We start from the raw sequence: 115,343 nt of genomic DNA, 5'->3' as shown, positions 1-115,343 counted from the left end.
TCCAAACAACGGAGGGATCTCATCATGATACAAATTATTAGTTATGGCCTTATCGTCGGACTTCTCTTAGGCTTTGTCTTACAAAGAGGACGTTTTTGTGTTGTCGGAGCATACCGTGACCTGCTTCTCGCTAGGGATGGACGCATGTTTCTCGCAACCATGATCGTTATTGCCATTCAGGCAATTGGTGTATATGCACTTGCAGCTAACGGAATCATCACCATCCAAGCGGATGCATTTCCGTGGTTAGGAACGATTGTTGGCGGATTTATCTTCGGAATTGGTATGGTTCTAGCCGGAGGATGTGCTACTGGTACGTGGTATCGGGCTGGTGAAGGGTTAATTGGGAGCTGGATTGCATTAGGCGGCTATGCACTTGGTGCCGCAATGACTAAGTTTGGGATATTAAGCGCTGTGGGCGGAAATGTACTATCCTATAGAACCAGCGATACGTATATCCATGAAACTTTCAACCTATCTCCATGGGTACTTGTCATTGCTTTTGCATTACTTATTGGATTTTTCGTATACCGTAACTTAAAACAGCCTAAGCTGCCATCCTTTAAAATGAAACAACAGAAAACAGGGATTGCCCATATTTTATTTGAGAAACGCTGGCATCCATTCATCACGGCGCTGCTCGTTGGCCTCATCGCTATTCTTGCATGGCCTTTAAGTGAAGCAACAGGGCGAATGGCCGGTCTTGGGATCACAACTCCAACCGCACAGTTGTTAACATTCTTTGTTAATGGTGATACATCCCTATTAAACTGGGGAGTTTTCCTTGTACTTGGTATTGGCCTTGGATCCTATATTGCCGCTCGCGGCAGCAATGAATTCAAATGGCGCCTTCCGGATAAAAGAACACTTGCATACAATGCTAGCGGTGGACTTATCATGGGCTTTGGTGCATCGCTTGCAGGCGGATGTACCATCGGAAATGGGCTTGTAAATACTGCTCTGTTTACTTGGCAAGGCTGGGTTGCTGTTGTCTTCTTCTTATTAGGAACATGGACGGCTACTTACTTTACAATTATCCGAAAACAAAAAAAACAAAAAGCAGGTACCGGTAATACAGCGGTGGCCTAATTTAATAGGAGGGTATACATTATGGCAAAAGTACTCGAGACAAACGGAATGGTTTGCCCCTTCCCACTAGAAGAGGCGAAAGTGGCAATGGTAGAAATGGCTGTTGGCGAAGAATTAATCATCAATTTTGATTGCACCCAAGGAACAGAAAGCATTCCGCGCTGGGCCGCAAAAGAAGGTCATGAGATTACTAATTTTGAACAAACAGGCAGTGCCGAATGGCAAATCGTCTTGAAAAAAGGCCAATAAATTAAACAAGGGGCAGTCGCATAAATATATTAGCGACTGCCCCTTGTTAATTCCCCCACAAAGTCTCTCCTATTAGTAATGCCTTCAATTGTTCTTTCTGCAACTGTCTCCTGCTCCACTCATCCAACAATCGCTCTAATGCTTCTGGTCCTGTATCATCAGCCAATCGATAGGCACCGTAATGCATAGGGATAAAATAGTCCCCCTTCAATTCTAAAAATGCTTTGATAGCATCTTCAGGATTAATATGAGAGCTTGCCATAAACCATTCAGGCTCATATGCTCCAATTGGCATAAGTACATAATTGATTTGGAACTTCTCCGCTATATCTTTAAATCCTCTGAAATAACCTGTGTCTCCAACAAAATAGACCTTTTCAGATGTATTGACTTTTTCAATCACCCATCCTCCCCAGTGGGAAGTATTCATATCAAAAGCCCCTCGTCTTGTCCAATGCTGCGCAGGAACAAAATGAAAAGATACATCTCCATGTACGAATGTCTCCCACCAGTTTGCTTCATGAACTTTCCCATACCCTCTTTTTAAGAAAGCTTTTCCCAGACCAATGGGTACATAATAAACCGGGTCACCCTTCAATTTTTGGATGGTCGGGAAATCCAGATGATCATAATGTCCATGAGAAATTAAAACGGCATCGATTGATGGTAGGTCATCTATCTTCAAACCCGGTTCTGTCAGTCGGGTTTGAACACCCATCCGCCTCGCCCAAACTGGGTCAGTCAAAATATTTATCCCTGCCATTTGAATTAAAAAGGTTGAATGGCCAATCCAGGTTATAGAAGTTCGGGATTGATTTCTTTTTAGCTCCTCAATCTGCGGGTTATCAACACGGCTAATTTGAGTTTTTAAATCCTTTTGTTTTCTCCGCCGTTCTTTATTCCACCGATACATATCCAGAAATGTATGATCATTCCCTACGCGATCAAGATTTTCAAATTTTTTCATCATATAGATACAATCCCTCACTCTTCTTTATAAACCCAGTGAAATGTATTTAATCTCTAAATATTCATCTATTCCATAATGGCTTCCTTCTCTGCCCAGTCCACTCTCTTTAAATCCTCCAAAAGGTGCCTGCGCTGTTGAAGGCAACCCATCATTAACTCCAACAATCCCATATTCCAGATTTTCAGCTATCCAAACAGCCTCCCGAATATTATCCGAGAAAACATAAGCAGCCAATCCAAATGGTGTATGATTTGCACGTTCTACCGCTTCTTCAACTTGATCAAACACTGAAATTGGAGCAATTGGGCCAAAGGTTTCTTCTTTCATACACAGCATATCATCAGTCGCACCCGAGATAATTGCAGGAGTTATAAAATGTCCCGGCATGTCTTTCGGAACATATCCACCTGTAAGAATGGTTGCGCCCTTTTCTTTCGCATCATCGAGGTGTGACATAACCTTTTTTACAGCTTCCTCATTTATGAGCGGGCCAATATTATTTCCCTTTATCAATCCATTGCCTACCTTTAATTGTTTGACTTTTTCCGTGTATAGATTAGTAAATTCATCCATAATTGATTGTTGGACAAATATCCGGTTGGCGCATACACACGTCTGACCCGCATTACGGAATTTGGAATCGATTGCTCCCTGAACTGCTTTTTCAATATCAGCATGCTTTGTTACAATAAAAGGCGCAAGTCCTCCTAGTTCGAGAGAAATCTTCTTCACCGTATCTGCAGCATCTTTCATTAAAATCTTCCCTACTTCAGTCGAACCGGTGAATGTAATTTTGCGGACTCTTGAATCCTTCTGCCAAACAGACACGATACGCTTTGCATCACCTGTAACAATATTAATGACTCCGGCAGGGATATCAGCTTTTTCAGCCAACTCAATCAATTTCAAGGCTGTGAATGGTGTTTCTTCAGATGGCTTCAGAACAACCGTACATCCTGCTGCCAATGCCGGTGCCACTTTTCTCGTAATCATGGCAGCCGGAAAATTCCAAGGTGTAATCGCTGCTATCACCCCGACAGGCTGTTTTTGAACGAATATCCGTTTATTAGGTGAAGATGCCGGGATTGTCTCGCCGTATACACGTCTACCCTCTTCAGCAAACCAGGTAATAAAACTGTTGGCGTAGCGTAATTCCCCTTTCGCCTCTTCAAATGGTTTACCCTGCTCAAGCGTCATAATTTCTGCTAATTCATCTATATGTACATCTATTAATCTGGACCATTCCCGGAGTTTTGTACTCCGCTCCTCTGCAGTAAATTTTGACCATGCCACTCCACTCTTATAAGCTGCCTCAACCGCATCCTTTGCATCAGATTCAGATCCATTCGGAACGCTTCCTATCACCTCGCATGTAGCTGGATTATATACATTTATTGTATTTTCACTGTCTCTCCATTCTCCATTAATATACATTTGTTGTGGAAAGCATATACTCTTCATCCCTATATTCCCCTCCCTAAAGTAAAAAAGATACTATTTACTAGTTTCCCATTCTTTTTCATCTAAAAACAATCATTTGTTTCGCCCTTGCGAATTGAATATGAAAATAGAACAAAATCAATAGTAATATCCATATTAATCCATTAAAATGAAAATAAGACAGTTTTTATAATTTTTGGAGGTTGAGAGATTGAAGAATCCCCAACGAAAGAAAAAGAAAAAAAAGCAATCCGTTAATACGCGAACAAATATATTACTTTTTGTTGTCTTTTTACTATTCACAGCCTTAATTTTACGATTAGGATTTTTACAGATTGCTCATGGTGAATCCTTCAAGAAAGAAGTCGAAAGGACAGAGGATATCACCATTAACAAACCTGTACCACGCGGCCTGATTTATGATAAAAATCATAAATTAATAGTTGATAATCAACCTGTCAATGCAATCACCTATACGCGCAGTAAAACAGCAAAAACAAAGGAAATGGTAGAGACAGCCGAGAAACTATCTGAATTAATCGATATTAGTAAAGATGACCTGGAAGATATAAAAGAACGGGACCTCAAGGACTTTTGGATTATTATGAATCCGAAGGTAGCAGGGAAAAAAGTAACAAAAAAAGAGCTTTCTGATAAGAAGGATAAAGAATTATATAAACTTCAGCTCGAGCGTATCACTGAAGAAGAGTTATCTTCATTCACAAAGGCAGAGTTAAAAACTCTCGCTATTTTCCGTAAGTTTAACAGCGGAACATACTTGACTCCACAAATTGTTAAGAATAAGGATGTCACCGATGAAGAAATGGCTCGGGTCACTGAAAATCTGGATGAATTGCCTGGAGTCGATACCTCAGTCGATTGGAATCGTGCATATCCGCTTGACAGTACTTTAAGATCTATCCTTGGCAGAACAACCTCATCTGATGAAGGTCTCCCAAAGGAAAAGGTCGAATATTATTCTTCCCGTGGATACAGTCTTAACGAGCGTGTCGGTGTTTCAAACCTTGAACTTCAATATGAAGATATTTTACATGGCCAAAAAGCTAAGTCAAAAAACAAACTCGATAAAAGCGGAAATATTTTATCCATAGAAGAACTTAGTGATGGTCAACGTGGAAAGGACCTAGTTCTGACAATTGACATAGATTTCCAAAAGAAAGTGGAAACCATTATTGAAGAAGAGTTAAGAGCTAAAAAAGCAGCGTATTATGCACCTTATCTTGATCGAGCATTTGTTGTAGCCATGAATCCTAATACTGGCGAAATATTAGCGTTAGCAGGCAAACAATATGTTTGGGATGACGAAAAAAATAAATATGAAATGAAGGACTTTGCCCAAGGGACTTATACAACTGCATATGCAATGGGGTCGGCAGTCAAAGCAGCCACCGTATTAACCGGTTATCAGGAAGGGGTTCTTAATCCCGGAACCACTCTATATGATGCTCCAATGATCATAAAAGAAACACCTATAAAAAAATCCTATACAAATATGGGGTACGTTTCTGACTTAACTGCCTTACAGCGATCATCCAATGTGTATATGTTTAAAACAGCTATTGCAATTGGTGAAGGCAATTATGTTCCGAACGGACCATTATCTGTAAAACCTGAAGCATTTGATATGATGCGAAATCATTTCTATGAGTTTGGATTGGGTAAACGAACAGGTATCGATCTGCCCGGAGAACAAATTGGCTACAAGGGGACAGAATTGGGTGCCGGTAAACTGATGGACTTGGCGATCGGGCAATATGACACATATACTCCGTTGCAGCTTGCGCAATATATCTCTACCATTGCCAATGGTGGATATCGTATTCAGCCTCGTGTTGTTAAGGAGCTTCGTGAACCAGTACTTGAAAAAGGAAAACTTGGACCAATCTTCCAAGAAATTGAACCTAAATTCCAAAACCAATTGAGTATGAATGAAGATTGGATTAATCGTGTTAAAGAAGGGTTACGGCTTGTTACCCAAACGTCAACAGGAACCGGATACAAAGAAATGGGTAGAGAACCATATAGACCAGCTGGCAAGACAGGTACAGCAGAAGCCTTCTATGATGGACCAAAATGGACACCAGGAACCGAACAACCGGAAACATGGAATATCACATTTGCTGCGTACGCACCACATGATAATCCGGAAATCGCTATAAGTGTTGTAGTACCGTGGGCGTATCAATCAAATGGACATCGTATGAATATGGATATTGGGAAAAAGGTATTTAGAGCCTACTTTGGAACGGAAAAAGAGAAGGAAGCAAATTAAAGAGACAAACCATACAAAAGGAAATAATACAATACATTCTGTTTGAGCCATCGCCCATCTTTTAGACGAATAAGCTCCTTCTTTATATAGACACATATACTATAAGGAACCAGTTCAGAAGGAGTGAATGGAATGCCAAATGAATATGATCAGCAAAATGTAAATTTCCCACATGAAATGAGACAACAAGGCTATTATGGCAGCGGTTATGGACATGGGCAACACGGTCATTATGGTGGTGGTATGGGCCATCATCAACATCATCACGGATATCACGGCGGTATGGGATACCCTCATTATTCAGGCGGAGGATATGGACACCATATGCCTTACCATCCAGGCCATCACCATCATCAACATCACGGATATGGCGGAGGCCACGGATTCCCACATCACGGCTGGCAAGGACAGCAGTGGGGCCAAGGATGGGGTCAAGGACAATCAGGTTACGGAGGCTTTTCATCTCAAGGTCGCGATCCGTATTCCTATGAGGAATTTGCCACAGATCCATCACAATATTCAAACCCATATTACCAATATTAATAGAGTAAAACACACAGGTTTATCCAATCTGTGTGTTTTTTTCGTAAAATTTATCCAGATTAACTTTACGCTTTCAAGGGTAAAAACCTTCAATAAGCTTATTAAGTACTTAGAAAGGAATTTTTCTCATGAAAGAGCTCTCGATAACTGAAAAACAGGTTTCTAGTGCCAACTTCCAATTTGTATTCCCATTTTCGCTTATACGCGGAAAGGAAGATGATTTGGTTGAGAAATTGAAAAAAAATCAGTTTAAATGGTTTAGACTGGATAACCTTGAAAAAGAAGATGATTTCTATGGCAGGTTTGAAATAAATCACGAGAACATGGAAAATTTTTTTCTTCCTTTTACAAATCGAATTATGTTCCCTAAAAAGGAGGATGGAAAAGGATTTCAACGGTATTCGAAAATGTATCAGGTTCCTAGTACATTAAAGACAAAGTATTGCAACACAAGATTTGTAGTTGAATCCATTGATATAACCGTGTGTCCATATCAGTTAGGTTTTTTAACCATACGTATTCACTTGGAAGACCAGGATCAATCATTGGATCTTACTGAAGCTATTCATTTTGCTTCAGAATTTAGAATCATGGAACAAAATCAGCCGACTTCCAAAATAATCTATGAAGATCAGGAGTTCGAACATGTTGAGCGCTTTTTGCTAGATTGTCTCATGCCTGAAATTAAAAAATATATGGATGATAGCACTGAAGATAATGCTTACTTTGAATCCTTCCCATTTTTTGAAAATAATCATTTATACGTCCAGTCCTTGATTGGATTAGTACCTGATGAAAAAATTGAGGATTACGATGTTTACCGATTAGGTAATCTGGATGGGTATTCCCAAAATAAAAAGCCATATATCAGTTGCAATAATCAACAATTTATTGATCAATATATGGAGTCGATCGTTTATACCCGTTGGGCACCGTTTACTTATTACATACCCGATGAACAGGGAATTGCTTGTATAACCAATCGTACAAATGAAGCATTTAATAATATTGCCAGTACTTTTTATGGCGAATACTATTACGGATTAATGCTCACTTTATTTCATAAAATCACCTTGCTTAAGGTGGCAAACGAATACTCACGTGTGAGAATTTCACAGGATACAAAACAAGTGGAAAAATTAATTCATGCGATCAATGCCTTCTCATCCAATTATTATTTTTTTGAACTGGCAACCAACTCGAAGGGCCGTGATATTTTTATCCGGCTAAGAGAAAGGTTTAAGGTAGACGATCTATTCGAGGATACACGTGCAACGCTGCAAAGTTTAAATCAATATCAAGAAAATTTCACATCTAAACAAGGTAATATGCTTTTACAAATTTTAACTCTCTATTCTGTCATAACTGGAATATTCGGAATGAATTTAGTTTCTGAACAGCTTAAAGGGAATATAAATTGGTCCAGTTTATTATCAAGTTATAATCGGCTCGAATACTTAGCATTATTTGTAACATTAACCGGTGTATTTATCTCCATTATCTTAGGACTTAGATTTATTTTTTTATGGATAATAGATAAAAGGGACCGTAAAAAATGGAGAAAGGAAATTGAGTATCCAAATACAAAGTAAATTTTATAACAGATAAACCTCCGTTTAAATCAATGTAAACGGAGGTTTTTATATTCCTCCCCCTCTAAACTAAATCAAAAAGATTTAACTCCAGAATTATCCATGAATCAAAGACCTAATTTGCTTACTATTACTTTTGGCTATCTTATTTTCAATCAAGTTTTGCAGCAATTCATAATCCAGCACACCTGCAATCATTTGAATAATATTCCTTAGTTAACTAATACTAACGTTTATCAATTAAGGTTTAGGTGATGGATATGAAATTCTTTAAAAAGAGAACGACAAACCAGACTAACGAACAAGTACAATCGAACGAGGCATCTACTCCAGATATACGGAGCTTACAAACAACCTGTCATGTAGAAGATAATATTGAAAAACTGAAAACAGCCTTTTCTAGTACACAAGATTTCGATACACGTTATTTCTCAAATGGTGATCAAAAATATGGAATGGCATTCATCAAAACAATCGTTAAAAAGGATATTATTGATCACTTTCTGATAGAACCATTAGTGATTAACTCTTCACTCAGCCCTGCTAACTTACCTGTGGCACATGTTTCTGCTTATACCTGTTTTGAAGATATTATTAATAATATGCTCGACGGTAATATTGCTCTGTTTAAAGAAGGTGATACAGCCTGTTATTTAGTAGAAGCAGCAGATTTTAAGACTCGTTCTATTGAGGAACCTGCATCGGAACAAAGTATACGTGGTTCTCATGAAGGGTTTGTAGAGAAAATTGAAGATAATTTAAATCTGATAAGAAAAAGGGTCAAAACGGAGAACTTGGTGGTTAAAACAAAAACACTTGGTTCATATCCAAAGGCTACTGCCGCTCTTTTTTATATAAATGGGAAAGCAGACCCGGAGGTTATAGAAAAAATAGAAAAAAAATTAGACTCTATTCATCTTGATACAGCTATCAATACAGAAGTTATTCAAAATTATATAGAAGACTCAGTTTATTCACCATTTCCGCAAATTTTGAATACAGAAAAACCTAATCGGGTTGCACATCACTTATCAATGGGTGCCGTTGGCTTAATGACTGAAGGAAGCTCTACTGTCTTCCTGATGCCAATTACATTCTTTACTTTTTTTCATGCAGCGGATGATATTGAAAGCCGTTTTTATATAAGCTCATTTGAACGGATTTTACGCCTGTTTGCCTTATTTCTGGCCATTACCTTACCATCATTTTATATCGCTCTTGTATCATTTGATTTCGAGATTATCCCGTTAAATCTTGTAGCAAATGTTAAAGGATCTTTGGAGAACATTCCCTACTCCCCCTTAATCGAAGCTCTTATTATGGTGGTCATATTGGAACTTCTTAAGGAATCCGCCATCCGTTTACCCAGTTCCGTTTCACCAACGATTGGTGTGGTAGGTGCTTTGGTCATAGGTACTGCAATTGTTCAGGCTAACCTGGTTTCTAATACGATGTTAATCGTGATTGCGATTACAGCCATTTCGGCATTTACTATTCCAAATCAGGAAGTCGCACAAATGATTCGTATTCTAAACTTCCCGCTCATCATTATAACTTATATTTTTGGCTTAGTTGGAATAGCGATTGGATTCACTTTAATTATCTATCATTTATGTGAATTGGAATCTATGGGAAAACCTTATTTAGCACCGGTCGCGCCGTTTAATTTTAAAAGCTTGTCGAAAATGCTATTCAAAATACCATTTAAGAAGGAGAGTTAAATGGACTATGATAGCTTCTAATAAAAAGTTATTGTCAGCTCACCAATTATACTTTTTAACCGTCCAATCCGTTAGCTCTGTCATGATTTTTGCCATTCCTTATCTTGTTAATGAGCATAGTAAACATAATGCCTGGATATCTGCCATCATCACTTTAATCTTCTTTCAACTAATTGGATGGGTCATCTTTTCATTGCATAAACGATTACCGGATAAGAATCTATTCCAAATGACAGAGATTCTAACAAGCAAATGGATCGGAAAAATAATGAATTGGCTGTATATCATCTATTTCATTGGCCTTGCTACCTATACGGCTTTATATTTTACGTATTTATCAAAGGAATGGACACTGCCTGTCACACCGCTATTTGTTGTTTACCTAATCTTTATTTTAATGGGACTCTATATAGCCAAAGGGACGATAACTACACTCGCGCGGTTCAGCGGCATAACATTCCTGGCGTTAACAGGCTTTCTCCTGTTCTCTATTTCTTTTGCCATTCCTAAAATGCATCTTTTATTTCTACTGCCAGTTGGGGATGTTCCGGTTACTAAAATTTTGAATGGTTCATATCATATGGGGATTGGTTATGCAGGCCTAAGTTCATTACTTGTATTATTACCACTTCTTCATGACAAATTAAAAACAAAAAAAAGAGTAATTACTTTTTCAATCCTGACTATTTCATTGATTTATCTTGTTTTATTAGTAATCTGTCTTGCCCATTTTGGTACATATTCATTAGGTCTAGTTCCAATTCCAGTTCTCTATTTACTAAAAATATTGACGATACTTAGCATTTTTGAACGGATGGATTTGATTATTATGTGCGCCTGGATTTCTCCAATGCTCGTTTCCTATGTCCTATATATTTTTATAGCAGGAATAGGAATATCAGAAAATACTCGATTCAAGAACAAAAAAATCATTGTATTGGTTATTACTTTGATAATCTCACTTCTATGTGCTCTTTTTCCGGAAGCGCAGGATAACATGATTCGTCTTAATAATTATTTGCTACCCTTTACTTATGTGTTCATGATAGGGTTTCCCATTCTTCTACTGGCTATTGCTATGATTCGAAAAATAAACCAGAGTCATCAAAATCAGGCAGGTGATTGATCCATGAAACTATTAAAGATAGGTTTAATATTATCAATATTGATTGCTACCACAGGATGCTGGGACCAAAATTTTTTATCTAAAACTTCCCTGGCATTCAGTTTAGGTTTTGACAAAGCTAAAGGCCCGGAACCACTGGAATTAATTACAATTATTCGTGCATTAAAGCCTGCAGGTGGGGGACAAATAGAACCCTATAATACCAGTTATAAAGTAAAGGGAGCATCTCCATTAATTTTAAGGGAAAAAATGAATCAAATTACGCCCGGCGAATTCTCAATAAATAAATTAAGTAATGTTTTAATAGGCGAGGAATTGGCGAAAACAGATATCTATCCCCTGCTGGATGTGTTATATCGTGATGCAAAAAGTAATGTAAACGCAAAAGTCTTGATTACAAAAGGAAAATCACGAGACATTTTAAAAGACGAGTATATTAAGGGCACTTTAATTAGTAGAGCCATACAAGAGTTACTCGACAGTGCAGAAGACCATTCCATGATTCCTGAGCAATCATTAGCTACGATTATGCCTGCCATGTTTGATCCAGGTCAGGATTTTGTCCTTCCCTATGTAGAAAAACTTAAGGGTGGCCTGGTAAAAGTAAAGGGAGTAGCTTTATTCGATAACTTAAGTTATACCGGTAAAAATTTAATTGGGGAGGACTCTTCTTTATACTTATTAATGGTTGGCAAAGAAGGAACCTATACTCAATTTACAATAAATAATCCGGAGAAAAAAAATGAAATTGATGAAAAGGTTAGCTTTTTTATTCGAAAAAACACCCATAAAATAAAATTAAAAATCAAGGACTCTAAACCGGTCTATACAGTTTCATTAAACTTAAGGGTTTCTGTATCTGAATATACAAAGGGTTTGCTTAAAGAGGACGAAATTAAAACCCTTGAGAAGCATATTTCTAAGGACTTAACGAAACAAGCTAGAAAAGTAACTGATACGTTAGTGAAAAGCAATTGCGATGCACTCGCGCTTGGCCGTAAGCTGATGGTTAAGGATCCAAAATTGTTTGATGAGTATAAGAAGAATGGAAAGTTAGATTTAAAAAAAGTTGAGATTAACCCAACTGTTAAAATAAAAGTTGTGGACAATGGAATTTTAGATTGAATAGATTTTTGATAAGAGCGAGGACGACGTATGAATACTGCTCAGTATATTTTCAATAAACTTCATTTAGTTGCTCGTCTGATTATTATTATCGTTGGCATTATTCTAGTCTATGGAATCCTTATGCATCTGATTGAGCCTTCAACATTTACCAACATTGGTGAAGGAATATGGTTTACCATTGAATCAATTACAACTGTGGGGTATGGCGAAATTGTGCCCAAAACTCTTTTAGGGAGGTTAACTGCCAGTACATTAATCTTAATTGGTGCAGCATTTGTTTCTTACTACTACGCATCTATGTCATCCTATGTGATTAAACGGCAGACAGCCCTGCAGCTTGGTTCTGCCATCTATACAAAACGTAAGCATCTTATTATAGTTGGTTGGAATGAATGTACTAAAATGCTAATCGATACATGGCATAAGGAGAATCCACGAAGAAATATAGTCATCATAGACGAGACATTAGAATCTCATCCAATGCCAGACACTCATATCTTTTTTTTGAAAAATGACAGTACAAATGAACAGACATGGATTCATGCAAATGTAACCGAGAGTGAATTCATCATTTTAACAGCAGATCGCTCGAAAACTGAACGTGCTTCTGATTTGCATGTCATCGCTTCCTTACTGTGTATTAAAGGCCTTTATCCAGAAGCCACTTGTATTTGTGAAATAATGGCTCCCTTTCAAATGAAAAATGCCAAACGAGCTGGTGCAGATCGTATTATTGCAACTAATACGATTATTAGCCAAACCATTATAGAAACAGTCGAACAAGAGCCGTCTTCAAGATAATTTTATTCATATCCCAACACAGCAATTTCCGCTTCATTTACTAATACTCTGCCTAGATCTAAATATCTTTCCAAACCTGAATCACCACCGTACACATTATCTGATGGATTTGAGTAATGATCAAATTCACATTCATCTGAATATGGGTGGTGATTCATATAAAATTGGGCACCGGTTTTAGCTTCATAAGATAATAAGTAAGGAGTCCCAAAGCGGATTACTCCGTTTTTATCTTCTATAGACCCCTTAATGGTGGTAAAGGGAATCCTAATATAATTTGATTTACTACCGCCATCCATTAGATAATCAAAATAACCATGCTTATAATCCCAGTTCCCGCCAACGATAAACCCATGGCTTCCAAGCTGATGATGGGCATACACATAATTTGTTATAGTATTTGTTAGACGTGATGGTATTTCAATCATGTTATCCCTTCCTTCCTTTAGATCCTTTATTAATATCCACTGATAGAAGGAAAGGTATGTCTGGTATTGGCAGCCTTCAACACCTAATATTCTCAACTATGGTACATATAAAAAATACCCGGTTCATTTACCGGGTATTTTTTGCACGAACATAATATTAAGAATTTAATCGTTTTTCAAGCTCAGCTTTCTTTTCTTCAAAGCCAGCTTTGCCAAGTAAAGCGAACATATTAACTTTATATGCTTCGACACCTGGCTGATCAAATGGATTTACCCCCATTAAATAGCAGCTCATTGCGCATGCTTTTTCGAAGAAGTAGACCATATAACCAAATGTATATTCATCAAGTGCCGGAATGCTCACAACCAAGTTCGGAACTCCGCCATCTGTATGAGCTAATAATGTACCCTCAAATGCCTTATTATTCACGAAATCTACTGTTTGTCCAGCTAAATAATTGAGGTTATCCAAATCATTTGCTGCCTCTTCAAGAACTAATTCATGGCGTGGCTTTTCTACTTTTATAACTGTTTCAAACAGATCTCTGCGACCTTCCTGCACGTATTGTCCTAATGAGTGAAGATCAGTTGAGAAGTTCGCAGAAGATGGATAAACTCCTTTTTGATCTTTTCCTTCACTTTCACCAAAGAGCTGTTTCCACCACTCGGAGAAATACTGTAAGGATGGCTCATAGTTAATCAACATCTCAATGGTTTTCCCTTTACGATAAAGAAGATTACGAACAACTGCATATTGATACGCCTCATTGTTCTCTAATTCAGATTCAGAATAATCTTGCTCAGCTGCAGCTGCACCTTTCATGATAACATCGATATCCGCTCCGCTTGCGGCAATCGGCAGTAATCCAACAGCTGTAAGAACAGAATAACGTCCGCCTACATCATCAGGAATGACAAATGTTTCAAACCCTTCTTCATCAGCAACTGTTTTTAAAGCGCCTCTAGCTTTATCTGTAGTTGCATAAATGCGGCCCTTTGCTGCTTCTGCGCCATATTTTTCTTCCAATAGCTTACGGAAAATACGGAAGGCAATCGCTGGTTCAGTAGTTGTACCGGATTTAGATATAACATTAATCGAGAAATCTTTTCCTTCAAGAAGATCCATTAAATCGCGCATATATGTAGAACTGATATTGTTACCTGCAAAAATGATTTGCGGAGCTTTACGCTTTTCACTAGGCAGAATATTAAAGAAGCTGTGTTGAAGCATTTCAATTGCCGCTCTAGCTCCAAGATAAGATCCGCCAATCCCAATAACTAATAAGATATCAGAATCGTTTTTAATCTTTTCTGCTGCTTTCTTTATACGTGCAAACTCTTCTTTATCATAATCAGAAGGCAAAGATAACCATCCAAGATAATCATTACCAGCTCCTGTTTTTTCATGGATTGTATGATGCAGTTGCTTTACAGTATCCTTCATATAAGACACTTCATGCTCTTGGAAAAATTCTAGTGCTTTTGAATAATCAAATTTAATATGAGTCATTTTTTGTCCTCCATTCAGTTTCCTCATTTTCACTTTACAGAATCCGAAAATGATAATCAAGTTGCGACTAATAGCTTCAAAAATTTCAAGCGTTTACATTTCGTAACATTGAGAAAAAGGTCTTACAGGAAGACCTTTTTTTCAAACTATAAAGATGCTTTGAGAATAGATAGTACATCCTCTTTATTAAGCTTTTTAAAGTTTCCGAACTCTCCATTCACCATTGCTTTGTCTGCTATTAACTCTATTTTGGAATCGTCTATATCATAATCAGCCAATCGGGATGGAGCACCGATTCCTGTCCAGAAATCTCTTATATTACGGATACAATCATTAGCGATTTCCTCTTTTGATTTACCAGCTGGATCAACGTCAAATACCTCAGTTCCCAATCTAACTAACTTATCAAGATTTTCGTGCATACAGTGCTTCATCCAGTTTGGAAATAAGATTGCAAGCCCCCCTGCATGAGGAATATCATAGACAGCTGAAACAGCATGTTCGATATTATGCGTTGCCCAATCGCCACGGATACCCACACTCAATGTACCATTTAAAGCCACCGTTCCACAGTAAAGAATAGTTTCCCGATATTGATAATTTTCCATATCGTTCAATAATTTCGGAGCCGTTTCTTTAACTGTTTTTAACACTGATTCACACATTCTATCCTGTAAAGGTGTATTTTCTGTGTGGTTAAAATATGTTTCCAACACATGTGACATCATATCAACCATTCCGTAAATCGTCTGATCGCGAGGAACTGTGAACGTATTAACCGGATCAAGGATAGAAAACTGAGGGTAAGTATATGGTGAACCCCACCCGTGCTTCTCCTGTGTCTCCCAATTCGTAATCACACTGCCAGAGTTCATTTCAGAGCCTGTGGCTGCCAGTGTTAAAACTGTACCAAACGGCATAGCGCCCTTTACTTTGGCTTTCTTGGTGACTAAATCCCATGGATCTCCCTCATACACAACACCTGCCGCAATTGCCTTCGTACAATCAATAACACTACCTCCGCCAATAGCTAAAAGAAAATCAACCTCATTTTCTCGGCATATATCGACACCTTTGCGCACAGTAGAGATACGCGGATTTGGTTCTACTCCAGATAATTCATGATAGGTTAGTTCTCTGTGCTTCAGCTCATCAACAACACGATCATATAAGCCATTTTTCTTTATGCTTCCCCCACCATAAATTAATAAAATATTTTTTGAATCGGCTGGTATTAAATTTTTCAGTTCTTTAACTGTATCCTTACCAAATACTAAATTTGTCGGATTTTTATATGTAAAATTTTGCATAATTCTATTTCCTCCCTATTATTCCGTTTTCTTTATCTTTAATTCCTTTAATTTCATTAATAAAACCTAAAATCATGTATAATATTTTCTTTTTTTAACCACTCTATAACTGAACCATGCTTTTTGAAGGAGGAAATCAAATGAGTGGTATACAACGTACCGCACTTGTCTTAACAATTATAGGCGCCATTAACTGGGGACTTATCGGATTTTTCCAATTCGATTTGGTTGCAACTGTTTTTGGGGGCGGAAGCCAAGCTGGTGGTTTCGCACGTGTTATTTATGCACTTGTTGGAATTGCAGGCCTTGTCAATCTTGGATTATTATTCAAGCCAAGCGAACAAACAAGCAGCCAGGAACAACCAAATCCATCAAAATCATAATATCTAGAATAGGCCCATCCCTTTATTTGGATGGGCCTATTCATTTATACAGACAATACCTTTTTAATTTTTGAAATCGCCCAATCAAGCTCTTCTTTGGTAATGATAAGTGGTGGGGCAAAACGGATGACATTATCATGAGTTTCCTTACATAATAAGCCCTCATCCTTTAACCGTTCACAATATGGGCGTGCTGATTCCGTTAATTCCATACCAATAAATAAACCACGGCCTCTGATTTCTTTTATAATAGGATTTTCAATCTTCCTTAATTCTTCACTCAGATAGGCTCCCAGCTGTTCGGATTTTCCAGCCAAATTCTCTTCAACTAACACATCAATAGCCTCCATAGATACTGCGCAGGCTAATGGATTACCACCAAAAGTAGATCCATGGGACCCCGGATTAAAAACATCAAGAATATCATGATTGGCCAGAATACAGGAAATTGGGAATACTCCGCCACCAAGGGCCTTACCCAAAATATAAATATCAGGAACAACATCCTCCCACTCACATGCAAACATCCTGCCCGTTCTGCAAAGCCCTACCTGAATCTCATCTGCAATAAATAAAACATCATTAGCCTTACATACATCATATGCTCCCTTAAGGAACCCTTCAGAAGGTATATTAATTCCTGCTTCACCTTGGATTGGCTCAATCAAAAAGCCTGCTGTATTGGGAGTAATCGCTTCCTTTAAAGCTTCTATATCGCCAAATGGGATAAGCTTAATGCCTGGCAGCATTGGACCAAAACCTCTTTTATATTCTTCATCAGAAGAAAGAGAAACAGCGAGCATCGTTCTGCCATGAAAGTTCCCAGTGCAGGCGATAAATTCTGCCTTGTCCTTTTCCACTCCTTTTACATCATAGGCCCATCTTCTTGCAGCTTTAAAAGCTGTTTCAACCGCCTCCGCACCAGTATTCATAGGAAGTGCTTTGTCTTTGTTTGCTAGCTTACAAATTTTTTCATACCATGGACCAAGCTGATCATTATGAAAAGCTCTTGACGTCAGAGTTACACGATCTGCTTGCTCCTTTAAAGCTCGAATAATTCTTGGGTGACGATGTCCCTGGTTTACAGCCGAATAAGCACTCAGCATGTCCATATATCGGTTTCCCTCTGGATCCTTCACCCAAACACCCTCAGCTTCTGCTATAACAATCGGCAATGGGTGATAGTTCCTGGCACCATATTGTTCTGTTTGTTCAATCACTTCGTTGGAAACAGTTGTCTTTGTCACATGAATCGGCCCCCTATCTAAGTTTTTCATTCGTATAAGGTATAATTCCATTCGACTAAAAACCCATTTAAACGATAATTGAGTCTTGTCTATATTATCCGATAATTTACGAACAATTGGAATTAATAACTGTTTACAACAAAAAAACTGCCCTCATCACAGTCGAAACAAGTGATGAGGGCAGTTTCTGCATTTCTATTCAATTATTTTTTAATAAGATCTTCGCGTTTGGATTGTTCAATCCACTCTTCCAATTTATCTTTAAGTGTATTGAATCCTTGTGGTGTTTCAGCAGGCGGAATTTTAACTGAACCTTGTTGAGATTTTTTCTTAGGCTTACGAGCTTCCTGTTTAACTGCTGGCGGCTCTTCTGTAGCACGGATAGATAAAGCGATTTTTCCAGCTTCTTCATTAACGGAAAGAACTTTAACTTTAACTTCATCGCCTAATTTTAATTGATCATTAATATCTTTCACAAACCCGTACGTAATTTCAGAAATATGAACGAGTCCTTGTGTATTTTCGTCTAAGGCAACGAATGCTCCATAAGGCTGAATGCCAGTTACTTTACCGGTAAGAATTTGACCTACTTCATATTTTGTAGTCATAATAACACTCCTATAAATGTTTAAATTTTTCGTTTATATACGCAATATAAAATTATAGCATAATGTTGAGCCATTATCAAAAATGACCTACACACTCTTCTATTTTTATTTACCCTATCGCCTAATAATAAACACCTTTCCCGACAGGAATAACTTACCTGTTCAATCAGATTTAATATTCTGGCAATTATTCCTGTATAATGCTACTATTATACGATTAATAAGATTACAAGCTATGAGGTGCATACATGCAAAAACATGAACAATGGTCATCAAAGATTGGATTTATTTTAGCTGCTGCCGGTTCAGCAATTGGACTGGGTGCCATTTGGAAATTCCCCTACATGGCTGGAACAAATGGCGGTGCAGCCTTCTTCCTTTTATTTATTGCGTTCACACTTTTTATCGGTGCTCCTATTTTAATTGCCGAATTTGTCATTGGACGAAATGCACAAAAAGATGCAGTCAGTGCCTATAAAGTTATAGCCCCTAATTCTAAATGGTTTTTATTGGGGTGGATGGGTGTAATTGCTTCCGTTCTGTTGCTATCCTTTTACAGTGTGGTAGGCGGCTGGATTTTATCCTATCTAGGCAGAAGTCTACTTGGGCAGATAACAGGGGTAGCTAATTATGAATCATTATTTAATAACATTATTGAAAATCCATATGAATCAATCATTTCTCAGATTCTGTTCATATTATTGACAATATGGGTGGTTCAGGGAGGAATCAAAAAAGGGATTGAACGGGCAAGCAAGTATATGATGCCGGCATTATTCATTTTGTTTATTATATTGGCCGTTCGATCGTTAACCTTGGATGGAGCTATGGAAGGTGTTAGATTCTTCTTGCAGCCAGACTTCAATAAAATCACTGGTGAATCCGTATTGCTGGCACTTGGACAAGCCTTTTTCGCTCTTAGTGTGGGAACATCTGTAATGGTGACCTACGCTTCCTATTTGCCGAAAAACGAGAATTTGATGAAATCTGGCTTTTCAGTTGTGGGATTAAATATTTTAATCTCCTTATTAGCAGGACTTGTTATCTTCCCTGCTGTATTTGCGTTAGGATATGATCCTGCATCAGGTCCAGGACTAGTTTTTGTCATACTACCAGCTGTATTTAATGAGATCGCATTCGGAGGATTTTTCATGATCATCTTTATGATCTTATTGTTATTTGCGACTCTTACCTCAGCCTTTTCCATTTTGGAAATTGTTGTAGCAGTCATTTCAAAAGAAAATCCCGAAAAACGAAAATCATCCGCATGGCTGGCTGGAGTCATCACTTTCATTGTAGGGATTCCGAGTGCTTTATCCTATGGCATTTTAAATGATGTTCATATTGCAGGGAAAACATTCTTTGATCTGGCAGATTTTATTGTTTCAAATCTTGCCCTGCCGCTCGGTTCACTATTTATCTCTATATTTATAGGTTACGTTATGGATAAAAACGCAGTCAGAACAGAGTTACAAAATGGCTCGAAATTGAAATACTGGATGTTTAACGGTTGGTATATCCTAGTCCGTTACGTATGCCCTGCCGCAATTTTATTAGTCTTCCTGAACTCTATTGGAATTATTTAGTAAGGTGGTAGAATATAAGGAGAACTATTAATATCGGGAGGGATTGATAATGGCTACAATTGGAGAAAATATTCGTAAGTACAGAATTGACAAAGGAATGAGTGTGGAAGAGCTAGCGTTACGCTCCAGAATCGGCACTCACAAACTTGAGCAATACGAGGAAAATGAAATAACACCAAGCCTCCAGGTTCTCCTGACTATTTCAACTGCATTGGATTGCCCTGCCTCTGAACTAATGGAGCACGCCAATCCAACAGGACCATGCCAACTAGATCCCGAACTCCATCACCTCATCAACACAATGGGGCAAAAGCGAGCGAAATTAATACTAAAGAAAACCCAAGACATAACCGAAGCCGACTTCCTAAGGATAATGGGGAACTTAAAAAGCTGAAACGGCTCGTTCAGAAGCGAGCAGCATAAGAGAAAGCCACGAAGGGAATGGTCTTCCCCGCAGTGGCTTTTCTTATGTCCTGAGCTTCTAGCCTTGAAGCTGGATTAACTAAAAGGCTGAAACGACTGCCCAGGCCCGAAAAGCATAAGAGAGAGGCACGCAGGGAGGTGTTCTTCCCTCCCGCAGTGGCTATCCTTATGACTCGAGGGACTAGGAGTTGAAGCTGGATTGATTAAAAGGCTGAGGCGACTACCCAGGAGCGACAAGCATAAGACGAATACTCGGAGGGAGGTTTTTTCTCCCGCAGAGTATTTGCTTATGACTCGAGCTCCTAGGAGCCGAAGCTGGATTAACTAAAAGGCTGAAGGGCCTTGCCCAGGAGCGAGGAGCATAAGACAAGGCTCGGAGGGGATGTTCTTCCTCCGTAGAGGCTATGCTTATGTCCCGAGCTCCTAGGCCCTGAAGCTAGATTAACTAAAAGGCTGAGGCGACTGCCCAGGCCCGAAAAGCATAAGAGAGAGGCACGCAGGGAGGTGTTCTTCCCTCCCGCAGTGGCTATCCTTATGACTCGAGGGACTAGGAGTTGAAGCTGGATTGATTAAAAGGCTGAGGCGACTGTTTCAAGGAACAAAGACTAAGAACGCCACGTCGTGTGGCAACGCCTTTGTGACCAACATCCTGTTGGCTTCAACCAAACAAAGGGGCAACCATAGGTCATTTAACGACTTATGGTTGCCCCCTCATTTTTTATATTTGAAAATCTTTTCCCTATACTCAGAAAACTCTTAGTAAAAGTCCTTAAGGAAATTTATGAATGATTGTTTAAAAATCGTTCAATTCTGGTTAAGGCTTCCCGTAATTGATCGATAGATGTAGCGTAAGAGCAACGGATATGCCCTTCTCCGCCTATACCAAATACATTGCCTGGTACTACTGCTACCTTTTCCTCAATCAATAATTTTTCTGCAAATTCTTCAGAGCTCATGCCAGTAGATTCAATGGATGGAAAAGCATAAAATGCTCCACCCGGTGTGTGGCACTTCAAACCAATCTCATTAAATGAACTAACAATATAATTTCTTCGATGATTATAGCTCATACGCATTTCTTCCACATATCCCGCCCCATATCGCAGGGCCTCCAAAGCAGCATATTGGGCAGATGTAGGGGCACACATAATCGCATACTGGTGGATTTTCAGCATAGCTTCAGAGATTTCTTTGTTTGCACATACAAAACCAAGCCTCCAGCCTGTCATAGCAAATCCCTTTGAGAAGCCTGATATTAAAATCGTCCGTTCATACATCCCTTCAATGGCTGCAAAGCTGGTATACGCGTCATCATAAACAAGTTCCGCATAGATTTCATCGGAAATCACAAGAACATCATGTTTAATAGCAATTTCAGCTAATGCTTTCAAATCATCCTTAGACAATTGGGTTCCTGTTGGATTATTGGGTGAACAAATCATAATCGCCTTCGTTTTCGGTGTTATAGCTGCTTCTAACTGTTCGGGTAACAGTTTAAAATCAGATTCTTTCATGGTTCCAACCGAAACAGGCTTACCTCCTGCCAATGCCACTAATGGAGCATAGGATACGAAGCATGGTTCAACGACTATTACTTCTTCTCCTGGGTTGAGAATGGCTCGTAAGGCGATATCGATTGCCTGACTTGCACCTACAGTTACAATAATTTGATTTTCAGGGGAGTATGTTACCTGAAAACGTCTACTCATATAGGCTGCAATTTCCTCGCGTAAATCAAGCAATCCTGCATTTGCTGTGTAAGACGTATAGCCTTCTTCCATCGAGAGGATAGCAGCTTCCCTGTATCGCCACGGAGTAACAAAATCTGGCTCACCTACACCAAGCGAAACGATACCTTCCATGCCTGCTGCCAAATCAAAAAATTTACGTATTCCGGAGGGCTTCATTTCTCGAGCCGTATCAGATAGATAACTCGTTTTAATCATGGAGTTATCACAATCCTTTTATCCTCATCAAGAGGTGCAAATACAGTCCCATCATGTTTATACTTTTTAAGAATAAAGTGAGTCGTTGTAGAAATAACTGAATCAAGAGTCGATAATTTGTCTGAAACAAATCGCGCTACCTCATTCATCGACTTGCCCTCAATGACCACAGATAAGTCATAAGCACCTGACATTAAATAAACGGATGTGACCTCTTCATAGCGATAAATTCGTTTTGCTGTCTCATCAAAGCCTACGCCTCTTTTAGGGGTTACTTTCACATCAATCATGGCAGTAACTCCTTCGTGATCTTTAACTTTCGACCAATCGACCAAAGCGGCATAGCCAACAATAATATTGGATTCTTTCAGTTTTTTTAAGGCTAGTTCAACTTCCTCTTTAGACATTGCTGTCATTTTTACTATATCATCCAGAGGGATTCTGGCGTTTTCTTCGAGAATATTCAAAATCTCAATTTCCTTAGCTGTAAGGTTCATACCCTCACCTCCATTAAAAGTATCATTAGATATAAAGATATCTGAAAATTTAATTTAAATTAAACTTTTTCCATTATAACACTCATTTTATACATATGAATATGTAATCAATTATTTTCATCTCACATACCATATTTATTTGAGAAAACAAGCCAATTAATAAATCTTCTAAAACTGCCAGTCTGTAAATATATGATAAAATAAGGGAATCATATAAAGGCGGGGTGAAAAAATGAACAGTACAACAAATACAGAAACCATTATAGATCGTAAAGGAACAGCTTCGTATAAATGGGATAACGTTGATTCATTATTCGCAGGCAGTGACTTATGGCCAATGTGGGTGGCAGACATGGACTGGGCTTCGCCTGTTCAGGTACAGGAAGCTTTAATTACCCGCATACAGCACCCAATATTCGGATATACATATGCCTCCGATTCTGTATACCAGGCTATCATAAATTGGATGAACGAAAAGCATAAATGGTCGCTTAAAAGAGAAAATATTTCTTTTAGTCCAGGTGTAGTTCCGTCCTTATCAGCAGCTGTTCTTGCATTTACTGAAGCTGGAGATCAAGTGATGATTCAAACACCTGTCTACGGTCCATTTCATAATGTCGTTAAAAGTAATGGCCGAACTCTTGTTACCAATAGAATGAAAATCAACCAAAATCAATTTGAAATTGATTTTGAAGACTTTGAAAACAAGCTTCGTAATGGAGTAAAATTATTCATCTTATGCAGCCCGCACAATCCTGGTGGAACGGTTTGGGCAAAGAAAGACCTTGAGAGAATGATTAGCCTATGTCAGCACTATCAAGTGCCTGTCATTTCCGATGAAATTCACGCTGACCTGATTCTTTATGACAATATTCACACACCTGCCGGAATCATCAGCAAAGATGTTATTACACTGATGGCTCCTAGTAAAACCTTTAATATCGCTGGATTGCATGGCTCTCTGATCCTAAGTGAAAATAAAGATTACCTCTTAAAAATGGAACAGCAATTCCTCAAGCAAGGTATTGGGGGCATTAATGTACTTGCCTATACTGCCATGGAAGCGGCCTACACCCATGGTGCTGAGTGGGTGAGTGAGACCGTATCCAAAATTGAAGAGAATATTGAAATCCTGACTGATTATGTTTCTAAGCATTTACCGAAAATAAACATCATGATTCCTCAAGCATCTTTCCTTGTTTGGATCGATTTACGGGATTTAGGAATATCAGATATTGAAATCACAGAAAGGCTCATCCATAAAGGGAAATTGGCTCTTGAACCCGGTGCGAAATATGGGCAGGATGGCCAAGGATTTGTTCGAATGAATATAGGGTGCTCTAAGGACACTCTCACTGAGGGCTTGCGCAGATTGCACGAAGCATTCCAAGACCTCAACTAATTATGTAACAAGCATTTGCCAATCAGTCTGGCAAATGCTTGTTTAATTTTAAGAAGAATCCACTCAGATTTCGGCAAAAAAAAACTGCACACTTTGCATGTGCAGCCATCATTGAATATTTTGCTCTTTTAATTTTTCTTCCAATTCCTTTGCCTTCTGTACCTGCTTACGATTATAAACAATGATAAACCGCATCGTTAACACTGCAAACAATGTAAAAATGGCCATCGTTAATCCGGCTGGAATGTATTCTCTTTTATCTTCAGGAAAATACAAGAATAATCCTATAATAAACGCTAATGGCTGAGACATGTTTTGAGACACCCTTTCCTGATTTGAAAACATTTGAATTTTAACCATATTATAACACGACTAGGGTGAGTATAAGTGATATTTGATTATCCTCATTTATAAATAAGAAAAAAGCTGCCGAGTCATCGACAGCCTACTTACATTATAGGGATTATTTTAGGATGTTGATTTTTTCAATCACTACATCATAAACCGGTTTATCGTTAGGACCTACTTTAGTAGTTGCGATGTCATCTACAACATCCATTCCTTCAGTAACTTGTCCAAACACGGTATGTCTGTGGTCAAGCCAAGGAGTTCCGCCTATTTCCATGTATTTTTCCACTGCTTCCTGAGGATATCCCGCTTGTTCCATTTGTCCTTTTAGATTCGCTTCAACAGCACCTTTTTGAACAATAAAGAATTGACTTCCATTTGTACCAGGGCCGGCATTTGCCATAGACAAAGCACCACGGAAATTAAATAAATCCATCGTGAATTCATCTTCGAATGATTTACCCCAAATGCTTTCTCCACCCATTCCTGTTCCAGTTGGATCTCCGCCTTGAATCATGAAATCATTGATCACGCGGTGGAAAATGATCCCCTCGTAGTATCCATTTTCTGCATGAGTCAGGAAATTTTCAACCGCTTTAGGAGCTTGGTCAGGGAATAATTTGATTTGGATGGAACCTTTATTAGTTACCATCTCCACTAATCTTTCATTACCTTGTACTTCTGTAAATTGAGGTAATACTGTCATTTTATCTTCGCCTTCTTTCTCTTTAATGGTTTGATCCAGCTTTAAAGTTGTTTGATCACCAGATTGGAATACCTTATCTTTTATATACAGATTCCAAATCGCTGCACCAAGGAGGATTATTAATAATAGTATCATGGTCTTCCATTTCATTTAAACTACCTCCAATTTTTCACTTTACACGATTCTCAAAAAAAAAGCATCTTTCTGAAGAGCTTTTTATAGGATTGATTATGGTACATCGGTATGATAGAGAAGAACAGATATGAATGGGGGATAAAAATGAATGAACTCACTATTGGCGACCAAGTGATTGCACATTATAAAACCGGTAAATATGTAGGCGAAATCACCAATATCCGAACAAATGGATATATGGTTGTTAAAATACTGGCTGTATTAAAGCACCCTATGCAGGGAGATCTTCATCATCCAAAACAAACAGAAGTTGATTTTTTCCATGAGCGAAAGGCTTTAGCTTACAGGGAACAAACCAACATCCCGGTAAACATGGTGAAACCGTTTAAAGGGGAAATTCCTGATTACACAGAATCCCTGCGCCAGTCTCTTGAAACATTAAAACAGGAATTGCTAAAAGAAGAATCAAAGTGGTCAGATATGTCTTTGTCAGCTATATCGAATATAGAGCGCGAGTATTTTCCAATATGATAAACATAAAAAACCAAATCACTCTTTACTGATTTGGTTTTTTACGTCAACCCATTAAATAACTGTGAAAAATCCACAACGTCTCCGATTGTCGTTGGCTTATAGTTATCCACATACCTCCTGTCCTGCTCAATTAATGTAAACAGTTCATAAGTCATTCTGGCATCATCCAAAGCACGATGCCAAACGCCTTTAGCCTTGTCCCCATATTGCTGAACTGCTTTCCATAGGCCTGTCTGATTTCGGTCACCAAAGAATTTTTGATACTCAATCGATAAATCCAATTGCTTTCCCGTTAAAGGGAATATATGTCCTGAATACTGACAGTTTTGCTTTAACACCTTCATATCCATGTTTCCCCATGTAGCAATCGTTGGAGAGTTAGGATGATCCAATTCTCGCAGTAAACTGTGAAAAACATCAAATTCCACCCCTGTCTTAAGATCATCTTCGGTAATGTGCAAAAAGTTCTTACATCGGTTCGTTAACGACTGAAATACTCTGGGCAGGACATAAGAATTGTATTGATTGACTATTGTTCCACTCTTTACCTCGATAATTCCATATTCAATGATTTCAGGAAAGAACCCATTCGGATTATTTCGATCCTCTGGCATTGTAAATTCAAAATCTATGAATAAATAGTGGTCATCCTTCTTCACAATGATACAACCTCCTTGTTTTCGTGTAATCTATTGCTCCTTCCAAATTTTCCTCTTTTAACCATAAAATCAATACGATATAGTTAAATATACGAATAGAATTCCAGGTGGGTAAAAATGAGAAAATCAATTGGATTTTGTATGATTTTATTACTGGTTCCATCCTTATACGGATTGAGTACATTAACACTGAATGAGTTTTCCAAATTGCAAAGCCTCAATCATGTTTTGGACACCAATTTACAAATAGATCAATCAGCCATGCAGCTTAACAGTACAATCACAGATTCCGATGGACAATTATCAGAGAAATCTATCAAACAGAGAATCGGAAATATATAAAGGATGCTGATATCCCTCAAATTTTAAAGGATATTTACGTAGTTTCAGAGGATCAGCATTTTTATTCACATAAGGGGTTTGATTTATCAGCTATTAGCAGAGCGTTCATAATTAATACGGAAAGCGGGGGAATTCATCAAGGGGGCAGCACCATTACACAACAGCTCGCTCGAAATTTATTCCTCACAAATGAACGTACATATAATCGTAAATTAACTGAACTGCTTTACGCCTATCAGCTTGAGCGTGATTTTTCAAAAGATTAACTATTAAATACTTACATAATTGCGATTTACTATGGTAACAGTTCCTATGGAATTGAAGCTGCTGCTCATTTTTATTTTTCCAAATCAGCAAAGAATCTCAAGCATGGTGAACTCTCTTTTCTAGCGGCAATTCCTAATAACCCTAGTCTTTATGACCCGCTGACTAATTTCCAAAATACAAAAAAACGCCAGGTTAGACTTCTGCAGCAACTTGAGAATAAGAATTTCATAACGAATGGAGAAAAAGAGCAAATTTTAAAAGAATCAATAAAATTAAATCTTTCCAAACGAATCCAAGAATTTCCTGATTATACCGATTACACGCTGGCTGAATTTCGTCAGCTGGTCGCAGAGCAGGATGGTTATCAGTTTTCTGGTTTATCTGAACAAGAATCTAATCAATTAACAGAGAAAATAGATAACCGCATCACGGAACTGCTGCATTCAGGAATTACGATCCACACTTTTTCTCGATTCAGATATTCAGAAAAAGCCAAATCAGCCGTTAGTAGCATCCTGCCTTATAAAAACGTTGAAGCATCAGCGGTAGTTATTAATCATTCTACTCATGAGCTTGTCTCATTGATTGGGGGAAAAACATATAAACCCTCAACATTTAATCGAGCCCATTAAAGTTTTCGTCAGCCAGGATCTACGATTAAACCATTGCTGATGCGCCTTATTTGAAAACTAATAAGGATCGTTCCATACATCAAAAAATAGACGCTTCAGCGATATGCATCGAAAATTACTGCCCAGAGAACTATGGTCATTCAACATATAGCAATCCTCCACTCAATCAGGCAATGGCCAAATCGGTTAATACTGCAGCTGTTCGATTGCTTCAAAAAACAGGTAGCTTATATAGGAGGAAAAACCGGTACAACAAATGATTATCATGATTTATGGTTTATTGGGATGACTGCTTCGTATACTGGTGGGGTCTGGGTGGGCAAGGATCAGCCGTCCAGTATTGATTTTTTAAATAAAAGTCAGCCGCAAATACAAATATGGAAAAGCATGATGTATTCTCTCTATTAGAGGTTCATCATGCTTTTTCCTTTACAGCGGAAGTCCCGCCATTATACTATTATATAATTTTAAGACAGAGAGACAGACTGCCAATAACAGAACGGCCCAGATAGTTACATGAAAAAATATAATCCCTATCAATCAGGTACTCGATAAGGATGAACTGATTTTATACAGAAAGTATATAAAAGCGAATAATGAAGTAAGTAAAAAGCAGCCTGCAAGCAACCAAAGACAACATAACATAGATATAAGTCCACCTATCAGAAAAATGATAGAAGTCCCTCTCAGCTTTTGCAGGTCTTCTCCCACCTTATCCTTTGAGAAAAATAAAAGTGACAGTTCCAAAAAGGTATCGACAAGAAGCTTTAACGCAGCAAGTAACATAAAAAAACAGATAAAGAACAATAATAAAAAGGATAATTTAATATGGATCTCTGATAACAATCCAGTCATGCCTGAATAGAGCCCATTGCTTTTTAAAAATGCAATCAAATAAGATGAACAGCAAAGAACAGACTAAATGCCATTATCGATAATAAGGGAAAATAACCTGTTACATATGTATTCTTCATTTTCATTATTCCTTATACTTCACATTTTCCTATTATAAACCATTTATCGGAAAGGAGAATTAAATTTTTAAATTTTTTCCTTCATATAATACATGGTTAAAACACATGAATACCAGTCTTTTCAAGTACAGTCTAATATAAATTTGCTGTATAATTTGCTATGCTGAATGTACGGATTGGTACATTTTGTTGTAATTTTTCAATATTTTATAATTTTTTAAGGGAGGTCCTTATGTCAATGCTTCACTTGAGTATATTACTGCCTTTTTTGGCTGCGATATGTATTCCGTTTATAGGCAAATATGCTCGTAAAATACATACCGGATGGTTCGTACTCATTATACCTATCGTATTATTTGGTTATTTGTTTACGTTCCTGCCTGAAATAACGGATCATCAATCCATAACAGCTAGTTTTGAGTGGATTCCTTCACTAAACATATCATTTGATGTTTATGTAGACGGATTAGGCCTGCTCTTCGCTATGCTGATCACAGGTATTGGTACACTAGTTATTCTGTACTCCATCTTTTATATGGACAAAACAAAAGAAAAACTGAGTAATTTTTATGTTTATTTACTATTATTTATGGGGGCTATGCTTGGGGTTGTCCTATCTGACAACTTAATCGTCCTTTATACGTTTTGGGAATTTACCAGCCTTTCTTCCTTCCTGCTGATTGGCTATTGGCATGAGAGAAAAGGATCTCGCTACGGAGCGCAAAAATCATTATTAATCACCTTTTTAGGTGGCTTATCCATGCTAGGAGGTTTTATAACCCTCTCTGTAATGGGAAATACCTTCAGCATCAGAGAATTAATTTCAATGGCTCCTGATTTGGTAAACCATCCTCTTTTTTATTTTTCGATGATACTCGTTTTATTAGGGGCATTCACGAAGTCTGCCCAATTCCCATTCCACATTTGGTTACCTGATGCAATGGAAGCACCTACACCAGTCAGTGCATATCTTCATTCAGCAACGATGGTTAAAGCAGGTATCTATTTAGTAGCACGTTTGAGCCCTATATTTGCTTTATCAGGTGAATGGGTATGGATTATCGGCCTGGTCGGTATCATAACCTTAATTTGGGGTTCCTTTAATGCAGTACGTCAGTATGATTTAAAAGGGATTCTTGCCTACTCAACAGTCAGCCAGCTCGGCTTAATCATGTCCCTGCTTGGCATCGGTGCGGCTTCCCTCCATTTTGGATCAGCCGAGAATAATGTATATATTGCCGCTGTTTCGGCAGCTGTTTTTCACCTAATTAACCATGCAACCTTTAAAGGTTCATTATTCATGGCAGTCGGTATAATTGATCACGAAACGGGAACTAGGGATATTCGTAAACTGGGCGGATTAATGACCATAATGCCAATCACTTTTACTATTGCTGCAATCGGAGCATTCTCAATGGCAGGCTTGCCTCCATTCAATGGCTTCTTGAGTAAGGAAATGTTCTTTGGCAGCCTATTAGATATAACAAAAGCAGATTTTCTTAACCTGCAAACATGGGGTAATTTATTCCCTGTTATTGGATGGCTGGCAAGTGTATTCACATTTGTTTACTGTATGATTCTTTTATTTAGAACATTTGGCGGCAAACTTCAGCCTGAAAAATTAACGAAAAAACCACATGAAGCACCGATTGGATTATTGATTTCACCAATCACGCTTGCAGCCTTGGTTATTATTTTTGGATTATTTCCAAACATCCTTACTTCAACAATTATTGAGCCAGCTACTGCAGCTATCCTGCCGAGCCTTTATGAAAACGGAAACCCTCCGCATCTTCATATACAAATGTGGCACGGAGTAAATGGCGCATTATTAATGACAATCGGAGTTGTCATCTTAGGAATTATCTTGTATAAGTTCTATCCAAAATGGAGCAAGATTTATACGTATTTCTCTGATAAATACACATTAAACAATGCATATAATATGGGATTAAGATCACTGGATACAGGTTCACGTCTCATTACCCGCGGATATATGAACGGGAGTATCCATGATTATTTAGTTTATATATTTGGCTTCTTGATTATCAGTTTACTTTATACGGTTTGGAAAACCGATAGCTTTGCATTCGAAACAACCAGTATGACTCCAATTGGGGTATACGAAGTTATTTTGATCTTTATCTTAGTTCTGGCTTCAATCATGATTCTATTTGCAAAATCGAGACTGACTTCAATCATTTTAATGGGAGCGGTTGGTTATACGGTATCACTTTTATTTGTTCTATTTAGGGCACCTGATTTAGCCTTAACTCAATTTGTCATTGAAACAGTATCTACATCGCTGTTCTTGCTTTGTTTCTATCACTTGCCGAAGTATAAACCAAAGGAAAAGCGTATGCGTTTTAAATTGACAAACCTGGCAATCTCTCTCGGTGTCGGAATTACGATGACACTTATCGCGCTGGCTTCTCACAGTACGAAGCTATTTGAATCCATCTCTGAATTTTATAAAGAGGTTACGTACAAAGAAGCTGGTGGAGAGAATATGGTTAACGTAATCCTGGTTGACTTCCGTGGTTTGGATACCATGTTTGAAATCACCGTATTATCCATTGCAGCCATGGGAATTTACACCATGATTAAACTCCGTCTCACGAAAAGAGGAGGGGAAGAATGAAAACAAATGATTTAATTTTACAGACGGTTACTAAAATCGCAACTTTTATTATTATTTTGTTCTCTATACACATTTTCTTTGCCGGACACTATACGCCGGGCGGTGGATTTATCGGTGGTCTTATGACTTCTTCTGCCATCATTCTTTTATTGCTGGCATTTGATTTAAAAACCGTAAAAAGTTTTCTGCCGGTAAATTATTTATCGTTGATAGCTGTGGGGTTGTTGTTATCTGTCGGGACTGGAGCTGGTGCGTTATTCTTCGATGCTCCTTTCCTGACGCACGCCTTTGATTATTTTGATTTGCCGCTCCTTGGAAAAACATCCCTTCATACAGCAGTTATCTTTGATACGGGTGTTTATCTAGTTGTAATCGGCGTGACAATGACCATTATTCAAACGATTGGGGAGAGTGAATGATGGAGATTTTAATGTGTTTTGCTATAGGAATTCTATTTACGATTTCCACCTATTTACTTTTATCAAAAAGCTTGCTTCGTATCATTATTGGAACAAGCATATTGAGCCATGCGGTGAATTTATTGGTTCTTACCATGGGAGGATTAAAACAAGGAGCTGTGCCTATCTTAAGTGAACACGCCAAATCCTATGTGGATCCGCTGCCACAGGCATTAATCCTGACAGCGATTGTAATTAGCTTCGGTGTCACATCTTTCTTCCTGGTATTGGCCTATCGTTCCTATCAGGAACTTGGAACGGATAACATGGATCAACTGAGAGGAAATAAGTCATATGAATAACCTTGTTATATTACCTATTTTACTTCCGTTATTGACAGGAATTTTATTGTTATTCCTTGCGAAAAAAATAAATGCCCAACGAATAGTCGCCTTGGCCTCTTCTATACTGGTCCTGGTAGTTACCTTTTCACTTTTAATAGAGGTAAAAACAAATGGCATTCTAACCTTGCAGGCCGGCAGCTGGGATGCCCCTTTCGGAATTAGTCTTGTAGCGGATATGCTGGCAGCCTTACTGGTTTTAACTACATCTCTTATTACATTAGTAACGATTATTTATTCTTTTAAAAATATTGATGCAAACCGTGAAAAATATTTCTACTATGCCCTTATCCAATTTTTAATTGTAGGTGTTAACGGGGCATTTTTGACCGGAGATATATTCAACTTATTTGTATTTTTTGAAGTAATGCTGATGTCATCTTATGTATTACTTGTGACAGGTGGTACAAAAGTACAGCTTCGCGAGTCTATTAAATATTTGCTTGTAAATGTAATTGCTTCTGGCCTTTTTGTTGCTGCTGTTGCATTCTTATACTCTGTTGTAGGTACGCTGAATATGGCAGATATCTCAGAAAGAATTGCGGAAGTAGACCAGCCGGGAATCATCACGGTTATCGCTGTTCTGTTTCTAATCGTGTTTGGATTGAAGGCAGCCATTTTTCCTTTATATTTTTGGATGCCCGGCTCATACTTTGCGCCGCCAATTCCAATCCTGGCTTTGTTTGGTTCATTATTAACGAAGGTTGGTGTTTATTCCATCCTAAGAACCTTTACCATTATGTTTTATCATCATACTGATTATACGCATACATTGCTGGAGTACCTTGGAATTTTAACCATTGTATTTGGCTGTATCGGTGTATTGGCCTATATGGATGGTAAAAAAATCATCATTTACAATATCGTAATTGCCATTGGTGTTATAATCTTCGGTATTTCAATCATGAATACCGCATCCATATCCGGTTCAATTATGTATACAATTCATGACATGATGATTAAAGCAGCCCTGTTTCTGCTTATTGGAGTAATGATGGCCAAAACAGGGACAAGTAATATTAAGCGCATGGGTGGGTTAATTCACGAATCTCCACTTTTAGCTTGGATGTTCTTCATAGCGGCTATATCGTTAGCAGGGGTTCCACCTTTCAGCGGTTTTACAGGAAAATTACTAATCATTCAGGGTGCCTTTGATGAAAGGCATTACGTAGGAGGATTGGTAGTCCTATTCTCAAGTTTAATTGTTTTATATTCCGTGATGCGCATTTTCATATTCGCGTTCTGGGGAGAGAAAAAAGTTTACGATGAGAACTTCTCCAAGAAAGATAACCGTTTTTTACTATTGCCGATCGGCATTTTACTTGTAGTCTCAATATTGTACGGATTGGGCTCTGAAGTTGTTTATACGTATGTTTCTGATGCGGTTGATGTTTTAATGAATCCATCAGATTACATTCAGGCCGTACTAAAGGAGTGATGAAGATATGTCTTATCAAATATTATTAAATGTAATTCTAGCCTTGACCTGGATGTTCCTGACGACGTCAAATACAGCCGCTTCCTTTATTATCGGCTATTTAATTGGGGCGATTATTCTTTTTCTATTCAGACGCTTTTTTTCGACTCGGTTTTATTTGCATAAGGTAGTGGCTGTCCTTCACCTTCTGGGGATATTTATACGAGAATTATTGATTGCAAACTTCGACGTTTTTAAAACAATCATCAGACCAAAGCTTGAACTGAAGCCAGGAATTTTTACTTATGAAACCAAACTTAAATCGGATTGGCAGATCACTCTTCTGTCCTGTCTGATTACCTTAACTCCCGGTACATTAGTTCTGGATATTTCTTCTGATAACAAAACATTATTCATCCATGCATTAAACATATCGGAGATTCCAGAGATGCAAGAAAGTATAAAAAATTCATTTGAGCGGCTTATTCTGGAGGTGAGTGAGTAATGATTAATTTCATCCTTCAGCTTTCTTTAGTCTGTATAGCTATTTCGATGCTCATTCTAATTTATAGAGTAATTAAGGGACCAAGCATCCCTGATCGTGTAATGGCATTGGATGCTATTGGCATGAACTTAATTTGCATGATTGCCATACTATCTTTATTGCTCAGCACATCCATGTTTTTAGAGGTTATCCTTCTGATCAGTATTCTTTCGTTCACTGGTACGGTTGCCTTTTCGAAATTCCTGGAGAAAGGGGAAATCATAGAAAATGAACGAAATTAGTTCCTATATTTTTGTTTGTATCGTTTTAATCGGTTCTATATTAACCGTTGTATCAGCTCTTGGAATACTCCGTTTACCCGATGTCTATACGCGGAACCATGCAGCTTCTAAAACATCCACTTTGGGTGTAACCCTTGTATTGCTTGGCACATTCTTATATTTCTGGATTACAGAGGGCCATTTTAACTCCCGTATCCTGTTAGCTATCTTCTTTATTTTTATGACAGCTCCGGTTGCCGGACATTTAATCAGCCGTGCAGCCTATAATACAGGCGTTAAATTGTGGAAACATAGTGTGCGTGATGATTTAAAAAAGGCAAAAACAAAAAAATAGCTAATGACAGAAAAAGAGGATGCTTACAAGATCGCTTTAGACCTTGTAAAACATCCTCATTTTTTTATTTGAATAACAGCAAGCGTACATCTGCTGATACATATTAATTCGTTCTCTTCATCCGTTATTTTAATTTCCCATACCATTGTTTTTTTTCCTCTGTGTACAATATTTCCTGTTGCGGTCACCAAGCCTTCCCTTTTGCTTTTAAGATGATTCGCATTAATCTCTAAACCAACGACTGCTTCTTTCTCCTCGTCAACCATTGTATATCCACCAAGACTGGCGACCGTTTCGGCAAGAGCCACCGATGCGCCACCGTGAAGAAGTCCCATCGGCTGGTGTGTCCGATGGTCAACAGGCATGGTTGCAACAACTCTTCCTTCACAGACCTCAACTATTTCTATCCCTAATGTACCCATCAATGTTTTACTTAAATCCAATTAAAGGCATCCTTTCCATTGCTTATTTGTTATGAATTAGATAAAGAGCGGAAAAATAAAGGAGTAAAGCTTTCTTACAACTGATTCCTATTCTGATTTTTAAGGTGAATCCCTTCGAAAAAAGATGAACTGGATATCTGTAAGACTTTACAAAAAGCATATCTAGATGATGGAGGATTGGTCAAATGGATCTTCGAGAAGGAATGGTTCCAACTGTATTAGGTACCGCTGTTGCTGCTACTGGTTATGCCCTTAAACAAAAGCATAATAGCAATAAAATGATTGCCAATGCACTATTTGGATTTGGGCTTGCCCATATTGCTCTTGGTGTTATTGATTTAGTCGAGCATCGCAACGATATCTAAACGAACATCATCTATCCCCTAAATAAGCAACCTAACCGTTGCTTATTTTTTGGTCTAATACAATCTACCTTCTCTTATATATAGTTATAAGGTATTTTATTTCGTAAGAGGAGGTGCCCATATGTATGCAAATCAACAGTTTTATAACTGGGCTCAAAGTCTAGGTCCTCATTACCACATACCCACATGGATCCATCCATCTGTTACTGGTATGAATTCTTATTCTTCATATAACAGAAAAGTTCCTGCTATAGATACAACAAAATTTAAGAATTCTGCCAATCGAACCGCGTCCTATCTGACTGAAGCATTAAGAATTGCCAATCAGATCTCTGCATCTCAAGATTTAGCTCGTCAAATTATGGCAGCCTCTGAGTTTAATAACCTAAGCGAAGTGAATCGATTATTGCTTTCAACCGGTATTCGAATAGCTCCTTCCATCTATTACGATCCGGAGGGAATTCGGCTGGTTTTTGCTGATAAACAAACCAGTCCTCCCTGTTGTGAAGTTGGGGTAGTCATACGATGGAGCTAAAAACCAGCAGTTTGATAACTGCTGGTTTTGTTTACAAATTATTATTAATAAAATCCGCCACCATATCCCCATGGGGACCCATATCCATACGGAGGATAACCATATCCATATCCCCATGGTCTGCTAAGCAATGCTCCACCTATTAATCCGCCGGCTAATCCTAAACCAAATCCCCCGATCGGACCTCCAAATCCAAAACCAAAACCTGGTCTACCCCATGGTCTTCCCCACGGTCCGCCCCACGGTCTGCCCCATGGTCTTCTCTGTCTGTAATCCATCTGTAAAATACCTCCTGTTTGTTTAAATGCCTACACTATTATGTATGCAGAAACCTAACAGCAGGTAAGGGCGTATGCCCTCTTACAAGGATAACATTCACATTTAAATCTATTTATGAGATTAGATTAATCTTCACCATCCAAACCAAAACGTTCAACCAATACAGCCAATGTCCTCGCCATTACACCAGTAGCACCTGATGGTCCAAGTTCATAGCTGGAACGTCTTGTAGATGTACCAGCTATATCTAAATGCACCCATGGAGTCTCCTCGGCAAACTCACCAACAAATGCACCTCCCATAATGGCATGCCCCTCTGCTCCCGGCGAATTATTAAGATCAGCTATTTTGCTATTGCGAACACGCGCTTTATCCCTTTCGGTAATTGGCAATCTCCACATGGGTTCTCCAGCTTCATCAGATGCTTTTAAGACTTCCTCAAACCAGCTTTCATGATTTGTCATCGCACCTGTCATTTCTACACCTAATGCTGTAATAACTCCCCCGGTTAATGTAGCTACATCAACTAAATAATCCGCTCCATGCTGTTTAGCATATGTAATCGCATCTGCCAACACAAGACGCCCCTCGGCATCTGTATTCAAGACCTCAATTGTTTTACCAGCCATGGAAACTATGACATCATCCGGTTTGAAGGCATTTCCGGAAATCATATTATCTGTTGATGGAATAACAGCCACAACATTTTGTTCAGGTCTCAATTCCCCAATTATCTCCATAGCTCCAAGGACAGCGGCTGCTCCCCCCATATCCGTTTTCATTCCAACTATCCCTGCTTTTGTCTTTATTGAATATCCGCCTGTATCAAATGTAATTCCTTTGCCAACCAAACCAATTACATCTGTCCAGTCAGATTTCCCTTGATATTTTAGGACAATCATTTTAGGTGGTTCAGCAGATCCTTGGTTGACGGCAAGCAAGGCTCCCATTCCAAGCTCCTGCATATCTTCTTTTTCAAGGATTTCGCACTCAAACTGATACTTATCAGCCAGCCCTTTAGCATAATTGGCCATATCTGTAGACGTTAGCATATTACCTGGAAGATTTACTAAAGTCCGAGCTGAATTGGTTCCTTTTCCATATGTATATCCAACAAAAAGGGAAGACTCAACTAGCTCTCGGTCGGCTTCCGTATATACAGAAACCTCTTCTATTTTCTGATCTGGTTCATTTTTCTTATGCTTATATCCTTCAAATTCATACGTAGACAAGGCTAATGCTTCTCCTAAAGCATGTGCTGCATCCTCCACCGTAATGACATCTGTCAGGAATGACGTTAAGTCGACGCTAATCTTTGTCCATCCACGACCTTCGACTTTCTGAAACATTTTGCCAAATGCTTCTTTCAGCTCTTCGAATGTTAAATCTTTTTGTTTCCCCAATCCAACGAACACCAATCTCTCCGGTGGAATAAGATCAAGTGTATGCAATGTCGAAACTTTTTTCTTCCGAGCGGAAATATCTCCAACCTTGGCAAGCTCCTGAAGCTTACTATTCATCATTTTATCCGCTTCCGATAAAGTCGCTGCAAGCGTAACTGGATGATTAAATGCTCCAGTTACCAAAACAGGCATATGTAGTTGACTCGGATTTTCATTATAAACTTTAAACATACTACTCCTCCTGATCGTTTATCTTTATTCATGCCTTTTCTTACTGACATTAACTATCCTTACCTATTATCTTACCATTGGCATCATAATTTAGAACAAATGACGCATTCCATTCACTGAAAAATTAAACGATTTACCCCGACATATCTTGCCTATTTTACCCTTCCTTTAGACATAAAAAAACAGAGGACTATTATCCTCTGTGAATTAGTTGCGGAGGCCAACAGGATGTTGGTCACAAAGACGTTGTCACAGGACATGGCGTTCTTAGTCTTTGTTCCTTGAAATGGTCGCCTCAGCTTTTATGCAATCCGGCTTCAACGGCTAGAAGCTCACAGGACATAAGCATGACCTCTACAGGAGGGGAGAACGCCTCCTTCCGAGCCCCTGTCTTATGCTCCTCGCTTCTGAGCAAGCCGTTTCAGCACTATAGATTATATCCAACACATACCGGCGCTTGGTCATATGGGTCGATGATGATTCTGGCTTCTATTTGGAATACGGTTTTTAGTACTTCTTGGTTAATGATTTCGGTTGGTGTGCCGGATTTGATTATACTGCCGTCTTTCATGGCTATGATATGGTCTGAGTATCTGGAGGCATGGTTAATATCATGAAGAACCATTACAATTGTACTTTTTTCTTGGCGATTGAGTTCCTGAATAATTTGCAATACATCCAGCTGGTGGGCCATATCCAAGTATGTTGTGGGCTCGTCTAAGAGGATGATATCTGTTTTCTGAGCTAGGGCCATGGCTAGCCAAACCTTTTGTCTTTGCCCACCAGATAAGCTTGCGATGCTTCGGTTTCGGAAAGGGGATGTTTTAGTTATATCCATTGCCCATTCAATGATTTCCATATCTTCATTCGTCATTATTTTATTATTTTTACGATGTGGATAACGTCCATAGGATACCAATTCCTCCACACCCAACAAGCCCGGTGCAACCGGGCTTTGCGGCAGCATAGAAAGCCGTCTGGCAATCTCCTTCGTTGAAATCGTGTTCATATCTTGCTCTTGCAAAAATACCTTCCCTTGCTTTTGTTTCAGTATACGTCCCATTGTTTTTAATAAAGTAGATTTTCCACAACCGTTCGGTCCAATAATAGTCGTTATTTTTCCTTTAGTAATGTCTAAGTTTAAATTTTGAAACACGGTCTTTTTTTCATAACAGGCTTCAAGATTTTCTGTACGCAGAATACTCATATCAAATATCCCCCCTTTATGCTTTCGCCTTTTTGAGTAAATACAAGAAGAATGGTACCCCAATAATGGATACGATAATACCAACTGGCAGTTCAGCAGGGGCAATGATTGTTTTGGCAATATAATCAGAAGAGACTACCAACAGCGCACCGATTGCTGCACTCACAGGGATAACAAATCTATTTTGAACACCAACAAGATAGCGCGATATATGCGGCGCCATTAAGCCAATAAATCCAATACTGCCTGATACTGATACACAAGCGCTTATTAAGCCGATACTGCTGAGAAGTAAGATTGATTTTTCTTTATTAATGGCTATACCTAAACTGATAGCGCTACTATCCTCTAATTGGAGCAAATCAAGTATATAGGCCTTTTTTAGAATGATCGGTATACATATAAACAGCCAGGGGGCCATGGCAAGTATGTAAAGCCAATTGGCATCATAAATGCTGCCTGTGATCCACACAACTGCCATTTCAAAATCAGTTGCTTTCATTTTCAGCGACAAATATAAGGAAACGGCACCAAAAGCTGAACCAATCGCTATTCCAGTCAAGATGAGTCGTTCTACATCAAGGGAACCATTTTTCCATGAAAAGGCGAATATAATTAAGGCCGCCAGCAATCCTCCAACGAGACCAAATAAGGGCATAGCCATAATGGAGAGCCATGTCATTCCTTGAAATACGCTATGAAAGAAAAACATAAATAAAACTACAGCCGTACCAGCACCGGCATTAATACCAAGTATTCCTGGATCGGCCAAGCCATTCTTCGTCACTCCCTGAATCACAGCACCGGCTATTCCAAGCCCAATCCCAACCAGACAGCCAATCAGAATCCTCGGTAACCTAAAATCAAAGATGACCAAATCGTGTTCCGGATTTACGTCTATTCGAGCTAATGTCTTTATTACATCGATAACAGACAATTGAAAGGTTCCGGCCATCAAGCTATAAACGATGACTGCTGTAATAGCGAGTACAATCAGCCATAATGTTATGTAATATCTTAGTTTTGAAACTTTATGCAAGGCCTCTTCCTCCTTTTGTTCTGATTAAATAGAGGAAGAATGGTACACCAATCAATGCAGTCACAACGCCAATCGGTGTTTCAAAGGGATAATTAATAAACCTGCTTAAAACGTCACATAAACCAAGAAATACAGCCCCGAGTATGCCTGCACAAGGAATTATCCATTTATAATCAACGCCGACAAGCATACGGCTAATGTGCGGAATGATTAAGCCTACGAAACCAACTTTTCCTACTAATGCAATTGCCGTACCCGTTAAACAAATAACAGACAGAATACAAATTACTTTGACTAATCCGGTACGCTGGCCCAGGCTGATTGAAACTTCTTCACCAAGAGAAAGAATCGTTACGGATTTGGAAACTAGTAAGGCAAGGAAGATTCCAACTATTCCAATTGGTACAGCCAGTCCAAGGAGCTCTGAATCTATTTGATGCAATCTCGCATTATACCAAAAACTAATATTCTGGGAGACTTGGTAATAGGAGGCCAATGCTTGAGACAGGCTGCTCAGAAACGTCCCAATTACAGTACCTATAATTGCCAAACTAACAGGTGATAAACCATTGGGAAGCATAGAGCCAAATCCATAAACAATTCCTGCACCGAGCGCTGAACCAACCATTGACAACAAAATCATTTCAATAGATGTCATATTCGGTAGGAAAATCATTGATACAGTAATGATAAAAGCTGAACCGTCTGCCACCCCCATAATGGAAGGGGATGCAAGATAGTTTCTTGTCATCCCCTGCATTAGTGCACCTGATATGGCAAGGAAAGCTCCAACAAGAAGTGCGCCTATTGCTCTCGGTAAACGGGATGTCATAATAATGGCATGGTCTACATTACCGGCATCATAATGAAAAAGGGCATTCCAAATCGTTATATAATCTATATTTTTGGCTCCATAAAAAACGGATAACAGGATGATAAGGAGTATAAGAATGGGTGCCGCACATATTATCAATAAAGGTAATTCCCTCTTATCCATACACCTTCAACCTTACTCAGTCAAAGAGCTGGTTGCAGCTTCGAGGAAAGCCGTCTTACTCCATGCCGTACCGCCCTGGGCAAGAGGATCCACAGTATTAACGAATACTTTTTCGTTTTTAGCAGCATTCATACTTTTCCAAATTGGATTAGCTTCTAGTTCTTCTAATGCTTTCGGTTTATCAGCATTTTCACTTTCTTCGAATTGAAGGAACACATAATCCGGATTCACTTCCGCAAGCTTTTCCATTGAGATAACTTCCTGTGCCTTCGCAGATTTTACCACTTCCGGTACCTCAAGTCCTAAATCATTGTATAGAACTGGGTTAAGGTACATACTTTCCGGATACACATAGACATTGCCTCCTCGGATACGAAGTACCATTGCCTTTTTCCCTTTCAGAGATTCACCCAATTGTTCTTTTGCTTCCTCAGCATCTTTCTTATAACCAGAAATAATCATATCTGCTTCAGTTTCTTTACCTGTCAAATGAGCCATTAAATTTAAGTTATCTTCCCAATTTGTTGAGATATGGGAGTATGGGAATGTTGGTGCAACCTTCGTTAATTGTTCAGTAACATTCTCCTTCGCTTTGGAAGTCCAAAGGATTACATCAGGCTTTAATCCAAGTAACGTTTCATAATTTGGCTGTGTTTTTTCCCCTATCGACTTGGCACCAGCCAAATCTTCAGCCAAATAAGCAGGTAGTTCTCCGGCAATTGTAATAGCGCCTACAGGCTTAACTCCTAAAATTGCTGCATCCTCCATGGATTCAAGACTCGCTGTAGCAATCTTTTTCACTTCAGAAGGTACCGTATATTCTTTATCTAGGTATGTAATCGTTTGAGTTTTATCTTCTGATTTCTTGCTTTCATTAGCTTGAACTTTATTGTCGGATTGTTTTATTTGTGTCTCAGTACCATTGCATGCTGCCAAACCAAGGCAAATCATTGCGGATAAACCCACTATTAATAAATTCTTTTTAATACTCATTTTCCTCTTCCTCCATCTAATCTTTTTTCTATGTACTCGCTTTCACTCTAACTTAACTATTGTTTTTCCTACCCCCATATTTATCGCAGAAAGTATTGAAAATGATAATCATTATCAAGTATTATATAAAATATATACTAACAAACTGGAATTTTCAATTAATTTTATGTAAATTTTTGAATGATTTATACTTAATTTGTCAAATAATCTTTTGAATCAAATGAAAAGAGGTCAATAAATGAGAGAGACACCCAAAAAAAATCCTATGGAAGACAGCTTGCCTTGGCAGCAAAATATTTCTATACCCAATACCTGGGAAATAGATATGTACAATCAGAAACAGGACCGGTTTTATCGTATTTTTATTTACAAGCCGGATACTGTTCCTCCTCCTGAAGGATACCCGGTTATCTATGCGTTGGATGCAAACTCTGTATTTGGCACCTTTGTTGATGCAATGCGTGTGCAGATGAGAAAGCCGGAAAAAACTGGCGTGTATCCAGCGATTATTGTTGGAATTGGTTATCACACAGATCAGCCATTCTCTCCTTACCGTGTCTATGATTTTACTAGGGCAATATCAAAAGAGGATTTACCGCCGCACCCAGCAGGCTTGGAATGGCCGTCTCATGGCGGAGCTGAATCTTTCATTACATTTATTAAAGAGAAAGTTAAACCTGAAATTGAGCGCCATCTGCCGGTCAATATAGACAAACAAACACTATTTGGCCATTCACTAGGCGGATTATTTGTTTTACAAACTCTTTTTTCAGAGCCAGATACTTTTCATACATACATTGCAGGAAGCCCCTCTATTCATTGGGATATACAGTTTTTTAGAAGTGAGAAAGAAGCATTCATCCATAAGGTAAAGCAATCTCAACGGCAAATAAAGATTTTGGTCGGGGTAGGCGAGCTGGAAAAGCTACACTTTAGCGGAATGAATAAAAATGCTGCTGAAATTTCCGAAGAACTTAATCAATTGCATCAATACGGTATTCACATACAGTTCAGAGAGTTTACAGAGGAAAGTCATGTATCGGTATTATTACCACTTATTAATCGTGCAATTAAACTGGGGAGTATATAAAAAAGCTATATAGCGAACACCGAATTTAAATCATAAAAAAACCGCCCATGAGGAACGGTAAAGGAAGAAAAATATTTCACTACTTGTTATTAATAATTTGATTTCTAAATACTTGCAAGCTCTCTGTTTCATTCAAAGCTTTTAGCTCAGGTTCAGTCAGCTTGCCTGTTCCCATACTGACTACATACACCTTCAGCTGCTTTTTCCCCCATTTCTGATATACATCGTCCACGGTATCGTAATAAAGATCTATTTTATTCCCCTTTATGGCTGAACCTGTATCAGCAACCACTCCATACCCATAGGATGGGATAAAAAGAATGGTCCCAATTGGAAAGACACTTGTGTCCGCTGCAATCGTTGAATATAAGTCACGTTTTACCCTAACACCGGAATAGGTGATTCCGTAGCTGGGATGGTTTGGATTTTTCCCAGTTGACTCGTATCCTGCTGTATAACCTGTAGCAATCACTTCTTTAGCCGGGTATTTATTCCAATTATCATTTTCTTCCAGCGTGGACGCTGATTTTATTTGTTTAACAGAGGAAGTTGTGTCATAGCTTGATAACGATATTTGCTCTTTGGGCTTAGGATTTTCCCTTACTATTTTAGAATGTATATGGCGAAAAACAGGAAACTCATGAACACTAATTCCTGTAAAATATGAAAGGGTTACAACGGTAGCCAGTAAGAATAAAAAAACGAGTGAAATTGCTCTGATAAATTTAAAAGTATGGTCCATGTGACGATTTCTCCTTTCACACAAACCATTTTTCCCAATACCAGATTATCTATTCGTTTTTCAGAACTATCTATATTTTTTCAAATAAAAAACCCTTTAACGATTGCTCGAAAAGGGTTAAAACATTCTGTATCCCATGGTACGAAGTATTCTTATAACGATACCTGAAACAATCGACCCTGCTAAACCTGCGGCTAGGATAATTGCATCTGCAGAGGCAAGATTGAATAAATGCTCTTTTAATGATTGAAAGCTAGAAGATGGATTTACAAAGTACTCCGTTAACTTAACACTGTTAATAAAATATAATGCTGCCAAAGGATAAATAACGGCCATAATCCATGTCTTTCTAAATAACATATTTAAAATAAAGCCCAATCCGAAAAAAAGAATAAAGAACAATACAACTGATATAATTACAACCGGAATTGACATGCCCATTCTCTATAACTCCCCCTTAGTCGTACAAAAGTAAGTTTATAGGATGGAATAATTTTCGTCAATTGGGTTGTTTTTGAAAAATAACATTTATTTAGTGTTTTTTGTTTTACCACTTCCTCCGCAACATGAGCATGTTTCAGATCCTCCAAGCAATAATTGAAAATATCCCTTTCCATAGCAATACGGGCACTGATAGGCTTTTTGATTCATAATATGATCAACCCCTAATTTAATTGAATTTTCTGATAATATAACAGAAAATTTGGTAAATGAAAAGCACCCCAAAAGACTCAGTAATTTAATGTAAGCGTATACAAGTTAAATTTCCTTTTAAATACTCCCTTATACACCGCTTATAAATTATATAAATAATTTATAAGCGGTGTATTGAAAGACATCCCCAGGATTGATTCCTTCAAGCGGTTTCTTATGAAGGGATGCATGCTTTTCATTTAACTCCGTCAATAACAATGAACTGTCCGGATCCTTTTTAATTGTCTCCTGGTCCATAAAAGCGACATCCAATAATTCAGTTTTTTGTATCGAAATCTCTCCGGAAATTGGTTCCAATAAAAACAGCAGCATATTATCACTGATCTCATTACGTATAACACCTGTTCTAAGGCCAAATAATCCAATGATTTTCGTCTCAATCCCCGTCTCTTCTTTAATCTCTCTAACCACTGCTTCATCTGCTGTTTCTCCCGGCTGTACAAAACCTGCCGGCAATGACCATTTCCCTTTTAAACCGCCATAAGACTTCTTCACAACAAGCCATCTGCCATCCTTTGTTACGACCAATCCTGCTACACCTAACCAGACATATTTGCTTCTTTCTAACATATGAGCACCTTTTCCTAGATTTTTTTAATTATCTATACAAAAAGCTGTCTCGAGTATAATCGGACAGCTTTCTTTCGAAGTATATTATACCTTTATTAGATTAATTTAAATTTACCCTTTTTCATGAGAAGCGGCAAGCCACCCATCATGTATAAGGCACGATTATCAATGATTTTTTTCATCGCAGCTGCTTTTGTACCTTTTAATTTTTTGCCAAAAACGACTCCAATAGCATCATCATCCCCAAGTGAACATACAGTGCCTTTTGGTTCAAATACGAAATCTTTCATTTTCTCTCCTCGAATAAGGGCAGCAATATTTTCAGAGCAAACTTCTGCCTGCTGCATAGAAATTTGAGCTGTTGGTGGGTAAGGACGATTAATCTCTTCATTAATGATTAACGCACAATCTCCAATGACAAAAACATTTTCAAGACCGGGCGCCTGCAAGGTAGGCTCTACTTTCACACGGCCTCGCATCGCCTCAATACCTGACTTTTCAATGATACTGCTTCCTCTGACACCCGCAGCCCAGATAACTGTACCGGCTTTTATTAATTCTGTATCGTCTTCGCCTTTTCCGACAAGAATTCCCTCTTCCGTGCAGCCTTTGACTGGTGTGCCAATCATAAACTCAACACCTTTTTTCTCCAATCGTGCAACAGCATATTGTACAAGCTCCGGATCAAAGCCTGGCAATGCTGTAGGTGCTGCTTCTACACAAATAATACGCGCTTTATTAGGATCAACATCATATTCTTCACAAAGAACTGGCATACGATTAGCAAGCTCTCCAATAAATTCAATACCTGTAAATCCAGCACCGCCTACTATAATAGTCAGTCTTTCTTCCTTTTTATCCGTTTGGTATTGGGAGAACTGATAATCAATATGTTCACGAATATGACGTGCTTTATTCACACTGGAAATACTGAATGCATATTCCTTTAATCCTTCAATACCAAATGTTTCAGATTCAGCACCTAAAGCAACTACTAAATAATCATATGAAACAGTACCATTCTCGCAAACTATCACTTTCTCATCTTTTTTTATTTCTACAACGGTATCTTCAATCATGGCTACCTTATTACGATCGATGATACTGCTAATATCATAACGTACTTTATTGTGATGTATGGTACCCGCTGACGCTTCATGCAGCCAAGTTGTTTCATAATGATAACGATGCTTATTAATTAGTGTAATTTCAGCTTCATTCACATTAATTTTATTTTGCAAACGCTTAGCTGTTAACAATCCGCCATAACCGGCTCCTAGAATAACAATTTGAGGCTTTTTCACTAGTATCACGTCCACCTTTTTTATATGATATAAAAATTCAAACATCTTGTGATATCATTCACGTATATCACGTCAAAAATGTCACAAAATATTAACATTTCGCTATAGATTACTATATTCTCTTTTGGTTATTTTTTCAAGCGCTGAAATAAAAAGGATAAAAAAATAAGTAACGGTATTACCTTTGACTTTTTTGAATATTTACTCTTATTATCTTTATATACACACATATCCTTTAGAGGAACGTTATACCAAGATATATGGTACTATTTATTAAAGATTTATTTACAATATAGGGGGTAATCAAGTGAAAGAAGATCAAAAAGTATATGACGTAACGATCATAGGTGGAGGACCTGTAGGATTGTTCACTGCTTTCTATGGTGGTATGAGGCAAGCCTCAGTGAAAATCATCGAAAGTCTGCCCCAGCTAGGCGGACAATTATCCGCACTCTATCCCGAGAAATATATTTATGATGTAGCGGGTTTTCCCAAAATACTCGCTCAAGAATTAGTTAATAACCTAAAGGAACAAATGGCTAAGTTCGATCCAACCATTTGCCTTGAACAAGCTGTCGAGAATGTTGAAAAACAGGCAGATGGCGTTTTTAAAGTAACAACCGATAAGGAAGTTCATTATTCAAACACGATCATCATCACAGCCGGTAATGGAGCATTCCAGCCAAGGCGCCTTGAACTTGAAAATGCGTCTAATTATGAAGGGAAAAATCTTCATTATTTTGTTGATGATTTAAATAAATTTGCCGGTAAAAAAGTCGTCGTATGTGGCGGAGGGGACTCTGCAGTAGACTGGGCATTAATGCTTGAGCCTATCGCCGAGGAAGTAACCCTTGTTCATCGCCGTGATAAATTCCGTGCCCATGAACATAGTGTGGAAAATCTTAAAAATTCAAGTGTAATCATAAAGACTCCATATATACCATCTGAATTAGTTGGCGATGGGGAATCCATTAAACAAATCGTGTTGGATGATGCAACCGGGGATCATAAAGAAACGATTGATGTTGATGACGTATTAGTTACGTTTGGCTTTGTTTCTTCACTTGGACCTATTAAAGAGTGGGGACTTAATATCGAGAAAAATTCCATCATTGTGAATAGCAAAATGGAAACTAATATACCTGGTATATATGCAGCAGGAGATATTTGCACATATGATGGGAAAGTGAAGCTAATTGCCTGTGGATTTGGTGAAGCTCCTACGGCTATTAACAATGCAAAAGCATATATGGATCCTAAAGCAAGAATCCAGCCCCTTCACAGTACAAGTATGTTTAAGGATTGATTTATTGAATTAAAACTGGTCAAGACGCGCCATGCAGAATAAATAAAGGAATTCAGGATGTAAGCTGATTTGCTCACACATTCTGAATTCCTTCTTTTTTTAGAACCCAACCTTCCCTCTTTGTATGTATACAAATTCTTCCCTTACGTACTAGTAAATACCAGAGTCAGGCCCCCTATGAAGCGGGTATGAGTTACTAGTGAGGTGATTACAATGAATGTGTTAATAGTCGGTGCAAACAATCGCACAGGCCAGCGAGTACTTGAGCTTTTGAATAAGTCTTCTCATCAGGCATACTGTTTAGTACATGATGAAAATCTTGCTTCATTAGTTAGAAGTCTTGGTGCTGAACCCATGTTCGGAGAAATAACCGATTCTCTCCAATTGGAGGGCATGCACGCAGTTATTTACGCAGTCGATGTAACAAATCCTAGTATTCATGATACGATCTCCCATGTAACACAGCACGGAGCTATCCACTTTATACGAGAGTGTGAAAAAGCGGGCATAGAGCGCTTCGTCATGCTAAGCTCCGTTTATGCTGACAAACCGGATGAAGCACCATGTGTTCTTTATTCCTTATTGGAGGAAACAAGGATGACGGAGAATTATTTAACTGGATCCAGTAGGTTAAAGTATACAATTGTCCGTCCAGGCAAAATGATTGATTCTGATGGCACATTTAAAATACTGGCGGCAGAATCTATCGATGATGATGGAATGATTTCACGTAATGAAGTTGCACAGATTTTAGTTGATACATTAGAAATAGATACGACTTTTAATAAGAAATTTTATTGTATTGAAGGCCCTTTTCCTATTAAGGAAGCCTTGGCTGAAGTGTAATATAAAAACAACTAGTCTCCCTCTCCCCGCTCTTATTGGGAGAGGTTATTTTTGTATTTAGCAGGAACCTTAAAATGCCTTAGTCTCATATAAAAAATTCCTTCTCAATAGATACCTTTTTGATCGCATCTGTTTAAAGAAGGAATTCCAACTAAATCAGTATTGATTTGTTAGTTTAACATTGCTCTGGATTACCCGTAACTTTAGCTGTACGAAATGAAGACCCACAACCACATGTGGCAATGGCATTCGGATTATCAATCGTAAAACCTCCGCCGAGCATCGATTGTTTATAGTCTATACGCGTTCCAGTCAGGATAGGCGCGTCCTCTTTATTCACAAGAAAATGAATTTCATGCTGTATGGTTTCAATATCACTATCTTGTTTTTTTTGCTCAAAGTTCATGCCATACGATAAACCGCTGCACCCTCCACCATGGACGGAAACACGCAAATATGGCTGATCTTCCCCGCTTTCTTTTATCATCGTATTTATTTGAAAAGCTGCTGCTTCTGTTACAATAATGACATCATTATTCATTACCATTCTTCCCCCTTATAAAAAGTTAGAAGGAAATTAAATCCTCTATTTATTAGTATATACATTAACCGGTGTCCTCTCAACCTTAAAACTGCCCATAATATGCTGCTGTTCGCACGTTTTTGAATAAGATATACGCTTTTAAATAACACTTTACCTAAATGACTATATTATTTTATCCAAAAGATTAATTAATATTTTTTACATAAACAGCAGCGGAATGAAAGAAAATAGAAAGACGAAATTGAAAGGAGTTTCCTTGATGCTTTCTTCCGAACAACAATCCAATCTTCAATCAAAATTAGCAGATGAAAAAAAGGAACTTGAACATCACATTTCCCTGAATAATCATTTTGGCATAGGGGAAGATGAAAATTTTTATAATTATGTAGGAGAACTCTCTACATATGATAACCATCCTGCGGATACCGCCACTGAGCTATATGAACGTGGTAAAGACCTAGCCTTAAATGAACATTTTGAGAATGAACTTAATCAGGTAAATAGAGCTTTACAGGCAATTGAACAAGGAACCTATGGTAAATGTGAAGTATGCGGTAAAGACATCCCTTTTGAGCGGCTTCAAGCAATACCATCTACCACTTATTGCATCGAGCACAGTACTGAGCAAACCGTTTCTCACGAACGTCCAATAGAAGAACAGGTCCTGCATCCATTATATGAAAAAAAGCATGAGACAGAAGTAAATGGCTTTGATGAAGAAGATTCCTGGCAGGCTGTTGCGGAGTGGGGGAGTTCAGATACCCCATCTGATTATTATGATCCAAAAGAGCACTATGATCAGGTCTATTTAAATTCCGATGAATATATTGGATATGTGGAGGATATTGAAAATTTCGCTGGAAACGATATTGAAGGGAAAAATGTTCAAATCTATCCTACAGCAGAACTTGAGCAATTAAAGGATTTATTGGATGAAGAAGGTATCATGACATCCTTTGGCGATTTAAAACCATATGAGGAAGATCCTTATACTGAAGATACCAATGATGATGAGTAATTCTTTATACAAAAAATAGGGAAGAAATAAGCAGAGTATGCCTATTTCTTCCCTTTTTATTATATTAAAACATTGGGTTCTCTTCCAGATATTCATAAATATGATCTACTAATTCTTCCGGACTGTCCCCTGTTACGACTTCTCCATTTACAAGGGCATACATACTGGCAGAGCAAATTCCACAATAACTAAGACACCCATATTCAATAACATCCAAATTAGGATCTTTATCTAAAATCTCCATAGCGGCCTGTGAACCGCTGACAAGATTACTGACACATAATTCAATTATTGGTTTCATACTATTGTCACCCCTTAGCACAACCAAAATCCTACTCTAAAATGATATAATAGTCAATTAATTAAGGTGAATCAGTTACCTTTTTATACTCCATCTGCCGAGAGATGTGATAGAGAAAATGTTTTTAAATTAGGACATCCGAAACGGAGTAATAATGTGACTTTTCACAAATTATACACAATCCAGTTGTTATTTTTTCCTATTTTCGATATACTTTGTATGGAATTTTACAATATTGACATCTATTATAATAATTTAATATTTTTATAGCACTACTTTGAATTTAGTATTCTAGCATAGTTTAAAATTAGAAAATTGTATCCCAACAAAGGAGTCGTCATTTCTATGAAAAACTTAGTCATCCTCGGTGGTGGGTATGGTGGTATGAGAATACTTAACAAGCTCACTGATCATCATTTTCCCGCAGATATTCATGTTACTTTGGTCGATCGAATTCCTTATCATTGTTTAAAAACTGAATTTTATGCGCTTGCCGCTGGTTCCATTTCTGACCACACTATTCGTGTATCATTTCCTCAGCACGAAAGAATTCAATACAAGTACGGTGAAGTATCCTCTATCGATTTATCAAATAAGAAAGTTCTATTAAAAGATCAGGAACCGCTTACATATGATGAACTGATTATCGGCCTGGGCTGTGAGGACAATTATCATAATGTGCCTGGAGCCGCAGAATATACCTATAGCATACAGTCTATTGATAAATCTCGCAGTACCTATCAAGCACTGAATAACCTCGGACCAGGTAAAGTAGTTGCCATCATTGGCGGAGGATTAAGCGGAATTGAACTAGCTAGTGAATTGATTGAAGGACGCCCGGATTTAAATATTAAGCTTTTTGACCGTAATGACCATATTTTATCAGCATTTCCTAAAAAACTTAGTAATTATGTGGAAAGCTGGTTTCATGAACATCGTGTAGACTTAGTCCCAAATAGTAATATTACTAAGATAGAACCTAACCTGCTTTATAATGGTGACGTTTCCATTCCATGTGATGCCATTGTTTGGACCGCTGGCATTCAGCCAGTACAGCCAGTCAGAGAACTGCCTGTTGAAAAAGACAGCGGTAACAAAATAAAACTGACAGTCCAGCACACCATCCCAGGCTATCCAGATGTATTTGTCATTGGAGATTGCGCAAGCCTTGGACATGCCCCAAGTGCGCAATTGGCAGAGGGGCAAGGTGAACAAATTTATCAGGTACTGGTTAAAAAATGGGCCGGAGAACCGCTCCCAGAATCCTTCCCTCCAATTAAACTGAAGGGAATTCTAGGATCCCTTGGTAAAAAACATGGTTTCGGACTAATGTCTGAACGTACTATTATTACTGGCAGAATGGCGCGGCTGTTAAAGTCAGGGGTTTTGTGGATGTACAAGTATCATAATGGATAATAGGACCCTATGTTGATGGTTCGAATATATCGATTATTAAAAAACAAGCTTGCAGACCCTAAAAGTAGGCTGCAAGCTTTATCCAAATAATTATTCACTTTTATATCCGTAATCTCGTAAAGCTTCAGTTATTACCTTTAATCGAGGGCTTCCTTCTCCGACTACTTTCCCGTCCAAGATGACTAAAGGATAAAAATATTCTCCTTCGGCAACTTTCTCAGCTATTTCTTTAATTTTCGGATCTTCTGGTGGGTTAAAAATATCGATGTATGTGATCGTTAATGGGTGACTTGGGAATTTTCTCGATAAGGCAGCCTGCAGCCATTCATATGTTTCTTTTGATGATGGCATTCCAACACAGCTTGCACATATTTGTGTGGCTCCGTATACATATAAATTTGCAACCGTCACCTGTTTTCCCCCTATTTTATCGCTTTTCTTTTCATCATACATAAATTTAATATAAGAAACAAATTTTAACTATAAGCTAAGGAATGTAGATAGCTTTTTTAAGGTAAAATCATTATAATATGATTAGGAAAGGAGTCGATAGCCATGGCAGAACAAGAATTATTTGGGCAAGTTCAGGAAGTACTAGATAAATTACGTCCATTTCTTCTTCGCGACGGCGGCGACTGTGAGCTGGTTGATGTGGATGATGGAATTGTAAAATTACGTCTTTTAGGGGCTTGCGGAAGCTGTCCCAGCTCCACAATCACATTGAAAGCTGGCATCGAACGTGCACTTCTTGAAGAAGTTCCAGGCGTTGTTGAAGTTGAACAAGTTTTCTAATGATCAAAACACAAATAGCAGCGATTCCCCAATTATAGGGGAATCGCTGTTTTTAATTTAAATCCGTCAGTTGTATAATAGAACCCGTATTGACCATTGGAATATGAAGGATATTCATTTCAGGAAACTCTCCTTTAAGACGTTCACAAATAAGTGGAACAGAATGTGAAGGAGCTAAAGAAAAAATGGTTGGCCCGGCACCGCTGATTGAACTGCCATAAGCTCCTTCCTCTTTTGCTAAACGTTTAATTCTAGAATAGTGAGGCATTAACTCACTTCGATACTTTTCATGGAAATCATCTCTTTCCATCATCTCTCCAACCAGTTTCCAATCATTTGTAGCAGCAGCGGCTACCAAAATGTTCGCTGCAGCACTTGAAGAAACAGCTTGAGAATGGGACAGATGAGTTGGCAATACTTCACGTGCTCTTTCAGTGTTCAACTCAAACGGAGGAATCGTTACAATTGCCCCGACATCCCCAATCGGTAATGATACAAGGGTTGATTCACAATCATTATGAATGCCGACAATCATGCCACCGTAAATGGATGCACCCACATTATCTGGATGCCCTTCCTCTAAACTCGCAAATCTTAGTTTTTCTTCCTTGCTCAAATTCAGATTACAAAAGACATTGGCAAGCTCAAGTCCCGCTACAATTGCTGACGCACTGCTGCCCAGACCTCTTGCCAACGGTATTTCACTTTTCACCATCAATCTGCAGACCGGCATTTCTGCCCCAAAATAGGCTGCAGCTTTCTTAGCCATACGAACAATAAAATTACTTTCATCCGAAGGAGTTTTCTTTAATTCATCCGATTTGATAATAACCATCCATTCATCTGATGGCATTGCTTCTATCGTCAAATACAAGCCCAGTGCGATTCCAATTGAGTCAAATCCCGGTCCCAGATTGGCTGTACTTGCCGGTATTTTAATACGCAACATGTCAGGCTGGTTCATGATGAGACTACACCGCCAAAGCATCTTACCAATTCTTCTTCATCGTTTTCAATAACAGTTGGTTGTATTTGACTGTACTCCACAGCCGTATTTGGGTCTTTAAGCCCGTTACCGGTTAATACTGCGACAACTGTTTGTCCCTTCTTTATTTCTCCTGTTTGCAATTGTTTATAGATACCTGCAATGGAAGCACAGGAAGCTGGTTCGGCAAATATTCCTTCTTTTCTGGCTAATAACTGATAAGCCTTGATAATATCATCATCATTGATTTCATCTATTTTTCCGTTTGATTCCTTTACCGCCTCAACGGCATATTCCCAACTGGCCGGATTTCCGATACGAATCGCAGTGGCTATGGTTTCTGGTTGTTCGAATACCCGATTATGTACAATCGCAGCCGCACCTTCCGCTTCGAAGCCTCTCATTTCCGGAAGCCCACTCTGGCATTGCTCATGATATTCCTTAAACCCTTTCCAATACGCTGTAATATTACCGGCATTTCCAACCGGTATTGCGAGCACATCAGGGGCCTTACCCAATTGTTTACATATCTCAAAAGCAGCCGTTTTTTGCCCTTCAATTCTGTAAGGATTCACCGAATTGACAAGTGTGATGGGAAATTTGGCACTGATGGAGCGGACCATAGCCAATGCCTGATCGAAGTTCCCTTTAATGGCATAGATTTCGGCTCCATACATAACTGCCTGAGCTAACTTACCCATGGCAATTTTCCCATCAGGAATAACAACAATGCAGCGTAGCCCGGATCGGGCTGCGTAGGCTGCAGCTGCAGCGGATGTATTGCCGGTTGAAGCACATATAATCGTATCACTGCCTTCTTCTATGGCTTTTGCTACTGCCATCACCATTCCCCGATCTTTAAAGGAGCCTGTTGGATTGGCACCTTCATATTTAACATATAAATCAATCCCCAACTCCTTTGAAAGATTATGACAGCGAATTAACGGCGTATTCCCCTCCAACAGACTTAAATTCGGGGTCTGGTTATTCACCGGTAAAAATTCTTTAAATTCCTGCAGTAACCCATTCCAGCTCATTCTATGCTCCCCCTTCAACTCGATACGTACTTTTTATGGAGTAAACTTTTTCATTAGTTTCCAGCTCACGCAATACGTTTTCAAAATTAGCCACTGGAGCCTTATGTGATACAAGTACAATTTCCGATAATTCGTTGACCTTAATTGGCAGCTGCATGATTTTCTCAAAGCTTATTCCATGGTTAGCAAAAATAGCAGTTAGCTGTGCAAAAACACCAACTTCATCCTTCACATGAATCCGCAGAAAAAATTTGCTATTAATTTCTTCATTCGTTTTTAATTTTTTATCAAATTGAGGTATAACTGCACTTCGCCCATTTACATCCAGCCTCATATTTTTCATGATGGCAACAAGATCCGATACTACTGCTGTTGCTGTTGGCAGACTGCCGGCTCCAGGTCCGTAAAACATGGTCTCACCAACTGCCTCCCCATATACATACACCGCATTATATTCGTCATTTACGGTAGCAAGAGGATGTTCCTCCGGTAAAAGGGTGGGTTGGACGCTCACCTCCACTTTATTTTCGGTTCGATTGGCAAACCCAAGCAGCTTCATAGTGTATCCAAGCCTTTTGCAGAGCGCTAGGTCCGCATCAGAAACAGTTGTAATCCCCTGTACCTTCACATCTTCCAATCCAATATTCATTGAAAAGCCCAAGGTTGCCAGAATCGCCATCTTTCTTGCTGCATCTAAGCCTTCTACATCGGCAGTTGGATCTGCTTCAGCAAAGCCAAGATCCTGTGCTTCTTTTAACGCTTCCTGATAAGAGACTTTTTCCTTGGTCATTTTCGTCATAATATAATTCGTAGTACCATTTACAATGCCCATTATTTTTGTAATATGATCTGATGCAAGTCCATCTACCAAGCTTCGTAAAATAGGGATTCCCCCAGCTACACTTGCCTCATAAAATAAATCACAGCCATTCTCTGAAGCAGTACGCAATAAATCCGGTCCATAGACTGCCATCAGATCTTTATTAGCTGTTACTATATGTTTTTTATTATTTAAAGCCTGCATCAGCAACAAGTAAGTATCTTCCACACCGCCTATTACCTCAATAACGATATCTATTTCAGGATCAGAGATGATGTCTGTTGCGGAAGTCGTTATAAGTTCGGATGATACATCCATTGCTCTATCTTTATATTTATCTTTAACAAGGATTCTTTTAATCTCTACCGGGCAACCAACCTGATGCATCAGTTTTTCCTGGTGATTCTGAATGATTTGTACCACACCTGTTCCGACAGTTCCCAGTCCCAGTAATCCAATTGTAATTGGTTTCACCCTATCTCCCCCTTTTTGTCTACCACAAAAATACATTTGTTTATGTATAGAAGACATTATAAATATAAACATAACCGTTTACAATATTAAATTAATTAAAAATTAAAATAATTTTACCCTACCGTTCTATTATACACAATATTCTAAAAATATATTTGAACCATAAGCAAAGTAAATTCTTCTCCGCATACTAAATGGGTGTCTTCTTATGGATGCAAATTTTATTCAGCAAATAATCACCTCTTATTAGCATGCTTACTAAGATATAAAAAGAAGAATATTTCATAATTAAAGCGATATGGATTTTACAAAGATTGCAAGGATAGATGATTAGCCGATAAGGAAGAAGGCCTTTTAATATGCTCATCAACCACTATTTGTACGTATTATAAATGGAAGTCGGTGTACACTTAATGAAAGATAAATCAATTGATAAAACGGAACAGACTGCAAGACAATGGCTAATGGATCGCGGCGTATCGGTAAAAGATATCGGTGAATTAGTTATGTATCTCCAGCATAAATACCATGATGATTTGCAATTGGAAGATTGTATTTACAATGTGGAACGCGTACTTTCAAAACGCGAGGTTCAAAATGCCATTTTAACCGGCATTCAATTAGATATGTTAGCTGAAAAGGGCTTATTGGAGGAACCAATACAATCCATTATTGGTGTCGATGAAGGTTTGTATGGCGTGGATGAGATTCTTGCATTAAGCATTGTTAATGTATATGGCTCCATTGGCTTTACCAACTATGGATATGTAGATAAACTTAAGCCCGGTATCCTGAAGCGATTAAATGATAAATCAACCGGAGAATGTCATACCTTTCTAGATGATATTGTCGGCGCCATCGCAGCTGCTGCCTCTAGCCGGCTGGCACACCGTATTGAAAACGTGGAGTAAAATCATTAAAGAAGGCTCACACTCGAGAATTAATCATGAGTTGTGAGCCTTTTTTTAGATTAAATAGTCCATTGATCCAATGAATCAATTGTATAAGTTGGCTTGCGGTCATAGCCTTTTAAATGTTCTCTGGTCGTAACACCAGTATGAACAAGCAATGTATCAACCCCAGCATTCATACCAGCCATAATATCCGTATCATAGTTATCTCCAACCATCAACGTCTCTTCTTTAGAGACACCCAGCACCTTCATCGCCTGTTCCATAATGATTGATTCAGGCTTTCCGATAAATATAGGCTCCGTTTGAGTAGACACAGTAACAACAGAAGTTAATGATCCATTACCTGGTAAGAGCCCTCTCTCAGTTGGAATGGCAATATCAGCATTGGTAGAAATGAATGTTGCTCCATTACGGACTGCAAGACAGGCAACCGATAATTTTTCATATGTAATTCCACGATCAATTCCAGTAATCACAAAATCAGCATCTTCATTCTTAAAGGTAAATCCTTTTTCTTTACAGGCTTCAATGATACCGTCTTCCCCAATAATGAAAACAGATGCATCTTGTTTTTTCTCATATATATAATTTGCTGTAGCCATACTTGTTGTAAAAACTTGTTCCCCTGTAGCAGGAATGTCAAATTGGCGCAGCTTTTCAGCTACCTGCTCAGGAGTACGTGATGAATTATTCGTTACAAATAAATAAGGAATCTCTTGTCTTTTTAGTTCCTGCACAAAATGGACAGCCTCCAAAATTCGTTCTGTTCCCTTATACATTGTTCCATCTAAATCAATTAAATAACCTTTATACTTTTTCATACGCATTGTTCTCTCCTGGACGTGTTAGATTTACTTCATTTACTTTACCACAGTAGCATTCAATCGAAAAGCGGAAGCCCGTCTAATTATCTCCTGATGCTAATTAGGACATACCCAAGTAGTTTAATCCTCTTTTTCTACTTTTAAGCCTTCTATTTGGCCAATTAACTTCCTATAAAATTCCGAACGAATGGAAAATCCACCGAACTCCTCATGTGTAGTACAGGTGAACCATGCAAAATTGTTCAAGTATTTCTTGTTTATAAGTTAATTCTTTCCGTGTTACAAAATAGAATGTGTCCGAGTAATCACATAAGACTTCTAATAATTGCTGATAAGTATTACCTACAGGATTTTCAGTTAAGTTCCAGATTTCCATCATAGCACCTTCTTTTATCAGGGTATTTAAAATTCAAAGTACCCAAAATGTCTAACTCAAACGATTATCACAATCATTAAAAAAACGATAAGCATATTGGCTCATCGTTTATGTACGTATCATTTATCATATGGTTTAAAAGCTGTTACGACACCTAATTCAGTTTCAATATAGCTTCTTATACATGCAGGGAATTGTTGAATAGTGTTCAAATTTTCATATACTGCTTTTTGCAGTTGCTCGTGATGAATAGCTGTGTAGGCTTGCACGAGTTCTTTCCTGTATGGGAGCAATGTTTTTAAATCAATCTCTATCGCTGAATCAATCACTTTTTCATCCAGCAGGATATCGATTATGTCTTCATAGCTGCCTGGATCTCTCATAATAAAACCATCTATCATTGAATTCCCTACATCCAGAACGGCATCAATGATGGTTTGAAAGATACGCTCTAATGCCAGTTTCTCAATAGTCGACTCAGTCCATTCTCCTTTACTTTTCAGAAGATTTGTCTGAGTTTCTAAATAAAGCAGTTTATCCTCAATTGCTTCTCGATCTACGAAGTACATCCTGTATTCCTCCTCATCAATCTCACCACATATACTATCCATTTTTAAGCTTAAATGGTTGCTAATGAAAGTTCAAGAAATTGGGGTCTCCCATAAAAATAACCCTGAGCAAGGTCTACCTTATTCCGTACCATCACCATAGCCTCATCTTCATTTTCTATTCCTTCTGCAACAACAAGAGAACCCGTTTCTTTAGCAATGAGCAGCAGACCCTTAAGCATAGATTCTTTCACACGGTTTGAATGAATATTTTGTATAACTGTACGATCGATTTTTATGATATCCGGCAATACTTCTCCTATAATATGCAAACTTGCATAGCCAGCTCCTGTATCATCAATAGCTATTCTAATTCCAAGTGAACGTAAATAGCTGACATTTGATCTTAATAGATGAACTCCTTCAATCGAATCTCTCTCGGTTATTTCAAACACTACCACGGATGGTTCAATCTCATATTTTTTTAATAACATCTCTACATGGCCAGGAAAATTACGTTCTCCCATTGTTATTGGTGTAAAATTGATATAGATATCACCCTCTATATCCGTCATTTGGATGTGTTGAAATACCTTTTCCAACACAATCATTTCAAGAGTAAACAATCTGCCAGTTTGTTTAGCGTCTGCAAATAACGTTAACGGATTTTCAAGCTTCGTTCCGGACGGTCCTCTTGATAGCATTTCCCATGCTTTAACCTTACCCGTTTCTACTTCTAAGATAGCCTGTGACATCAAGCGAATCGATTTATCATGGATAATACCAGTAAGCTGATGAATCATATCATTATAATCTGGCTCCACCTCATTACGAGCCATGGAATGAGCTAAAACAAAGGCCCGATTAACCGTTGTTTCAATATTTATATAGGTCCGGTCACAGTACATATATCCACGTCCGATTGTAAGCTCAATTGGCGAATATCTATATATGTCAGATTCCTGTACTGACTGGTGTATATTCCCTATTATATTATCCAACTGGTCAGTTCCTGGTGTGCACAAAGGACTCCTTTCATACAAGACAATGCTATCCTGATTAAAATCTTGTACTCCCATAATATTTGTTCTGTAAATATATTTTTTAATAGCTATTTCAAATTCTTTTTTTAAATCATGAAAGAAGGAGTAATAGGCTTGCTCACCAGCCATTTCCTTTAATTCATCCATTTTGCTAATATGAAATACAACAATTGCAATTTCACCTTGATTTCCAAATGCTTTTTTTATCCTTGATACAATTGGGTTTCTTATTGTAAATTTCGGAGGATAGAACAGAAGTCTCGAATCAAGAAGAAAAATGGACATCCACTTACTCCATTTTGTTCCTCCATTATAGGAATGAACCATATTACACAATCCTCTCACAAAAGCATAGTTGGGATTTAACATTAGAGCCTTAAACTTTCAGTATATTCCTATTATATCCTTTTTTTAAAATTTTTTGTTGGAAAATGTTAGAATAAGACTAGAAGTCTCCAGTATAAAAACCATAGGATTTAGAAGAATCAAATGATAATAACAAAATGGAGGAACCCATATGTCCGAGCGATTTTTTCTTTACGATGACACGTATGATACAAAAACTAGATTTGTCAGTTTCATGGGTGAAAACAGCAGAATTGACCTAGCTTTAACCAGAACCGATCGTTTCTATGGAAAAACACTTGTGTTGGATATGCAAGGAAACCGTTTCGCCATTATTGGACCAGACGATTTAGAGGAGCCCGGCTATTTGGAATATGCTTTTTCTATAACGAGTGATGAGGCATTGGAGTGGAAAAAATTCTTAGACGAGGTCATTTAACTCTGCACAGCGGTTAAAATAATAGCCCCTCAATTACGAAGAATTGGGGGCTTTTCACTCACTTTTTAGTTTTCTTTAAAATAAAGTACGAACAGCCAAAGTTACAGTATTCATACAGATATTCTTTGATGGTACTTATTTTATTATCGTAGGATGCTTTCTGATTCTGGTCATCAAAAAACCCTTTAAGGCGAAGTTGTCCATATCCCCAGTCCCCAAGTATATAGTCATAACGGTTCAATATCTCACTAAAACGGCTTTTAAAGGTCTCTTCATTAAACCCGTCTCCATGTTCTTCTACAATCTCATATTGAGTGTTATTAATGGTAATCATTTGTTCACCTCTTACTCATTTATTCCGTAATTTGTTTCCTTATTATATCATTCCCCACATATAACCATGAAGTTTTTTATTTATGATGTGGATTTCTCTAGCCCTCCATTTTCTTTATCCATGTTTACCTACTGTTATTATAATGAGCTACCTTACAGATTTTACAATCACTTTCCAATTTCCTACTAAAATAATCATCCTCATTTATCGGTATACTAACGAACAGTAAAGGAGTGTTCCAAATGTTCTATCGTATATTGATTCTATTCATTCTGGCAGCTTATATCTCCCCCTGCATACCTGTGCAAGCATCAGCCAGTCAAGATGAGCAGCAACTATTAAAAAAACGGATGGAAATGTACAAACGTGTAGAAGACTCCACCCAACTCCCTTGGTACTATATAGCTGCTTTTGATCAATATGAACGAAGTATCAGATTGGCTCGAAAAGACCTATCGGACCCAAATACACTTGGTATTCTAATTCCAGCAGATAAGTGGACCGGAATCTCAAATCCAAATACCAAAGACACTAACCCTTTAACCATTTCTTTTTTTGGTGGCATGGGGATTGATGGTGATCAAGATGGTAAAGCAGATCCCTTTAATGAATATGATCAATTAGCTGCGATAAATCAATATTTACTATCCTATGGAGTAGATAAAGATAACTTCCGTATCGGTATATGGGAATACTATAAAAGAGATCGAGCAGTAAGTATTATTATGAGCAATGCTCAATTATTTAAAAAACATCAAACCATTGATTTGCAGAAAAAAGCTTTTCCTGTTCCACTTGGCAGCCATTATACATATACAAGCACATGGGGAGTTGCCCGTGGCTGGGGTGGCCGTCGTTCTCATGAAGGTACAGATATTTTTGCAGGCTATGGTGTACCCGTAAGATCCACCTGTTATGGAATTATAGAGCTAAAGGGGTGGAATAAATTTGGCGGGTGGAGAATTGGCATTCGTGATATCAATAACACCTATCATTATTTTGCACATCTAAATGGATTTGCAAAAGGGATTGAGGTTGGTCAATTAGTTGAACCAGGCACTCTCCTTGGAGGTGTTGGCAGCTCTGGATATGGTCCCCCCGGTACATCTGGAAAATTCCCTCCTCATCTTCATTATGGGATGTATAAAGAAAACGGCCGCACTGAATGGTCCTTTAATCCATATCCGTATTTAAAGCTTTGGGAAAGCGCTGAAAAAGCCGCGAAGGCAAAGTAAACTAGAAAGGCTTGGGTCCTGTATAAAACAAGATTCAAGCCTTTTTCTATTGAACAGACCCCTATTTTGCAGGTAGTTGGATAGCAGGGGATCCCCCTGTCCCACTCCCATTGAAATAAGTAGGAACATGACCGGACACGACTCTCATTCCCATTGGAATAGTGGTTTTAATCTTCGTCGGCTTTGAAGCAAATGGGATAATAACCTGGGCATGAACTTCAACCTCTAAATAAACCTTAATCAGGGCGTTATTGATTCCGTATGGCTCCAGGGTCGTTTTGACATCACTTTGTATATCACTGATTGTTTCCATTTCCACCGGGATTTTTGGACCAAGATTACCAAGTAAGGCATTATTCGTTGCTTTCCCGAGCGGAACCTCATGTATAATTCCCTTTGAACCATTTTCCTTCACCCTTACTCGATCCTTCAGATAGTCAAAGGATGATAAATTACCATTTTCTATTTCACTTAATTGATTTTGGATAAGCAAAGAGGTTTCCGAACGGATTCTATTAATAATTTCTGTGTTAAACTGGATTCCATCCACAGCTATATCGTCTCCCTGCTTGGGTATATCTGTAATAATTTTGTCCATATCATTATGTGTGGAAAGAGTTTCTTTAATTGCTTGATTAATAACCAAGCTGGTAAGTTTTTTCGTTTCAGATTCTGCATAACGCATCAATGTAGGTTCAATAGCCGCATTCACGATCCAAAGACTGATTAGGCTCGTTCCCATAAAGAACAAAAATGTTATAATAAGGACATGCTTAACCGGCAAGGGACCCCGCATAATAGATCGTTTCCTTTTAATCCGTTTACGTCTATACATAAAAAATCCCCTCCTTACAAGTATACCTATGCTTGTAAGAAGAGGTTTATTAGCTTAATTTCATTGTATGATTGCTGAAGGTTGTATCACATTTTTTAATGGTTACATCCAGCTGTATTTTCAAATCAACTTCATATCTAAATGGGAGCTGCTCACCATTTCTTTCATACACTTCTATGACAGGGCGATCACTGTAGCCTGCATTCTGCCTAGATACGATTCCTTTTCGTCCATCATTTAATTCAACAGTGATGCCGACTGGATAAATGGCAATCGACCTCTTGAATGCATCCACAATCTCCCGATCAAATTTAGTACCTGTACCTGCATACAACAGTTCCAGAGCTTCACTTGGCAGCATCGCTTCCCGATACACACGTTTAGATGTAACAGCATCAAAAACATCTGCTACAGCAATAATTTTAGCCATGTATAAAATTTCATTGTTTTTTAGTCCTCGAGGATACCCGCTGCCATCAAGCCGTTCATGATGCTGATATGCACAATGAGCCACGAGCAATGAAAGATTGTGGACCTGTCTGAGTATATGGAATCCTTCTTCCGAATGCCGTTTAATAATTTGGAACTCACTTTCCAGAAGTTTTCCTGGTTTAAAGAGGATTTCCTCCGGAACGGCCATTTTCCCCACATCATGCAAGATTGAACCAAGTCCCAATGTTTTTAATACATCTGGCTTTAACTTTAATTCCAGACCGATGGCCAGTGAATATAGTGCCACATTTAAAGAGTGGTTAAAAACATAATTGTCAAATGCATAGATATCAGAAATAATATGAAATAAATCCTGATGTCCTTTTAATTCGGCTGTCAGTTGATCAACCAGCTTTGACATAGTCAATGCAGCCTTTTCTATGACTATACTTTTAGATTGCTTGACTTCATTCTTCATATTATCAAAGGTATCTTTAATTGTTACAATAGCTCCTCTTCGGATTTTATCTGAAATGATATCCTCAGGAATTATATGACTGGTTTCTATATCATCAATATAAACATAAGGAATATTATATTTCTGCAGCCGTTTAATCTGCCAATCTGTAATTTGCACACCTTTATGCAACAGGGTACGCCCCTTGATATCAACGATTGGCTTTCCTAAAACGGCACCCGAAGTTAAATAAGCTGTCTGAACGATTCTCATTTTTATACCTCTGTTTAGGAAAAGATTTAATGTCTATAATTTGACATCTTATCCTATATTATAACAGATTAACCTAAAATTATTTTCAAATTTTGGAATATATTATAAAAAATTGTTTGTTAATCACACTATTCCATTAGTTCGTTAACATAAAAAAAGAGCACCCCTTTAGGAGTTGCTCTACATAAATTGAATTGCATCTTTTCCAAGCATTCCTGGAACAATCCCTCTTCTTTTGGCTTCTTCCGTTACTGATTCGAGCGGAGCATTCAATAATTCCTCTAGGGTACGTACCCCTACCGCTCTTCCGGCAATAATCCTACGTTCGTTGAGCCTTTCATTCAATAATCCAATATCCAGTGCTCCGCACATAATATATCCCTTCTGTCCGGCAATTGCCAGTAGAGATGTCTTTGGAAGCTGTACACTCACACCCTTATATAATTTACCGTCTATTTCAAAGGGCACAAATTCAATCATGAGCACCACCCCTTATTCCAGTACCATTCATAAAGTATATGGCTGCTCACCCTAAAAAATGCCGTTAAGATGCAAGCTGCGCTAATTTCCAGGCAAGAATATCTCTAAGAAATTCTGGCATCAAATAGGTTTTGTTCTCAACCTCTCTGACTTCCGGAAAAAGATGGCCAAACGTAAACATATCAGGAATGGCCACCCTGTACAGCTCCTGTGTATTAATTTGTTTACCATTATGTAACCAACAGCTCTGATTATCCCTATCTATCAATTGAACACCGTCATAAACAAATGATCCCATTATTTTCCCCCTAAAGCCAAGACCCTTTACTTGCAGATGAGGCCAGTCGGGATTACGAGTCAGATTTAAAATTTGTATTAATTTTTCTCCTGTAATGGTTAATATACATGGATTAATTGGGTGAGGACAAATTTTGTGGATATCATATTTAGTCACATCTTTAGCATCCAAACCATCCAATAGTAGACCTGAATTTAATAAGGCGATATCCACTTCACACCATTCCTTCAACCCTTGGCAAAGTAATTTAGAAAGATCTGAATCATGAAACCAGTCAGTTTTTAACGGCTGTTCTAGAGTTAGTATCGTTTCATTGAGAGTTGTCTTTCCGATTTGGTACAGTTTATCTGCCATTAACTGATCTGCTACCGTTAATCCATCTGCTCGCATATCTACAAGACCCGCCCGTGTAGAAATAAATCCTTCATCTATTGTTACTTCTGCATGACCGACGTACATTCCATATTTACCTGCACAACATAAAAGAGTTTGGTTAATCCTTTTTCCACTATGCAAAATATGATGAGTATGCCCTCCAATAATCAGAGAAATTTCCGGATGTTTGGCTGCGATAATTTCATCACTTGGTAAGCCTAAGTGAGATAATAAAATTATAATATCTGCTTTTCCCTTTAATTCATTTATAATACGTTCGACCTCATAAAATGGATCTGTGATGGACCACCCTAGGAGATGATACAATTCAGTAAATGGAGCTGTTACGCCAAAAAAAGCAATACGCCTTCCTTTAGGCGTTACCCTAATATAATATGGCAAAGCCCAGCTAGGTCTGCTTCCATCAGGTTTATAAAGATTGGCAACGGTAACTGAAAATTCGGCTTCCTCATATAAATGATCCAATTCATCATGGGGTAATGTAATTCCCTCGTTATTGCCAATCGTTGCACCGTTTATGCCCGCTTCATTTAATAATTGAATATTTCCTTTTCCCATTGTACCTTCCGTAAAAGGATGAAATCGGTCAACATGATCGCCTATATCGAGCTTAAACACAATATCTCCGGCTTCCTCATATGCCGCCTGCTGATTATTCATATATGTTACAATTTTATTCCAATGCTCAAAATGACTATGTATATCATTTATATGAAACAAATGAATTGTTTCCTTCATATTCCCACCTCTAAATTAACGCTTGTACCCCTTCCCAGATCAATTTTATGCCAACTACTACCAGCATGATTCTGAGTGCGATGACCAAGGTTGTACTTTTCATTTTCGTATTTACAAAGGCACCCAATTTTGCTCCAATATATCCACCCGGTATTAGCGCCAATGCATAAAGCCAATTGACATGGCCTTGAAAAATGTGGCTAATGGATCCAATAATGGAAGAGAAGAATATTAACAACATCGATGTCCCGACAGCGACATGGGGAGGAAAATGGAACGCAATCAACATAACCGGTACCATCAAAGAGCCTCCGCCTATCCCAAATAACGAAGAGAGAAAGCCGACCGCAAAAGAGACCAATATGGCGCTACTTTTTTTGTAACCATATTGATGCTCACGCCCTTCCTTATCTATGTATGTACGTGTAACCATCCCGTTGAAATTCTTCTTTTTTGGCTTCAGTTTATTTCTGACCATAAGGAGAAAGGACATGAAAACCATAAGGATTCCAAACAGGATATTAAAGGCATCCACATTTAAATAGGAATTGGCCCATCCTCCAATCAAACTGCCTGGCGCAATCCCAATCAAAAATAAATATGCACTTTTATAGTCCACAGTCTTCTGCTTTAAATAAGCAAGAGTAGAAGACAGCCCCGTAAAAATCAGGGTAAACAGAGAAGTACCCACTGCCATTTGGGGGCTGAGGGCACCGAGGATTCCACCTGATAAAAATAATAGAATCGGAACGATGATAATACCTCCGCCCAATCCAACAAGGGAACCGAAAAAGCCGGCAGCTACCCCCACAATTATTAATAAAATATAACTCATATAATCCGCCTTCCAATGATTTAGTAATAAAGAGACAAAGCTGCTTGATTATAGCTCATCGGTTGTTTATATCATTAATAACACCTCGACGTTATTGCAGAGAAAAATCGTCCAGGCGTATCTGCCTAATAAATCCTTGCGATGTTCCTTCCAACCGCTGGAGGCTTTTAACTTGATTCAGTCGAAGTTTGAACTCCTACTGATTTATCTCACGACCTAATCGAGGTGGGGAGACTTCTGCTGAATCAAGTTAAAACAAATCCATTTGTCTCGGATTTAAATCTTGATAGCTTATCCCGAGCATTTGTTGAAATTCCTTTGCGTTACCAGCGGCGTCTCCACCGGAATTATTGTTAAATAAGACAATGATATCCCTTGTATCCTTTGCTAACTCCTGGATTCTCATTCTCCATTCAAGCAGTTCTTCTTCATTGTATTTATATAAATATCGAACTTCCCGCCAATTTGCATCATTCGGTTTATTCCAGCCATACACATTTCTTCCATGCATCCGCACAAGTGTAACTTCGGAATCGGTTGCAACTGGTACTGTCGGGATTGAACCCTCGCCTGCTTGCGGTTCATCCACAATTGAATGAATCCACCCTTCTTCTTTCATAAAAGACAAGGTTGCTTCACGATATTTCTCACTAAACCATGATTGATTTCTGAATTCCAAGACCACCTTACAATCGCCCATCATTTCCTTGCAATACCTTAAATAACTGACGTTTTCTTTTTTACAATCAAACCATGGGGGAAATTGAAACAAAACCAAGGCCAGCTTATTCGCGTTACTGTACGGCTTTAAGGAATCCTTAAAAGCATGGAACATGTCTTTTTTTGATTCAAAAGGGATATCGCCACGCTGATGGCCCGTCATTCCTTGATAGGCTTTAACTATAAATTTAAAAGAATCAGGTGTCTCTTTAACCCATTTCTCAGCGTTCCTAATCGGCTGTACCGCGTAAAAGGAGGCATCAACTTCCACTACCGGAAAATGGCTGCTGTACTCAGCCAGCTTATCTTTAGGCTTAATAGTTGAAGGATAAAGGGTATCATGATCACCCCAACCAGTTACACCAATATAAATCATAAAGGATCTCCTCCTACGTCATATAATAGCATATGAATACAGATCCTTGGTGAATGGTGCTCCTTTGTTATGGAGGACTACATTTAATCCTATATACAAAAAAGACGGCACATTTCATGCCGTCTTTTTTACCAGATTATTAAACTCCTTTGTACGCTTCTCTTAAGATTTCTTCCAGTTCACTGATTAGAGGTAATTTTGGATTGGCAGTTGTACATTGGTCTTCAAATGCACGCTCTGCTAATATTTTTACATTTTCCTCAAATCTTTCTTGAGTTATTCCTTGTCCTTTAATGCTCATATCGATTTCCAATGATTTACCCAGCTCAGTGACAGCCTCTATTAATGACTGAACCCCTTCTTCAGTTGTGCTTGCAGGTAGTCCCAGTATTCTGGCTATTTGAGCATATCGCTCATCCGCACAGTAGTATTCATATTTAGGGAAGAGCGCATGTTTTCTTGGACGAATGGCATTGTAACGAATAACATGCGGCATAAGAATTGCATTAGAGCGGCCATGCGGGATATGGAATTCAGCTCCAATCTTATGTGCTAGGCTGTGATTAATACCCAGGAAGGCATTGGAGAAGGCCATCCCTGCCATACAGGATGCATTATGCATTTTCTCACGAGCTTCCTCATTCGCTCCGTCATGGTACGCTGTTTTTAAATTATTAAAGACTAGTTCAATAGCTTTTAAGGCTAAACCATCTGTATAATCATTTGCCATTACAGACACATAAGCCTCAATGGCATGTGTTAAAACGTCCATCCCTGTATCAGCTGTGATATTTTTAGGAACAGTCATGACAAACTGGGAATCCAGGATTGCTACATCCGGTGTTAAGGCATAGTCAGCCAGCGGATACTTTACATTCGTTTCTTTATCCGTAATAACCGCAAATGGCGTTACTTCAGAACCAGTACCGGAGGTGGTCGGGATGGCAACAAATTGGGCTTTTTCACCTAAGTCAGGATATTTATACGTACGTTTCCTGATATCAATGAATTTTTGTTTAATGTTAAAGAATGATGTTTCCGGTTGTTCATAGAATAACCACATGCCCTTCGCTGCATCCAGCGCAGAACCACCGCCCAGAGCGACAATTACATCCGGCTCAAAGCTATGCATTAATTTAGCACCCTTGAATACTGTTTCATCAGATGGATCCGGTTCAACATCCGCAAACATTTCGATTGCTTCAATCCCTTTATTTTTCCATAAATATTCTTTAACAATATCAACATAACCAAGGCTTACCATGCCTGGATCCGTTACAATAAAGGCACGTTTGATTCTTCTCATTTTTGCTAGATACTGTGTGGAATACTTCTCAAAATAAATTTTTGGCGGCAATTTAAACCATTGCATATTATTACGACGCTGTGTCATCATCTTCACGTTAATCAAGTGAGTAGCTGATACATTTTCAGAAACTGAGTTATTTCCATAAGAGCCACAACCAAGTGTTAAAGATGGAATGAAGGCATTATAGATGTCACCAATTCCTCCTTGAGCAGATGGGGAATTTACAATAATACGACATGCTTTCATTTTTATTCCGTATTCCCGTTGGATTTGTTCATTGGTGCTATGAATAACGGCCGAGTGTCCAAGACCACCTAAGTTCAGCATATCCATACATGCACCAAAGCCCTCTTCCGTAGATTTAACACGGATACACGCCAATACCGGACTTAATTTTTCACGAGATAAAGGATATTGTGGACCTGCACCATCAATTTCGGCAATTATTATTTTGGTATGCTCAGGTACTTTAATTCCAGCCATTTCAGCTATCTCATTAGCAGATTTTCCAACAATATGAGCATTAACGGCACATGATTGTTCATCAATAACAAGACGTTCAAGTTTCTTTAATTCTTTATCATTTACAAAATAGCAGTTATTTTTTATAAACTCTTGTTTAACTTCTTCATAGATCTGATCATCTACAATAATAGCTTGCTCAGAGGCACAGATCATGCCGTTATCAAAAGACTTCGATAAAATAACATCATTGACTGCACGCTTTACTTTAGCTGACTTTTCAATATAACAAGGTACGTTACCAGGACCTACACCTAGTGCCGGCTTACCTGTAGAATAAGCTGATTTAACCATTCCTGCTCCGCCTGTCGCAAGCACTAATGCGATATCTTTATGATTCATTAATTGCTTTGTAGCTTCAATGGATGGGTGCTCAATCCATTGAATACATCCTTTAGGAGCACCTGCAGCTACGGCAGCATCATGCAGGACTTGCGCCGCCTTCTTGGAGCATTCTTGTGCTGATGGATGGAAAGCAAATATAATTGGGTTACGTGTCTTAATAGATATTAAAGCTTTAAACATAGTAGTCGAAGTAGGATTCGTAACTGGTGTGACACCTGCAACAATTCCGACAGGCTCTGCAATCTCCATGACACCTGTTTGTTGATCTTCACGAATGACACCAACCGTTTTATCGTATTTAATACTGTGCCAAATATATTCCGTTGCAAACATGTTTTTAGTACATTTATCTTCGTAAATCCCTCTGCCAGTCTCTTCCACCGCCATTTTAGCTAAAAGCATGTGTTGATCAAGACCGGCAATTGCCATTTGATGAACAATCTCATCGATTTTTTCTTGATCAAATGTCTCAAATGTACGCAGGGCCGATTTTCCATTTTCGATTAACTCTTCAATCATCTCAGATACCTTAAGGACTTCTTCTATTTTTTCTTCTTTAACAGCCATTTCAATTTCCTCCTTATAGAAAACTTAGTATTGGTCGTAAATAGTCCCACAGGGATAAAATACGTCCCTATTAGTGAAAAAAATTACTGAACATCCTATCTGACAATTTAATTTTATCAGATTATTTAAAATCAGTCTGTAAACAATTTGTGAACACCTTCACCTTACAGATTGTGAAATACTTCACATACTTATTATATGCCTGCTTTATGTATTTGTCTAACTGTAGTCATTATTTTTTGAATTTAAGTCCTTTGTCATAGATCCACTTCTATCGGATTGACAGAGAAGTCTTTATATTGACAAAATAATAAACTCAAGTAAAGTAATTCTTAAATAGAACTGAAGGGAGAATGATTCCTATGTACAAAAAAGCCCTCTTACTGGCAGGCTTAGTTTTTTCTTTAACTGCATGCTCTTCTGGTAATGAAGAAGAATCGCAAAAACCACTAACAGAAGAAGAAAAAATATATGCCAATAACTGTGCTTCCTGCCATGGCAATGCTTTAGAAGGCTATGCCGGACCAAAGCTTGAGGATATCGGAAATAGTATGAGTAAGGATGAAATCCTGGATATAATCAATAACGGTGCGAAAGGAATGCCTGCAGGAATAATCAAAGGCGAGGATGCAGAGAAAGTTGCTGCATGGCTTGCTGAGAAAAAGTAGAATAGAGATTTAAAGAGAGATATGGAATCAATGGTTTATGGTTTAATGAAAATTAAACAGCACTAAGAAATGCCGTTACCACTACGTAACGGCATTTCTTAGTGTTCTATATAATCCTTTTGTCTATCTTGTACGGCAAATTGTTGCGATGCTAAACCAATACGATTTTCATACATTTTCTGCGCCATAACTTTCTTAGCCATTTGAGCTGCTTCCATATAGTACTCATCGCTTACTGTAGCTTTGATTGAAAATCGTAAGCCATACGGACTGCTATCTAATGAAGATAAGCCATGAACTTGATAGGGTTCGAGATATTCTCCTTTTAAATCAGTTTTGAGATAATGGATTTGCTTTTGGTTGAGTTCATCACATACCTCAGCAAGTAACTCTTCTATTTTTGCAGGATTCTCTTGGAAACTAACAATTACGCTCTCAAAAATTCTTCTCCTTTCAACATTTCCGTTTTCTACTTTGCGAATTTCACCATTTGGAACTGTCATTAGTTTTCCGTTAAGTAATCGGATTTTCACCACTCTAAATCCCATATCCTCTACTGTCCCACCATCTATTTCCCCATTTACGTGGACAAAATCCCCTCGCTGAAATTGTTTTTCGAATATCATAAAAAACCCTGCCAGAAGATCAGTCATAATTTTTTGGGCACCCAGTCCAACTACAATTCCTACCACTCCGCCGGCAACCAGTATATTTTTGATATCCACGAAGGGTTTAATCATGGCAAGAATAATAATAAAGAAACCCAAATAATTAGACGTGTTGCGTACTACAGATTCAATTGTTTGTTCCTTTTTCTCAATCAAAAAATTTGTATGCTTAAAGAACTTGTGAAGAATAAACCTGACGAGATAAATCAAAGCATAGGTGATGATAAAAGTGTATAGGATTGTTAATCCATAACTTTTGAGTTGAGGCCAATCAATGCTGATATAACTTTGTAACCTGTTAATAAAGTCCATATCTATCCTCCCTAATTATAAAAACAATATAAGGATTACTAAATACTACTAAATATTCTTTTATTATCCAAGTGTTATTGTTTAATAAAATCCATTAGACCTATTTAAATAAAATAGAGGCAGATGCTATGGAGTCTAAATTATATGGTTCATGGCTAATATAAGTTGCATTGCTTATTCTTCCTTCGGTAAAGATGGGGCATAGCCGCGTCATAGGTGGCTTCCTCCACCTTTCCTGCACCTTTACCCCGGTATAGGTGGGGCATAACTACGCCATAGGTAGGGTATAGGTGATTCCCCTTCAACTTTGGAGACGATAAAAAAAGAATCCGAAAATAAATTCGGATTCTTAATATAGTGGAAAGAGTTGTCTCAGTATTAACCGATAGAACCTTCCATCTCAAATTTAATTAATCTGTTCATTTCAACTGCATATTCCATTGGAAGTTCTTTTGTGAACGGTTCAATGAATCCCATAACGATCATTTCTGTTGCTTCCTGTTCTGAGATACCGCGGCTCATTAAATAGAAGAGCTGCTCTTCAGATACTTTGGAAACTTTCGCTTCATGCTCAAGTGAGATATTATCATTGTGGATTTCATTGTATGGAATCGTATCAGAAGTTGATTGATTATCCATAATGAGTGTATCACACTCGATATTAGAGCGTGCTCCATCAGCCCTTTTACCAAAGTGCACAACCCCACGATAGCTCACTTTACCGCCATGCTGAGAAATTGACTTAGATACAATCGTAGAAGATGTATTTGGAGCTAAGTGAATCATTTTAGCACCTGCATCCTGGTGTTGACCTTTACCTGCAATAGCAATGGAAAGCGTCATACCACGGGCACCCTCACCGCGTAAAATACAAGCTGGATATTTCATGGTAAGCTTGGAGCCGATGTTTCCATCTACCCATTCCATTGTACCGTGAGCATCTACTACTGTACGTTTAGTAACAAGGTTATATACATTGTTTGCCCAGTTTTGGATTGTTGTGTAACGGCAATAAGCATTTTCTTTAACAATGATTTCAACAACAGCACTGTGAAGTGAATTTGTTGTATAAACAGGAGCCGTACAGCCTTCTACATAATGTACGGACGCATCTTTATCAACGATGATTAAAGTACGCTCAAACTGACCCATGTTTTCAGAGTTAATACGGAAATATGCTTGCAATGGTGTATCTACTTTAATACCTGGTGGGACATAGATAAATGATCCACCGGACCAAACTGCAGAGTTCAATGCAGCAAATTTATTATCAGATGGCGGAATTACTTTAGCAAAGTGTTCACGGAAAAGATCTTCATTTTCACGTAAAGCGGAATCTGTATCTTTGAATACGATTCCCATTGCTTCCAGGTCTTCCTTCATATTATGGTACACAACCTCGGATTCATATTGAGCTGATACACCGGCTAGGTATTTTTGTTCAGCTTCAGGAATACCAAGTTTATCGAATGTACGTTTAATTTCCTCAGGAACTTCATCCCAAGATTTCTCAGACTTCTCAGATGGTTTTACATAATACGTAATCTCATCAAAGTTTAAGTCTGAGAGATTGCCTCCCCATTGTGGCATTGGCATTTTATAAAAATGTTCAAGAGACTTCAAGCGGAAGTCAAGCATCCATTGTGGTTCGTTCTTCATACGAGAGATTTCTTCAACAATCTCTTTAGTTAAACCGCGTTTAGAACGAAAGATGGAAACGTCCTTATCATGAAAGCCATATTTATAATCACCGATATCAGGCATTTTTTTAGCCATCGATCGCTTCCTCCTTCTTACTTAGTTTTAGCTGTTTTTCACTCTCAGCTAAAACATGTCATTTTAGTTTTCGTTAAGCCCTTTTTCCATAGCTTTCCAAGCAAGTGTCGCACACTTAATACGTGCTGGAAATTTACTCACACCTTGAAGGGCCTCTATATCACCAAGATCAAGATCGCCTTCGTCATATTCCTTGCCCTGTATCATGTTCGAAAATATACCAGCAAGCTTTAAGGCTTCCTCACTACTTTTGCCTTTTACGATTTGAGTCATCATGGAAGCTGATGACATAGAGATGGAACAACCTTCTCCATCAAACTTTGCATCTTGCACAATACCATCCTCTACTTTAAGTGTAAGATGAATACGATCTCCACAAGTAGGGTTATTCATATCTATCACAAGACTGCCGTCTTCTAGGCTTCCTTTATTCCGTGGATTTTTATAGTGATCCATGATCACTTGCCTGTAAAGGGTATCTAAATTATTAGAAGCCATTACTGAAATACTCCTTTGTTTTAACGAGTCCTTCGACTAAACGGTCGATATCTTGTTCTGTATTATATACATAAAAACTTGCTCTCGCCGTAGACGAAGCTTTTAACCATTTCATAAGCGGTTGTGCACAGTGATGCCCGGCACGAATAGCTATTCCATCTGCATCCAGAACGGTAGCGACATCATGCGGATGAACATCCTCAAGGTTAAAAGTTACTACACCAGCTCTTGATTCCGGATTTTTAGGTCCATAGATTTGGAGCCCCTCTATACTTGATAATTTATCAAGTGCATAAGCAGCAAGCTTATGCTCATGCGCCTCTACATTATCAAGACCAATCTCATTCAAGAAATCAATTGCAGCTCCAAGTCCAATGGCACCTGCAATGATTGGAGTACCGCCTTCAAATTTCCAAGGCAGCTCTTTCCATGTAGAATCCTGCAATCCTACAAAATCAATCATCTCTCCGCCAAATTCGATTGGTTCCATATTCTCGAGGTATTCCTTTTTCCCGTACATGACACCAATGCCAGTTGGTCCACACATTTTATGTGCAGAAAAGGCAAAGAAATCACAGTCAAGATCCTGAACATCCACTTTCAAATGCGGAGTGCTTTGCGCACCATCTACAACCATTACTGCTCCATTTTCATGGGCAATTTTCGCAATTTCTTTAACCGGATTGATGACACCAAGCACATTCGATACATGCATAACTGAAACGATTTTCGTGTTTGAAGTAATCACTTCTTTGACTGTTTCAAGTGAAATAGTACCGTCTTCTTCAAGCGGGATATATTTCAATGTCGCACCGGTTGCTTTAGCTACTTGCTGCCATGGAATGATATTACTATGATGTTCCATCATACTGATAACAATTTCATCACCAGCTTTTAGGTTAGCTTTCCCGTAGCTGGCAGCAATTGTATTAATCGAAGTCGTTGTCCCTCTTGTAAAGACAACTTCTTCGATGGATTTCGCATTAATGAACTTTCTTACCTTTTCACGTGCTCCCTCATAAGCATCCGTGGCCATCGTTCCAAGTGTGTGAACACCACGGTGTACATTAGAGTTATACCGCTTGTAATACTCATCAATAGTCTGAATAACGGATGCTGGCTTCTGCGAAGTTGCGGCACTGTCCAGATATACTAATGAATGACCATTGACTTTCTCATTTAAAATTGGGAAAAGTTCTTTAATATTCGTTGGAATCATTATTTAACTTTCCTTTCAATTACCTCAGTCAACTGCTTTTTAACAGCTTCAACAGGTAATTGATTTACTACTGGGGCAAGGAACCCATGGATAATTAAACGTTCTGCTTCTGTTTTACTGATCCCTCTGCTCATTAAATAATAAAGCTGAATTGGATCCACACGGCCTACAGAAGCTGCGTGTCCAGCTGTTACATCATCTTCATCAATTAACAGAATAGGGTTTGCATCCCCACGTGCTTTCGGACTAAGCATTAATACTCTGGATTCCTGTACAGCATCAGCTTTAGTGGCACCATGTTCAATCTTACCGATACCATTAAAAATGGAGGATGCTTCATCCTTCATAACACCGTGCTTCAGGATATATCCATTTGAGTTTTTACCAAAATGAACAACTTTAGTTGTAAAGTTTTGAGTTTGTTTACCAGTACCAACCACTACTGTTTTAGTATCACCATATGAACCATTACCATGTAGGTTTGTAATATTCTCTGAAATAGTATTACCATCGTTCATTAAGCCCAATGCCCATTCCACTCGTCCATCATTTCCTACATATGCATTACGGTTTACATAGGTTTTCATATCTTTAGATAATGTATCAACTGCACCATATTTAACGACCGCATTGTTGCCGACGATAACCTCAGAAATGATATTTCCAATAGTCTCTTTGCCGTCAACCAATGAAATATAGTTTTCAACGTACGTTACGGAGCTGCTCTCTTCAGCAACAACAAGTACGTGATTATATAATTCAGTCTCCGCATTATCAATCATGAAGATAGCCTGGATGGGTTCTTCAATAACCACGTTGCGTGGGATATAAAGAAAAGCTCCACCATTAAAGAGTGCTGCATGTAAAGCTGTAAGCTTATTCGTTTTTACAGGAACACTTGTAGTCATGAAGTATTTTTGCAAAAGTTCAGGATGTTCTTTAGCAGCAGTCCTGATATCTGTAAAAATAACACCTTTATCTTTAAGTTCCTGAGATACTGTCAAATAAGCAGCTGTATTGTTTCGTTGTACATACAAACTTCTGTTCTCATCAGGATTGATCAGCTTTTTCACGTCTTCAGCAAGTTCATCAATAGATGTAAATGTCTCGCTTGTAACGGAGTTCACTTTCATATCCTCTAATTGCCATTTATCAATCTTCGTTTTATCAGGTCTCGGCATAGGTAGCTCAGCTGAGGCAGAAAGGGCGTCTAAACGGAAGCTTTCAAGCCAGGCAGGCTCACTATGTGCTTTTGAAAAAGATGATACAACATCTTTTTCGAGTAATGTAGTTTCGATTGTCATAACGATCCTCCTATTGCTTATGCTTCAATTCCTACTGTTTCGTCTTCAATACCTAATTCTTTTTTAATCCAGTCATATCCTTCTGCTTCTAAGCGTTGCGCTAGTTCTGCTCCACCGGATTTCACGATTTTACCTTGCATCATTACGTGAACATAATCTGGAGTAATGTAGTTCAATAAGCGTTGATAGTGAGTAATCATTAGGCAGCCAAAATCTTCGTTTCTCATTTGGTTGATTCCTTTGGAAACAACTTTCAGCGCATCAATATCTAAACCGGAGTCGATTTCATCAAGAATCGCAATGGCTGGTTGCAGCATTAATAATTGAAGAATTTCATTACGTTTCTTTTCACCGCCGGAAAAGCCTTCATTTAAATAACGTTGAGCCATATCTTGATCCATTTCTAATAGATCCATTTTTTTATCCATTTCTTTAATGAATTTCATTAAGGAAATTTCGTCTCCTTCTTCACGTTTACTGTTAATAGCAGAACGCATGAAGTCGGCATTAGTAACCCCAGTAATTTCACTTGGGTATTGCATTGCTAAAAATAGACCGGCACGAGCACGTTCGTCAACTTCCATTTCAAGAACATCTTCACCGTCCATTGTGATGGAACCACTTGTTACTTCATATTTTGGGTGACCCATGATAGCAGATGACAATGTAGATTTTCCTGTACCATTTGGCCCCATAATTGCATGGATTTCTCCACCTTTAACTTCAAGGTTTACCCCTTTAAGAATCTCTTTACCTTCTATTGAAACATGTAAATCTTTAATTGTAAGAACTGAACCAGCCATTCTTATACCTCCAATATATAGTCATCTAAAGTTTTAGATTATTTCTATTCTCAATTTATTCTCATTACAATCTTATAACAAATCAAATCTAGATTCAACTTTTTGAAACGAGAAAATTACATAAAATGGACATAATATTTTAACATAATACTTAGCTTTACTGACATTATAATGTTAATTTTCACGAAAGAAAAGAACCAGCATGATCTTTACCAACCACCCTGATTTTAAAGACGGCAGTAACATTTTTGCACTAATTGAAAACATAAAAACAGGTAGAAGGAGAAATTGATTTTTCTTCCGCTACCTGTTTTTATGATTATCACTTTTAGAATTATTCACTTTATCACTTGATTCATTTACCCATGTACTCTTCTATTCACATCATTTAAGATTTGATTACTCTTCATATAACTACGTTCACGCTTCTCTTCTACTTTCATACGCACTTCAAGATTCTGACTGTAAACTTCATAGCCAACTCCATGTGCCTGCCTCATCGCTTTTTCCATTTCATCTGTTACTCTAAGCTGTAACTGATTGTCAAAGATAATGAATCATTCCTTTCCATTTATTATAATAAGGGTATCACTTTGCAGAAGAACCCTCAAAGTCTATATACCACACTGAGCACATCTTAAAAGTGATATTGCGTATTTCTTCTAGGAAATCCTTGATTATCCTGAAAAATAATACCAGAGAAGAAAATAATTCATTGGAAAAGCATCTTATAATACACCTATTATATGACAAAAAAGGTGCAGCTAAATGAATAGCTGCACCTTTTTTGTCTATTATTTATTTGATGGGATAACGGACCCTTTGTAGTTTTCATTAATGAAATCCTGGATATCTTTAGAATGAAGAACTTCAACCAATGTTTTAATTTCTTCCTTATTCTTATCCTCAGATCTAACAGCAATAATGTTTACGTATGGATTATTATCAGCACTTTCCAATGCAATCGCATCCTCAGCTGGTACAAGATCCGCTTCAATGGCATAGTTGGAATTAATCAGTACTGCATCGCCTTCATCATTATTGTAAACCTGCGTAAGCATAGGTGCTTCAATATCCGTTTTAAACTTTAAATTCTTCGGATTTTCCGCAATATCATCCACAGTTGCTTTAGTTTTATCAATGCCTTCTTTTAGCTTTATTAAGCCTTCTGTTTCCAGCATAGATAACATACGTCCATGATCAGCTACTGAGCTGCTCATAATGATGCTTGCGCCTTTTGGTAGGTCATCCAGGCTGTCGTATTTTTTAGAATAAACACCAATCGGTTCAATATGGATTCCGCCTGCATTGGCGAAATCATACCCATTATCCTTCACTTGACTCTCAAAATAAGGGATGTGTTGGAAATAGTTAGCGTCAATTGAGCCATCTTCCAATGCTTTATTCGGCATTACATAGTCTGTAAATACTTCAACTTCAAGTTTAATACCTTTTTCTTCAAGAAGAGTTGCTGCTTCTTCCAATATTTCTGCATGTGGAACATTTGATGCGCCAATTTTAATCGTTTTTAGTTCTTTGTCCCCGGAATTGGATTCATCTCCTGATCCACCGCAGGCTGCCAATAATAGGGTTAATCCTAAAACAAGTATGAACGATAACTTTTTCACTTTGGTTTCCTCCCTAGCGCTTATCTAATTTTCTTGTTATAAAATCTCCAATAAATTGGAGAATAAACACAATAATCAATACTAAAATAGTAGCAACAATCGTGACATCTGTCTGTCCGCGGCTAAACCCTTCCAAATAGGCAAGGTTTCCAAGTCCGCCCGCACCAATCATACCTGCCATCGCTGTATAACCTACAAGCGCAATTGCCGTAACTGTGATACCAGAAACAAGTGCAGGCAGAGATTCAGGAATTAGCACCTTCCATATGATTGTAAAGGAAGTGGCCCCCATCGATCTTGCTGCTTCGATTACACCTTTATCAATTTCACGCAATCCAATCTCAACCATTCGCGCATAGAATGGAGCAGCACCTATAATTAAAGCTGGCAAAGCCGCATTGACACCGATAATACTTCCTACTAATGCCTTTGTGAAAGGAATTAACAACACGATTAGAATAATGAATGGAATGGAACGGAATATGTTAACGAAAGCACCTACAATTCCGTAAATCACTTTGTTTTCCCACATATTCCCCTTTGAGGTCAAGAATAATAGCAGACCCAATATAATTCCAAGGAAAAAAGTTGCGATTAATGAGACACCTGTCATATACAAGGTTTCCCATGTCTTTTCATAAATTCGTTCCCAAACTACATTTGGTAATAATGTTTCCATCATTCTGAAATCACCTCCACACCAATTTCCTGATTGTGGAGATAGTCAATCGCTTTCGCCACTTCAGCAGCATCACCGTCTACATGAATAAATAACGTTCCATAGGACCCGTGCTGAGTCTGCGAAATTTTACCCTGTAATATGTTTACATTGATTTTGTAAGAGCGGATAACCTCTGATAAAACAGGGGTTTCAGCTGATTCGCCAATAAAGGATAATTGTACAACTTTCCCCGTCGGATATTCAGCAAGCAAATGCTCAATCGTCTCTTTCGTTTCTTCTGGCTCAGTCACTTGCTGTACAAATCGTTTAGTAATCGGAGCATTTGGTTTTTTAAATACATCAAGTACTTTTCCGCTCTCGACCACTTTCCCCATCTCCATCACAGCAACGCGATGACAGATTTTACGAATAACATGCATTTCATGTGTAATTAATACGATTGTCAAGCCAAGTCTTTTATTTATATCAACGAGCAAATCCAAAATATCGTCTGTAGTCTGAGGATCAAGTGCTGATGTCGCCTCGTCACAAAGAAGAACCTGTGGATTGTTCGCTAATGCGCGCGCTATACCGACCCGCTGCTTCTGACCGCCGCTCAACTGAGATGGATAAGCATTTTCACGGCCATCTAATCCTACCAGACTTACAAGTTCCTTCACTCTTTCTTTACGTACCTTGCTTGGTACGCCCGCAATTTCTAAAGGAAACTCTATATTTTCGCTGACTGTCCTTGACCAGAGGAGATTAAAGTGTTGAAAAATCATACTTATTTCCATTCTGGCTTTTCTTAATTCAGCGCCTTTTATAGCAGCCATATCTTTGCCTGCCACCAAGACACTGCCTTCTGTTGGCTTCTCTAAACCGTTCAGCATTCTAATGAGGGTACTTTTTCCCGCACCGCTGTACCCAATAATTCCAAAGATCTCGCCTTTTTCAATAGATAATGAGACTTGATCCACTGCTTTGACAGCTGATGAACGTTTAAATGTTCCTGAGAAGGTCTTCGATACATCACGTAATGTAATCATGAAAAGTTCACCTGCTCTTTCTATCAACCTATAATTAAAGAATAACTTCAGTTAAACAAAAATGCCTTTCTGCGGAGGCAGAAAGGCATGATTTATTTATAACATGTTCCTTTCTCTCATCTCCCAGGATTTATTATCCTGTGTGAATTGGCACCTTTTCAATCATAAATGATTGCCGGTTGCCGGGCGTCAAAGGGCACTTCCCTCGGCCTCTCTTGATAAGAGTACTTAAACTATTCAATTAAATCTAACTGTCTGCTATCCTATCATGTTGAAGAAAGAACTGTCAACACCAAAGTCTGCATAGCATGTTCAATATTTATTTCACAACCACCTCAGTGGAAGCTATACCTGTTGCTTTTTCAATCGCAAGCTCCAATTCTTCAATTAGATCTTCTGCATGTTCAATTCCAACAGACAGTCTGATTAAATCCTCCTGTACACCTGATGCTTTTAATCCCTCTTCACTTAGTTGCTGATGAGTCGTGCTTGCCGGATGGATAATTAGGCTCTTTGCATCTCCCACATTGGCCACATGGGACCACAGTTCAACGGAATCAATCAGTTTTTTACCTGCCTCACGTCCACCCTTTATTCCAAAAACAACGACTGCTCCAGCACCTTTGGGTAAATATTTCTTCGTTTTTTCGTAATCAGGGTGATCTGAATCTCCTGGATACAAGACCCACGATACAGCCGGATGCTGTTTTAAATAGTCAACTATTAATCTCGTATTGGCTACATGCTCCTTCATCCTCACATGCAGAGTTTCCAATCCGAGAATAAATTGAAAGGCATTGTACGGGCTTAAGGAAGGACCTAAATCTCTCAACAGCTGAACTCTGGCCTTCACAATAAATGCTGCTGCACCAATTGCTTCACTGTAAATCAGATCATGATAGCTTGGATCGGGTTCAGTAAAGCCCGGAAATTTAGATGAATTCCAGTCAAACTTCCCTCCATCGACTATGACCCCGCCTAATGTGGTTCCATTTCCAAGCAGCCATTTCGTAGCTGAGTGTACGACGATATCCGCTCCAAACTCAATCGGACGGGATAAATAAGGAGTTGCAAATGTATTATCAATGATTAACGGAATTCCAGCTTCATGAGCAATTTCCGCCACCCGTTCAATATCAAGAACCTGCAGGCTTGGATTTCCAATCGTTTCTCCAAAAATAGCTTTGGTCTTTGATGTAATCGCTTCTCTAAAATTTTCAGTGTCACTTGGATCCACGAACCTTACGTTAATACCATACTTAGGGAGAGTATTGGCAAATAAATTGTAGGTTCCGCCGTATAGAGTGGACGCAGAGATAATTTCATCACCTGCTCCCGCAATATTTAGGATTGAGAGTGTTATAGCTGCAGCACCACTTGATACCGCTAAAGCTCCAATGCCACCTTCTAATTCTGCTATACGTTCTTCGAATACACTTGAAGTTGGATTATGGATTCTAGTATAAATATAGCCAGTCTCAGCTAATCCAAATAAATCCGCAGCATGATCTGTGTCTTTAAATAAATAAGCATTCGTCTGGTAAATCGGCACGCTTCTCGCTCCAGTTACCGAATCCTGCTGCAATCCTCCGTGTATACCTACTGTTTCAAACCGATACTTCTTTTCTTCATTTGCCATTCTACATCTCTCCATTTCATTTTAAGTAGAGAAGTGAGTAAATGAAAAAACCTCTTCACATAAGAAGAGGCAGGCATTTTCCATCTCTCCTTATCTCCCGGATTTATTTGTATCCGCAGGAATTGGCACCGTGTATTATAAAAATACCGGTTGCCGGGCTTCAACGGGCCAGTCCCTCCACCTCTCTTGATAAGAACAAAGTATTAAGTTGTTAAAACTATAGCATATGGAAAAATATGAGTCAATTGATTATTCAGAATTTTTGAATTAAATAACGAGGAGCTTCTTTTACTATAATAAATGCCTCCAGTTAGCCACTTAACAATCGTCTAATCGGTTGAGATTACAGGCTATTATAGAGAATTCTACAAATCAATTAAAACTTCTGACATAGACAGCGTAAAATAGAAACAGCACCTTTAAAAGATTCTAGTTAAATATTCATCGACATATTTCCTGAGAAATAACTGCTCTTATTCTGTAATTCTCTTTAATTGATCAACAAGATAGGGAACTGAGTGGAAGGCATAGATTTTCTCGATTAGCTGGTTATCCTTGATTAAAATGAGGCATGGTACACTTTGAATTTGATATTCTTCTGCAAGTTCCTTAGCATAGTTAAGATTGACTTTTTCCAAAGAGGCATTTGGGAGGACTTCCTTTGCAATATCAAGCATTTTACCTGCTAATTGACATGTTCCGCAAAGAGGAGTAAAAGTATAGATCGCTTTATTTATCGTGGTTTGATTGTTCATTTTTCATTACATCCTTCATTTGTTTTAAAAATTCGGCTTTTACATCTATATTGGCTGCCAAAAGAACCGTTGCTAAATGATATCTTGGCGCATTAGCAACTTCACGGTATGTACGATCAATATATATGTGAGATGCATTTGGCATTTCTCGTCTTAACTGTTTTCTCAGCTTTTCTCCGGATTCATCTGCATCAGCCAAAATATACACGTCTCTCTGTTCAAGTTCGTCTACTAATTCATCCATTTTCGATAGACTGATGGTTCCATTTGTACATCTTATATCGACAGATTCGTTAAGTACAGATTGTATTTTTTGGCGGTCGGTAGAACCTTCCACAATAATTACTTTCTCACTTTGAGCATCCTGCATGATTGATCACCTTTTATTAGGAGAGTACGTTCTATGTGATTGGACAATTGCCTTCGTCTTTTTCATTATATGTATCTTACCCTAACATAGTGGAAAGTAACAATTGATCTAAAAACATAATAAAAAGGAAAGAAGCTGACGAATGACCCCAAACTTCTCCCCTCTATTGACTACTCTTCTTTAGTCGCTGTTTCGTATTGGCCAGCATCCATTAATTCATCATATTCGCTGATTTCGGATGGTTCAACAACTACCATCCATGCTTTTTCATATGGAGATTCATTAACATATTCTGGACTATCCGCTAATTCTTCATTTACTTCAACAACTGTCCCACTGATTGGCGCATACAATTCAGATACTGTCTTAACTGATTCTACACTGCCAAACGGTTCATTACGGGTCAATTGATCACCTATTTCCGGTAGTTCCACAAATACGATGTCTCCCAATTCTTTTTGAGCAAAATCAGTTATTCCAATTCGAATCTTACCATCCTCTTGTTTAACCCATTCATGCTCAGCTGTATAACGTAATCCCGCTGGAATGCTCATGATTTAATCCCCCCAAAATGTATGTATGGTTCCTATTTATCATGACATCAAACTGGTTATTTGACAATTGTTTCATGCCCAGATTTTCTGGTAATTTACCTCTTTGAATCCTACTGTTACTTTTTCTCCATCAAATGCGATTGGGCGCTTGATTAGCATCCCGTCTGATGCAAGCAAGGTAAGAATTTCATCTTCAGACATATCCTTCACTTTATCTTTTAACCCAAGTTCTCTGTATTTCATCCCACTTGTGTTAAAAAATTTCTGAAGAGACAATTCACTTTTTTGATAAATTATTTCTAGCTCTTCTTTCGATGGAGGATTTTGCGCTATATCAACTTCTTGATAGGATATTCCCTTTTCATCAAACCATTTCTTTGCTTTTCTGCATGTCCCGCATTTAGGATACCAGTATAATGTAATCATCGTTTTATCACCTCAATTGAAGCATACCACATTTTTTCATCTATCTTAAACGGATATACTTCTGCTCTAGAAAAGGTAACAGGTCTAACATAGCGGGAAAAGAAAAAGCCTGGTTTTCACCAGGCCTCCATAGTATAAAGGATTAAACAGTGTAACGCTCAGCATCAACTAACTTTTCTGAAGCTTCACGTTTAAGTGCGATTACATTGATTGGTGTGAAACGTGTGAATTTACGTAAAGCTGATGTCATCATACGTAATGTATCACCAGTTTCTGTTGCCACTAATGTTTCTTTAGCATGCTTCTCGATTTCGCCAAATGCTTCCTGGCAGAAGATTTGAGTATAAAGAAGTTTTTGTTTGTTCTTTTCTAAGCCATCTTTTTTGATTGCTTTTTCTGTACGAAGAACAACTGATTCCATCGCATAAACGAAAGAAGCAATATCCGCAATATTAACAAGAATTTCTTGTTCTTTTTCCAGCTCAGTACCATATTTTTGCGCAGCCAATCCTGCAATCATAATACCAATCTTCTTAGCATTTTTCACAAGATGTTTTTCTTGATCAAGCGGCTCTGTACCTGGCTCTTCAGGCATAAGCATCATGAGTCCTTCAGACAGCTCCTGTGCTTTTTGTAATAACGGCAATTCACCTTTTATAGCTTTTTTCAGGAATGTACCTGGTACAAGCAGACGGTTAATTTCGTTTGTTCCTTCAAATATACGGTTAATACGAGAATCACGGTACATTCTTTCAATTTCATACTCAGCCATAAATCCATAGCCTCCATGAAGCTGAACCGCTTCATCCACAACATAATCTAAAACCTCGGAAGCAAAGAACTTATTTAAGGAGCATTCGATTGCATATTCAGCAATTGATTTTGCTACTTCTTTCCCATCTTTTACTTCTTCATCACTTAGGCGGCTCATTCTTTCCTCGAATAAACCAACTGTCCTATAGACGGAACTTTCAGCTGCGTATATTTTGGAAGCCATTGTAGAGAGCTTTTCTTTTGTTAAATTAAATGAAGAGATTGGTGTTTTAAACTGTTGGCGTTGATTAGCATACGTAGCAGCTAATTCAAATCCTCGTTTGGAAGCACCAACAGCTCCTACTCCCAATTTATAACGACCGATATTCAAAATGTTAAAGGCAATTACATGACCTCTTCCTGCTTCTCCCAATAGGTTCTCAACAGGTACTTCTGCATCCTCAAGAATTAATGTTCTAGTTGAAGAGCTCTTAATCCCCATTTTCTTTTCTTCCGGTCCAGTAGACACACCTGGATACTCTCTTTCTACGATAAATGCAGAGAATTTGTCACCGTCGATTTTTGCATATACGACAAATACATCAGCAAAGCCTGCATTTGTAATCCATTGTTTTTCACCATTTAAGACATAGTGAGTTCCTGCTTCATTCAATTTTGCTGTTGTCTTTGCGCCAAGTGCATCAGAGCCTGAGCTTGGTTCTGTTAAGGCATAGGCTGCTAGCTTTTCCCCGGTAGCCAATAATGGAAGGTACTTTTGTTTTTGTTCTTCGTTACCAAACAAAACGATTGGCAAGGAACCAATACCAACATGTGCTCCATGAGAAATAGAGAAGCCTCCTGCACGGGATAGTCTTTCTGATATAAGGGCGGAACTAACTTTATCCAAGCCTAATCCACCGTATTCCTCCGGTACATCTGCGCCCAATAGACCCAGTTCTCCAGCTTGTTTCAATAGTTTTACAGAACGGTCAAACTCATGATCCTCTAAATATTCCACCTGAGGCAATACTTCATTTACTAAATAATCCTCAGTCGTTTTTGCAATCATTTTATGCTCATCTGTATAGTCCTCAGGTGTAAACATATTCTCTGCTTCAATATCCTCAATTAAAAACGCTCCGCCTTTTAACACTTCTTCTGTTTGATTAGCCATTTTTCTTCCCCCTTATTTAGAGATGACTGGGCTCTCGTTGCCAATCATCTCATCGCTTATAACTTTTTATGCTAATAATTCAAATACTCCAGCCGCGCCCATTCCTCCGCCAATACACATCGTTACGACTCCAAATTGCTCATTTCGTCGTTTCATCTCGTGAAGGAGACTCAAGGTTAATTTAGCTCCAGTACACCCAAGTGGATGTCCTAATGCAATGGCACCGCCATTTACATTCACCCTCTCCTCATCCAATCCAAGTTGACGAATTACCTGAATGGATTGGGAAGCAAACGCTTCATTTAATTCGAACAATCCAATATCAGATAAACTTAAGCCTGCCAGTTTAAGAGCTTTAGGAATTGCTTCTACCGGACCGATTCCCATAAGTTCCGGTGGCACTCCTGCGACTGCAAAAGAACGAAATTTTAAAAGTGGCTTGAAGCCATCCGCCTCGGCTTTTTCCCGATCCATCAGTAATACCGCTGCTGCTCCATCACTGGTTTGTGAAGCATTCCCGGCTGTTACTGTTCCTGTGAGTGAAAATGCAGGCCTCAGTCTAGCAAGCACTTCCGTTGTTGTCCCTTCTCGTACTCCTTCATCTGTTGTAAATTGAACGGAGCGCTCTTTTAATTTATTGTCTGATCCTACTTGACGAAAAGTGACATCAACAGGAACGATTTCATCTTCAAATTTTCCATCCCGAATGGCCTGTGCTGCTTTTTGGTGACTGCGTACTGCAAAGGCATCCTGGTCTTCACGGGTAATCCCAAATTTCTTAGCAACTTCTTCAGCCGTATGTCCCATACCCATATAATATTCAGGAGCTGCTTCTGCCAGTTTCGAATTGGGACGAACTACATGTCCCATCATCGGAACCATACTCATCGATTCAACCCCACCGGAAATGACCGTTTCAGAATGTCCGAGCATAATTCGCTCTGCTCCATAAGCAATGGATTGCAGTCCTGATGAACAGTAACGATTGATCGTTATAGCGGGTACATTGTATGGTAAACCTGCCAAGGCACCGATATTACGAGTCACATTGAGCCCTTGCTCTGCTTCAGGCATAGCGCATCCAAAGATCATATCATCAATTGGTCCATCGTAATTTTCTGCTCGTTTTAGCGTTTCCTTTACTACTAATGCACCTAAATCATCTGGTCGAACATTTGCAAGAGTTCCTTTTTTGGCTCTGCCTACCGGGGTTCTGGCTCCGGCTACAATCACTGCTTCTCTCATGCCAATCCTCCTCTTAATCACTCAAAATACGGATCTATTAATTGCGTAATGGTTTTCCTTTAACAAGCATATGTTGCATGCGCTGCTGTGTTTTTCCTTCTTGGACAAGGCTGATAAATGCTTCTCTTTCTAAATCAAGTAAATACTGTTCATCTACTTCTGTTCCATAAGGCACTTTACCGCCAGCTAAAACATAGGCAATTTTTTGGGCAATCTTCAAATCATGCTCTGAAATATAGCCTGAATACAGCATGGATTGCGCTCCTAGTAACAGAGCCGCATAACCAGGTTCTCCTGATACCGGAATTTTTTTGCGCACCGGTGGCTTATAACCAGTATCATGTAAAGCAATAACAGCCTGTTTCGCATCGTATAACTGATGATCCGGATTAAAGCTGATTCCATCGTTACTATTCAGGAAGTTATTCTCTCTTGCTTCATCAGCGGAAGTAGATACTTGGGCAGTAGCAATCGTTTCAAACACTTTAATAGCAACTTTAGTAATATCGAAATCAATACCATTCGGTAAGCTATCCAGATGTTTAATATACAGCTCTTTATTTCCGCCTCCGCCAGGCAACAAACCGACACCCGTCTCAACCAATCCTATATATGACTCAGATGATGCCTGGATTTTTGCGGCTGGCAAGCAAATTTCAGCTCCTCCGCCAAGCGTCATATTAAATGGCGCAGCGACAACCGGTTTATTGCTGTATTTAATATTCATCATTGCTTGCTGGAATTGATGTGTAATCATTTCTACATCAAATATATTGTCGTCCTGTACTTCCATTAAAATCATGGCCAGGTTGGCTCCAACGCAGAAGTTTTTGCCCTGGTTTCCGATAACTAATCCTTTGTAGTTTTTATCCACTTCTTCAATTGCATAATTGATCATTTGAATAATATCAAAGCCAATCGCATTATTCGGAGAATGGAATTCTAGCAAAGCCACACCATTACCAATATCAATCAGGCTCGCACCGCTATTTTTCTTAATGACCCCTTTTTGTTTCTTAATCAACTTCAGATTTATGATTTTTTCGTTTACTTCAACCTCTTGATATTCACCATTTGCATAATAAAGGGTTCCGTTATCCCCTTCTTTATAGAAGGTTGTGTTACCGTTTTCAATCATTTGTGTGATCCATTCAGGAATATTGCGTCCTTCCTCCTGCATCCTGGCAACGGATTTCTCTAGGCCAATTGCATCCCAGGTTTCAAATGGTCCAAGCTGCCAACCGAATCCCCATTTCATGGCCTGATCGATTGCAACAATATCATCGGCAATGTCGCCAAGTAGTTCTGCTGAATAGAGTAAAGTAGGGCTGATTACATTCCATAGCAATTCACCGACACGATCTTTCGCATAAATAAGCGCTTTCAATTTTCTCGCGGCGCCTTTCTCCTGCTTTACCATATCAAGCGAAGGTGCTTTTAGCTTTTTACGCTCTACATATTCCAAAGTGGATGGGTCAAGCTCCAGTATTTCTTTCCCTTTTTTCAGGAAGAATCCCTGCCCTGACTTACTTCCCAACCAGCCGTTATCAAGCATCTTTTTCATAAATTCAGGTACTTCAAATACAGATTTTTCTTCCTCATTATCTACATTGTCATAAACATTTTTAGCTACATGCGCGAATGTATCCAGTCCCACTACATCCAGCGTACGGAAGGTTGCACTCTTTGGACGGCCAATTAAAGGACCAGTTACAGAATCTACTTCCCCGACACTGTAGCCGCGCTCCATCATTTCACGAACAGTTACCAATAAACCGTAAGTCCCAATGCGATTACCGATAAAATTCGGGGTATCTTTAGCAATTACAACCCCTTTTCCTAAAACATCTTCTCCAAATTGTTTCATCGCTTTAACTATTTCAGGCGATGTTGCTTCTGTCGGGATAATTTCCAAAAGCTTTAAATATCTAGGTGGATTAAAGAAATGAGTGCCAAGGAAATGTTTGCGGAAATCTTCTGAACGCCCTTCCGCCATTGCCTCAATGGAAATTCCGGATGTATTTGAACTAATAATACTGCCCGGCTTTCTATATTCGTCAATTTGTGAAAACACACTTTGTTTAATATCAAGTCTTTCAACAACGACCTCAATAATCCAGTCGCAATCATTAATTTTTGACAAGTCGTCTTCAAAGTTTCCTGGCTCAATTAAAGATAAATTTTTCTTGGAGGTTAACGGTGCAGGTTTTTGTTTAAGTAGTTTTTGAATGGACATTTGAGCCAATCGATTACGGACTTGCTTGTCTTCAAGAGTTAGCCCCTTTTTTCCCTCATCCGCGGTAAGTTCTCTTGGAACAATATCCAATAGCTTAACCGGAATTCCAATGTTGGCTAAATGTGCTGCAATCCCTGAACCCATGACACCTGATCCAAGTACAGCTACTTTTTTAATTTTAAGGTTCAACATTAATCCCCCTTTAATTTGAATGAATACTCATTCATTTTTATGACAAAAAAATATGGAATAAAAATCCTACATCTTTAACTATAAAAGATTTTCGAAAATTCCGCAATTAAAAAAGCCATAAAAATGGTAATTTGTTAGAAAGTTTTTATTTGGTCAAACTACTACTGGAGGTGAATTTAATGGCGAAGCTTAAAAAGAATCCAAGCAAAGAAGGAGTCAGTGCGGCAAGTGTAAAAGGCAATGCTGGTCCGCACCATGAAAAACATTATAATAAGGTAAACAGCCAAAATAACCAGTTTAAAAAATAGTCTGCACCTGTTTTATACTATGTACAAGGCGTACTTTTTCGCTCCTATTAAACGCACATAAAATACCCCAAATCTAATGATTTGGGGTATGTGTTTCATCATTATGCCATTACTGTCTCTTCCTGCATAGATATAATCGTTCCCGCATTTCCTTTCAATGCATCTAATGCTTTTTCGAGAGATGTAATAATAGTAGTACGGCCAGGTCTTGATTCTGCAAATTGAATAGCAGCTTCTACTTTAGGAAGCATACTGCCCGGTGCAAAGTGACCTTCTTCAGCCAATGCCTTTATTTCATTGGTTGAAATAGATTCCAGTTTTTGCTGATTAGGCTGATTGTAGTTTATGTAGATATTGTCTACAGCAGTCAAAATAATTAATGAGTCTGCATCCACTAATTCTGCTAACTTCTCAGAAGCAAAATCCTTGTCGATTACTGCCTCAACACCAATCAACTCGTCGTCAGATTGCATAACTGGGATACCGCCGCCTCCTGTAGAAATAACAATTTTTCCACTTTCCACAAGACTATTAATGCTCTTATGCTCCAGGATGCTGACCGGTTTCGGTGAAGGAACGACTCTTCTCCAACCTCTGCCTGCATCTTCCTTAAAGGAAGCACCAGTCTCCTGGATCAATTTCATCGCTTCCTCTTCTGTATAAAAAGGACCAATCGGTTTTGTAGGATTCTTGAAGGCGCCATCGTTTTCATCAACTACGACCCTTGTTACAATGCCCACTACATCTTTATGAATTCCTCTTTTGCTTAGGGCTTTGTCCATGGCATTTTCCAACCAGTATCCAATCATACCTTGTGACATCGCTCCGCAAGTATCAAGTGGCATTGCTGGATTTTTCTCTGAATCAGCCGCTTTTTGCTGAAGAAGGATATTTCCTACTTGTGGACCATTACCATGCGAAATGATAATATCCATTCCATTTTCAACAAGCGTTGCAAGCTGTTCAGCTGTCTTTTCTAGTGCCAGCTGTTGAGCCTTTGCACTGGCATCTCCGGATTGAATGGCATTACCGCCTAAAGCTATCACTACTTTTTTTCTTTCCATAGTTGATTCAATACCTCCAAAAATCAGTCTGTATTTAGAACTCATTAAATGGAAATAGTTCCATTGATCAATCCAACAATCGCCATACCGGCAAATACAACAAACGCTGCTGCAATAGCCAATTCTGTTTTCGTAAATACTTGTTTAATATTCGCTTCTTTCTGTACAGCTCTGTAAATCAGGATACCTGGTGCATATAAAAGCATAGTTAATAGTAAGTATCCAATACCGGCTGCATAAACCATCCAAACACCATATACACTTGCCACAATACCAACAATAATGTTTTTCACGCGATCTGCGGCAGTATCTTGTAAGGAATATTTCAATTGATAGAATGCTGTAAATGCATACGGAATTAAAATAGCTGAAGATGCCAATGAAAATGCAAAGTTATAAGCTTGCTCAGATACAAGGAATGTCAATAGGAACACTTGAATCAGACCATTTGTAATCCATAAAGAATTAGACGGAGCCCCATTTTTATTAACTTTTGCAAACCATTTAGGGAATAATTTATCCTTACCTGCTAAGTAAGGAATCTCGGATGCCAGCAATGTCCAGCCCAACCAAGCACCTAGGACAGAGACTATTAATCCAAGATTGATGAATGTTGCTCCCCATGGACCTACCATTTCTTCAAACACATATGCCATAGACGGATTAGCCAAACCGGCTACTTCTGCACGATTCATTGCACCGATAGACATAATATTAATTAATACGTAAATGATTAACGTACTAATCAAACCAATGACAGTCGCTTTACCAACATCCTTTTTGTCTTTCGCACGGCTGGATAAAACAACCGCTCCTTCAACCCCAATGAACACCCAAAGTGTTACAAGCATAGTGCTCTTTGTTTGGGACATAACATCACTAAATTTGAAGCCAGCACCAGTTCCCCAGAAGTCGTCTAAGAAAATATCCGCATTAAAAGCAAAAATACCAATAATGATAAATAGGAAAATAGGAACTAATTTTGCAATTGTTGTTATTGTATTTACAAGTGTTGCTGAGTGAACTCCTCGTAAAACTAAAGCATGCACAGCCCATAGCAATACGCTGGCACCAATGATTGCAGCTATGTTTTGTCCACCTTCAAACATAGGGATAAAGTAACCAATGGAAGAGAACAAAAGTGTAGCGTATGCTACGTTACCTAACCATGCAGACAGCCAGTAACCCCAAGCACTGTTGAATCCCATAAATTTACCAAATCCAGCTGAAGCATAGCTGTAAACTCCACCATCAAGATCCGGTCTTTTATCATTCAAGTTTTGGAAAGATAACGCTAGCGCGACCATCCCTATACCAGTAATTGTCCATCCTAAAATAATTGCACCGGGAGAAGCTGCACCAGCCATATCTGAAGCAAGGTTAAATGCTCCTCCTCCAATCATAGAACCTATAACAATGGCAATTAAGGCAAATAAGCCAATCTTTTTATCTTCTGCCATTTTTTCTTCACCTCGTTAATTTGATAATGGTAGCAGGGAATTGTGTAGAACCAATTCCCTGCTCATCTACTTATTCAATATTTCCTAATGTCAATGCCATTACAGATTTGATTGTATGCATTCTGTTTTCAGCTTGATCAAATACTTTGGAATGCTTGCTGCGGAAGACTTCATCTGTAACTTCCATTTCAGCTAATCCGTGCTCTTCATGAATCGCACGACCATAAGAAGTTTCTAAGTCATGGAATGCCGGTAAGCAGTGTAAGAAGATCACGTTGTCATTTCCAGTCATTTTGATCATATCCATATTCACTTGATATGGAGCTAATAAAGCGATACGTTCTGCGAACTTGTCTTCTTCTCCCATTGATACCCAAACATCTGTGTAGATAACATCAGCGCCGGATACTGCCTCTTCAACATTAGATGTGATTGTTACACGGCCTTGGGACTCTTTTGCTAATTCCTTAGCAAGTTCAACAATAGATGCTTCTGGGAATAAAGATTCCGGTGAACAGATACGTACATCCATACCAACTTTTGCACCGCCGACAAGTAAGCTGTTTGCTACGTTGTTACGGCCATCCCCAACGTATACGAATTTAACGCCTTTTAAGTGGCCTACATTTTCTTTCACTGTTAAGAAGTCCGCTAAAGTTTGAGTTGGATGCCATAAATCTGTAAGACCATTCCATACAGGAACTCCGGAGTGCTCAGCCAAAGATTCCACTTTTGCATGTTCAAAGCCACGGAATTCGATACCATCAAACATACGGCCTAAAACTTTAGCAGTATCTTCAATAGATTCTTTTTTTCCAAGTTGGATATCATCTTTTCCAAGATACTCAGGATGAGCGCCTAAATCAGTACAAGCTACCGTAAAAGCACAACGTGTACGAGTTGATGGTTTTTCAAATAATAAGGCAATATTTTTACCTTCCATATAACGGTGAGGAATGCCTTGTTTTTTCTTTTCCTTTAACTCAGCAGCAAAATCAATCATGTGTAAGAATTCTTCTTCAGTGAAATCTTTCTCAGCCAAGAAACTTCTACCTTTAAGGTCTGGTCTTGTTTTAATCATTTTATATACTCCCTCCAACGATAACCTTTTAATCAACTAAATCTTTTATTAAATGTCTTCACGTACTAGAGGCATGCTCATGCAGCGTGGGCCCCCACGGCCACGAGACAATTCAGAGCTTTTGATTTCAATAACTTTTACACCATGTTTGCGTAAGCACTCGTTTGAGATATAGTTACGGTCATATGTAACAACTACACCAGGTGCAATCGCCAGTGTATTGGAACCATCATTCCACTGTTCACGTGGAGCTGCGATTTCATCTCCGTCACCACAAAGGATGATTTCAAGTTCAGGCAAGTTAAGCACTTCTTTTAAAGTCTCTTTAATGTCAGTACGGTGTGTGATATTTACATTAAATTCATCAGCGCCTTTTTCAAGGATGTAAATATTCATTTTACCGCCAGGTCCCTGAATCATCGGATGCATTGTAAATTTATTGTAGTCTACCATTGTAAATACAGTATCCAGGTGCATGAATGCACGGCAGCTAGGTATTTCAATAGCTATTACTTTCTTGAATTGATTTTGTTTATTCAAGATGCTAAGCGCGAATTTTTCGATTGCTTTAGCAGATGTTCTTGCTGAAACACCGATTGCGACTACTTCTGGGCTTAATACCAGTTCATCTCCCCCCTCAATTGGGTTATGATAAGTACGGTCAAGCCATACAGGAACATCTTTACCAGCAAAACGTGGATGATGCTTGATAATATATTCCATGAACATGGACTCTCTGCGTCTTGCAGGTTCGCGCATGTTATTAATTGTTAAACCGTTTCCGATAGCTGCTGCCGGGTCCCGCGTAAAATACAGGTTTGGCATTGGATCTGTATAGAATGGATAATGGTCTTCCATCAATTCATACAAATGTGTTTTTTTGCTGATCTCCAGTTCATTTTTGCGGATACCGGACATAATTTTGTCAACCATGTCTTCATTTGAAAATGATAATAAATACTCTTTAAGATTTTCAAATGTACCCTGTACCTTTGCATTGCTTTCTTCAAGCATGCGGCTAACAAATTCCTCTTTCACTTCAGGATTTGTAAGAGATTCTGCAGCAAGCTTCTCAAGGTATAAAACTTCTATTCCTTGATCTCTTAGTGTATTAGCAAAATAATCGTGCTCTTCCTGAATAATCGGCAAATAAGGAATATCATCAAACAATAGTCTCTCCAGATATTCCGGAGTAAGATTTTCTACTTCTTTTCCGGGACGCTTTAACATTACAGTTTTTAAAGTGCCGATTTCAGAAGTAACATGAATTGGATTTGTCATATTGCCTTTCCTCCTGCACACCTTATTTTTCTTACATTTTTAGTGTAAAGGAACGAAAAAAAGAGATTTGTGATTTTTTACACACAAAAAATGTGTAAATCCTCACATAAATCTCTTTAAATAGAAAAGTTTATGTATGAATATTCAATTAATTATTTTTAATTTCCTATTATTTCGCATAACTATGTATATTTTTTTGCATATCATACTTGAAATATAAAAAAATATTTCTTATAAATTTGCAACTGTTCTTAACCTTTCTTCCAGGGCCTCTGCTTGATGGATTGTACGGCAAATAATCATACAGGTATCATTCCCACATATAGTTGCCGCCTTCTCTTCCCACTCAAGTTCATCTAAAATTGCCCCAAATGAGTGGGCATGGCCAGGTAATACTTTTAGGATAATAAAATATTCTATTCTTTCAATATTTAATAATGCGTCTTGCATTTTTTTACGTAGTTTCATTGTGTCATTGTACTTATGATCTCCGATAAATCCATACTTCGTCCCTCCGGTCTTAGATGGATATTTTACCAGGCTTAATTCCCGGATATCTCGAGAAATGGTGGCTTGTGTAATATGCAACCCTTGCTTAGATAATTCTTCGACCAGCTGTTCCTGAGTTTTAATTTCATTATTCTGAATTACCTGCTTAATAATAGCGAGTCTTTTTTCCTTATTCATAATAAAATACTCCTTTTACTAAGTTCTATAATTCTATTTATACTCATTTGTGCATAGATGAGCAATATATTCATACAAAAGAATATTTTGTATTGACTTTCTATTCGGAATTTCTATACTATTTGTATATAAAATAATAAAGATAATATTTATGATGAAGAATAGTACTTAAAATACAAATTATAGCGAGCCGGGAATGGTGAGAGCCTGGTATTAATGGTTTTAAGGAACGCCCTTCTGAAATGCTCATTCGAACAACTTTAGTAGTTTGGGCCGGACTTTTCCGTTATAAAGTTAAGGTGGTTCATTAGAACAAGCAGAGTGGTACCGCGGGTTTACAGCCCGTCTCTTAAAGATTTTTAAGAGGCGGGCTTTTTTTATTATATTTTACTGGAGGCTGAGGATATGGATATAAAACTAGATGTAGCTTCTCATATGAATGAAGTACTAAAAGGTGACTTAAATCTTGAAACATGCTTGTCTTTGGTCGAAACCCCAAAGAACAAAGAGCATGGAGATTTGGCATTTCCCTGTTTCACTCTCGCAAAACTGTGGAAGCAATCTCCGCAGAAAATTGCAGTAACATTAGCTGACCAACTAAAGGATGAACGTTATGAGGATGTAAAAGCTATTGGACCGTATGTTAACTTTTTCCTCGATAAAAAGTCTATCAGTGAAAGAGTAATGAATACGATATTAACTGATCAACATCAGTACGGCACACTTTCTCTTGGACATGGTGAAAATATCGCAATTGATATGTCTTCACCCAATATCGCCAAGCCCTTTTCGATGGGGCACCTTCGCTCCACAGTAATCGGAGCCTCTATAGCCAATATTATTAAAAAATGCGGTTATACCCCTGTTAAAATTAATCACATTGGTGATTGGGGCACTCAATTCGGAAAATTAATTGTAGCCTATAAAGCTTGGGGAAATGAAGAAAAAGTTAAAAAGAGTCCCATCAGCGAACTTTTAAAGTTATATATTATCTTTCATGAAAAAGCCGAAACAGAACTTGAGCTAGAGCAACAGGGACGTGACTGGTTCAAAAAGCTGGAAGATGGGGACGAAGAAGCCACGAAATTATGGAAATGGTTCAAAGAAGAATCCCTGAAGGAATTCGAGAAAATATATGAGCTGCTTGGCATTCAATTCGACTCTTTTAATGGGGAAGCTTTTTATAATGATAAGATGGCAGAGGTTATAGAAATAATTGAGAATAGCGGCCTGCTTGTAGAAGATCAGGGTGCCATGGTAGTCAAATTAGAGGAAGAGGGATTAACACCTTGTTTAATCAAAAAATCCGATGGTGCGACTCTTTATGTAACACGGGATTTATCAGCTGCTTTATACCGTTACCGTACCTACGACTTTGCCAAGGCTGTATATGTAGTCGGAAATGAACAATCCTTACATTTTAAACAGCTTAAAGCTGTTTTAAAGAAACTTGGATTTGACTGGGCTGACGACATTTCACATGTACCATTCGGAATGATTATGAAAGACGGCAAAAAAATGTCGACTCGTAAAGGAAGAGTGGTCCTCCTCGAGGAAGTGCTGGCCGAATCAATCGAGCTTGCTCGTAAGAATATTGAGAATAAAAATCCTGATTTAAATAACAAAGATGAGGTTGCAAGACAAGTAGGCGTAGGAGCTGTTATATTCAACGATTTGAAAAATGACCGTATGAATAATATTGAATTCTCGCTCGAAGACATCCTAAAATTTGAAGGTGAAACTGGTCCCTATTTACAATATACAAATGCTCGTGCCCATTCTATTCTTAGAAAGGCCTTTACTCCTGCTAGTGCATCAGCAGGCTTGAGTGATGAATATAGCTTTGATATTGTAAAGCATTTGCTGGCATTTCCATCCGTGATTGAGCGGTCTTTCAAAAAAATGGAGCCATCCGTTATTGCTAAATACTTGATTGACTTGGCTCAATCATTTAATCGCTATTATGGACATATACGCATATTAGAGAATGACAGTGAATTGCAAAATCGCTTGGCTTTAATAAAATCAATTACCATCGTTCTTGAAGAAGGCATGCATTTATTAGGAATGGAAGCACCGCAGGAAATGTAATCCCAGCTAACCTTCAATAAAAAATATCGGAGAACCGCTTCTATGATACACGGTTCTCCGATATTTTCTATTAAGACCATTATGATTGAATTGTAAATTCAGGTACCCCTTCGAAAGCGGCTAATTCATCAGCTGTAAATTGCACTCTAATCTCTTTTTTTTCATGAACCTGTAAATAAGCTGTTACTTGTTTTTCTTTCTTTACCGAATCGGAAACAGGAAAATGCAACGTTACCTGCTGTGATTGATGCTCATAATTTTGCAGTATAATTTTGCATTCATACAGATTACCTTCATCCTGCTCTTCTATTGTACATTCGCTTTCCAAATATTCTATAGCATTAGCTCCATTCTCAGCAGCATAAATATACGTTTTGGCAGAAGTACTTAATAGACTGTTAATTACAAAAGGAATAGCAAACAATAAGACAACCAAGAATACCGGTTCAAATTTCATATATTTCTTTAAAATCTGAGGATGCTCCATAAATAGCCATTTCAAAAATAACAAGATTCCGCTGACCTGAATGATAATGGATACAATCCAAACATAAGAGACCCCAATCTCGGCTGTAACAGGAATAGAGTACGCTTGAAACAGTTGATGGCCTATAGTTTCATCCTGACCGGGCCATTTCAGTTGTAATACTAACCCCCAAATAAATATAACTGCTCCCAGTGTATGATAGGAAGTTTTGATCACATTACCCCTCCATCCCTTTAGTATAATATTCCTATTATAGTAGGGAGATGGAGAGATTTTCAATTAATCAGTTCATAAATTTTCCTCATATAACTTCTTCTTCAAAATATTCAGGTTTATGAATATGAAGCATTCGATCTTTTATGGATAGAATCTGATCCTTCTTTAATTTATTTACGACCATACTTACGGTTTCTCTGGAGGTTCCGGACATAACAGAAATTTTGGTTGTTGTAATCGGACAGTTAATACGAATGACCCCTGATTCTTCTTCACCCAAATCATTCATTAAATAATCAATCGTATTCAACACTCTTACATGTGCACTAGGGGTCATAACGTTTTTAACTCGATTTTCTTGTACCGCAAGCAACTCATTGACTTGTAGGATTACTTTTTTAAGAAGTGCAGAGTTTTTTGCCACAATACTTTCGAATGCATCCGCTACCATATAGAAGACCCGAATATCTGTTTCTGCAACGGCACTGTGATTGTAGTCCTCATTTTTAAATAAGCCCATATAAGGAAAGACCGTGTTCTTTTTGACGTAACTTGTATATAATAAGCTACCCTGTTGATTCGATTTTTCAAGCATAACAAAGCCTTCAAGCAATATATATATCCTGAGTCTCGGATCTCCTTCAAAAAATAGATATTGACCCTTCTTATATGTTCTTTCATATATAAAAGGCTCCAGTTCTTTTATCTCTTTTTCTGATAAGCACGAAAATAGGTCAACTTGTCTTAATAATTGAATTGCTTTTGCTTTCATTCGAACACCCACTTATATGTATTGTTCAGTTTACTATCAATTCTTCTATTAAATTCAGCTTGCAAACAAAATATGTTTAGAGCTGATAACAATATAAAAATCCCTTTAAGGCAAGATTCTACTTAACCTTATTTCACTCCATTGACATTTAAATTATTTTACAAACATACCGGATGCTGATCGATTGGACCTTATCCTTGCAGTAATATAGTATGGGAGCGAGTAACCATACGTATGATTTGAATATAGTTTCTATTCTATTACTATCAAAATGTATAATATCTCTTCTTTAATATTATCAAAAAATTATATTAAAATAATTAAAAGTAGATAAAAAAACAAAAAAGTATGTATTTTTAATAAATTTATTATTAAAATACATACTTTTTTTAACTCTATACATATTTGTTTAATTGGAACGTCATTTACATTCTCGCAGCACTACTTATTTTTGCCTGATTCAATTCAACATTTGCTTCTTCTATAAGAATAGAGTAATCTAAATTGTCTGTCGCTACCCGTGTAGACGCTCCCATAGATACAGTGAAATCAATTATATTAGATGCTAATTTATTTTCATCTACAAGCTGAATAAGCCCATTTCTTAATTCGGCTTGCCTCTCTCTTATTTGTTTACCAAATAGTCCTGAAAAGATGACAGCAAATCTGCTTCCCTCTATATGAGCTACCACTCCCTCTCCGTTCACTGCCACGCATAATTTTTTAGATACTTCCATTAATACTTGGTCACTATAGGTAAATTCCTGATCTCTCCTATACTCCTTCGTATAATCAATTTCGATTAAATATAATGTAACAGGTGTTCCAGACTTTTTAGATTCAAGCCAAACCTCAGTTAAATAAGAATTAAAATAACGTCGATTTGGGATATTTAAAATATAATCTGTGAATGACATTTGCCGTAATTGTTCATTTTTTTCATTTAATAGTTTTATTGAATTAAATTGGTCAGTTATCTCACTGAATACGAGTACAACTGCTTCTATATGTTTATCTGCATTTAAAACAGGATTGGCACTAACTTCGAGCCAAATAGGCTGTTGAAATTTGAAATTTTTTATGCCTATAACTTCTTTTTCAACCGGTTTACACGTATTTAATGAAACCGATATTGGGATATCATTTTTATGCATTAGATTTCCATTTCTGTCTACGAGTCCCCATAGGCCATCAATCAATGATACAGAAGAAGCACTTTCAGCTGCTATTCCAAGGATCTCACTCCCAACTCGATTTATATCAATAATTTTCCCTTGGGAATCACTGATAATGATTCCATATAAAATCGAATTAATAGATTGTCCCCTCTCCATATCACCCACGTTTATTGGCTGTCTGGATATGTAATAGGATTGAAGACTAATAACAAAAATCAATAAACCAGAGAGGAGGATTGTTCCAAATTCCAAATGTTCATAATCAAATAGGATTACTATAAAATTCAAGCCTAATAACAAGAGAAACAGAGTGAGAAATACCGGATAATATCCTATAAATAAACCCGGTAATTTTCCATATGACTTTTGTCTCATTCATTCACCTTTTCTTTACATATTATTTATATAGTTCGCACTTATGTGGTTTTATATGACTATCTCTTTATTATAAAATAAAAAATAACAATAACTGCCATGTAACATATTCTTAAACTAAATATAAAATAGTAATTTATCATTCATAAAAAACATCTATTTTGAGCCATATTAGATTGTTATTAAACAAAAAATACCCCCTGCCGATTTAAGATCAGCAAGAGGTATTCAATGTTAATTTCCTTATGAAGATGTAGAAAACATGTATTTCTTATGATGGTATCTTATGCTGAATATTAATCCGAGCGCCATCATATTGCCGAGCAATGAACTTCCCCCATAGCTTAAAAATGGTAAAGGAATACCGGTAATCGGCAGCAAGCCGATCGTCATCCCAATATTTTCAAACACATGGAAAGTCAGCATACAGATTACACCAACACATATATAGGTATTAAAATCATTTTTAGTTTCAAGTCCAATTTTTGTCATGTTATAGATCAATAAGAAGAATAAGCTGATGACAATACTTGAACCAAGGAATCCGTATTCTTCTCCAATGACAGCAAATATGAAATCTGTGTGACCTTCTGGCAAGTAAACTTCCCTATTTCCAAATCCCTTACCGGATGTGGTGCCGGATCCAATCGCTAATAGTGATTTAATTAACTGGTATCCTTCTGAGGAAGTATAGTTATACGGATCAAGCCATGCATATATACGCCCAAATTGATACTGTTTAACATGGAAATATTTCTCCATAATATTTGGATGCCATACAACGAGGTAAAAAATAACTCCAACTAACAGTGTGCCACCGCCAAATATCGGTAAAAGCAATTTCCAAGTGATACCCGATACAAAAATCATCCCAACCATAATCGCAATCATGACAAGAGAAGTACCCAAATCGGGCTGTTTCATGACAAGCAAAATCGGAATAGCTGTAGTAAGTACGATTTTACATAAAAGGATGAAGTCCGTTTGAAGTGTTTTAATCCGATGCTTCAAATGATGATTTTGGATAAGAGCCGCCAACGCCAAAATTAGAAATACCTTCATAAATTCCGATGGCTGAATTGAACCAATACCAGGAAATCTAAACCAGCTCTTTGCTCCATTGACAACTGGAGCAATACTTGTTGGTGCAATTATAATGGTCATCAATAGAAATAAGCCAAAGAAGTATAAATACCAGCTCATTTTTTTCATTTGGTCAGCATCAAATCTCATGATCACAAATGCAAGGCTGATTCCTACGATATACCAGACAATTTGCTTTACAAGAAAGTTTTCGGCATATTGACCTGTCGTTTGTGCACTATATATAGCCATACAGCTTGTTATAAAAAGCAAAAATACAATAAATAGAAGACCATAATCTATTCTCGACGTGAAATTTTTATTGTTAGACATGATAAACCACCATATTCATTACTAGTTAGGCCAGTAGCCATTTTCTTTATTATACTTGAACAAGATAAAATCACAACTGACACGGCATCAAGAATATAATTCCTGAAAAAGATAATTATACATATAAATCATTATCAATTCCACTTTCTGCAATACAGTTCTTCTTTTTACTATTTTTAATGGATTCTAATTGTACCAGTTTTATAGATTTGAACTACAAACATTTGCATCTGCAAGGAATCTTAAAATCGTTAATTTTTTCTATTTTCCATGATTAGTGTTAATGAGAAAAGTAATAAGGGTACATACTACTAAAGAGCTGACTAAAGGAGTGATCTTTTATGGAACATAAATCTAAACAAACATTCCGTCATACATATATTCCTTTAACTTCCTCTACAAGCGGAATGGGTATTGAGGTAAAAGAAGATATTTATGTCCTGAATACGCAAATTGTCAATGTGACACTGGCCGGACTTCCTAATCAAGACAATTTTGTTCTGATTGATGCCGGTATGCCTAAAGCAGATGACGAAATTATTGAAGCAGTAAACAAACGGTTCGGTGAAGGCAGTATGCCAAAAGCGATTATTTTAACACACGGCCACTTTGACCATGTTGGTGCACTCGAAGAATTACTGGATAAGTGGGATGTGCCCGTATATGCACATGAGCTGGAAATCCCTTATTTAACCGGACAAAAGAATTATCCTGAACCTGACTATAAAGCAGAGGGCGGACTTGTTCCGGATATTGCCCGCTTCTTTCCTAATCACGGCATTGATCTTGGCAATAAAGTGCAACCTCTTCCTGCTGATGGGAGTGTTCCTGAAATGCCTGGATGGAGATGGATCCATACGCCTGGGCATACACCTGGACATATTTCATTATACCGAGAAGATGACGGCTTCCTGATTGCCGGAGATGCATTTGTTGGTGTAAAACAGGAATCCCTTTATAAAGTCCTTACTCAAAAACAAGAAATCAGCGGTCCGCCCCGTTATTTCACAACAGACTGGAAAGCCGCAAAAGATTCAGTCATACAATTAAACCAGCTAAATCCAAACTTTGCTGTAACAGGTCATGGTCTTCCTCTCCTTGAGGAATATTTAAAAAAAGAGCTTAACATCCTAGCATCCAATTTTGATGAGATGGCCATTCCGAAACACAGTATTTACAAGGAAGAAGAATAGGCACTTTTTTCAAATGGACACCCTTTTTGATGCCTCTATAGACAATCGAGAATGTCCTGTTAAATCACCTTCTATAAAAATAAAAAAAGAGATTAGATAGTTTCTCTACCTCTAATCTCTTTTTTCATTTCTCTATTTCCGTAATCGAAGGATCCTTCAGTTAACATACAAAGAGACTCAATCATAAACAGCTGATAAATTTAAAATACATTTGTCATCGGTTACTTATAAAATACGAATCAGCTGATTGTGCAGGTTCCGTATTCTAACATTACAAGAAACTCAACTATATATTTCATTTCTCTATCCCTGTACCCTCTATCACATTCGTTCACATAATCTGTAAGGTTAGAATGATTCGCACGAATTATGCTGCAATTCCATTTAATTTTAAGGATATAATAAATATTTTTACTTTGTTCGCCTTTTCCAGTGACTTACCTCTACGAAACAAACACGTTGATTGAGCCTCTTTATAGGTTAAAACTTTGTATATGATCCTTCTGCCTTAATAATAACTCATATCCCATTCAAATAAATGCCTACATTTTGAACTTTTTGTTAATTATTACCTATTTATTTTACACACCCCTCCATATTTCCTTTATGATTATCTTAGAAATGCTGAAAAGGAGCTGCCAAAGGTGAAAAGGATTCTATTGATAAGTTTTACAGCTATTATCATAATCTTACTTATTTACATATCCATTCTTCAATTCAATATGTATCGCTACGCAAATCAAGAACAGGAGAAAACAATTGATTATATTATTGTACTCGGGGCAAGAGTAAAAGGTGAAACACCATCTCTGTCACTAAAGTACCGTATTGATGCTGCGGCTGACTTTTTAATAAATCATCCTAAATGTATGGCAATCCTATCCGGTGGCCAGGGAGATGGTGAGGATATTTCAGAAGCTGAGGCAATGAAAAGAGGATTAGAGGAATACGGTATACCAAGCAACAGATTAATTCTCGAAGATGCTTCGACAAACACGAAAGAAAACATATCATTTTCTAAAGAACTTATACCAAGCCACCTAAATTCTGGTGCCGTTGTAACAAATGATTACCACCTCTATCGAACAATCAAAATAGCTGAGAAACTAGATTTAAAATTAACTGGAATCCCAGCTAAAACACCTAAAATTTCAAGGCTGAAGTCACATGTCAGGGAGTACGCGGCTATAACATCCTATCGGCTAAAAAAAGACATTAGCTGGTGATTGGAATCAAAAAAAGAAATGTAGATTATGGCTGTCCCATTTTCTGCATTTCTTTTTAGTAACATCTTGTTATTCCCACGGTCTTTTTGTTGTGATGTATTCAGCAAGCTCCTTACTTTGGATACGATGAAGTTTTCGTTTAGCAGCGCGAATGCTCCCTGTCTCATTCAGTTTCTTCTCTTCCTCAGTTTCAGGGACGATGGTTGGAACACGACATGGCTTTCCTCCTTCATCTAGTGCAACAAAAGTAAGAAATGCTGTGGCTGCAATTTTACGTTCTCCACTCATTAAATTTTCAGCAATTACCTTTACAAATACCTCCATAGAGCTCTTACCAGTATAGGTCACATATGACTCCAAACATACAGAGTCCCGGGTTGTAATGGGATTTAGAAAATCTACAGAATCTGTTGAAGCCGTAACCACCGTTTTACGGCTATGTCTCGTCGCTGAAAGTGAAGCTGTCATATCAATATCACTCATTAACTTTCCGCCAAATAACGTATTATGATCGTTTACATCGCTCGGAAATATACGGTTTGTTTTTACAATTCTTGTTTCACTGCATGTCTTTGTTTCCAAGTTGTTACCTTCTTTCCTTCTATACGCTCATTTATTCTTTTTATATCTTACTATATGGAATGTTTCAACCAATACGATTCAGTGTACAGACAATATTAGTACAATTTAAGGAATCATCAAATTTGATAAATTGTTGTATAAATTATTTAATTAAATTATGGTATGCGTATAATTCCCATAACCTTTCCTGAAGGAGGAATTTAATTGAAGAGATTATTAGCCGCACTAACAGATAGGGTTACTACTAAACGCGGCATGTGGATAACGTTAATTGCATGGTTAGTGGTGACCTTAGGATTATTCTTATTTGCACCAAGTGCCAAAGATTATGATGTGTCGAGTATACAAACATTACCTGATGATGCAAAATCCGTTATTGCCAACGAAGAACTGAACAAATATTTTAAAGATGATCAGGGGGTCCCAGCCCTTTTAGTATTCTCAGCTGAGTCAGGAAAAGCAGACACGCAGACAATAAGTCAAGCGATGGATGTGATCATTAAGGAAGATATAAAAGGAGTTAAGGAAGCTGTTCCTTTTTCTTCACTGCCTCCACAGGCACAGGTACAATTCTTATCAAAGGATGGAACAACAGCTGTTGTACCGCTTAATTTTGAAAGCTCACTTGAGTCAAAAGAGATTCAAGCCGGTATTGAGGATATCTATGCTGCAGTAGAAGATACCACTGCTGATATGACATTCAAGATTACTGGACCGGCGGGAATTGCCGCTGATACATTGGGCTTATTTTCAAAAGCCGACCTTGTCTTATTATTTTCAACAGTTGGATTGATTTTAGTCCTGCTAATTGTTATTTATCGTTCCCCATTATTGGCACTTATTCCGCTTTTGGCTGCTGGTTTTGTGTATATAGTAGTAGATCAGTTGCTCGGAATAATGGGGAAAGCTGGTTTGGAAATGAGCACGCAATCTCTCTCCATTATGACCATTCTCTTATTTGCAGCTGTAATAGATTATTCTCTATTTGTCTTTGCACGATATCGAGAAGAACTGAAACGTTATACCAGCAAGCATGAAGCAATGAGTTTGGCGATGCGAGAAACAGGCGAACCTGTTTTCTTCTCAGGCGGGACGGTTTTGGCTGCCATGCTTGTCCTATTCCTAGCTAAAAATGGGGACTATCAAAGCTTTGCACCTACCTTTGCCACAACGATGTTTATCATCATGATCGCATCAGTGACACTCGTTCCGGCTTTATTTACCCTATTTGGCCGAAAATCCTTTTGGCCTAAGGTCCCTCAGGTTGGGGAAAGCAATCAAACAAAAGCTACTTTCTGGTCCAGAACTGCAAACTTTGTTACCACCAAGCCTTTAATGGCTGGAGGAATTGTATTTGCTATTCTACTTATCTCTGCCTTAAACATATTTAATATAAAATATGAATTTGATACAGTAAAAGGATTCCCAGAGGATATGCAATCTCGCGAAGGCTATGAGATTGTGGAAGAAAAGTTCGATAAAGGTGACTTGGCACCAACAACCGTTTTACTTAAATCTGAACAATCTATTTCAAAAGACCAAAGTGAAAAACTTGCAAAAACACTTGAAGAACAAAATCTAGTGGCAAGTATTCGCCAATCAGGTGCTACTGAAGATGGAAAAGCACTACAGTACAGCCTTTCATTTTCAGAAAGTCCATATGCATTAGAATCCTTAGATGCTTTAGAGTCCATACGAGACAAATCAGATAAGCTCTTAAAAGATGCAGACATTGAAGGGGAGCTATACTTCGCTGGAGAAACTGCTACAAAAGTGGACGATCGAACCATTAATGATCGGGATATTATCGTGATTGTCATTGCAGAAACATTACTCATTTTAGTCCTACTGTTTGTTCTGACCAGATCCTTCAAGATGCCGATTTATATGATGGGAACGATTTTGCTATCCTTCCTGGCAGCTCTAGGCCTTGGAACATTTTTAACAGATATCCTATTTGGTATTGATGCTATTAACACCCGTGTACCGCTGTATGCTTTCGTTTTCCTTGTAGCACTGGGTATCGATTATAATATTATTTTAATATCCAGATACAAAGAAGAACGTGAAAAGCACCCTGTTAAAAAAGCTGTAGAAATCGCGGTGGCTAATACAGGCGGTGTCATTTCCTCCGCTGGAATCATTCTTGCGGCCACATTCGCTGTATTAATGACACAGCCCATAGCCGTTTTATTTGTTTTTGGTTTTATTGTAGCAATAGGCATTATATTGGATACATTCCTTGTAAGAGGCCTATTACTGCCTTCTCTAATCCTGTTCTTTGAAAAAGATGCAGATCAACAGAAAGAAGTTCATTCAACTAAACTGTAATTTAACCCACCAATACCCGGTATTGATGACAGGATTTAAATGTCACCGATACCGGGTATTGATATTTTATAGTTTGGAAAAGAATAATTTGATCCGTCTTTCATTATATTCACCAAAATCAACCATTATAGAAAGTATGACTGTGTATCAATATCCGAATCACTAGGAGGACAGGATATGACCGAACAAAATTTTGCTAAACAACAGGAAGAACAACGACTATCAACCATTATCAAGATTATTGAGAATAAAGCCAATAAGCTGAACCAATCATCAGGTGGACTCAAGGATGAAGTCATTTATATTCGCAAAACCTTTTGGGAAGATGTCACCGTCAATATGGACAATATTGAGGATGCAGTCGAAACATTGGCGAGCATAAAACAGCAATCTGAATTACTGTCAGAAAGAGAAAGAACCCAATATCAGATTACGAAGCAACTAAAAACACTGGACCTACTTAAAGACTCCCCATATTTCGGCAGGATTGATTTTCATGAAGACGGTGAAGAACAAATAGATCAAGTCTATATTGGAATTGCTTCTCTAATGGATCAGAACAATGAAAATTTCCTGATCTATGATTGGCGTGCCCCAATCTCGAGTCTATACTATGACCACTCACCCGGACCCGCTGAATATCAAACACTCGAAGGGCCCATCACGGGCATGATGGAGCTAAAGAGACAATATATCATCAAAAATGGAAAGCTTAAAAGTATGTTTGATACCGGCTTAACAATAGGGGATGAACTCTTAAAAGAAGTTCTTGGCACCCGTGCGGATAATCAAATGAAGAATATTGTTGCCACGATTCAAAAAGAGCAAAATAAAATTATTCGTAACGTACAAAGTAAGTATTTGGTCGTCCAGGGTGTGGCCGGAAGCGGTAAAACTTCGGCTGCCCTTCAGCGCGTGGCTTTTTTACTATATCGTTATTTTGGGAAGATCAAATCAGATCATATCTTATTATTTTCTCCAAATCCCTTATTCAACAGCTATATAGCCACTGTTCTGCCTAATTTAGGTGAAGAAAACATGCAACAAATTACTTTTCAGGATTATATCGAAAAGTATGTAGGTAACGAATTTGATATCGAGGATCCTTTTCAGCAAATGGAATACGTATTGAAAAATGAACAGGATGAATATTACCAGGCTCGACTTGAAGGAATTCGTTTTAAATCCCATTTGCAGTATAAACAATTGATAGATGCCTATATTCACCATCTCAGTCGACAGGATTTAAAATTTAAAACAATTTCTTTTCGCGGTGAAACACTTATTTCGGCAAGTGAAATTGCGGAATACTTTTACTCTCTTGATAACAGGAGTCCTATCCAACTTCGTATGCAGACCGTGAAGGATTGGCTTTTACAAAAGCTGGATCAAAAAGAAAAACTCGAATATAAAAAAGAATGGGTAGAAGATGAACTAGAGTTACTTGAAACAGATGAATATACCGAGACTTATTTGGAGATTCAGGCAATAGATCGCTTGTCAGAGGACACATTTAATGATTTTGAACACGAGAAAGATGAATTGGCAAAAAAATTAGTTCGTAAATATTTTAATCCAATAAAAAAAGCCATTAAAAATCTAAAATTTATCCATGTAAAAGCTATCTATAAGAACTTCTTCCTTAATGGCTATAAATATATCAATGATGCAGATTATCCTGAATCATGGCCAAGGATTTGTGATTACACCTTAGACAAATGCAAACAAAACCAATTAGCCAATGAAGATGCAACAGCTTATATTTATTTAAAGGCACAATTGGAGGGGCGAAAAACTAATAATATTATCCGGCACTTATTTATTGATGAGGCACAGGATTATTCGCCATTTCAATTTGCTGTTCTTAAACAACTTTTTCCAAATAGTAAAATGACCATTTTAGGCGACTTTAATCAGGCTATTTATGCTCATTCGATGAATGCGCCAACCCTTCTGTCTAATGAGCTGTATGAGTCAGAGAGCTTTGAGAAGATGGTTCTGACAAAGAGCTACCGATCAACCCGTCAAATTGTTGACTTTACGAAGGAAATTTTGGGCAATGTCCAAATTGAGCCATTTAATAGAACTGGGCCAAAACCTACAATAAAAATCGTAAATAACAATTCAGAACGGACCCAGGAAATAATGAATCTGATCGCTTCTTTGGAGAACGCTGGTCATCAAACCATTGCGATTATATGCAAAACAGAAGAAGAAACTCGGAATGCCTACGTAGAATTATCAAAAAACCTCGATGTCCAGCTCATGCAAAAAAACACCTATTCGTATAATAAGGGAATATTAATTCTGCCTTCCTATTTATCAAAAGGAATTGAATTCGATGCTGTCATTATTTTTGATGCATCAAAAGAAACCTATAGCCGCGAATTGGAGAGAAAATTATTCTATACGGCTTGTACAAGAGCTATGCACGAACTCTATCTGGTTAGCAGTGATGAAATGAGTCCATTTCTTGATGGGATACCGACTGATTTATACCATGTTGATTAAAGGCATAAAAAGACCTGAATGGGCTATAACCCTTCAGGTCTTCTCCATTTATGGAGTTATTTATTCTTGTCCCGGAAAATAGATGGTAAAGGCTGTCCCTTCACCAGGCTTGCTTTTTACACGGATTGACCCTTTCATCGAATCAATTATCCGATATACCGCCATCATTCCAAGACCTGTTCCTTCTACCCCTTTTGTTGAATAATAGGGCTCGCCCAAACGCTTTAATTGTTCATTGGTCATACCAATGCCCGTATCGATGATATGTATATCTACACCTTTTCTCTTATGATCCGTGTTGATTGTAAGAGAACCCCCATGACCCATTGATTCGATTCCATTTTTTAAGATATTAACGAAACATTGCTGAAATAATTGCTTTTCTCCTCTCACTATAAAGGAAGCTACTTCAATCTGAATACGTACATTTCGCATAGTAGCCAGCGGCTGAACAATATCAGCTACTTTATTCAACTCTGCTTGAATATTGATATCTTCTTTACTGTTAATATGCGGTTTAGCAAACGCCAGAAAATCTTTAATAATGTTATCAGCCCGGTCCAATTCGGATAGCGCAATATCAATATACTGCTCCTTTTTTTCCTTCGTAAGATTCTCATCACTTCTTAATAATTGTAAAAATCCTTTCGTGGCTGTTAATGGATTACGAACTTCATGTGAAATTGAGGCTGCTAAATGACTGACAGACTGCATCTTTTCCGTATCAATCAATTTACTTTTAAAGTTTCTGTTTTTCTCTAGCCTTTCTATTGAATAAACAAGCCAGACCGTTCCAGTTATATACAAGAAAACATATAAAATTTGATTTAGTGTTTTAATATCGTTAATCATTATAATTGTAAAAATCTCCATAATAGCCAAAGAGGAAATAAGCGCCGTTACAAAGGAGGCAACTAAACGCTGCCTGGTCATTAGTTTGAAGTATTGCTTTCTCATAACCATTGCAGAGAAAAGGACAAACATGCCTGAAAAAAAGTGAAACCATTCAAATGAAGAGGTGTAAAGGATAGACGCAGTAAATGTCAGCATGTATAAACTGATACCGATTGCATACCCACCATAAAAGATACCGATAACAATGGATATAGAACTAAAATTCATGATCTGAATGCCAGGAGGTGATTCAGCAGTGAAGAATACAATATTAACAAGAATCGCAATCGCTTGACCAATTCCAACGATTAAAGGATTAATCACTCCAAGTACCCCATATTTAACATGCCAAAAGTAAATGAATTGAATAATAATCAGAATGATAAATAGATTAATAAATAACTTTGCAATGAATTCACTTGTCATCTGATTCTCCTTCTAAATACATCTATACTTGAAGTTTAGAGGAAAATATATCCAAAGTAAATTATTATTTTTAGAAGTCTCAGTATATTAATCTAAACTCATAAAAGCTAGAACTCTATATTATTAATCTTTTCGTAACCTTCAAAGGCGAGCCTCCAAAACATACTGCAATAATCCCCCTTCATTTCCGGGATAGAAAGTCCTGCATACATTAATTCATCTCCACCATATATTAAGGATGTATGTTTATCGAGGTATTCTTTCTCGGGATTTAACCCCCTGAGCCTCAGAATATGGAACGGTTCTGCAGGCTGTGCCATCATTCTGAAATACATCACAACCGTTTCAGATAAATCTTGACTAACAAATTGCCAAGCTGCCTGATTTCCTGCAAATGGGCTAAGTAATCGATAATACGTGCCAAATTGTATAATCGAACGAATTTCCTTATACAAGGAAATCTGGTCTTTAATCATTTTCTTTTCTAATTGACTCAGTTTGGAAAAATCCAGCTCGTATCCTAGATTTCCTGACATAGCAACATGTCCACGCATGTTTAAAGAAGTGTGACGATGCACCTGATGATTTGGGCTTGCTGACACATGAGCACCCATTGTCACCGGTGGATACACAAGGCTTGTTCCGTGCTGGATTTTTAACCTTGAGATAGCATCTGTATTGTCACTCGTCCATACTTGAGGCATATAAAACAGCATCCCTGGATCATATCTTCCCCCTCCCCCCGAACAACTCTCAAATAAGACCGTTGGATGGCGGGTAGTCAACACCTCTAATATATAATAGAGTCCCAGAATGTAGCGATGCCCTGTTTCTCTTTGGCGTTCTAAAGGTAAAGCAAGTGACCCCACTTCCGTCATATGTCGATTCATATCCCACTTCACATAGCTAATAGGAGCAGATAATAAGACATTTGAAACCGATTCAATAATGTACTCACATACCTCGACTCTTGTTAGATCGAGGACCAATTGATGACGTCCTAATGATTTCGGGCGATTGGGAACTTGAATACACCAATCGGGATGATTTCGATATAAGTCACTTTCCATAGATACCATTTCCGGTTCAAACCAAAGCCCAAAGTTCATCCCAAGCCGATTAATTTGCTCTGCCAGCTTTTTTAACCCACCAGGCAATTTTTGCTTATTTACAGACCAATCTCCAAGAGAAGTTTTAGTGTTGTTACGTTTTCCAAACCATCCATCATCCAGAACAAATAATTCAATTCCAAGATCCTTGCCTTCTTGTGCAAGCAGTAAAAGCTTGTCAGAGTTAAATTTAAAATAAGTAGCTTCCCAGTTATTCAACAATACTGGCCGCAGACAATCTCTGTACTGCCCTCTCGCCAATCGAAAACGATATAATTCATGATAAGTTCTCGACATGTCACTGAAACCCTTATAAGAATAAACCATAACGACTTCCGGTGTTTGAAAGATTTCTCCACTCCCCAAATGCCAACTAAAATTAAAGGGATTAATACCAATGGAAAGGCGCGTGGTTTCATACTGATCAACCTCAGCCTGCGCTATAAAATTCCCACTATAAACCAGGCTGAAACCGTATACTTCTCCATACTCTTCATTTGTATCTGGCTTTGCCAGGCACATAAAGGGATTATGCTGATGACTGCTGGCCCCACGTCTGCTCTCGATGAGATGGCTTCCGGCTGTTAAACGTTTTCTGGATAGATTACATTCATTTGCATGGGCGCCATATAAAGTGAGCAAATCAAATTCGCTTTCTCTAAAATCAACAGAAGCACTCATGGCTTTCAGTATACTCACTGGGTTATCTCCATGATTGATAAACCGGACTGACCGAGTGATCACATTGGATTGTTCGTATGTACTATACGTCAATATCGCCTGAAGCCCCGTTTGATTATCCATAAGGGTAAAATCTATAGAGGTTGCTTCCTCTTCTTCTTCAATGTACGTAGCAGGTAATCCGGTTAATTTTCGTTTCCCCTTATATATGTGAAAATGTTTATATTTTAAATCAGTAACGGCTGAACCATCCGAAAATTGAACTTGATAGGCCGGCGTACGAAAATCAGTGTTGTTTGCTGGATATTCCTGAGGCAACGTATCAAGGGAAAACGTTCTGTCAAACCCTTCTGGTTGTGGAGAGAACAATCGGTACTTAAACTGTAATTGATTGCTTTCATTCACATCCTTGATCCTTTTCCCCCAATATAAATGAGACAGATATGCTTGATGATAGATTTTTATCACATAGCTCATTTCACCAGCTTGCAAATGGAATATTTTCCGTTTAGGACAGTACGACACTCCCATTTTGATCTCCCTCATATCTTTTCTTCTATATATATGTACACGAAAATACCAACTTGCTCATAAATGCAAAAAAAAGAAGCCTTAAAATAAGGCTTCAAAGCGAAATCTTCATCAATTTAAATAATGTCTTCTACCCAAGGGGGCAAGGCAGTCGACAGTTATTCTCAGTTATTATTTCTCCGTTACTGTAACAGATACGGTTTTCTCCACTCCATTTCGATAAAGCTTGATTTTGACCTTATCTCCATTTGCAGCATTAGAATACAAGTATTTTCTGAACTCCCCAAGTGTAGTGACTTCCGCATCATTGATTGCCACTACCACGTCCTTAGCCTCTATACCTGCTTCAGCAGCGGGAGAACCGGTTTCCACCTGAGTTACTAACACTCCACTTGTTATCTCGGAAGGAAGATTCAATTGTTGCTGCAATACATATTGAGGTATTTCGGATATAGATTGCAAGCCTACACCAATATATGGACGTTGTACTTTTCCATCGGCAAGAAGGTCATTCACAATATCTGAAACATCCTTACTTGGAATAGCAAACCCTAT

General features: G+C 38.1%; 114 protein-coding genes, 2 pseudogenes, 2 riboswitches and 1 other annotated feature (1 of these 119 running past the window's edge). Of the genes and pseudogenes, 42 read left to right on the top strand and 74 right to left on the bottom strand.

Features of this window, described 5'->3' with window-relative positions; genetic code table 11:
- Positions 1–24 precede the first annotated feature (24 nt).
- Together FHY47_RS12275 and FHY47_RS12270 are read left to right on the top strand one after the other, a co-directional pair.
- Positions 25–1,089 carry a YeeE/YedE family protein gene (locus FHY47_RS12275; protein ID WP_139892325.1) on the top strand — a complete coding sequence of 355 codons (1,065 nt, stop codon included), beginning with the start codon at positions 25–27 and terminating at the stop codon, positions 1,087–1,089.
- Positions 1,090–1,110: 21 nt separating this feature from the next.
- Positions 1,111–1,338, top strand: a complete 228-nt coding sequence (locus tag FHY47_RS12270) for a sulfurtransferase TusA family protein (RefSeq protein ID WP_139892323.1) — start codon at positions 1,111–1,113, stop codon at positions 1,336–1,338.
- A 46-nt stretch (positions 1,339–1,384) separates the two neighbouring features.
- Here the strand turns inward: FHY47_RS12270 and FHY47_RS12265 are convergent, their stop codons facing one another.
- Positions 1,385–2,308 (bottom strand): MBL fold metallo-hydrolase, encoded by a 924-nt coding sequence (locus FHY47_RS12265; RefSeq protein WP_373925484.1) that lies wholly within the window; start codon positions 2,306–2,308, stop codon positions 1,385–1,387.
- Positions 2,309–2,332: 24 nt separating this feature from the next.
- The gene (locus tag FHY47_RS12260; RefSeq protein WP_139892322.1) at positions 2,333–3,769 is read right to left on the bottom strand and encodes an NAD-dependent succinate-semialdehyde dehydrogenase; all 1,437 of its coding nucleotides are present in this window, start codon (positions 3,767–3,769) and stop codon (positions 2,333–2,335) included.
- A 190-nt stretch (positions 3,770–3,959) separates the two neighbouring features.
- Here FHY47_RS12260 and FHY47_RS12255 point away from each other — a divergent pair, with 190 nt between their 5' ends.
- The 7 genes from FHY47_RS12255 (at position 3,960) to FHY47_RS12225 (ending at position 12,952) form a co-directional block, all read left to right on the top strand.
- Positions 3,960–6,041 carry a penicillin-binding transpeptidase domain-containing protein gene (locus FHY47_RS12255; protein WP_225983623.1) on the top strand — a complete coding sequence of 694 codons (2,082 nt, stop codon included), beginning with the start codon at positions 3,960–3,962 and terminating at the stop codon, positions 6,039–6,041.
- Between the two features lie 132 nt (positions 6,042–6,173).
- The gene (locus FHY47_RS12250) at positions 6,174–6,584 is read left to right on the top strand and encodes a hypothetical protein (protein WP_140461705.1); all 411 of its coding nucleotides are present in this window, start codon (positions 6,174–6,176) and stop codon (positions 6,582–6,584) included.
- 128 nt (positions 6,585–6,712) lie between these two features.
- A complete protein-coding gene (locus FHY47_RS12245) occupies positions 6,713–8,176 on the top strand; it encodes a hypothetical protein (protein ID WP_140461706.1) in 1,464 nt (487 codons plus the stop codon).
- 260 nt (positions 8,177–8,436) lie between these two features.
- Positions 8,437–9,897 (top strand): spore germination protein, encoded by a 1,461-nt coding sequence (locus FHY47_RS12240; RefSeq protein WP_181162020.1) that lies wholly within the window; start codon positions 8,437–8,439, stop codon positions 9,895–9,897.
- A 7-nt stretch (positions 9,898–9,904) separates the two neighbouring features.
- Entirely contained in the window at positions 9,905–11,023 is a 1,119-nt protein-coding gene (locus tag FHY47_RS12235; RefSeq protein ID WP_139892311.1) for a GerAB/ArcD/ProY family transporter, read from the top strand.
- A gap of 3 nt (positions 11,024–11,026) precedes the next feature.
- On the top strand, positions 11,027–12,148 hold the full coding sequence (locus FHY47_RS12230) for a Ger(x)C family spore germination protein (protein ID WP_148630739.1): 1,122 nt from the start codon (positions 11,027–11,029) through the stop codon (positions 12,146–12,148).
- Between the two features lie 30 nt (positions 12,149–12,178).
- The gene (locus FHY47_RS12225; protein WP_066106697.1) at positions 12,179–12,952 is read left to right on the top strand and encodes a potassium channel family protein; all 774 of its coding nucleotides are present in this window, start codon (positions 12,179–12,181) and stop codon (positions 12,950–12,952) included.
- 2 nt (positions 12,953–12,954) lie between these two features.
- On the opposite strand, the gene FHY47_RS12220 is transcribed toward FHY47_RS12225, so the two are convergent.
- The 3 genes from FHY47_RS12220 to FHY47_RS12210 form a co-directional block, all read right to left on the bottom strand.
- A complete protein-coding gene (locus tag FHY47_RS12220; protein ID WP_148630737.1) occupies positions 12,955–13,380 on the bottom strand; it encodes a YugN family protein in 426 nt (141 codons plus the stop codon).
- A 157-nt stretch (positions 13,381–13,537) separates the two neighbouring features.
- Positions 13,538–14,890, bottom strand: a complete 1,353-nt coding sequence (locus FHY47_RS12215) for a glucose-6-phosphate isomerase (protein ID WP_066106687.1) — start codon at positions 14,888–14,890, stop codon at positions 13,538–13,540.
- A 146-nt stretch (positions 14,891–15,036) separates the two neighbouring features.
- Positions 15,037–16,200, bottom strand: coding sequence for an iron-containing alcohol dehydrogenase (locus FHY47_RS12210; protein ID WP_066106679.1), 1,164 nt, complete (start codon positions 16,198–16,200; stop codon positions 15,037–15,039).
- 140 nt (positions 16,201–16,340) lie between these two features.
- Between FHY47_RS12210 and FHY47_RS12205 the strand changes: the two genes are divergently transcribed.
- On the top strand, positions 16,341–16,583 hold the full coding sequence (locus FHY47_RS12205; protein ID WP_066106678.1) for a DUF378 domain-containing protein: 243 nt from the start codon (positions 16,341–16,343) through the stop codon (positions 16,581–16,583).
- 44 nt (positions 16,584–16,627) lie between these two features.
- Here FHY47_RS12205 and FHY47_RS12200 read toward each other — a convergent pair whose 3' ends face one another.
- A complete protein-coding gene (locus FHY47_RS12200; protein ID WP_187393487.1) occupies positions 16,628–17,830 on the bottom strand; it encodes an ornithine--oxo-acid transaminase in 1,203 nt (400 codons plus the stop codon).
- Positions 17,831–18,033: 203 nt separating this feature from the next.
- Positions 18,034–18,438, bottom strand: coding sequence for a S1 domain-containing post-transcriptional regulator GSP13 (gene yugI, locus FHY47_RS12195; protein WP_140461708.1), 405 nt, complete (start codon positions 18,436–18,438; stop codon positions 18,034–18,036).
- Between the two features lie 248 nt (positions 18,439–18,686).
- Between yugI and FHY47_RS12190 the strand changes: the two genes are divergently transcribed.
- Complete coding sequence (locus tag FHY47_RS12190; protein WP_148630733.1) at positions 18,687–20,024, top strand: sodium-dependent transporter; 1,338 nt, start codon at positions 18,687–18,689, stop codon at positions 20,022–20,024.
- Between the two features lie 49 nt (positions 20,025–20,073).
- Positions 20,074–20,418, top strand: coding sequence for a helix-turn-helix domain-containing protein (locus tag FHY47_RS12185; RefSeq protein WP_139892306.1), 345 nt, complete (start codon positions 20,074–20,076; stop codon positions 20,416–20,418).
- An 808-nt stretch (positions 20,419–21,226) separates the two neighbouring features.
- Here FHY47_RS12185 and FHY47_RS12180 read toward each other — a convergent pair.
- Positions 21,227–22,393: an aminotransferase gene (locus FHY47_RS12180; RefSeq protein WP_066106660.1), complete on the bottom strand. Its 1,167-nt coding sequence runs from the start codon at positions 22,391–22,393 to the stop codon at positions 21,227–21,229.
- On the bottom strand, positions 22,390–22,890 hold the full coding sequence (locus FHY47_RS12175) for an Lrp/AsnC family transcriptional regulator (RefSeq protein WP_066106655.1): 501 nt from the start codon (positions 22,888–22,890) through the stop codon (positions 22,390–22,392). The genes FHY47_RS12180 and FHY47_RS12175 overlap by 4 nt, the downstream gene beginning before the upstream one ends.
- A 232-nt stretch (positions 22,891–23,122) precedes the next feature.
- Here FHY47_RS12175 and FHY47_RS12170 point away from each other — a divergent pair, with 232 nt between their 5' ends.
- Positions 23,123–24,292 carry a MalY/PatB family protein gene (locus FHY47_RS12170; RefSeq protein ID WP_066106652.1) on the top strand — a complete coding sequence of 390 codons (1,170 nt, stop codon included), beginning with the start codon at positions 23,123–23,125 and terminating at the stop codon, positions 24,290–24,292.
- A gap of 108 nt (positions 24,293–24,400) precedes the next feature.
- On the opposite strand, the gene FHY47_RS12165 is transcribed toward FHY47_RS12170, so the two are convergent.
- Positions 24,401–24,604 (bottom strand): hypothetical protein, encoded by a 204-nt coding sequence (locus tag FHY47_RS12165; protein WP_066106649.1) that lies wholly within the window; start codon positions 24,602–24,604, stop codon positions 24,401–24,403.
- 151 nt (positions 24,605–24,755) lie between these two features.
- Positions 24,756–25,496, bottom strand: a complete 741-nt coding sequence (locus FHY47_RS12160) for a peptidylprolyl isomerase (RefSeq protein WP_077248121.1) — start codon at positions 25,494–25,496, stop codon at positions 24,756–24,758.
- A gap of 129 nt (positions 25,497–25,625) precedes the next feature.
- Between FHY47_RS12160 and kapB the strand changes: the two genes are divergently transcribed.
- Positions 25,626–26,012: a kinase-associated lipoprotein KapB gene (gene kapB, locus FHY47_RS12155; RefSeq protein WP_148630731.1), complete on the top strand. Its 387-nt coding sequence runs from the start codon at positions 25,626–25,628 to the stop codon at positions 26,010–26,012.
- Between the two features lie 41 nt (positions 26,013–26,053).
- Here kapB and kapD read toward each other — a convergent pair whose 3' ends face one another.
- Positions 26,054–26,674, bottom strand: a complete 621-nt coding sequence (gene kapD, locus FHY47_RS12150; RefSeq protein ID WP_066106643.1) for a 3'-5' exonuclease KapD — start codon at positions 26,672–26,674, stop codon at positions 26,054–26,056.
- A 117-nt stretch (positions 26,675–26,791) separates the two neighbouring features.
- Between kapD and FHY47_RS12145 the strand changes: the two genes are divergently transcribed.
- The 3 genes and pseudogenes from FHY47_RS12145 to FHY47_RS12130 all read left to right on the top strand — a co-directional run bounded on the left by FHY47_RS12145 (position 26,792) and on the right by FHY47_RS12130 (position 28,323).
- Positions 26,792–27,016, top strand: coding sequence for a hypothetical protein (locus FHY47_RS12145; protein WP_066106641.1), 225 nt, complete (start codon positions 26,792–26,794; stop codon positions 27,014–27,016).
- A pseudogene (locus FHY47_RS19510) lies at positions 26,974–27,915 on the top strand (transglycosylase domain-containing protein). The gene FHY47_RS12145 and the pseudogene FHY47_RS19510 overlap by 43 nt, the downstream one beginning before the upstream one ends.
- A 132-nt stretch (positions 27,916–28,047) precedes the next feature.
- On the top strand, positions 28,048–28,323 hold the full coding sequence (locus tag FHY47_RS12130; RefSeq protein WP_148630729.1) for a hypothetical protein: 276 nt from the start codon (positions 28,048–28,050) through the stop codon (positions 28,321–28,323).
- 21 nt (positions 28,324–28,344) lie between these two features.
- On the opposite strand, the pseudogene FHY47_RS12125 reads toward FHY47_RS12130, so the two are convergent.
- Positions 28,345–28,770 (bottom strand): annotated as a pseudogene (locus FHY47_RS12125) (DUF5366 family protein).
- A gap of 351 nt (positions 28,771–29,121) precedes the next feature.
- Between FHY47_RS12125 and FHY47_RS12120 the strand changes: the two are divergent.
- The 7 genes from FHY47_RS12120 to mnhG are packed head-to-tail and all read left to right on the top strand — an operon-like array spanning position 29,122 to position 34,866.
- Entirely contained in the window at positions 29,122–31,530 is a 2,409-nt protein-coding gene (locus FHY47_RS12120) for a Na+/H+ antiporter subunit A (RefSeq protein WP_139892296.1), read from the top strand.
- A complete protein-coding gene (locus tag FHY47_RS12115) occupies positions 31,527–31,949 on the top strand; it encodes a Na(+)/H(+) antiporter subunit B (protein ID WP_066106630.1) in 423 nt (140 codons plus the stop codon). Before FHY47_RS12120 ends, FHY47_RS12115 begins: the two co-directional genes overlap by 4 nt.
- Complete coding sequence (locus FHY47_RS12110; RefSeq protein WP_066106626.1) at positions 31,949–32,290, top strand: Na(+)/H(+) antiporter subunit C; 342 nt, start codon at positions 31,949–31,951, stop codon at positions 32,288–32,290. The genes FHY47_RS12115 and FHY47_RS12110 overlap by 1 nt, the downstream gene beginning before the upstream one ends.
- Positions 32,283–33,767 (top strand): Na+/H+ antiporter subunit D, encoded by a 1,485-nt coding sequence (locus FHY47_RS12105; RefSeq protein ID WP_139892294.1) that lies wholly within the window; start codon positions 32,283–32,285, stop codon positions 33,765–33,767. Before FHY47_RS12110 ends, FHY47_RS12105 begins: the two co-directional genes overlap by 8 nt.
- Before the next feature lie 7 nt (positions 33,768–33,774).
- Positions 33,775–34,251, top strand: a complete 477-nt coding sequence (locus FHY47_RS12100) for a Na+/H+ antiporter subunit E (RefSeq protein WP_066106620.1) — start codon at positions 33,775–33,777, stop codon at positions 34,249–34,251.
- Positions 34,251–34,532, top strand: coding sequence for a Na(+)/H(+) antiporter subunit F1 (locus FHY47_RS12095; RefSeq protein ID WP_066106615.1), 282 nt, complete (start codon positions 34,251–34,253; stop codon positions 34,530–34,532). Before FHY47_RS12100 ends, FHY47_RS12095 begins: the two co-directional genes overlap by 1 nt.
- A complete protein-coding gene (gene mnhG / locus FHY47_RS12090; protein ID WP_148630727.1) occupies positions 34,519–34,866 on the top strand; it encodes a monovalent cation/H(+) antiporter subunit G in 348 nt (115 codons plus the stop codon). The genes FHY47_RS12095 and mnhG overlap by 14 nt, the downstream gene beginning before the upstream one ends.
- A 56-nt stretch (positions 34,867–34,922) precedes the next feature.
- On the opposite strand, the gene FHY47_RS12085 is transcribed toward mnhG, so the two are convergent.
- The gene (locus FHY47_RS12085; protein WP_066106926.1) at positions 34,923–35,288 is read right to left on the bottom strand and encodes a hotdog fold thioesterase; all 366 of its coding nucleotides are present in this window, start codon (positions 35,286–35,288) and stop codon (positions 34,923–34,925) included.
- 206 nt (positions 35,289–35,494) lie between these two features.
- Here FHY47_RS12085 and FHY47_RS12080 point away from each other — a divergent pair, with 206 nt between their 5' ends.
- Both FHY47_RS12080 and FHY47_RS12075 read left to right on the top strand, forming a co-directional pair.
- Positions 35,495–35,674, top strand: coding sequence for an asparagine synthase (locus FHY47_RS12080; RefSeq protein ID WP_066106609.1), 180 nt, complete (start codon positions 35,495–35,497; stop codon positions 35,672–35,674).
- Between the two features lie 121 nt (positions 35,675–35,795).
- A complete protein-coding gene (locus FHY47_RS12075) occupies positions 35,796–36,209 on the top strand; it encodes a YuzC family spore coat inner layer protein (protein WP_066106606.1) in 414 nt (137 codons plus the stop codon).
- A 44-nt stretch (positions 36,210–36,253) separates the two neighbouring features.
- On the opposite strand, the gene FHY47_RS12070 is transcribed toward FHY47_RS12075, so the two are convergent.
- The 6 genes from FHY47_RS12070 to FHY47_RS12045 form a co-directional block, all read right to left on the bottom strand.
- On the bottom strand, positions 36,254–36,487 hold the full coding sequence (locus tag FHY47_RS12070; RefSeq protein ID WP_066106603.1) for a hypothetical protein: 234 nt from the start codon (positions 36,485–36,487) through the stop codon (positions 36,254–36,256).
- Positions 36,488–36,613: 126 nt separating this feature from the next.
- Positions 36,614–38,122, bottom strand: a complete 1,509-nt coding sequence (locus tag FHY47_RS12065; protein ID WP_066106601.1) for a leucyl aminopeptidase — start codon at positions 38,120–38,122, stop codon at positions 36,614–36,616.
- Between the two features lie 427 nt (positions 38,123–38,549).
- A complete protein-coding gene (locus FHY47_RS12060; RefSeq protein WP_139892288.1) occupies positions 38,550–39,329 on the bottom strand; it encodes an ABC transporter ATP-binding protein in 780 nt (259 codons plus the stop codon).
- A gap of 16 nt (positions 39,330–39,345) precedes the next feature.
- Positions 39,346–40,368 (bottom strand): FecCD family ABC transporter permease, encoded by a 1,023-nt coding sequence (locus FHY47_RS12055; RefSeq protein ID WP_066106594.1) that lies wholly within the window; start codon positions 40,366–40,368, stop codon positions 39,346–39,348.
- Positions 40,361–41,365 (bottom strand): FecCD family ABC transporter permease, encoded by a 1,005-nt coding sequence (locus FHY47_RS12050; RefSeq protein WP_148630725.1) that lies wholly within the window; start codon positions 41,363–41,365, stop codon positions 40,361–40,363. The genes FHY47_RS12055 and FHY47_RS12050 overlap by 8 nt, the downstream gene beginning before the upstream one ends.
- A gap of 12 nt (positions 41,366–41,377) precedes the next feature.
- Positions 41,378–42,352: an iron-hydroxamate ABC transporter substrate-binding protein gene (locus FHY47_RS12045; RefSeq protein ID WP_148630788.1), complete on the bottom strand. Its 975-nt coding sequence runs from the start codon at positions 42,350–42,352 to the stop codon at positions 41,378–41,380.
- Positions 42,353–42,596: 244 nt separating this feature from the next.
- On the opposite strand from FHY47_RS12045, the gene FHY47_RS12040 reads away from it, so the two are divergent.
- On the top strand, positions 42,597–43,448 hold the full coding sequence (locus FHY47_RS12040; RefSeq protein ID WP_148630722.1) for an alpha/beta hydrolase: 852 nt from the start codon (positions 42,597–42,599) through the stop codon (positions 43,446–43,448).
- A 79-nt stretch (positions 43,449–43,527) separates the two neighbouring features.
- On the opposite strand, the gene FHY47_RS12035 is transcribed toward FHY47_RS12040, so the two are convergent.
- The 5 genes from FHY47_RS12035 to FHY47_RS12020 form a co-directional block, all read right to left on the bottom strand.
- The gene (locus FHY47_RS12035; protein ID WP_139892282.1) at positions 43,528–44,190 is read right to left on the bottom strand and encodes a 3D domain-containing protein; all 663 of its coding nucleotides are present in this window, start codon (positions 44,188–44,190) and stop codon (positions 43,528–43,530) included.
- A gap of 117 nt (positions 44,191–44,307) precedes the next feature.
- Positions 44,308–44,631, bottom strand: a complete 324-nt coding sequence (locus tag FHY47_RS12030; protein WP_066106581.1) for a YuiB family protein — start codon at positions 44,629–44,631, stop codon at positions 44,308–44,310.
- Positions 44,632–44,718: 87 nt separating this feature from the next.
- The gene (locus tag FHY47_RS18985; protein ID WP_175354293.1) at positions 44,719–44,841 is read right to left on the bottom strand and encodes a YuiA family protein; all 123 of its coding nucleotides are present in this window, start codon (positions 44,839–44,841) and stop codon (positions 44,719–44,721) included.
- Between the two features lie 150 nt (positions 44,842–44,991).
- A complete protein-coding gene (locus tag FHY47_RS12025) occupies positions 44,992–45,474 on the bottom strand; it encodes an NUDIX hydrolase (RefSeq protein WP_140461717.1) in 483 nt (160 codons plus the stop codon).
- Between the two features lie 95 nt (positions 45,475–45,569).
- Positions 45,570–46,787, bottom strand: a complete 1,218-nt coding sequence (locus FHY47_RS12020; protein ID WP_262366012.1) for an NAD(P)/FAD-dependent oxidoreductase — start codon at positions 46,785–46,787, stop codon at positions 45,570–45,572.
- 298 nt (positions 46,788–47,085) lie between these two features.
- Here FHY47_RS12020 and FHY47_RS12015 point away from each other — a divergent pair, with 298 nt between their 5' ends.
- Positions 47,086–48,084 (top strand): NAD(P)/FAD-dependent oxidoreductase, encoded by a 999-nt coding sequence (locus tag FHY47_RS12015; RefSeq protein ID WP_066106573.1) that lies wholly within the window; start codon positions 47,086–47,088, stop codon positions 48,082–48,084.
- 213 nt (positions 48,085–48,297) lie between these two features.
- On the top strand, positions 48,298–48,930 hold the full coding sequence (locus FHY47_RS12010; protein WP_140461718.1) for an NAD(P)H-binding protein: 633 nt from the start codon (positions 48,298–48,300) through the stop codon (positions 48,928–48,930).
- 175 nt (positions 48,931–49,105) lie between these two features.
- Here FHY47_RS12010 and FHY47_RS12005 read toward each other — a convergent pair whose 3' ends face one another.
- Positions 49,106–49,471 carry a HesB/IscA family protein gene (locus FHY47_RS12005; RefSeq protein ID WP_066106916.1) on the bottom strand — a complete coding sequence of 122 codons (366 nt, stop codon included), beginning with the start codon at positions 49,469–49,471 and terminating at the stop codon, positions 49,106–49,108.
- A 262-nt stretch (positions 49,472–49,733) separates the two neighbouring features.
- On the opposite strand from FHY47_RS12005, the gene FHY47_RS12000 reads away from it, so the two are divergent.
- Positions 49,734–50,492 carry a TraR/DksA C4-type zinc finger protein gene (locus FHY47_RS12000; RefSeq protein ID WP_066106567.1) on the top strand — a complete coding sequence of 253 codons (759 nt, stop codon included), beginning with the start codon at positions 49,734–49,736 and terminating at the stop codon, positions 50,490–50,492.
- Positions 50,493–50,556: 64 nt separating this feature from the next.
- Here FHY47_RS12000 and FHY47_RS11995 read toward each other — a convergent pair whose 3' ends face one another.
- The gene (locus FHY47_RS11995) at positions 50,557–50,793 is read right to left on the bottom strand and encodes a YuzB family protein (protein ID WP_148630718.1); all 237 of its coding nucleotides are present in this window, start codon (positions 50,791–50,793) and stop codon (positions 50,557–50,559) included.
- Between the two features lie 345 nt (positions 50,794–51,138).
- Here FHY47_RS11995 and FHY47_RS11990 point away from each other — a divergent pair, with 345 nt between their 5' ends.
- Positions 51,139–52,209 (top strand): NAD(P)/FAD-dependent oxidoreductase, encoded by a 1,071-nt coding sequence (locus FHY47_RS11990; protein WP_066106563.1) that lies wholly within the window; start codon positions 51,139–51,141, stop codon positions 52,207–52,209.
- A 90-nt stretch (positions 52,210–52,299) separates the two neighbouring features.
- Here the strand turns inward: FHY47_RS11990 and FHY47_RS11985 are convergent, their stop codons facing one another.
- Entirely contained in the window at positions 52,300–52,662 is a 363-nt protein-coding gene (locus FHY47_RS11985; protein WP_139892277.1) for a YuzD family protein, read from the bottom strand.
- Between the two features lie 102 nt (positions 52,663–52,764).
- Between FHY47_RS11985 and FHY47_RS11980 the strand changes: the two genes are divergently transcribed.
- Entirely contained in the window at positions 52,765–53,001 is a 237-nt protein-coding gene (locus tag FHY47_RS11980) for a NifU family protein (RefSeq protein WP_066106557.1), read from the top strand.
- Between the two features lie 52 nt (positions 53,002–53,053).
- On the opposite strand, the gene thrB is transcribed toward FHY47_RS11980, so the two are convergent.
- The 3 genes from thrB to FHY47_RS11965 are packed head-to-tail and all read right to left on the bottom strand — an operon-like array spanning position 53,054 to position 56,317.
- Entirely contained in the window at positions 53,054–53,965 is a 912-nt protein-coding gene (thrB, locus tag FHY47_RS11975; RefSeq protein WP_066106554.1) for a homoserine kinase, read from the bottom strand.
- Positions 53,962–55,023, bottom strand: a complete 1,062-nt coding sequence (gene thrC, locus FHY47_RS11970) for a threonine synthase (protein WP_066106550.1) — start codon at positions 55,021–55,023, stop codon at positions 53,962–53,964. Before thrC ends, thrB begins: the two co-directional genes overlap by 4 nt.
- Before the next feature lies 1 nt (position 55,024).
- Complete coding sequence (locus FHY47_RS11965; RefSeq protein ID WP_180349984.1) at positions 55,025–56,317, bottom strand: homoserine dehydrogenase; 1,293 nt, start codon at positions 56,315–56,317, stop codon at positions 55,025–55,027.
- 413 nt (positions 56,318–56,730) lie between these two features.
- Between FHY47_RS11965 and FHY47_RS11960 the strand changes: the two genes are divergently transcribed.
- A complete protein-coding gene (locus FHY47_RS11960; protein ID WP_066106546.1) occupies positions 56,731–57,228 on the top strand; it encodes a phosphatidylglycerophosphatase A family protein in 498 nt (165 codons plus the stop codon).
- 59 nt (positions 57,229–57,287) lie between these two features.
- Here the strand turns inward: FHY47_RS11960 and FHY47_RS11955 are convergent, their stop codons facing one another.
- The 4 genes from FHY47_RS11955 to FHY47_RS11945 form a co-directional block, all read right to left on the bottom strand.
- Positions 57,288–58,052, bottom strand: a complete 765-nt coding sequence (locus tag FHY47_RS11955) for a TIGR01457 family HAD-type hydrolase (protein ID WP_066106910.1) — start codon at positions 58,050–58,052, stop codon at positions 57,288–57,290.
- Between the two features lie 211 nt (positions 58,053–58,263).
- A complete protein-coding gene (locus FHY47_RS18980; RefSeq protein WP_187393485.1) occupies positions 58,264–58,431 on the bottom strand; it encodes a hypothetical protein in 168 nt (55 codons plus the stop codon).
- Positions 58,432–58,550: 119 nt separating this feature from the next.
- Positions 58,551–59,000, bottom strand: a complete 450-nt coding sequence (locus FHY47_RS11950) for a DUF86 domain-containing protein (RefSeq protein WP_148630716.1) — start codon at positions 58,998–59,000, stop codon at positions 58,551–58,553.
- 50 nt (positions 59,001–59,050) lie between these two features.
- Positions 59,051–60,307, bottom strand: a complete 1,257-nt coding sequence (locus FHY47_RS11945) for an EAL domain-containing protein (protein WP_222861903.1) — start codon at positions 60,305–60,307, stop codon at positions 59,051–59,053.
- A 232-nt stretch (positions 60,308–60,539) separates the two neighbouring features.
- Between FHY47_RS11945 and FHY47_RS11940 the strand changes: the two genes are divergently transcribed.
- Entirely contained in the window at positions 60,540–60,806 is a 267-nt protein-coding gene (locus FHY47_RS11940) for a DUF3055 domain-containing protein (protein WP_066106537.1), read from the top strand.
- Positions 60,807–60,864: 58 nt separating this feature from the next.
- Here FHY47_RS11940 and FHY47_RS11935 read toward each other — a convergent pair whose 3' ends face one another.
- Complete coding sequence (locus tag FHY47_RS11935; protein WP_066106535.1) at positions 60,865–61,140, bottom strand: YutD family protein; 276 nt, start codon at positions 61,138–61,140, stop codon at positions 60,865–60,867.
- 242 nt (positions 61,141–61,382) lie between these two features.
- Between FHY47_RS11935 and FHY47_RS11930 the strand changes: the two genes are divergently transcribed.
- Positions 61,383–62,375, top strand: coding sequence for a M23 family metallopeptidase (locus tag FHY47_RS11930; RefSeq protein WP_148630712.1), 993 nt, complete (start codon positions 61,383–61,385; stop codon positions 62,373–62,375).
- 61 nt (positions 62,376–62,436) lie between these two features.
- Here the strand turns inward: FHY47_RS11930 and yunB are convergent, their stop codons facing one another.
- From yunB to adhE, 7 genes are all read right to left on the bottom strand, one after another.
- Positions 62,437–63,210 carry a sporulation protein YunB gene (gene yunB, locus FHY47_RS11925; RefSeq protein WP_140461720.1) on the bottom strand — a complete coding sequence of 258 codons (774 nt, stop codon included), beginning with the start codon at positions 63,208–63,210 and terminating at the stop codon, positions 62,437–62,439.
- 49 nt (positions 63,211–63,259) lie between these two features.
- Entirely contained in the window at positions 63,260–64,372 is a 1,113-nt protein-coding gene (locus FHY47_RS11920) for an HD-GYP domain-containing protein (RefSeq protein WP_148630710.1), read from the bottom strand.
- Positions 64,373–64,552: 180 nt separating this feature from the next.
- Complete coding sequence (locus FHY47_RS11915) at positions 64,553–64,852, bottom strand: YunC family protein (RefSeq protein WP_066106526.1); 300 nt, start codon at positions 64,850–64,852, stop codon at positions 64,553–64,555.
- A gap of 64 nt (positions 64,853–64,916) precedes the next feature.
- Entirely contained in the window at positions 64,917–66,284 is a 1,368-nt protein-coding gene (locus tag FHY47_RS11910) for a bifunctional metallophosphatase/5'-nucleotidase (RefSeq protein WP_148630707.1), read from the bottom strand.
- A 10-nt stretch (positions 66,285–66,294) separates the two neighbouring features.
- Positions 66,295–67,119: a sulfite exporter TauE/SafE family protein gene (locus FHY47_RS11905; RefSeq protein ID WP_140461723.1), complete on the bottom strand. Its 825-nt coding sequence runs from the start codon at positions 67,117–67,119 to the stop codon at positions 66,295–66,297.
- 250 nt (positions 67,120–67,369) lie between these two features.
- On the bottom strand, positions 67,370–68,215 hold the full coding sequence (locus FHY47_RS11900) for a DUF72 domain-containing protein (protein ID WP_140461724.1): 846 nt from the start codon (positions 68,213–68,215) through the stop codon (positions 67,370–67,372).
- A gap of 139 nt (positions 68,216–68,354) precedes the next feature.
- Positions 68,355–70,958 (bottom strand): bifunctional acetaldehyde-CoA/alcohol dehydrogenase, encoded by a 2,604-nt coding sequence (gene adhE / locus FHY47_RS11895; RefSeq protein WP_140461725.1) that lies wholly within the window; start codon positions 70,956–70,958, stop codon positions 68,355–68,357.
- A gap of 362 nt (positions 70,959–71,320) precedes the next feature.
- Between adhE and FHY47_RS11890 the strand changes: the two genes are divergently transcribed.
- Positions 71,321–71,626 (top strand): c-type cytochrome, encoded by a 306-nt coding sequence (locus FHY47_RS11890; RefSeq protein WP_066106511.1) that lies wholly within the window; start codon positions 71,321–71,323, stop codon positions 71,624–71,626.
- A 98-nt stretch (positions 71,627–71,724) separates the two neighbouring features.
- On the opposite strand, the gene FHY47_RS11885 is transcribed toward FHY47_RS11890, so the two are convergent.
- From FHY47_RS11885 to FHY47_RS11805, 18 genes are all read right to left on the bottom strand, one after another.
- Positions 71,725–72,606: a mechanosensitive ion channel family protein gene (locus FHY47_RS11885; RefSeq protein ID WP_148630705.1), complete on the bottom strand. Its 882-nt coding sequence runs from the start codon at positions 72,604–72,606 to the stop codon at positions 71,725–71,727.
- A 378-nt stretch (positions 72,607–72,984) separates the two neighbouring features.
- Positions 72,985–74,382: a Fe-S cluster assembly protein SufB gene (sufB, locus tag FHY47_RS11880; RefSeq protein ID WP_140461727.1), complete on the bottom strand. Its 1,398-nt coding sequence runs from the start codon at positions 74,380–74,382 to the stop codon at positions 72,985–72,987.
- 63 nt (positions 74,383–74,445) lie between these two features.
- Positions 74,446–74,880: a Fe-S cluster assembly sulfur transfer protein SufU gene (gene sufU, locus FHY47_RS11875; RefSeq protein ID WP_066106504.1), complete on the bottom strand. Its 435-nt coding sequence runs from the start codon at positions 74,878–74,880 to the stop codon at positions 74,446–74,448.
- Positions 74,870–76,099, bottom strand: a complete 1,230-nt coding sequence (locus tag FHY47_RS11870) for a cysteine desulfurase (protein WP_140461728.1) — start codon at positions 76,097–76,099, stop codon at positions 74,870–74,872. The genes sufU and FHY47_RS11870 overlap by 11 nt, the downstream gene beginning before the upstream one ends.
- Complete coding sequence (gene sufD / locus FHY47_RS11865) at positions 76,099–77,403, bottom strand: Fe-S cluster assembly protein SufD (protein WP_066106498.1); 1,305 nt, start codon at positions 77,401–77,403, stop codon at positions 76,099–76,101. Before sufD ends, FHY47_RS11870 begins: the two co-directional genes overlap by 1 nt.
- A 17-nt stretch (positions 77,404–77,420) precedes the next feature.
- Positions 77,421–78,206 carry a Fe-S cluster assembly ATPase SufC gene (gene sufC / locus FHY47_RS11860; protein WP_066106490.1) on the bottom strand — a complete coding sequence of 262 codons (786 nt, stop codon included), beginning with the start codon at positions 78,204–78,206 and terminating at the stop codon, positions 77,421–77,423.
- Positions 78,207–78,565: 359 nt separating this feature from the next.
- Positions 78,566–78,718: a YuzK family famiily protein gene (locus tag FHY47_RS18975; RefSeq protein ID WP_175354290.1), complete on the bottom strand. Its 153-nt coding sequence runs from the start codon at positions 78,716–78,718 to the stop codon at positions 78,566–78,568.
- Positions 78,719–79,000: 282 nt separating this feature from the next.
- Positions 79,001–79,834, bottom strand: a complete 834-nt coding sequence (locus FHY47_RS11855) for a MetQ/NlpA family ABC transporter substrate-binding protein (RefSeq protein WP_066106487.1) — start codon at positions 79,832–79,834, stop codon at positions 79,001–79,003.
- A 13-nt stretch (positions 79,835–79,847) separates the two neighbouring features.
- A complete protein-coding gene (locus tag FHY47_RS11850; protein ID WP_066106484.1) occupies positions 79,848–80,516 on the bottom strand; it encodes a methionine ABC transporter permease in 669 nt (222 codons plus the stop codon).
- Positions 80,513–81,544, bottom strand: coding sequence for a methionine ABC transporter ATP-binding protein (locus tag FHY47_RS11845; protein ID WP_066106481.1), 1,032 nt, complete (start codon positions 81,542–81,544; stop codon positions 80,513–80,515). Before FHY47_RS11845 ends, FHY47_RS11850 begins: the two co-directional genes overlap by 4 nt.
- Before the next feature lie 113 nt (positions 81,545–81,657).
- Positions 81,658–81,769: riboswitch (SAM riboswitch) on the bottom strand.
- Between the two features lie 94 nt (positions 81,770–81,863).
- Complete coding sequence (locus FHY47_RS11840) at positions 81,864–83,183, bottom strand: O-acetylhomoserine aminocarboxypropyltransferase/cysteine synthase family protein (protein ID WP_066106478.1); 1,320 nt, start codon at positions 83,181–83,183, stop codon at positions 81,864–81,866.
- Between the two features lie 87 nt (positions 83,184–83,270).
- A riboswitch (SAM riboswitch) is annotated at positions 83,271–83,379 on the bottom strand.
- A gap of 277 nt (positions 83,380–83,656) precedes the next feature.
- On the bottom strand, positions 83,657–83,938 hold the full coding sequence (locus tag FHY47_RS11835; protein ID WP_140461729.1) for a thioredoxin family protein: 282 nt from the start codon (positions 83,936–83,938) through the stop codon (positions 83,657–83,659).
- Positions 83,913–84,308: a toprim domain-containing protein gene (locus FHY47_RS11830; protein ID WP_066106472.1), complete on the bottom strand. Its 396-nt coding sequence runs from the start codon at positions 84,306–84,308 to the stop codon at positions 83,913–83,915. Before FHY47_RS11830 ends, FHY47_RS11835 begins: the two co-directional genes overlap by 26 nt.
- A gap of 170 nt (positions 84,309–84,478) precedes the next feature.
- The gene (gene gcvH, locus FHY47_RS11825; protein WP_066106469.1) at positions 84,479–84,862 is read right to left on the bottom strand and encodes a glycine cleavage system protein GcvH; all 384 of its coding nucleotides are present in this window, start codon (positions 84,860–84,862) and stop codon (positions 84,479–84,481) included.
- 72 nt (positions 84,863–84,934) lie between these two features.
- A complete protein-coding gene (locus FHY47_RS11820) occupies positions 84,935–85,288 on the bottom strand; it encodes an arsenate reductase family protein (protein ID WP_066106466.1) in 354 nt (117 codons plus the stop codon).
- Positions 85,289–85,430: 142 nt separating this feature from the next.
- Complete coding sequence (locus FHY47_RS11815) at positions 85,431–87,215, bottom strand: acyl-CoA dehydrogenase family protein (RefSeq protein ID WP_148630703.1); 1,785 nt, start codon at positions 87,213–87,215, stop codon at positions 85,431–85,433.
- A 66-nt stretch (positions 87,216–87,281) separates the two neighbouring features.
- The gene (locus FHY47_RS11810) at positions 87,282–88,460 is read right to left on the bottom strand and encodes an acetyl-CoA C-acetyltransferase (RefSeq protein WP_140461732.1); all 1,179 of its coding nucleotides are present in this window, start codon (positions 88,458–88,460) and stop codon (positions 87,282–87,284) included.
- 37 nt (positions 88,461–88,497) lie between these two features.
- Positions 88,498–90,888, bottom strand: coding sequence for a 3-hydroxyacyl-CoA dehydrogenase/enoyl-CoA hydratase family protein (locus FHY47_RS11805; protein ID WP_395940469.1), 2,391 nt, complete (start codon positions 90,886–90,888; stop codon positions 88,498–88,500).
- A gap of 179 nt (positions 90,889–91,067) precedes the next feature.
- Between FHY47_RS11805 and FHY47_RS11800 the strand changes: the two genes are divergently transcribed.
- On the top strand, positions 91,068–91,196 hold the full coding sequence (locus FHY47_RS11800; RefSeq protein WP_077248114.1) for a YuzL family protein: 129 nt from the start codon (positions 91,068–91,070) through the stop codon (positions 91,194–91,196).
- Between the two features lie 101 nt (positions 91,197–91,297).
- Here the strand turns inward: FHY47_RS11800 and arcC are convergent, their stop codons facing one another.
- The 5 genes from arcC to argR all read right to left on the bottom strand — a co-directional run bounded on the left by arcC (position 91,298) and on the right by argR (position 96,769).
- Positions 91,298–92,260, bottom strand: a complete 963-nt coding sequence (gene arcC, locus FHY47_RS11795; protein ID WP_066106453.1) for a carbamate kinase — start codon at positions 92,258–92,260, stop codon at positions 91,298–91,300.
- Positions 92,261–92,304: 44 nt separating this feature from the next.
- Positions 92,305–93,720 (bottom strand): arginine-ornithine antiporter, encoded by a 1,416-nt coding sequence (gene arcD / locus FHY47_RS11790; protein WP_066106450.1) that lies wholly within the window; start codon positions 93,718–93,720, stop codon positions 92,305–92,307.
- A 70-nt stretch (positions 93,721–93,790) separates the two neighbouring features.
- Entirely contained in the window at positions 93,791–94,801 is a 1,011-nt protein-coding gene (gene argF, locus FHY47_RS11785) for an ornithine carbamoyltransferase (protein WP_066106447.1), read from the bottom strand.
- Between the two features lie 48 nt (positions 94,802–94,849).
- A complete protein-coding gene (gene arcA / locus FHY47_RS11780) occupies positions 94,850–96,082 on the bottom strand; it encodes an arginine deiminase (RefSeq protein ID WP_066106443.1) in 1,233 nt (410 codons plus the stop codon).
- Positions 96,083–96,313: 231 nt separating this feature from the next.
- Complete coding sequence (argR, locus tag FHY47_RS11775; protein ID WP_066106440.1) at positions 96,314–96,769, bottom strand: arginine repressor; 456 nt, start codon at positions 96,767–96,769, stop codon at positions 96,314–96,316.
- A gap of 142 nt (positions 96,770–96,911) precedes the next feature.
- Positions 96,912–97,122: a binding site (T-box leader), on the top strand.
- Positions 97,123–97,174: 52 nt separating this feature from the next.
- Here argR and argS point away from each other — a divergent pair.
- Entirely contained in the window at positions 97,175–98,860 is a 1,686-nt protein-coding gene (argS, locus tag FHY47_RS11770) for an arginine--tRNA ligase (RefSeq protein ID WP_140461733.1), read from the top strand.
- Between the two features lie 79 nt (positions 98,861–98,939).
- Here the strand turns inward: argS and FHY47_RS11765 are convergent, their stop codons facing one another.
- The 4 genes from FHY47_RS11765 to rodA form a co-directional block, all read right to left on the bottom strand.
- Complete coding sequence (locus tag FHY47_RS11765) at positions 98,940–99,563, bottom strand: hypothetical protein (protein ID WP_139892259.1); 624 nt, start codon at positions 99,561–99,563, stop codon at positions 98,940–98,942.
- An 85-nt stretch (positions 99,564–99,648) separates the two neighbouring features.
- The gene (locus FHY47_RS11760; protein ID WP_066106431.1) at positions 99,649–100,335 is read right to left on the bottom strand and encodes a Crp/Fnr family transcriptional regulator; all 687 of its coding nucleotides are present in this window, start codon (positions 100,333–100,335) and stop codon (positions 99,649–99,651) included.
- Positions 100,336–100,760: 425 nt separating this feature from the next.
- Positions 100,761–101,888 carry a sensor domain-containing diguanylate cyclase gene (locus FHY47_RS11755; RefSeq protein ID WP_066106428.1) on the bottom strand — a complete coding sequence of 376 codons (1,128 nt, stop codon included), beginning with the start codon at positions 101,886–101,888 and terminating at the stop codon, positions 100,761–100,763.
- A 243-nt stretch (positions 101,889–102,131) separates the two neighbouring features.
- Complete coding sequence (gene rodA / locus FHY47_RS11750) at positions 102,132–103,304, bottom strand: rod shape-determining protein RodA (protein ID WP_066106425.1); 1,173 nt, start codon at positions 103,302–103,304, stop codon at positions 102,132–102,134.
- A 341-nt stretch (positions 103,305–103,645) separates the two neighbouring features.
- On the opposite strand from rodA, the gene FHY47_RS11745 reads away from it, so the two are divergent.
- Positions 103,646–104,497 (top strand): MBL fold metallo-hydrolase, encoded by an 852-nt coding sequence (locus FHY47_RS11745; protein ID WP_066106422.1) that lies wholly within the window; start codon positions 103,646–103,648, stop codon positions 104,495–104,497.
- Between the two features lie 644 nt (positions 104,498–105,141).
- Entirely contained in the window at positions 105,142–105,723 is a 582-nt protein-coding gene (locus FHY47_RS11740) for a YdcF family protein (protein WP_066106420.1), read from the top strand.
- A gap of 69 nt (positions 105,724–105,792) precedes the next feature.
- On the opposite strand, the gene FHY47_RS11735 is transcribed toward FHY47_RS11740, so the two are convergent.
- Positions 105,793–106,305 carry an acyl-CoA thioesterase gene (locus tag FHY47_RS11735; protein ID WP_140461734.1) on the bottom strand — a complete coding sequence of 171 codons (513 nt, stop codon included), beginning with the start codon at positions 106,303–106,305 and terminating at the stop codon, positions 105,793–105,795.
- A 204-nt stretch (positions 106,306–106,509) separates the two neighbouring features.
- Between FHY47_RS11735 and FHY47_RS11730 the strand changes: the two genes are divergently transcribed.
- Positions 106,510–108,636 carry an MMPL family transporter gene (locus FHY47_RS11730; RefSeq protein WP_066106414.1) on the top strand — a complete coding sequence of 709 codons (2,127 nt, stop codon included), beginning with the start codon at positions 106,510–106,512 and terminating at the stop codon, positions 108,634–108,636.
- 177 nt (positions 108,637–108,813) lie between these two features.
- Positions 108,814–111,147 (top strand): RNA polymerase recycling motor HelD, encoded by a 2,334-nt coding sequence (gene helD / locus FHY47_RS11725; RefSeq protein ID WP_148630699.1) that lies wholly within the window; start codon positions 108,814–108,816, stop codon positions 111,145–111,147.
- Positions 111,148–111,207: 60 nt separating this feature from the next.
- Here the strand turns inward: helD and FHY47_RS11720 are convergent, their stop codons facing one another.
- From FHY47_RS11720 to FHY47_RS11710, 3 genes are all read right to left on the bottom strand, one after another.
- Positions 111,208–112,467, bottom strand: coding sequence for a sensor histidine kinase (locus FHY47_RS11720; RefSeq protein WP_140461736.1), 1,260 nt, complete (start codon positions 112,465–112,467; stop codon positions 111,208–111,210).
- Positions 112,468–112,574: 107 nt separating this feature from the next.
- Positions 112,575–114,788 carry an alpha-galactosidase gene (locus FHY47_RS11715; protein WP_148630697.1) on the bottom strand — a complete coding sequence of 738 codons (2,214 nt, stop codon included), beginning with the start codon at positions 114,786–114,788 and terminating at the stop codon, positions 112,575–112,577.
- A gap of 171 nt (positions 114,789–114,959) precedes the next feature.
- Positions 114,960–115,343: the 3' portion of a S1C family serine protease gene (locus tag FHY47_RS11710; protein WP_148630695.1), read on the bottom strand. 1,077 nt of this gene lie beyond the right edge of the window; only the last 384 of its 1,461 coding nucleotides appear in the window; its start codon lies off the right edge, out of view; its stop codon occupies positions 114,960–114,962.

The organism is Bacillus sp. E214 (genome assembly GCF_008087365.1).
Taxonomy (GTDB): Bacteria; Bacillota; Bacilli; order Bacillales; family Pradoshiaceae; genus Pradoshia.
Note: the sequence above shows the minus strand (reverse complement) of the source record. Positions and strands in the feature narration are given on the sequence as shown.

What these genes read in the sequence shown, in the direction of transcription:
- FHY47_RS12275 (WP_139892325.1), top strand. Translation starts at nt 25, where the DNA reads ATGATACAAATTATTAGTTATGGCCTTATCGTCGGACTTCTCTTAGGC.
- FHY47_RS12270 (WP_139892323.1), top strand. Translation starts at nt 1,111, where the DNA reads ATGGCAAAAGTACTCGAGACAAACGGAATGGTTTGCCCCTTCCCACTA.
- FHY47_RS12265 (WP_373925484.1), bottom strand. Translation starts at nt 2,308, where the DNA reads ATGATGAAAAAATTTGAAAATCTTGATCGCGTAGGGAATGATCATACA.
- FHY47_RS12260 (WP_139892322.1), bottom strand. Translation starts at nt 3,769, where the DNA reads ATGAAGAGTATATGCTTTCCACAACAAATGTATATTAATGGAGAATGG.
- FHY47_RS12250 (WP_140461705.1), top strand. Translation starts at nt 6,174, where the DNA reads ATGCCAAATGAATATGATCAGCAAAATGTAAATTTCCCACATGAAATG.
- FHY47_RS12245 (WP_140461706.1), top strand. Translation starts at nt 6,713, where the DNA reads ATGAAAGAGCTCTCGATAACTGAAAAACAGGTTTCTAGTGCCAACTTC.
- FHY47_RS12240 (WP_181162020.1), top strand. Translation starts at nt 8,437, where the DNA reads ATGAAATTCTTTAAAAAGAGAACGACAAACCAGACTAACGAACAAGTA.
- FHY47_RS12235 (WP_139892311.1), top strand. Translation starts at nt 9,905, where the DNA reads ATGATAGCTTCTAATAAAAAGTTATTGTCAGCTCACCAATTATACTTT.
- FHY47_RS12230 (WP_148630739.1), top strand. Translation starts at nt 11,027, where the DNA reads ATGAAACTATTAAAGATAGGTTTAATATTATCAATATTGATTGCTACC.
- FHY47_RS12225 (WP_066106697.1), top strand. Translation starts at nt 12,179, where the DNA reads ATGAATACTGCTCAGTATATTTTCAATAAACTTCATTTAGTTGCTCGT.
- FHY47_RS12220 (WP_148630737.1), bottom strand. Translation starts at nt 13,380, where the DNA reads ATGATTGAAATACCATCACGTCTAACAAATACTATAACAAATTATGTG.
- FHY47_RS12215 (WP_066106687.1), bottom strand. Translation starts at nt 14,890, where the DNA reads ATGACTCATATTAAATTTGATTATTCAAAAGCACTAGAATTTTTCCAA.
- FHY47_RS12210 (WP_066106679.1), bottom strand. Translation starts at nt 16,200, where the DNA reads ATGCAAAATTTTACATATAAAAATCCGACAAATTTAGTATTTGGTAAG.
- FHY47_RS12205 (WP_066106678.1), top strand. Translation starts at nt 16,341, where the DNA reads ATGAGTGGTATACAACGTACCGCACTTGTCTTAACAATTATAGGCGCC.
- yugI (WP_140461708.1), bottom strand. Translation starts at nt 18,438, where the DNA reads ATGACTACAAAATATGAAGTAGGTCAAATTCTTACCGGTAAAGTAACT.
- FHY47_RS12190 (WP_148630733.1), top strand. Translation starts at nt 18,687, where the DNA reads ATGCAAAAACATGAACAATGGTCATCAAAGATTGGATTTATTTTAGCT.
- FHY47_RS12185 (WP_139892306.1), top strand. Translation starts at nt 20,074, where the DNA reads ATGGCTACAATTGGAGAAAATATTCGTAAGTACAGAATTGACAAAGGA.
- FHY47_RS12180 (WP_066106660.1), bottom strand. Translation starts at nt 22,393, where the DNA reads ATGATTAAAACGAGTTATCTATCTGATACGGCTCGAGAAATGAAGCCC.
- FHY47_RS12175 (WP_066106655.1), bottom strand. Translation starts at nt 22,890, where the DNA reads ATGAACCTTACAGCTAAGGAAATTGAGATTTTGAATATTCTCGAAGAA.
- FHY47_RS12170 (WP_066106652.1), top strand. Translation starts at nt 23,123, where the DNA reads ATGAACAGTACAACAAATACAGAAACCATTATAGATCGTAAAGGAACA.
- FHY47_RS12165 (WP_066106649.1), bottom strand. Translation starts at nt 24,604, where the DNA reads ATGTCTCAGCCATTAGCGTTTATTATAGGATTATTCTTGTATTTTCCT.
- FHY47_RS12160 (WP_077248121.1), bottom strand. Translation starts at nt 25,496, where the DNA reads ATGAAATGGAAGACCATGATACTATTATTAATAATCCTCCTTGGTGCA.
- kapB (WP_148630731.1), top strand. Translation starts at nt 25,626, where the DNA reads ATGAATGAACTCACTATTGGCGACCAAGTGATTGCACATTATAAAACC.
- FHY47_RS12145 (WP_066106641.1), top strand. Translation starts at nt 26,792, where the DNA reads ATGAGAAAATCAATTGGATTTTGTATGATTTTATTACTGGTTCCATCC.
- FHY47_RS12130 (WP_148630729.1), top strand. Translation starts at nt 28,048, where the DNA reads ATGGTCATTCAACATATAGCAATCCTCCACTCAATCAGGCAATGGCCA.
- FHY47_RS12120 (WP_139892296.1), top strand. Translation starts at nt 29,122, where the DNA reads ATGTCAATGCTTCACTTGAGTATATTACTGCCTTTTTTGGCTGCGATA.
- FHY47_RS12115 (WP_066106630.1), top strand. Translation starts at nt 31,527, where the DNA reads ATGAAAACAAATGATTTAATTTTACAGACGGTTACTAAAATCGCAACT.
- FHY47_RS12110 (WP_066106626.1), top strand. Translation starts at nt 31,949, where the DNA reads ATGGAGATTTTAATGTGTTTTGCTATAGGAATTCTATTTACGATTTCC.
- FHY47_RS12105 (WP_139892294.1), top strand. Translation starts at nt 32,283, where the DNA reads ATGAATAACCTTGTTATATTACCTATTTTACTTCCGTTATTGACAGGA.
- FHY47_RS12100 (WP_066106620.1), top strand. Translation starts at nt 33,775, where the DNA reads ATGTCTTATCAAATATTATTAAATGTAATTCTAGCCTTGACCTGGATG.
- FHY47_RS12095 (WP_066106615.1), top strand. Translation starts at nt 34,251, where the DNA reads ATGATTAATTTCATCCTTCAGCTTTCTTTAGTCTGTATAGCTATTTCG.
- mnhG (WP_148630727.1), top strand. Translation starts at nt 34,519, where the DNA reads ATGAACGAAATTAGTTCCTATATTTTTGTTTGTATCGTTTTAATCGGT.
- FHY47_RS12085 (WP_066106926.1), bottom strand. Translation starts at nt 35,288, where the DNA reads ATGGGTACATTAGGGATAGAAATAGTTGAGGTCTGTGAAGGAAGAGTT.
- FHY47_RS12080 (WP_066106609.1), top strand. Translation starts at nt 35,495, where the DNA reads ATGGATCTTCGAGAAGGAATGGTTCCAACTGTATTAGGTACCGCTGTT.
- FHY47_RS12075 (WP_066106606.1), top strand. Translation starts at nt 35,796, where the DNA reads ATGTATGCAAATCAACAGTTTTATAACTGGGCTCAAAGTCTAGGTCCT.
- FHY47_RS12070 (WP_066106603.1), bottom strand. Translation starts at nt 36,487, where the DNA reads ATGGATTACAGACAGAGAAGACCATGGGGCAGACCGTGGGGCGGACCG.
- FHY47_RS12065 (WP_066106601.1), bottom strand. Translation starts at nt 38,122, where the DNA reads ATGTTTAAAGTTTATAATGAAAATCCGAGTCAACTACATATGCCTGTT.
- FHY47_RS12060 (WP_139892288.1), bottom strand. Translation starts at nt 39,329, where the DNA reads ATGAGTATTCTGCGTACAGAAAATCTTGAAGCCTGTTATGAAAAAAAG.
- FHY47_RS12050 (WP_148630725.1), bottom strand. Translation starts at nt 41,365, where the DNA reads ATGGATAAGAGGGAATTACCTTTATTGATAATATGTGCGGCACCCATT.
- FHY47_RS12040 (WP_148630722.1), top strand. Translation starts at nt 42,597, where the DNA reads ATGAGAGAGACACCCAAAAAAAATCCTATGGAAGACAGCTTGCCTTGG.
- FHY47_RS12035 (WP_139892282.1), bottom strand. Translation starts at nt 44,190, where the DNA reads ATGGACCATACTTTTAAATTTATCAGAGCAATTTCACTCGTTTTTTTA.
- FHY47_RS12030 (WP_066106581.1), bottom strand. Translation starts at nt 44,631, where the DNA reads ATGGGCATGTCAATTCCGGTTGTAATTATATCAGTTGTATTGTTCTTT.
- FHY47_RS18985 (WP_175354293.1), bottom strand. Translation starts at nt 44,841, where the DNA reads ATGAATCAAAAAGCCTATCAGTGCCCGTATTGCTATGGAAAGGGATAT.
- FHY47_RS12025 (WP_140461717.1), bottom strand. Translation starts at nt 45,474, where the DNA reads ATGTTAGAAAGAAGCAAATATGTCTGGTTAGGTGTAGCAGGATTGGTC.
- FHY47_RS12010 (WP_140461718.1), top strand. Translation starts at nt 48,298, where the DNA reads ATGAATGTGTTAATAGTCGGTGCAAACAATCGCACAGGCCAGCGAGTA.
- FHY47_RS12005 (WP_066106916.1), bottom strand. Translation starts at nt 49,471, where the DNA reads ATGAATAATGATGTCATTATTGTAACAGAAGCAGCAGCTTTTCAAATA.
- FHY47_RS12000 (WP_066106567.1), top strand. Translation starts at nt 49,734, where the DNA reads ATGCTTTCTTCCGAACAACAATCCAATCTTCAATCAAAATTAGCAGAT.
- FHY47_RS11995 (WP_148630718.1), bottom strand. Translation starts at nt 50,793, where the DNA reads ATGAAACCAATAATTGAATTATGTGTCAGTAATCTTGTCAGCGGTTCA.
- FHY47_RS11990 (WP_066106563.1), top strand. Translation starts at nt 51,139, where the DNA reads ATGAAAAACTTAGTCATCCTCGGTGGTGGGTATGGTGGTATGAGAATA.
- FHY47_RS11985 (WP_139892277.1), bottom strand. Translation starts at nt 52,662, where the DNA reads ATGTATGATGAAAAGAAAAGCGATAAAATAGGGGGAAAACAGGTGACG.
- FHY47_RS11980 (WP_066106557.1), top strand. Translation starts at nt 52,765, where the DNA reads ATGGCAGAACAAGAATTATTTGGGCAAGTTCAGGAAGTACTAGATAAA.
- thrB (WP_066106554.1), bottom strand. Translation starts at nt 53,965, where the DNA reads ATGAACCAGCCTGACATGTTGCGTATTAAAATACCGGCAAGTACAGCC.
- thrC (WP_066106550.1), bottom strand. Translation starts at nt 55,023, where the DNA reads ATGAGCTGGAATGGGTTACTGCAGGAATTTAAAGAATTTTTACCGGTG.
- FHY47_RS11960 (WP_066106546.1), top strand. Translation starts at nt 56,731, where the DNA reads ATGAAAGATAAATCAATTGATAAAACGGAACAGACTGCAAGACAATGG.
- FHY47_RS11955 (WP_066106910.1), bottom strand. Translation starts at nt 58,052, where the DNA reads ATGAAAAAGTATAAAGGTTATTTAATTGATTTAGATGGAACAATGTAT.
- FHY47_RS18980 (WP_187393485.1), bottom strand. Translation starts at nt 58,431, where the DNA reads ATGGAAATCTGGAACTTAACTGAAAATCCTGTAGGTAATACTTATCAG.
- FHY47_RS11950 (WP_148630716.1), bottom strand. Translation starts at nt 59,000, where the DNA reads ATGTACTTCGTAGATCGAGAAGCAATTGAGGATAAACTGCTTTATTTA.
- FHY47_RS11945 (WP_222861903.1), bottom strand. Translation starts at nt 60,307, where the DNA reads ATGTCCATTTTTCTTCTTGATTCGAGACTTCTGTTCTATCCTCCGAAA.
- FHY47_RS11940 (WP_066106537.1), top strand. Translation starts at nt 60,540, where the DNA reads ATGTCCGAGCGATTTTTTCTTTACGATGACACGTATGATACAAAAACT.
- FHY47_RS11935 (WP_066106535.1), bottom strand. Translation starts at nt 61,140, where the DNA reads ATGATTACCATTAATAACACTCAATATGAGATTGTAGAAGAACATGGA.
- FHY47_RS11930 (WP_148630712.1), top strand. Translation starts at nt 61,383, where the DNA reads ATGTTCTATCGTATATTGATTCTATTCATTCTGGCAGCTTATATCTCC.
- yunB (WP_140461720.1), bottom strand. Translation starts at nt 63,210, where the DNA reads ATGTATAGACGTAAACGGATTAAAAGGAAACGATCTATTATGCGGGGT.
- FHY47_RS11920 (WP_148630710.1), bottom strand. Translation starts at nt 64,372, where the DNA reads ATGAGAATCGTTCAGACAGCTTATTTAACTTCGGGTGCCGTTTTAGGA.
- FHY47_RS11915 (WP_066106526.1), bottom strand. Translation starts at nt 64,852, where the DNA reads ATGATTGAATTTGTGCCCTTTGAAATAGACGGTAAATTATATAAGGGT.
- FHY47_RS11910 (WP_148630707.1), bottom strand. Translation starts at nt 66,284, where the DNA reads ATGAAGGAAACAATTCATTTGTTTCATATAAATGATATACATAGTCAT.
- FHY47_RS11905 (WP_140461723.1), bottom strand. Translation starts at nt 67,119, where the DNA reads ATGAGTTATATTTTATTAATAATTGTGGGGGTAGCTGCCGGCTTTTTC.
- FHY47_RS11900 (WP_140461724.1), bottom strand. Translation starts at nt 68,215, where the DNA reads ATGATTTATATTGGTGTAACTGGTTGGGGTGATCATGATACCCTTTAT.
- adhE (WP_140461725.1), bottom strand. Translation starts at nt 70,958, where the DNA reads ATGGCTGTTAAAGAAGAAAAAATAGAAGAAGTCCTTAAGGTATCTGAG.
- FHY47_RS11890 (WP_066106511.1), top strand. Translation starts at nt 71,321, where the DNA reads ATGTACAAAAAAGCCCTCTTACTGGCAGGCTTAGTTTTTTCTTTAACT.
- FHY47_RS11885 (WP_148630705.1), bottom strand. Translation starts at nt 72,606, where the DNA reads ATGGACTTTATTAACAGGTTACAAAGTTATATCAGCATTGATTGGCCT.
- sufB (WP_140461727.1), bottom strand. Translation starts at nt 74,382, where the DNA reads ATGGCTAAAAAAATGCCTGATATCGGTGATTATAAATATGGCTTTCAT.
- sufU (WP_066106504.1), bottom strand. Translation starts at nt 74,880, where the DNA reads ATGGCTTCTAATAATTTAGATACCCTTTACAGGCAAGTGATCATGGAT.
- FHY47_RS11870 (WP_140461728.1), bottom strand. Translation starts at nt 76,099, where the DNA reads ATGATTCCAACGAATATTAAAGAACTTTTCCCAATTTTAAATGAGAAA.
- sufD (WP_066106498.1), bottom strand. Translation starts at nt 77,403, where the DNA reads ATGACAATCGAAACTACATTACTCGAAAAAGATGTTGTATCATCTTTT.
- sufC (WP_066106490.1), bottom strand. Translation starts at nt 78,206, where the DNA reads ATGGCTGGTTCAGTTCTTACAATTAAAGATTTACATGTTTCAATAGAA.
- FHY47_RS18975 (WP_175354290.1), bottom strand. Translation starts at nt 78,718, where the DNA reads ATGGAAAAAGCGATGAGGCAGGCACATGGAGTTGGCTATGAAGTTTAC.
- FHY47_RS11850 (WP_066106484.1), bottom strand. Translation starts at nt 80,516, where the DNA reads ATGATGGAAACATTATTACCAAATGTAGTTTGGGAACGAATTTATGAA.
- FHY47_RS11845 (WP_066106481.1), bottom strand. Translation starts at nt 81,544, where the DNA reads ATGATTACATTACGTGATGTATCGAAGACCTTCTCAGGAACATTTAAA.
- FHY47_RS11840 (WP_066106478.1), bottom strand. Translation starts at nt 83,183, where the DNA reads ATGGCAAATGAAGAAAAGAAGTATCGGTTTGAAACAGTAGGTATACAC.
- FHY47_RS11835 (WP_140461729.1), bottom strand. Translation starts at nt 83,938, where the DNA reads ATGAACAATCAAACCACGATAAATAAAGCGATCTATACTTTTACTCCT.
- FHY47_RS11830 (WP_066106472.1), bottom strand. Translation starts at nt 84,308, where the DNA reads ATGCAGGATGCTCAAAGTGAGAAAGTAATTATTGTGGAAGGTTCTACC.
- gcvH (WP_066106469.1), bottom strand. Translation starts at nt 84,862, where the DNA reads ATGAGCATTCCAGCGGGATTACGTTATACAGCTGAGCATGAATGGGTT.
- FHY47_RS11820 (WP_066106466.1), bottom strand. Translation starts at nt 85,288, where the DNA reads ATGATTACATTATACTGGTATCCTAAATGCGGGACATGCAGAAAAGCA.
- FHY47_RS11815 (WP_148630703.1), bottom strand. Translation starts at nt 87,215, where the DNA reads ATGGCTAATCAAACAGAAGAAGTGTTAAAAGGCGGAGCGTTTTTAATT.
- FHY47_RS11810 (WP_140461732.1), bottom strand. Translation starts at nt 88,460, where the DNA reads ATGAGAGAAGCAGTGATTGTAGCCGGAGCCAGAACCCCGGTAGGCAGA.
- FHY47_RS11805 (WP_395940469.1), bottom strand. Translation starts at nt 90,888, where the DNA reads ATGTTGAACCTTAAAATTAAAAAAGTAGCTGTACTTGGATCAGGTGTC.
- FHY47_RS11800 (WP_077248114.1), top strand. Translation starts at nt 91,068, where the DNA reads ATGGCGAAGCTTAAAAAGAATCCAAGCAAAGAAGGAGTCAGTGCGGCA.
- arcC (WP_066106453.1), bottom strand. Translation starts at nt 92,260, where the DNA reads ATGGAAAGAAAAAAAGTAGTGATAGCTTTAGGCGGTAATGCCATTCAA.
- arcD (WP_066106450.1), bottom strand. Translation starts at nt 93,720, where the DNA reads ATGGCAGAAGATAAAAAGATTGGCTTATTTGCCTTAATTGCCATTGTT.
- argF (WP_066106447.1), bottom strand. Translation starts at nt 94,801, where the DNA reads ATGATTAAAACAAGACCAGACCTTAAAGGTAGAAGTTTCTTGGCTGAG.
- arcA (WP_066106443.1), bottom strand. Translation starts at nt 96,082, where the DNA reads ATGACAAATCCAATTCATGTTACTTCTGAAATCGGCACTTTAAAAACT.
- argR (WP_066106440.1), bottom strand. Translation starts at nt 96,769, where the DNA reads ATGAATAAGGAAAAAAGACTCGCTATTATTAAGCAGGTAATTCAGAAT.
- argS (WP_140461733.1), top strand. Translation starts at nt 97,175, where the DNA reads ATGGATATAAAACTAGATGTAGCTTCTCATATGAATGAAGTACTAAAA.
- FHY47_RS11760 (WP_066106431.1), bottom strand. Translation starts at nt 100,335, where the DNA reads ATGAAAGCAAAAGCAATTCAATTATTAAGACAAGTTGACCTATTTTCG.
- FHY47_RS11755 (WP_066106428.1), bottom strand. Translation starts at nt 101,888, where the DNA reads ATGAGACAAAAGTCATATGGAAAATTACCGGGTTTATTTATAGGATAT.
- rodA (WP_066106425.1), bottom strand. Translation starts at nt 103,304, where the DNA reads ATGTCTAACAATAAAAATTTCACGTCGAGAATAGATTATGGTCTTCTA.
- FHY47_RS11745 (WP_066106422.1), top strand. Translation starts at nt 103,646, where the DNA reads ATGGAACATAAATCTAAACAAACATTCCGTCATACATATATTCCTTTA.
- helD (WP_148630699.1), top strand. Translation starts at nt 108,814, where the DNA reads ATGACCGAACAAAATTTTGCTAAACAACAGGAAGAACAACGACTATCA.
- FHY47_RS11720 (WP_140461736.1), bottom strand. Translation starts at nt 112,467, where the DNA reads ATGACAAGTGAATTCATTGCAAAGTTATTTATTAATCTATTTATCATT.
- FHY47_RS11715 (WP_148630697.1), bottom strand. Translation starts at nt 114,788, where the DNA reads ATGGGAGTGTCGTACTGTCCTAAACGGAAAATATTCCATTTGCAAGCT.